At 70.5% G+C, this 111,785-nt stretch carries 111 protein-coding genes and 2 tRNA genes (1 of these 113 cut by a window edge); 80 read left to right on the forward strand and 33 right to left on the reverse strand.

What is annotated here, in order from left to right; all coding sequences use genetic code 11:
- The 4 genes from ACWEOE_RS02340 to ACWEOE_RS02355 all read right to left on the reverse strand — a co-directional run.
- Positions 1 to 207 carry the 5' portion of an FtsW/RodA/SpoVE family cell cycle protein gene (locus tag ACWEOE_RS02340; RefSeq protein WP_452002730.1) on the reverse strand. Its footprint begins 1,359 nt before the window's first position, so 207 of the gene's 1,566 nt are visible here — the first part of the coding sequence; it begins with the start codon at positions 205 to 207; its stop codon lies off the left edge, out of view.
- Positions 207 to 1,610, reverse strand: a complete 1,404-nt coding sequence (locus ACWEOE_RS02345; RefSeq protein WP_452002733.1) for a PP2C family protein-serine/threonine phosphatase — start codon at positions 1,608 to 1,610, stop codon at positions 207 to 209. Before ACWEOE_RS02345 ends, ACWEOE_RS02340 begins: the two co-directional genes overlap by 1 nt.
- Entirely contained in the window at positions 1,607 to 2,068 is a 462-nt protein-coding gene (locus ACWEOE_RS02350) for an FHA domain-containing protein FhaB/FipA (RefSeq protein ID WP_452002736.1), read from the reverse strand. The genes ACWEOE_RS02345 and ACWEOE_RS02350 overlap by 4 nt, the downstream gene beginning before the upstream one ends.
- A gap of 101 nt (positions 2,069 to 2,169) precedes the next feature.
- Entirely contained in the window at positions 2,170 to 3,432 is a 1,263-nt protein-coding gene (locus ACWEOE_RS02355) for a DUF3662 and FHA domain-containing protein (protein WP_452002738.1), read from the reverse strand.
- Between the two features lie 132 nt (positions 3,433 to 3,564).
- Here ACWEOE_RS02355 and ACWEOE_RS02360 point away from each other — a divergent pair.
- The 20 genes from ACWEOE_RS02360 (at position 3,565) to ACWEOE_RS02455 (ending at position 22,755) form a co-directional block, all read left to right on the forward strand.
- Positions 3,565 to 3,647, forward strand: a tRNA-Leu gene (locus tag ACWEOE_RS02360).
- A gap of 516 nt (positions 3,648 to 4,163) precedes the next feature.
- Positions 4,164 to 5,081, forward strand: coding sequence for an ABC transporter ATP-binding protein (locus tag ACWEOE_RS02365; protein ID WP_452002741.1), 918 nt, complete (start codon positions 4,164 to 4,166; stop codon positions 5,079 to 5,081).
- Positions 5,081 to 5,935 (forward strand): ABC transporter permease, encoded by an 855-nt coding sequence (locus ACWEOE_RS02370; RefSeq protein WP_452002743.1) that lies wholly within the window; start codon positions 5,081 to 5,083, stop codon positions 5,933 to 5,935. The genes ACWEOE_RS02365 and ACWEOE_RS02370 overlap by 1 nt, the downstream gene beginning before the upstream one ends.
- A 13-nt stretch (positions 5,936 to 5,948) precedes the next feature.
- Positions 5,949 to 7,070 (forward strand): sensor histidine kinase, encoded by a 1,122-nt coding sequence (locus ACWEOE_RS02375; protein ID WP_452002746.1) that lies wholly within the window; start codon positions 5,949 to 5,951, stop codon positions 7,068 to 7,070.
- Positions 7,067 to 7,675, forward strand: coding sequence for a response regulator (locus ACWEOE_RS02380; RefSeq protein ID WP_452002749.1), 609 nt, complete (start codon positions 7,067 to 7,069; stop codon positions 7,673 to 7,675). The genes ACWEOE_RS02375 and ACWEOE_RS02380 overlap by 4 nt, the downstream gene beginning before the upstream one ends.
- Positions 7,666 to 8,817 carry an amidohydrolase gene (locus ACWEOE_RS02385; RefSeq protein WP_452002752.1) on the forward strand — a complete coding sequence of 384 codons (1,152 nt, stop codon included), beginning with the start codon at positions 7,666 to 7,668 and terminating at the stop codon, positions 8,815 to 8,817. The genes ACWEOE_RS02380 and ACWEOE_RS02385 overlap by 10 nt, the downstream gene beginning before the upstream one ends.
- 411 nt (positions 8,818 to 9,228) lie before the next feature.
- Entirely contained in the window at positions 9,229 to 9,369 is a 141-nt protein-coding gene (locus tag ACWEOE_RS02390; RefSeq protein ID WP_452002755.1) for a hypothetical protein, read from the forward strand.
- Between the two features lie 39 nt (positions 9,370 to 9,408).
- Positions 9,409 to 9,546 (forward strand): thiocillin family RiPP, encoded by a 138-nt coding sequence (locus ACWEOE_RS02395; protein ID WP_452002757.1) that lies wholly within the window; start codon positions 9,409 to 9,411, stop codon positions 9,544 to 9,546.
- 44 nt (positions 9,547 to 9,590) lie between these two features.
- On the forward strand, positions 9,591 to 9,749 hold the full coding sequence (locus ACWEOE_RS02400) for a RiPP peptide (protein WP_452002760.1): 159 nt from the start codon (positions 9,591 to 9,593) through the stop codon (positions 9,747 to 9,749).
- 13 nt (positions 9,750 to 9,762) lie between these two features.
- Positions 9,763 to 9,912: a thiocillin family RiPP gene (locus ACWEOE_RS02405; protein WP_452002762.1), complete on the forward strand. Its 150-nt coding sequence runs from the start codon at positions 9,763 to 9,765 to the stop codon at positions 9,910 to 9,912.
- A 52-nt stretch (positions 9,913 to 9,964) separates the two neighbouring features.
- Positions 9,965 to 10,114: a thiocillin family RiPP gene (locus ACWEOE_RS02410; RefSeq protein ID WP_452002765.1), complete on the forward strand. Its 150-nt coding sequence runs from the start codon at positions 9,965 to 9,967 to the stop codon at positions 10,112 to 10,114.
- Between the two features lie 50 nt (positions 10,115 to 10,164).
- On the forward strand, positions 10,165 to 10,308 hold the full coding sequence (locus ACWEOE_RS02415; protein ID WP_158688140.1) for a hypothetical protein: 144 nt from the start codon (positions 10,165 to 10,167) through the stop codon (positions 10,306 to 10,308).
- Positions 10,309 to 10,434: 126 nt separating this feature from the next.
- Positions 10,435 to 11,676, forward strand: coding sequence for a cytochrome P450 (locus tag ACWEOE_RS02420; protein ID WP_452002768.1), 1,242 nt, complete (start codon positions 10,435 to 10,437; stop codon positions 11,674 to 11,676).
- The gene (locus ACWEOE_RS02425; RefSeq protein WP_452002770.1) at positions 11,673 to 13,796 is read left to right on the forward strand and encodes an ATP-binding cassette domain-containing protein; all 2,124 of its coding nucleotides are present in this window, start codon (positions 11,673 to 11,675) and stop codon (positions 13,794 to 13,796) included. The genes ACWEOE_RS02420 and ACWEOE_RS02425 overlap by 4 nt, the downstream gene beginning before the upstream one ends.
- On the forward strand, positions 13,793 to 15,673 hold the full coding sequence (locus ACWEOE_RS02430) for an ATP-binding cassette domain-containing protein (RefSeq protein WP_452002773.1): 1,881 nt from the start codon (positions 13,793 to 13,795) through the stop codon (positions 15,671 to 15,673). The genes ACWEOE_RS02425 and ACWEOE_RS02430 overlap by 4 nt, the downstream gene beginning before the upstream one ends.
- Positions 15,674 to 15,683: 10 nt before the next feature.
- Positions 15,684 to 18,017, forward strand: a complete 2,334-nt coding sequence (locus ACWEOE_RS02435) for a TOMM precursor leader peptide-binding protein (RefSeq protein ID WP_452002775.1) — start codon at positions 15,684 to 15,686, stop codon at positions 18,015 to 18,017.
- Positions 18,014 to 19,498 carry a SagB family peptide dehydrogenase gene (locus ACWEOE_RS02440; RefSeq protein ID WP_452002777.1) on the forward strand — a complete coding sequence of 495 codons (1,485 nt, stop codon included), beginning with the start codon at positions 18,014 to 18,016 and terminating at the stop codon, positions 19,496 to 19,498. The genes ACWEOE_RS02435 and ACWEOE_RS02440 overlap by 4 nt, the downstream gene beginning before the upstream one ends.
- A gap of 4 nt (positions 19,499 to 19,502) precedes the next feature.
- Complete coding sequence (locus ACWEOE_RS02445; protein WP_452002779.1) at positions 19,503 to 21,752, forward strand: hypothetical protein; 2,250 nt, start codon at positions 19,503 to 19,505, stop codon at positions 21,750 to 21,752.
- Positions 21,745 to 22,548, forward strand: coding sequence for a thiopeptide-type bacteriocin biosynthesis protein (locus tag ACWEOE_RS02450; RefSeq protein WP_452002781.1), 804 nt, complete (start codon positions 21,745 to 21,747; stop codon positions 22,546 to 22,548). Before ACWEOE_RS02445 ends, ACWEOE_RS02450 begins: the two co-directional genes overlap by 8 nt.
- 39 nt (positions 22,549 to 22,587) lie before the next feature.
- Positions 22,588 to 22,755, forward strand: coding sequence for a hypothetical protein (locus ACWEOE_RS02455; RefSeq protein WP_395889165.1), 168 nt, complete (start codon positions 22,588 to 22,590; stop codon positions 22,753 to 22,755).
- Positions 22,756 to 23,267: 512 nt separating this feature from the next.
- On the opposite strand, the gene ACWEOE_RS02460 is transcribed toward ACWEOE_RS02455, so the two are convergent.
- From ACWEOE_RS02460 to ACWEOE_RS02470, 3 genes are all read right to left on the reverse strand, one after another.
- Positions 23,268 to 24,014 carry a S1 family peptidase gene (locus tag ACWEOE_RS02460; protein ID WP_452002785.1) on the reverse strand — a complete coding sequence of 249 codons (747 nt, stop codon included), beginning with the start codon at positions 24,012 to 24,014 and terminating at the stop codon, positions 23,268 to 23,270.
- A gap of 147 nt (positions 24,015 to 24,161) precedes the next feature.
- Positions 24,162 to 24,917: a S1 family peptidase gene (locus tag ACWEOE_RS02465; protein ID WP_452002788.1), complete on the reverse strand. Its 756-nt coding sequence runs from the start codon at positions 24,915 to 24,917 to the stop codon at positions 24,162 to 24,164.
- Between the two features lie 130 nt (positions 24,918 to 25,047).
- Positions 25,048 to 25,422 (reverse strand): FKBP-type peptidyl-prolyl cis-trans isomerase, encoded by a 375-nt coding sequence (locus tag ACWEOE_RS02470; protein WP_452002790.1) that lies wholly within the window; start codon positions 25,420 to 25,422, stop codon positions 25,048 to 25,050.
- A gap of 149 nt (positions 25,423 to 25,571) precedes the next feature.
- On the opposite strand from ACWEOE_RS02470, the gene ACWEOE_RS02475 reads away from it, so the two are divergent.
- The 4 genes from ACWEOE_RS02475 (at position 25,572) to ACWEOE_RS02490 (ending at position 31,574) form a co-directional block, all read left to right on the forward strand.
- Positions 25,572 to 28,787 carry a penicillin acylase family protein gene (locus tag ACWEOE_RS02475; RefSeq protein ID WP_452002793.1) on the forward strand — a complete coding sequence of 1,072 codons (3,216 nt, stop codon included), beginning with the start codon at positions 25,572 to 25,574 and terminating at the stop codon, positions 28,785 to 28,787.
- Positions 28,788 to 28,872: 85 nt separating this feature from the next.
- Positions 28,873 to 29,904 (forward strand): trans-sulfuration enzyme family protein, encoded by a 1,032-nt coding sequence (locus ACWEOE_RS02480; protein WP_452002796.1) that lies wholly within the window; start codon positions 28,873 to 28,875, stop codon positions 29,902 to 29,904.
- Between the two features lie 246 nt (positions 29,905 to 30,150).
- Positions 30,151 to 30,876, forward strand: a complete 726-nt coding sequence (locus ACWEOE_RS02485; protein ID WP_452002799.1) for a hypothetical protein — start codon at positions 30,151 to 30,153, stop codon at positions 30,874 to 30,876.
- Positions 30,876 to 31,574, forward strand: coding sequence for a class F sortase (locus tag ACWEOE_RS02490; protein ID WP_452002801.1), 699 nt, complete (start codon positions 30,876 to 30,878; stop codon positions 31,572 to 31,574). The genes ACWEOE_RS02485 and ACWEOE_RS02490 overlap by 1 nt, the downstream gene beginning before the upstream one ends.
- Positions 31,575 to 31,576: 2 nt before the next feature.
- Here ACWEOE_RS02490 and ACWEOE_RS02495 read toward each other — a convergent pair whose 3' ends face one another.
- The 3 genes from ACWEOE_RS02495 to ACWEOE_RS02505 all read right to left on the reverse strand — a co-directional run bounded on the left by ACWEOE_RS02495 (position 31,577) and on the right by ACWEOE_RS02505 (position 33,132).
- Positions 31,577 to 31,765, reverse strand: coding sequence for a hypothetical protein (locus ACWEOE_RS02495; protein ID WP_452002804.1), 189 nt, complete (start codon positions 31,763 to 31,765; stop codon positions 31,577 to 31,579).
- Positions 31,766 to 31,775: 10 nt separating this feature from the next.
- Positions 31,776 to 32,000 (reverse strand): hypothetical protein, encoded by a 225-nt coding sequence (locus ACWEOE_RS02500; protein ID WP_452002806.1) that lies wholly within the window; start codon positions 31,998 to 32,000, stop codon positions 31,776 to 31,778.
- Between the two features lie 391 nt (positions 32,001 to 32,391).
- On the reverse strand, positions 32,392 to 33,132 hold the full coding sequence (locus tag ACWEOE_RS02505; protein ID WP_452002809.1) for a FadR/GntR family transcriptional regulator: 741 nt from the start codon (positions 33,130 to 33,132) through the stop codon (positions 32,392 to 32,394).
- A gap of 102 nt (positions 33,133 to 33,234) precedes the next feature.
- Here ACWEOE_RS02505 and ACWEOE_RS02510 point away from each other — a divergent pair, with 102 nt between their 5' ends.
- From ACWEOE_RS02510 to ACWEOE_RS02545, 8 genes are read left to right on the forward strand one after another with little or no spacing between them, the layout of a single operon-like run.
- Positions 33,235 to 34,725, forward strand: a complete 1,491-nt coding sequence (locus ACWEOE_RS02510; RefSeq protein WP_452002812.1) for an ABC transporter substrate-binding protein — start codon at positions 33,235 to 33,237, stop codon at positions 34,723 to 34,725.
- Positions 34,722 to 35,666, forward strand: coding sequence for an ABC transporter permease (locus tag ACWEOE_RS02515; RefSeq protein ID WP_452002814.1), 945 nt, complete (start codon positions 34,722 to 34,724; stop codon positions 35,664 to 35,666). Before ACWEOE_RS02510 ends, ACWEOE_RS02515 begins: the two co-directional genes overlap by 4 nt.
- Positions 35,666 to 36,499 (forward strand): ABC transporter permease, encoded by an 834-nt coding sequence (locus tag ACWEOE_RS02520; RefSeq protein ID WP_452002817.1) that lies wholly within the window; start codon positions 35,666 to 35,668, stop codon positions 36,497 to 36,499. The genes ACWEOE_RS02515 and ACWEOE_RS02520 overlap by 1 nt, the downstream gene beginning before the upstream one ends.
- Complete coding sequence (locus ACWEOE_RS02525; protein WP_452002819.1) at positions 36,496 to 37,230, forward strand: ABC transporter ATP-binding protein; 735 nt, start codon at positions 36,496 to 36,498, stop codon at positions 37,228 to 37,230. Before ACWEOE_RS02520 ends, ACWEOE_RS02525 begins: the two co-directional genes overlap by 4 nt.
- Positions 37,227 to 38,000 (forward strand): ABC transporter ATP-binding protein, encoded by a 774-nt coding sequence (locus tag ACWEOE_RS02530; protein WP_452002822.1) that lies wholly within the window; start codon positions 37,227 to 37,229, stop codon positions 37,998 to 38,000. Before ACWEOE_RS02525 ends, ACWEOE_RS02530 begins: the two co-directional genes overlap by 4 nt.
- A complete protein-coding gene (locus ACWEOE_RS02535) occupies positions 37,993 to 39,417 on the forward strand; it encodes an aldehyde dehydrogenase family protein (RefSeq protein ID WP_452002825.1) in 1,425 nt (474 codons plus the stop codon). The genes ACWEOE_RS02530 and ACWEOE_RS02535 overlap by 8 nt, the downstream gene beginning before the upstream one ends.
- Positions 39,414 to 40,172 carry an SDR family NAD(P)-dependent oxidoreductase gene (locus tag ACWEOE_RS02540; RefSeq protein WP_452002828.1) on the forward strand — a complete coding sequence of 253 codons (759 nt, stop codon included), beginning with the start codon at positions 39,414 to 39,416 and terminating at the stop codon, positions 40,170 to 40,172. The genes ACWEOE_RS02535 and ACWEOE_RS02540 overlap by 4 nt, the downstream gene beginning before the upstream one ends.
- A 27-nt stretch (positions 40,173 to 40,199) precedes the next feature.
- Positions 40,200 to 41,582, forward strand: a complete 1,383-nt coding sequence (locus ACWEOE_RS02545; RefSeq protein WP_452002830.1) for an amidase — start codon at positions 40,200 to 40,202, stop codon at positions 41,580 to 41,582.
- Here the strand turns inward: ACWEOE_RS02545 and ACWEOE_RS02550 are convergent.
- Positions 41,575 to 42,429 (reverse strand): HpcH/HpaI aldolase/citrate lyase family protein, encoded by an 855-nt coding sequence (locus tag ACWEOE_RS02550; protein WP_452002833.1) that lies wholly within the window; start codon positions 42,427 to 42,429, stop codon positions 41,575 to 41,577. The genes ACWEOE_RS02545 and ACWEOE_RS02550 overlap by 8 nt on opposite strands.
- Before the next feature lie 415 nt (positions 42,430 to 42,844).
- On the opposite strand from ACWEOE_RS02550, the gene ACWEOE_RS02555 reads away from it, so the two are divergent.
- Genes ACWEOE_RS02555 through ACWEOE_RS02565 form a run of 3 tightly spaced genes read left to right on the forward strand, consistent with a single transcriptional unit; the run spans position 42,845 to position 45,193 of the window.
- A complete protein-coding gene (locus ACWEOE_RS02555; RefSeq protein WP_452002836.1) occupies positions 42,845 to 43,498 on the forward strand; it encodes a hypothetical protein in 654 nt (217 codons plus the stop codon).
- A 41-nt stretch (positions 43,499 to 43,539) separates the two neighbouring features.
- The gene (locus ACWEOE_RS02560; protein ID WP_452002838.1) at positions 43,540 to 44,190 is read left to right on the forward strand and encodes an NAD(P)H-binding protein; all 651 of its coding nucleotides are present in this window, start codon (positions 43,540 to 43,542) and stop codon (positions 44,188 to 44,190) included.
- A 58-nt stretch (positions 44,191 to 44,248) separates the two neighbouring features.
- Positions 44,249 to 45,193 carry a ribose-phosphate diphosphokinase gene (locus ACWEOE_RS02565; protein WP_452002841.1) on the forward strand — a complete coding sequence of 315 codons (945 nt, stop codon included), beginning with the start codon at positions 44,249 to 44,251 and terminating at the stop codon, positions 45,191 to 45,193.
- Here ACWEOE_RS02565 and ACWEOE_RS02570 read toward each other — a convergent pair.
- The gene (locus ACWEOE_RS02570; protein ID WP_452002844.1) at positions 45,190 to 46,494 is read right to left on the reverse strand and encodes a D-arabinono-1,4-lactone oxidase; all 1,305 of its coding nucleotides are present in this window, start codon (positions 46,492 to 46,494) and stop codon (positions 45,190 to 45,192) included. The two genes, ACWEOE_RS02565 and ACWEOE_RS02570, sit on opposite strands and share 4 nt — an antisense overlap.
- 61 nt (positions 46,495 to 46,555) lie before the next feature.
- Here ACWEOE_RS02570 and ACWEOE_RS02575 point away from each other — a divergent pair, with 61 nt between their 5' ends.
- From ACWEOE_RS02575 to ACWEOE_RS02585, 3 genes are all read left to right on the forward strand, one after another.
- The gene (locus tag ACWEOE_RS02575; RefSeq protein WP_452002847.1) at positions 46,556 to 47,785 is read left to right on the forward strand and encodes an amino acid deaminase/aldolase; all 1,230 of its coding nucleotides are present in this window, start codon (positions 46,556 to 46,558) and stop codon (positions 47,783 to 47,785) included.
- 63 nt (positions 47,786 to 47,848) lie between these two features.
- On the forward strand, positions 47,849 to 48,910 hold the full coding sequence (locus ACWEOE_RS02580) for a S1C family serine protease (protein ID WP_452002849.1): 1,062 nt from the start codon (positions 47,849 to 47,851) through the stop codon (positions 48,908 to 48,910).
- 369 nt (positions 48,911 to 49,279) lie between these two features.
- Entirely contained in the window at positions 49,280 to 50,119 is an 840-nt protein-coding gene (locus tag ACWEOE_RS02585) for a MerR family transcriptional regulator (RefSeq protein ID WP_452002851.1), read from the forward strand.
- Here the strand turns inward: ACWEOE_RS02585 and ACWEOE_RS02590 are convergent.
- Positions 50,092 to 50,718 carry a TetR family transcriptional regulator gene (locus ACWEOE_RS02590; RefSeq protein ID WP_452002853.1) on the reverse strand — a complete coding sequence of 209 codons (627 nt, stop codon included), beginning with the start codon at positions 50,716 to 50,718 and terminating at the stop codon, positions 50,092 to 50,094. The two genes, ACWEOE_RS02585 and ACWEOE_RS02590, sit on opposite strands and share 28 nt — an antisense overlap.
- A gap of 174 nt (positions 50,719 to 50,892) precedes the next feature.
- Between ACWEOE_RS02590 and ACWEOE_RS02595 the strand changes: the two genes are divergently transcribed.
- Both ACWEOE_RS02595 and ACWEOE_RS02600 read left to right on the forward strand, forming a co-directional pair.
- Positions 50,893 to 52,224, forward strand: a complete 1,332-nt coding sequence (locus ACWEOE_RS02595) for a GH1 family beta-glucosidase (protein WP_452002855.1) — start codon at positions 50,893 to 50,895, stop codon at positions 52,222 to 52,224.
- On the forward strand, positions 52,217 to 53,482 hold the full coding sequence (locus ACWEOE_RS02600; RefSeq protein ID WP_452002858.1) for an MFS transporter: 1,266 nt from the start codon (positions 52,217 to 52,219) through the stop codon (positions 53,480 to 53,482). The genes ACWEOE_RS02595 and ACWEOE_RS02600 overlap by 8 nt, the downstream gene beginning before the upstream one ends.
- A gap of 462 nt (positions 53,483 to 53,944) precedes the next feature.
- Here ACWEOE_RS02600 and ACWEOE_RS02605 read toward each other — a convergent pair whose 3' ends face one another.
- Both ACWEOE_RS02605 and ACWEOE_RS02610 read right to left on the reverse strand, forming a co-directional pair.
- Positions 53,945 to 54,349: a hypothetical protein gene (locus ACWEOE_RS02605; RefSeq protein ID WP_452002860.1), complete on the reverse strand. Its 405-nt coding sequence runs from the start codon at positions 54,347 to 54,349 to the stop codon at positions 53,945 to 53,947.
- A gap of 13 nt (positions 54,350 to 54,362) precedes the next feature.
- Positions 54,363 to 54,707 carry a hypothetical protein gene (locus ACWEOE_RS02610; protein ID WP_285971254.1) on the reverse strand — a complete coding sequence of 115 codons (345 nt, stop codon included), beginning with the start codon at positions 54,705 to 54,707 and terminating at the stop codon, positions 54,363 to 54,365.
- 383 nt (positions 54,708 to 55,090) lie between these two features.
- Between ACWEOE_RS02610 and ACWEOE_RS02615 the strand changes: the two genes are divergently transcribed.
- Both ACWEOE_RS02615 and ACWEOE_RS02620 read left to right on the forward strand, forming a co-directional pair.
- Positions 55,091 to 56,479, forward strand: a complete 1,389-nt coding sequence (locus ACWEOE_RS02615) for a helix-turn-helix domain-containing protein (RefSeq protein WP_452002863.1) — start codon at positions 55,091 to 55,093, stop codon at positions 56,477 to 56,479.
- Positions 56,439 to 57,368 carry a phosphotransferase family protein gene (locus tag ACWEOE_RS02620; protein ID WP_452002867.1) on the forward strand — a complete coding sequence of 310 codons (930 nt, stop codon included), beginning with the start codon at positions 56,439 to 56,441 and terminating at the stop codon, positions 57,366 to 57,368. Before ACWEOE_RS02615 ends, ACWEOE_RS02620 begins: the two co-directional genes overlap by 41 nt.
- Positions 57,369 to 57,563: 195 nt before the next feature.
- Here the strand turns inward: ACWEOE_RS02620 and ACWEOE_RS02625 are convergent, their stop codons facing one another.
- From ACWEOE_RS02625 to ACWEOE_RS02640, 4 genes are all read right to left on the reverse strand, one after another.
- Positions 57,564 to 58,592, reverse strand: coding sequence for a copper resistance D family protein (locus ACWEOE_RS02625; protein WP_452002870.1), 1,029 nt, complete (start codon positions 58,590 to 58,592; stop codon positions 57,564 to 57,566).
- The gene (locus ACWEOE_RS02630; protein ID WP_452002872.1) at positions 58,589 to 59,152 is read right to left on the reverse strand and encodes a copper resistance CopC family protein; all 564 of its coding nucleotides are present in this window, start codon (positions 59,150 to 59,152) and stop codon (positions 58,589 to 58,591) included. The genes ACWEOE_RS02625 and ACWEOE_RS02630 overlap by 4 nt, the downstream gene beginning before the upstream one ends.
- Positions 59,153 to 59,896, reverse strand: coding sequence for a YcnI family copper-binding membrane protein (locus ACWEOE_RS02635; protein WP_452002874.1), 744 nt, complete (start codon positions 59,894 to 59,896; stop codon positions 59,153 to 59,155).
- A 75-nt stretch (positions 59,897 to 59,971) separates the two neighbouring features.
- Complete coding sequence (locus ACWEOE_RS02640; protein WP_452003352.1) at positions 59,972 to 60,466, reverse strand: hypothetical protein; 495 nt, start codon at positions 60,464 to 60,466, stop codon at positions 59,972 to 59,974.
- 345 nt (positions 60,467 to 60,811) lie between these two features.
- Between ACWEOE_RS02640 and ACWEOE_RS02645 the strand changes: the two genes are divergently transcribed.
- From ACWEOE_RS02645 to ACWEOE_RS02670, 6 genes are all read left to right on the forward strand, one after another.
- A complete protein-coding gene (locus ACWEOE_RS02645) occupies positions 60,812 to 61,459 on the forward strand; it encodes an ABC transporter permease (protein ID WP_452002876.1) in 648 nt (215 codons plus the stop codon).
- Complete coding sequence (locus ACWEOE_RS02650) at positions 61,452 to 62,666, forward strand: ATP-binding cassette domain-containing protein (protein WP_452002879.1); 1,215 nt, start codon at positions 61,452 to 61,454, stop codon at positions 62,664 to 62,666. The genes ACWEOE_RS02645 and ACWEOE_RS02650 overlap by 8 nt, the downstream gene beginning before the upstream one ends.
- Complete coding sequence (locus tag ACWEOE_RS02655; RefSeq protein ID WP_452002880.1) at positions 62,663 to 63,442, forward strand: ABC transporter permease; 780 nt, start codon at positions 62,663 to 62,665, stop codon at positions 63,440 to 63,442. Before ACWEOE_RS02650 ends, ACWEOE_RS02655 begins: the two co-directional genes overlap by 4 nt.
- Entirely contained in the window at positions 63,442 to 64,413 is a 972-nt protein-coding gene (locus tag ACWEOE_RS02660) for a glycine betaine ABC transporter substrate-binding protein (protein ID WP_452002882.1), read from the forward strand. Before ACWEOE_RS02655 ends, ACWEOE_RS02660 begins: the two co-directional genes overlap by 1 nt.
- 113 nt (positions 64,414 to 64,526) lie before the next feature.
- Positions 64,527 to 65,096, forward strand: coding sequence for an NADPH-dependent FMN reductase (locus tag ACWEOE_RS02665; protein WP_452002884.1), 570 nt, complete (start codon positions 64,527 to 64,529; stop codon positions 65,094 to 65,096).
- 10 nt (positions 65,097 to 65,106) lie between these two features.
- Positions 65,107 to 65,469 carry a winged helix-turn-helix transcriptional regulator gene (locus ACWEOE_RS02670; RefSeq protein WP_452002886.1) on the forward strand — a complete coding sequence of 121 codons (363 nt, stop codon included), beginning with the start codon at positions 65,107 to 65,109 and terminating at the stop codon, positions 65,467 to 65,469.
- 66 nt (positions 65,470 to 65,535) lie between these two features.
- Here the strand turns inward: ACWEOE_RS02670 and ACWEOE_RS02675 are convergent, their stop codons facing one another.
- Positions 65,536 to 66,000, reverse strand: a complete 465-nt coding sequence (locus tag ACWEOE_RS02675) for a DUF6474 family protein (RefSeq protein WP_452002888.1) — start codon at positions 65,998 to 66,000, stop codon at positions 65,536 to 65,538.
- A gap of 115 nt (positions 66,001 to 66,115) precedes the next feature.
- Here ACWEOE_RS02675 and ACWEOE_RS02680 point away from each other — a divergent pair, with 115 nt between their 5' ends.
- The 4 genes from ACWEOE_RS02680 to ACWEOE_RS02695 all read left to right on the forward strand — a co-directional run bounded on the left by ACWEOE_RS02680 (position 66,116) and on the right by ACWEOE_RS02695 (position 70,247).
- The gene (locus ACWEOE_RS02680) at positions 66,116 to 67,768 is read left to right on the forward strand and encodes a TM0106 family RecB-like putative nuclease (RefSeq protein WP_452002891.1); all 1,653 of its coding nucleotides are present in this window, start codon (positions 66,116 to 66,118) and stop codon (positions 67,766 to 67,768) included.
- Positions 67,769 to 67,788: 20 nt separating this feature from the next.
- Complete coding sequence (locus ACWEOE_RS02685; RefSeq protein WP_452002893.1) at positions 67,789 to 68,634, forward strand: GNAT family N-acetyltransferase; 846 nt, start codon at positions 67,789 to 67,791, stop codon at positions 68,632 to 68,634.
- A 144-nt stretch (positions 68,635 to 68,778) separates the two neighbouring features.
- Positions 68,779 to 69,411, forward strand: coding sequence for a helix-turn-helix transcriptional regulator (locus tag ACWEOE_RS02690; RefSeq protein ID WP_452002895.1), 633 nt, complete (start codon positions 68,779 to 68,781; stop codon positions 69,409 to 69,411).
- Positions 69,412 to 69,572: 161 nt separating this feature from the next.
- Positions 69,573 to 70,247 carry a class I SAM-dependent methyltransferase gene (locus tag ACWEOE_RS02695; protein ID WP_452002897.1) on the forward strand — a complete coding sequence of 225 codons (675 nt, stop codon included), beginning with the start codon at positions 69,573 to 69,575 and terminating at the stop codon, positions 70,245 to 70,247.
- Positions 70,248 to 70,293: 46 nt separating this feature from the next.
- On the opposite strand, the gene ACWEOE_RS02700 is transcribed toward ACWEOE_RS02695, so the two are convergent.
- Entirely contained in the window at positions 70,294 to 71,052 is a 759-nt protein-coding gene (locus ACWEOE_RS02700; RefSeq protein ID WP_452002900.1) for an SDR family NAD(P)-dependent oxidoreductase, read from the reverse strand.
- Between the two features lie 181 nt (positions 71,053 to 71,233).
- Here ACWEOE_RS02700 and ACWEOE_RS02705 point away from each other — a divergent pair, with 181 nt between their 5' ends.
- The 5 genes from ACWEOE_RS02705 to ACWEOE_RS02725 all read left to right on the forward strand — a co-directional run bounded on the left by ACWEOE_RS02705 (position 71,234) and on the right by ACWEOE_RS02725 (position 75,289).
- Positions 71,234 to 72,544: a UDP-glucose dehydrogenase family protein gene (locus tag ACWEOE_RS02705; RefSeq protein WP_452002903.1), complete on the forward strand. Its 1,311-nt coding sequence runs from the start codon at positions 71,234 to 71,236 to the stop codon at positions 72,542 to 72,544.
- A 121-nt stretch (positions 72,545 to 72,665) separates the two neighbouring features.
- A complete protein-coding gene (locus tag ACWEOE_RS02710) occupies positions 72,666 to 73,049 on the forward strand; it encodes a VOC family protein (protein WP_452002904.1) in 384 nt (127 codons plus the stop codon).
- Between the two features lie 384 nt (positions 73,050 to 73,433).
- On the forward strand, positions 73,434 to 73,952 hold the full coding sequence (locus ACWEOE_RS02715) for an RNA polymerase sigma factor (protein ID WP_452002907.1): 519 nt from the start codon (positions 73,434 to 73,436) through the stop codon (positions 73,950 to 73,952).
- Positions 73,945 to 74,841, forward strand: coding sequence for a VOC family protein (locus ACWEOE_RS02720; RefSeq protein ID WP_452002910.1), 897 nt, complete (start codon positions 73,945 to 73,947; stop codon positions 74,839 to 74,841). The genes ACWEOE_RS02715 and ACWEOE_RS02720 overlap by 8 nt, the downstream gene beginning before the upstream one ends.
- Before the next feature lie 52 nt (positions 74,842 to 74,893).
- A complete protein-coding gene (locus tag ACWEOE_RS02725; protein WP_452002912.1) occupies positions 74,894 to 75,289 on the forward strand; it encodes a hypothetical protein in 396 nt (131 codons plus the stop codon).
- 6 nt (positions 75,290 to 75,295) lie between these two features.
- Here ACWEOE_RS02725 and ACWEOE_RS02730 read toward each other — a convergent pair whose 3' ends face one another.
- Entirely contained in the window at positions 75,296 to 76,726 is a 1,431-nt protein-coding gene (locus ACWEOE_RS02730; protein WP_452002914.1) for an MFS transporter, read from the reverse strand.
- A 102-nt stretch (positions 76,727 to 76,828) separates the two neighbouring features.
- Between ACWEOE_RS02730 and ACWEOE_RS02735 the strand changes: the two genes are divergently transcribed.
- Positions 76,829 to 77,662: a helix-turn-helix transcriptional regulator gene (locus tag ACWEOE_RS02735; RefSeq protein ID WP_452002916.1), complete on the forward strand. Its 834-nt coding sequence runs from the start codon at positions 76,829 to 76,831 to the stop codon at positions 77,660 to 77,662.
- On the opposite strand, the gene ACWEOE_RS02740 is transcribed toward ACWEOE_RS02735, so the two are convergent.
- Entirely contained in the window at positions 77,659 to 77,910 is a 252-nt protein-coding gene (locus ACWEOE_RS02740; RefSeq protein ID WP_452002919.1) for a Smr/MutS family protein, read from the reverse strand. The two genes, ACWEOE_RS02735 and ACWEOE_RS02740, sit on opposite strands and share 4 nt — an antisense overlap.
- Before the next feature lie 122 nt (positions 77,911 to 78,032).
- Here ACWEOE_RS02740 and ACWEOE_RS02745 point away from each other — a divergent pair, with 122 nt between their 5' ends.
- Positions 78,033 to 79,163, forward strand: coding sequence for a sensor histidine kinase (locus tag ACWEOE_RS02745; RefSeq protein WP_452002921.1), 1,131 nt, complete (start codon positions 78,033 to 78,035; stop codon positions 79,161 to 79,163).
- A complete protein-coding gene (locus ACWEOE_RS02750) occupies positions 79,160 to 79,828 on the forward strand; it encodes a response regulator (protein ID WP_452002923.1) in 669 nt (222 codons plus the stop codon). The genes ACWEOE_RS02745 and ACWEOE_RS02750 overlap by 4 nt, the downstream gene beginning before the upstream one ends.
- Before the next feature lie 91 nt (positions 79,829 to 79,919).
- Here the strand turns inward: ACWEOE_RS02750 and ACWEOE_RS02755 are convergent, their stop codons facing one another.
- The 4 genes from ACWEOE_RS02755 to ACWEOE_RS02770 form a co-directional block, all read right to left on the reverse strand.
- Positions 79,920 to 81,455, reverse strand: coding sequence for an acyltransferase family protein (locus tag ACWEOE_RS02755; RefSeq protein WP_452002924.1), 1,536 nt, complete (start codon positions 81,453 to 81,455; stop codon positions 79,920 to 79,922).
- Between the two features lie 82 nt (positions 81,456 to 81,537).
- A complete protein-coding gene (locus tag ACWEOE_RS02760) occupies positions 81,538 to 85,251 on the reverse strand; it encodes an FkbM family methyltransferase (RefSeq protein ID WP_452002926.1) in 3,714 nt (1,237 codons plus the stop codon).
- Positions 85,244 to 86,422, reverse strand: a complete 1,179-nt coding sequence (locus ACWEOE_RS02765) for a hypothetical protein (RefSeq protein ID WP_452002929.1) — start codon at positions 86,420 to 86,422, stop codon at positions 85,244 to 85,246. The genes ACWEOE_RS02760 and ACWEOE_RS02765 overlap by 8 nt, the downstream gene beginning before the upstream one ends.
- Positions 86,423 to 86,557: 135 nt before the next feature.
- A complete protein-coding gene (locus ACWEOE_RS02770; protein WP_452002932.1) occupies positions 86,558 to 87,820 on the reverse strand; it encodes a hypothetical protein in 1,263 nt (420 codons plus the stop codon).
- 154 nt (positions 87,821 to 87,974) lie between these two features.
- Here ACWEOE_RS02770 and ACWEOE_RS02775 point away from each other — a divergent pair, with 154 nt between their 5' ends.
- From ACWEOE_RS02775 to ACWEOE_RS02790, 4 genes are all read left to right on the forward strand, one after another.
- Positions 87,975 to 88,274 (forward strand): hypothetical protein, encoded by a 300-nt coding sequence (locus tag ACWEOE_RS02775; RefSeq protein ID WP_452002934.1) that lies wholly within the window; start codon positions 87,975 to 87,977, stop codon positions 88,272 to 88,274.
- A 109-nt stretch (positions 88,275 to 88,383) separates the two neighbouring features.
- Entirely contained in the window at positions 88,384 to 88,989 is a 606-nt protein-coding gene (locus ACWEOE_RS02780; protein ID WP_452002937.1) for a hypothetical protein, read from the forward strand.
- 181 nt (positions 88,990 to 89,170) lie between these two features.
- Positions 89,171 to 89,713 (forward strand): DUF2716 domain-containing protein, encoded by a 543-nt coding sequence (locus ACWEOE_RS02785; RefSeq protein ID WP_452002939.1) that lies wholly within the window; start codon positions 89,171 to 89,173, stop codon positions 89,711 to 89,713.
- 85 nt (positions 89,714 to 89,798) lie between these two features.
- On the forward strand, positions 89,799 to 90,200 hold the full coding sequence (locus ACWEOE_RS02790; RefSeq protein ID WP_452002942.1) for an immunity 7 family protein: 402 nt from the start codon (positions 89,799 to 89,801) through the stop codon (positions 90,198 to 90,200).
- Positions 90,201 to 90,355: 155 nt separating this feature from the next.
- Here ACWEOE_RS02790 and ACWEOE_RS02795 read toward each other — a convergent pair whose 3' ends face one another.
- Complete coding sequence (locus tag ACWEOE_RS02795; protein WP_452002944.1) at positions 90,356 to 91,834, reverse strand: phosphocholine-specific phospholipase C; 1,479 nt, start codon at positions 91,832 to 91,834, stop codon at positions 90,356 to 90,358.
- Positions 91,835 to 92,312: 478 nt separating this feature from the next.
- Positions 92,313 to 92,385, reverse strand: a tRNA-Gly gene (locus ACWEOE_RS02800).
- A gap of 220 nt (positions 92,386 to 92,605) precedes the next feature.
- On the opposite strand from ACWEOE_RS02800, the gene ACWEOE_RS02805 reads away from it, so the two are divergent.
- The 11 genes from ACWEOE_RS02805 (at position 92,606) to ACWEOE_RS02855 (ending at position 103,773) form a co-directional block, all read left to right on the forward strand.
- Complete coding sequence (locus ACWEOE_RS02805; RefSeq protein WP_452002946.1) at positions 92,606 to 94,183, forward strand: sigma-70 family RNA polymerase sigma factor; 1,578 nt, start codon at positions 92,606 to 92,608, stop codon at positions 94,181 to 94,183.
- A 108-nt stretch (positions 94,184 to 94,291) separates the two neighbouring features.
- On the forward strand, positions 94,292 to 94,720 hold the full coding sequence (locus ACWEOE_RS02810) for a DUF983 domain-containing protein (protein ID WP_452002948.1): 429 nt from the start codon (positions 94,292 to 94,294) through the stop codon (positions 94,718 to 94,720).
- Between the two features lie 38 nt (positions 94,721 to 94,758).
- Positions 94,759 to 95,619, forward strand: a complete 861-nt coding sequence (locus ACWEOE_RS02815; RefSeq protein ID WP_452002951.1) for an Fpg/Nei family DNA glycosylase — start codon at positions 94,759 to 94,761, stop codon at positions 95,617 to 95,619.
- A 131-nt stretch (positions 95,620 to 95,750) separates the two neighbouring features.
- A complete protein-coding gene (locus ACWEOE_RS02820) occupies positions 95,751 to 97,052 on the forward strand; it encodes a sensor histidine kinase (protein WP_452002953.1) in 1,302 nt (433 codons plus the stop codon).
- A gap of 18 nt (positions 97,053 to 97,070) precedes the next feature.
- Entirely contained in the window at positions 97,071 to 97,916 is an 846-nt protein-coding gene (locus ACWEOE_RS02825; protein ID WP_452002956.1) for a S49 family peptidase, read from the forward strand.
- Positions 97,917 to 98,079: 163 nt separating this feature from the next.
- Positions 98,080 to 98,916 carry a LytR/AlgR family response regulator transcription factor gene (locus ACWEOE_RS02830; RefSeq protein WP_452002958.1) on the forward strand — a complete coding sequence of 279 codons (837 nt, stop codon included), beginning with the start codon at positions 98,080 to 98,082 and terminating at the stop codon, positions 98,914 to 98,916.
- 4 nt (positions 98,917 to 98,920) lie between these two features.
- Positions 98,921 to 99,427: a hypothetical protein gene (locus ACWEOE_RS02835; protein WP_452002961.1), complete on the forward strand. Its 507-nt coding sequence runs from the start codon at positions 98,921 to 98,923 to the stop codon at positions 99,425 to 99,427.
- A gap of 69 nt (positions 99,428 to 99,496) precedes the next feature.
- The gene (locus ACWEOE_RS02840) at positions 99,497 to 101,284 is read left to right on the forward strand and encodes a sodium/solute symporter (protein WP_452002964.1); all 1,788 of its coding nucleotides are present in this window, start codon (positions 99,497 to 99,499) and stop codon (positions 101,282 to 101,284) included.
- A gap of 87 nt (positions 101,285 to 101,371) precedes the next feature.
- On the forward strand, positions 101,372 to 101,689 hold the full coding sequence (locus ACWEOE_RS02845; protein WP_452002966.1) for a DUF485 domain-containing protein: 318 nt from the start codon (positions 101,372 to 101,374) through the stop codon (positions 101,687 to 101,689).
- Positions 101,690 to 101,739: 50 nt separating this feature from the next.
- Positions 101,740 to 102,090: a rhodanese-like domain-containing protein gene (locus tag ACWEOE_RS02850; RefSeq protein ID WP_452002968.1), complete on the forward strand. Its 351-nt coding sequence runs from the start codon at positions 101,740 to 101,742 to the stop codon at positions 102,088 to 102,090.
- A gap of 801 nt (positions 102,091 to 102,891) precedes the next feature.
- A complete protein-coding gene (locus ACWEOE_RS02855) occupies positions 102,892 to 103,773 on the forward strand; it encodes a DUF4328 domain-containing protein (RefSeq protein ID WP_452002970.1) in 882 nt (293 codons plus the stop codon).
- Positions 103,774 to 104,087: 314 nt separating this feature from the next.
- Here the strand turns inward: ACWEOE_RS02855 and ACWEOE_RS02860 are convergent, their stop codons facing one another.
- A complete protein-coding gene (locus ACWEOE_RS02860; RefSeq protein WP_452002972.1) occupies positions 104,088 to 104,678 on the reverse strand; it encodes a TetR/AcrR family transcriptional regulator in 591 nt (196 codons plus the stop codon).
- A gap of 96 nt (positions 104,679 to 104,774) precedes the next feature.
- Between ACWEOE_RS02860 and mca the strand changes: the two genes are divergently transcribed.
- Positions 104,775 to 105,572, forward strand: coding sequence for a mycothiol conjugate amidase Mca (mca, locus tag ACWEOE_RS02865; protein ID WP_452002974.1), 798 nt, complete (start codon positions 104,775 to 104,777; stop codon positions 105,570 to 105,572).
- A gap of 31 nt (positions 105,573 to 105,603) precedes the next feature.
- Here the strand turns inward: mca and ACWEOE_RS02870 are convergent, their stop codons facing one another.
- A complete protein-coding gene (locus tag ACWEOE_RS02870; protein WP_452002977.1) occupies positions 105,604 to 106,758 on the reverse strand; it encodes a cytochrome P450 in 1,155 nt (384 codons plus the stop codon).
- A gap of 65 nt (positions 106,759 to 106,823) precedes the next feature.
- Here ACWEOE_RS02870 and ACWEOE_RS02875 point away from each other — a divergent pair, with 65 nt between their 5' ends.
- The 4 genes from ACWEOE_RS02875 (at position 106,824) to ACWEOE_RS02890 (ending at position 109,678) form a co-directional block, all read left to right on the forward strand.
- Positions 106,824 to 107,699 (forward strand): DUF5926 family protein, encoded by an 876-nt coding sequence (locus ACWEOE_RS02875; RefSeq protein ID WP_452002980.1) that lies wholly within the window; start codon positions 106,824 to 106,826, stop codon positions 107,697 to 107,699.
- A gap of 113 nt (positions 107,700 to 107,812) precedes the next feature.
- Positions 107,813 to 108,166, forward strand: a complete 354-nt coding sequence (locus ACWEOE_RS02880; protein WP_452002983.1) for a DUF952 domain-containing protein — start codon at positions 107,813 to 107,815, stop codon at positions 108,164 to 108,166.
- A gap of 121 nt (positions 108,167 to 108,287) precedes the next feature.
- Positions 108,288 to 108,854 (forward strand): SigE family RNA polymerase sigma factor, encoded by a 567-nt coding sequence (locus tag ACWEOE_RS02885; protein WP_452002985.1) that lies wholly within the window; start codon positions 108,288 to 108,290, stop codon positions 108,852 to 108,854.
- Positions 108,851 to 109,678, forward strand: coding sequence for a hypothetical protein (locus tag ACWEOE_RS02890; protein ID WP_452002987.1), 828 nt, complete (start codon positions 108,851 to 108,853; stop codon positions 109,676 to 109,678). Before ACWEOE_RS02885 ends, ACWEOE_RS02890 begins: the two co-directional genes overlap by 4 nt.
- A gap of 203 nt (positions 109,679 to 109,881) precedes the next feature.
- On the opposite strand, the gene ACWEOE_RS02895 is transcribed toward ACWEOE_RS02890, so the two are convergent.
- Together ACWEOE_RS02895 and ACWEOE_RS02900 are read right to left on the reverse strand one after the other, a co-directional pair.
- On the reverse strand, positions 109,882 to 110,433 hold the full coding sequence (locus ACWEOE_RS02895; protein ID WP_452002989.1) for a ferritin: 552 nt from the start codon (positions 110,431 to 110,433) through the stop codon (positions 109,882 to 109,884).
- A gap of 151 nt (positions 110,434 to 110,584) precedes the next feature.
- Positions 110,585 to 111,769: an arginine deiminase gene (locus ACWEOE_RS02900; protein ID WP_452003354.1), complete on the reverse strand. Its 1,185-nt coding sequence runs from the start codon at positions 111,767 to 111,769 to the stop codon at positions 110,585 to 110,587.
- Positions 111,770 to 111,785 lie beyond the last annotated feature (16 nt).

The following is a 111,785-nucleotide window of genomic DNA, read 5'->3' on the forward strand; positions in this document are numbered from 1 at the left end:
GAGCACACCGAGGTAGGCCAGACCCAGCCACAGGATCGAGAGCGTGAGCTCCTGCTCCTGGTTGGCCTCGACGAGCACGAGCGCGAGGGTGACGATGAACGCGGCGAACGCCAGCAGCAACAGCTCGGTGCCCCGGCGCTTGGGCAGCTCCCGGGGCGGATTGGTCGCGAACTGGGCCGACAACGGGTCGGCCAGGGGCTGACCCATCAGTTACCGCCTCCTGTCGGCGCCGTACTCGACGCCGAGCAGTCCCTCCCCGCAGGCTGGTTCGCCGACGAAGACGCGCCACCCGAAGGCGGCGGGGCGACGCTGCTGGACGACGCCGGCGGGCCGCCGGGGGCCGTCGGAACGCCGGAAGTGGTGCCGGGGGTGACCGGCGGGCAGTCGGTCAGCTGCTTGCGCAGCCGAAGGAAGTCGTCGATGTAGGTGCGGGCGTCGTCGAGGCTCTCGCGCTTCACGCCGTTCTGCACGGCGATGCGCGCGTCCTCCTGCAGGGCCGGCACCCGCAGCTTGTCGGTGCACAGCGTGCCCGGCGGGCACGAGCCTTGCTCGAACGAGTGCAGTTGGATGCCGAGGATGCTGCCCGGCACCCCGCGGTAGATCACGACCTCCTGGTCGGGACCCTCACCCACGTAGTACTGGCTCAGCACGAAGTAGCGCGTGGCGATCGCGGCCGCGGCCAGCACGATCAGCACCACGACGGCGCCGACCAGCCACCGGAACCGCTTGCGGCGCTTCGCTTTCGGGTCCTCCTCGAACGCCTGCGGCTCGGGCCGCGGCGGAGGGGGCGGCTGCGTGAGCGCCCGGGCCCGCGCGGCGGGGGAGTCGCCCTGGTGCTGCTCGTCGCTGCCGTCACCGGCGGCACCGCCCACGATCGGGGCGTCGTCACCGAAGTCGACGTCGACCACGTCGGCGATGATCACGGTGACGTTGTCCGTACCACCGCCCTTGAGGGCCAGCTCGATCATCCGGTCCGCGCAGTCCTGTGGGTCCGCGATGCGGATGGCCTCCGACATCGTCTCGTCGGAGACCATGCCGGACAGGCCGTCGGAACAAATCAGGTACCGGTCACCGGGACGCGCCTCGCGCACGGTGAGGCTCGGCTCGACCTCGTGCCCGGTGAGCGCCTTGAGCAGCAGCGACCGCTGCGGGTGCACCGCGGCCTCCTCGGCCGTGATCCGGCCCTGCTCCAGCAGCTCGTTGACGAAGCTGTCGTCGCGGGTGATCTGGGCGAACTGGCCACCGCGCAGCAAGTACGCGCGCGAGTCGCCGACGTGCACCAGCCCCAGGCGGTTGCCCGCGAAGAGCACGGCCGTGAGCGTGGTGCCCATGCCGTCGAGATCGGGATCCTGCGAAACGAGCTCGGCGATCGCCGCGTTGCCGTTGGTCACGGCCTCGCGGAGCTGACCGAGCAGGTCGTCGCCCGGTTCGTCGTCGTCGAGCGGGGCGAGTGAGGCGATGACGACCTTGCTGGCCACCTCACCGGCCGCGTGACCGCCCATGCCGTCGGCGAGCGCGAGGAGGCGAGGGCCGGCGTACACGGAGTCCTGGTTGTTCGAACGAACCAGGCCCCGGTCGCTGCGGGCCGCGTAGCGGAGGACGAGAGTCATGGGCGAAGCTCGATCACCGTCTTGCCGATCCGGATGGGGACTCCGAGCGGGACCCGGAGGGGTGCAGTGACCTTAGCCCGGTCGAGGTAGGTCCCGTTCGTCGAGCCCAGATCTTCCACGTACCAATCCTCCCCGCGCAGGGCGATGCGGGCGTGGCGGGTCGACGCGTAGTCGTCGTCGAGCACCAGCGTCGAGTCGTCGGCGCGGCCGATCAGGATCGGCCGGCCGTCGAGCGCGATCCGGGTACCCGCCAGCGCACCGTGGGTCACCAGAAGCTGCTGCGGGGCCTTGCTGCCCCGCGGCTTCTTCTCCTTGTTCCTGCGAAACGTCGGCACCTGCACCCGCAGGCCGGACGCGGCGTAGAGATCCGAACGGACGACCCGCAGGGCGGCGAACACGAAGAGCCAGAGCAGCACGAGAAAGCCCACTCTGGTGAGTTGAACGACCAGCTCTGGCACTTGTTGTGTCCGCTCCCGACTCTGCCTGCAAGCCGCGGCGCGCGCGCACCGCGGATCCCCCCGCACGACAATTCTGCGGGAACCCCGTCACCGGCCTCTGGTCAGCCCTGGGTTCGGAACACCAACGAAGAGTGCCCCACCCGGATGACGTCCCCGTCGGCCAGCTGCCACGTCTGCACCGGAGTCCCGTTCACGGTCGTGCCGTTCGTGGACCCGATGTCGGCGAGCGTGGCGCTCTGACCGTCCCAGGTGATCTCCAGGTGCCGGCGCGAAACCCCCGTGTCCGGCAGGCGGAAGTCGGCGTCCTGGCCGCGGCCCACCACGTTCCCGCCCTGCTTCAGCGAGTAAGTGCGGTTCGAGCCGTCGTCCAGCTGCAGGCTCGCCGCGAGCTGACGACCGGCCGCGGGCGCGCCGGGCTGACCGTAACCACCCTGCTGGCCGTACGGGTCGGCCTGGCCCTGGCCGTAACCGCCCTGCTGGCCGTACGGGTCCGCCGCGGGCTGCTGGCCGTAGCCACCCTGCTGCTGGCCGCCGTACTGGTCATAGCCGCCCTGCTGGGGCTGGCCGTAGCCCTGGTCGTAGCCACCCTGCTGGTAGCCGCCGCCCTGCTGGCCGCCGTACTGGTCGTAACCGCCCTGCTGGGGCTGGCCGTAGCCCTGGTCGTAGCCACCCTGCTGGTAGCCCTGGTCATAGCCGGGCTGCTGGCCACCCTGGTCGTAACCGGGCTGAGCACCGCCCTGCTGGCCGCCGTACTGGTCGTAGCCGGGCTGCTGGCCGTAACCACCCTGCTGCTCGTAACCACCCTGCTGGCCATAGCCCTGGTCGTACCCGGGCTGCTGGCCACCCTGCTGTCCGTAGCCGTACTGGCCCTGCTGGCCGTACGGGTCACCCTGGTCGTATTGGCCGTATCCGGGGGGCTGGCTCATTGCTGGGTCTCCTGCGTTGCTGGGTCGTGCCGACCGTGACGAGCCACCGGGTCCACTCGCGTGGGCGTCGGGATCGACGGACGAACGGGTCTTGAACTGTCCAGTATGCAGCGCCTCGTTGCGCTCGAGTGATACGACGACGTCACCATAGGTCTCCCAGCCGTGCTCGGCGAGGTGTTCCGCCACGGCTCGTGTGAGAACCGAAGTGACCCGCTGCTCGTCACCGGCCATCCGATCGTGGTCAGCCTGCCCCAAGGACACGATGTAGTGATTCGGGGCGAGCTGCCGACCGCCTGCCAGCTCACGAACGTTCTCCTCGCCTTCCCGCTCGAGCGCCACCGCCACTTCCTGCGTGACGACGTTGCCACCGAACATGCGCGCGAAGGTGTTCCCCACGAGGTTCTCGAGACGCCTGTCGAAGCGCTCTACCCGACCCACCTGGGGTGACCTCCTCGCACGTGTGCTTCCGCACCGATCCTATCCGGGAGAGGAAGCCTCGACACGGCCCCCGGTGAAACCCGCGAAAACCGCCTGCTACGCTTTGCTGGCTGTCAGAGAGTGAAGCAACTCGGGCGAGTGGCGGAATGGCAGACGCGCACGGTTCAGGTCCGTGTGTCCGAAAGGACGTGAGGGTTCAACTCCCTCCTCGCCCACTGGTGTTCAGAGGCCCCATCGCTAGCGCGATGGGGCCTCTTCCCGTTTGGTGGAGGTCGTCGTTTTTTCTGGGGGGCGACCCCCCCAGACCCCCACGGTGCGGTCGAGGCCCGGGTGGTGGGGTCGCGTTTCGGGGTGGGCCCGGTGGTGCGGTGGAGATCCGGGTGGTGGGGTCGCGTTTCGGGGTGGGCCCGGTGGTGCGGTCGAGGCCCGGGTGGTGGGGTCGCGTTTCGGGGTGGGTCCGGTGGTGCGGTGGAGATCCGGGTGGTGGGGTCGCGTTTCGGGGTGGGCCTGGCGGTGTTGTGGAGATCCGGGTGGTGGGGTCGCGTTTCGGGTGTGGGGCCCGGGTGCGGTCTGGACTGTCGTTGTCCGGGTGCGGTGGGAGTCTGGTGGTCCAGACCCGGCGGTGAGCTGGGGGTTATGAGGTTTGTCATGCGGTCGGGGTGGGGGACGCATGGTGCGTTGGTGAGGTGTGCGTCTACAGGCTGGCGGGTGGGGGCGCCAGGGTGGATCGCATGGGTAGGGAAAAGGTTGTCGAGGTGGAGGGGCTGAGGGTCGAGTACGGGTCCTTTGTCGCGGTCCACGAGTTGAGCTTTGCGGTGCGGGCCGGTGAGGTCTTCGGGTTGCTGGGGACGAACGGTGCGGGCAAGACGTCGACGATGGATGTGCTGGAGGGGTACCGGAGGCCGTCGGCCGGGAGCGTGCGGGTGTTCGGGGTGGATCCCGCGGCGGAGCGGGAGGAGGTTGCTCCGCGAGTCGGGATCATGTTGCAGGAGGCCGGGTTTTTCGATGATCTGACGGTGGTCGAGTCCATTCGGGCGTGGCGGAGGTTCACGGCCGATCCCCTGTCGTTGGACGAGGCTGTCGAGTTGGTTGACCTCGGCAAGGTGCGGGACACGCGGGTCGGGAAGCTGTCCGGGGGTGAGCGGCGGCGGCTGGATCTGGCGCTGGCCGTGTTGGGGCGGCCGGAGCTGCTGTTCCTGGACGAGCCGACCACCGGGTTGGATCCGCAGGCGCGGCGGCGCACGTGGCACGTGCTGGAGAACATGGTCGCCGGGGGCATGGCGATTCTGTTGACCACGCACTACATGGAGGAGGCGCAGTACCTCGCCAACCGCGTGGCGATCATGGATCGTGGGCGGATCGTGCGGCACGGGTCGGTCGACGAGGTGATCGGGGCGGATCACGGGTCGACGGTCACGTTCGTCAGTGAGGTGGCGGTGCCGGCCGAGCTGGCCGGGGTGTCCGAGGACGGGCGGCACTACGAGTTGAGCAGTACGGACCCGCAGGCGGATCTGCACCGGCTGCTCGACTGGGCCGCTCGCGCCGGCGTGCGGATCTCGGACCTCGAGGTCCGGCACAACTCGCTCGAAGACGTTTTCCTCAGGGTGGCCGACGAAGCCGCCCTCGCCACCACCGCGAAGGAGCGCTGATGACTGCCCTCGCCCCCGCGCCGCGGGTCCGTCGTTCGCTCGGTTTCTGGCGCTACACCTGGTCGCAGTTCCTGTTGTCGCAGAAGGTGCACTGGCGCGATCTCGGATTCGCGCTCACCGGTGTGCTGATTCCGCTCGGGCTCGGCATCGGATTGCCGGCCAGCCAGCACGGCAAGGGGGAGATCGCCGGCGTCGACGGCGGTGTGTACCTGCTGCCCGGGATGATGGGGTTCGTCCTCGTCTGGATCGTCTACAACGTGGTGAACTCCGCGACCAGCCGGCGCGGGAAACTGATTTACAAACGCCTTCGCGGCACACCTTTGCCGGACACGGCCATCATGACCGGCGAAGCGATGAGCGGGTCGGTCACGAGCATCGCGCAGGTCGTCGTCCTGCTCGTTTTCGGCCTTTCGTACCTGGGTGCGCCGGCGCCGGCGAATCCGCTGTTGCTGCTGGTCGGCGTGGTGCTGGGGGCGTTCACGTTCGCGCTGCTGGCCATCGGGGTGTCCGGGCTGCTGCCCACCAGCGAGGTGTCCACGTGGATCGTGACGCCATTCCTGTTCCTCATGATGTTCGCGTCCGGAATCGTTTTCCCGCTGTCGGAAATGCCGCACTTCCTGCAGATGCCGGTGCAGTACCTGCCGTCGAGCTCGGTCGTGGAAATCCTGCGCACCGCTTATCTCGGCCGCGACTTCGCGACGAATCCGGCGACGGCCCAGCTGCCGTACCAGGTCGGATTCCTGGAGTCGTTCAGGGCGTGCGTCATGCCGCTGGGGCTACTGTGTGCCTGGATCGGCGTTTCCCTCGGCCTGGGCAAGCGCTTCTTCAAATGGGACCCGAAGCGGTCGAGCTAGCGCAGGAGGAGACGTGGACCGGTGGAACCCCGGGACACTCGGCCGCGTCGTCGCGCTGCTGATCCTCGGGACCACCGTCGCGTTCACCGCCGAGGCGTTTTTCCTCTGGCTCAGCACCCACCCGCAGGCGCTCGACGTGCTCTTCGCGGTGCTGGCCGTCGCGGGAGTGCTGGCCGGGCTCGGGCGGATCGTGTGGGCGGTCGTGCGGCGCGCGGCCGCCTGCGGTGAGCACCTGGTCGACGTGGCGATCGCCACCAGCCTCGCGTTCGCGCTGCTGCTGGCCTTCGGGCCGGCGTGGCTGGCGTTGCCGTCGCTGGTGGCCGGTGTTTCCGCGATCAGCCTCACCGGGCGCAAGCGGTGGATCTTCCCGCTGGTCGTGCTCGTGGTCACGGCGGGGCTGGCGTTCCTGATGCAGGTGCCGGCGTACGCGGTGGCCGAGGTGCTGCTGCGCTCGCTGGTCACGATCGTGGTGCTGGCGGGGATGGGACTGCTGGTCACGTATGCGGCGGAAGTCCACGCCAACCGCGACGAGCTGGCCCGCATGGCGGTGGTCGAGGAGCGGCTGCGCTTCGCCCGCGACCTGCACGACGTGCTCGGCCGCGGCCTGTCCGTGGTGCGGCTCAAGGCCGAGCTGGGGGTGCGGTTCATGGACACCGACCCCGAAGCCGCCCGCACGCAGCTGACGCAGATCGCGGAGCTGGCCGGTGGGTCCGTGACGGAGCTGCGCAAGGTGATCGCCGGCTACCGGCAGCCGAGCCTCGCCGAGGAGCTGCGCGGCACGTCGTCGATCCTGTCGCTGGCCGGCGTCCGTGTGGTCGCCGACCCGGTGCCCGAGGGGCTGCCCGGGCCCGTCGCCGAGGCGATCGGCTCGGCCATCCGCGAAGGCGGCACCAACATCCTGCGCCACAGCGCCGCCGAGAACTGCCGCGTCGAGTTCGTGCGGGACCCCTCGTGCGTGCTCTTGCGCATCCGCAACGACCGTCCGCACGCCGGCGGCACGCGCGCCGGACACGGCCTCACCGGGCTGGCCGAGCGCCTCGCCGCCGTGGGCGGCACGCTGGAGCACGGCGAGGTCGAAGGCGATTTCGTGCTCACCGCCCGCGTGCCCCTTGACCAGCCGAGGAAGAGCTCATGACCCTGCGGATCGTGCTCGCCGAGGACCACGCCCTGCTGCGCGAGTCCCTGCGCACGGTGTTCAGCCTCGCCGAAGACATCGACGTGATCGCGGCCGTGGACAACGGCGCCGACGCACTGGAGACCATCCGCCGCGAGCGCCCCGACGGCGCCATGGTGGACATCGACATGCCGCGGATGTCCGGGCTCGAGGTGGCCGAGGCCGTGCGCGCCGAAGGCCTCGACTGCGGGCTGCTCGTGGTCACCAGCTACGGCAAACCCGGCTACCTGCACCGCGCGATGCGGGCCGGGGTGCGCGGGTTCGTCACCAAGAACATCTCGCCCGACGACCTGATCACCGCCGTGCGCAAGGTCTGCACCGGCGGCCGGCACGTGGACCCGGAGATCGCCGCCGACGCGCTGGCCGTGGGTGAGACACCGCTGACCGAGCGGGAGCTGGACGTGCTCCGGCTCTCGGGTGCGGGGCTGCGGCCCGCCGAAATCGGCGCGCGGCTCTCGCTCGCGGAGGGCACGGTGCGCAACTACCTGTCGAGCGCGCTGACAAAGCTGCAAGTCGACAACCGCGTGGCCGCGTACCGCGTTGCCGAGGAGTCGGGATGGCTGTGACGGAGCTGCTGGAGCTGTACCAGGATCTGCATCGGCACCCGGAGCTGGCGGGCATGGAAGAGCGGACGGCCGGGGTGCTGGCGCGCGAGCTGGCCGCCTTGGGTTTCACCGTGCGTAGCGGAATCGGTGGCCACGGCGTGGTCGCCGCGTTCGAAAACGGCGCCGGGCCCACGGTCGCGGTGCGGGCCGAGCTGGACGCGTTGCCGCTGGCCGAACGCACCGGTCTGCCCTACGCCGCCGAGGGCGCGGTGATGCACGCGTGCGGCCACGACCTCCACGTGGCCGCTGTGGTCGGGGCGGCTCGGGAGCTCGTGGCGACGCGTGCCGAGTGGAGTGGCCGGCTCTTGGTGCTGGGGCAGCCGGCCGAGGAGACGCTCGAAGGCGCGCTGGCCATGGTGGCCGACGGCCTGCACGACGTGTTCGGTGTACCCGACGCGCTCCTGGCCCAGCACGCCGTGCCCGGACCGGTCGGGCGCGTGGGCCATTCGCCGGGGCAGATCACCGCGCCGTGTGCCGAGCTGGCGATCTCCGTGCACGGCCGGGGCGGGCACGCCGCGGTGCCGCACCTCGCCGTGGACCCGGTCGTGCTGGCCGCGCACCTCGTGGTGCGCCTGCAGTCGGTGGTGGCGCGCGAGACGAATCCGGCCGAGCCGGTGGTGGTCACCGTCGGCTCGGTGCACGCGGGCGACGCGGCGAACGTGATCCCGGACCGGGTCGAGCTCGGCGTGAGCGTGCGGGCGGCGTCCGACGGCGCGCTGGCCCGGGCGCTGGCGGCGATCGAGCGCGTGTGCCGGGCCGAGGCCGCGGCGTCCGGTGCGCCGGTGGAGCCCGGCGTCGTGACGGTGCGCTCGGCACCCGCGACGACGAACGACCGGCAGCTCACGCTCGCCGTGCGGGCCGCGCACCTGGGCGCGCTGGGCCCGAACCTCGTCTCGTGGACGCCGCCCGTGGCCGCGGCCGAGGACTTCGGCCACCTGGCCGCGCGCGAGGGCGGCCGCGTGCCGCTCTGCTACTGGACGCTCGGCGTCGGCGACCGCGGGACCAACCACGCCCCCGACTTCGCGCCGGCGCCGGAGGCTCTCGGCGCGGGTGTGCGCACGTTGGTGCTCGCGGCCCAGGCCGTCTTCTCGGCCGCTCGCTGAAGCCCCCGCCCGCCTCGCCGGGCCCGGTCTCTCTGAGTTCCCAGCGGAGCCGCAGCTGGTTCACGTCCGAGTGGTTGCCCTTCGCGGTCGGTACGCACCGTCACCCCTGGGTAGTCGCGCAGGCACCCTTCGTGCACTGACCTTAAGGGAACCCTAGGAGAAGCCTAAGATAGCTGCCAGCTAACTACTCCAGTCGGGTGACATCGGTGATTTACCCTCCTCTTGCATGGGGGGTTGGGTTTAGCGTTCCCCCTGTGCGAATCGCTCAGCGCGAATAGCACAAAACTGGGGAATCAAAAGCCTGGGGGGGCTTGCGTGATGAGAACTGTTACGGTTGCCGCTTTAGTTGTCGTGTCCGTTTTGACCGGTATTTCTGCTGCTGAGGCCAGTGTCCCGGCACCCCCGAGATGCGTGCCGAGCTCGCAGTCCAAGTTCGTCGGCTTCGAGCTGGCGAAATGGGACTACGTCGGTGCTCAGGGCGAGGAATACCTGTACCGGTACAGCTTCAACGGTCGCAGCCTGGGCATTGTCACCTGCAAACCCGAGGCGTGAATTCCATCCGCCTTTGACCTCGGAAAGGAGGTGAAAGGAATGCAGGAAAACATCGTCGACGCGGTGGAGGAGCTGCAGGTCGAGGAGCTGGTGGAGACCACCGCTGCCGGCACCGCTTTCTCCATCGGCAGCGCCGGTTGCCCGTCGAGCATCGGCACCGCCTCCAGCTTCGGCTGAGCAGTCCCGCACCACTGATCCGTCAACTTGTGAGGAGAACCGAGATGAACGAGTTCGACATCCAGGTCGAGCAGGCGTTCGCCGAGGACATCACGGTGGAGGAGCTCGGCGAGGTCGCCGGCGCCGGTACCACCAACACCGGCGGCACCATCAGCTCCACCACCTGCCCGGCGTGCATCGGCACCGCCTTCAGCTGGTCCTGAGAGGAAAACTGTCATGGAGATGCAGGAGTCGCAGGACTTCACCGAGGAACTGACCGTCGAAGAGCTGTCCGACGCCACCGGCGCCGGCTGGTGCGTGGGTTCGGCCGGCACGTTCGGCTGCCCCTCGAGCGCCGGCAGCTACGGCACCGTCAGCTCGTCCTGACGCACTGACGATCCCGCTCGAACCACTGCGCATTCAGTAGGGAGGAAAAGCAATGAACGAGGAAATCTTCGAGCCGGCCACGTCCGAACTCACGATCGAGCAGCTTTCCGACGCACAGGCCGGCAGCTTCTGCCTCGGCACGGTGGGCACCGCGGGGTGCCCGAGCTCGGCGGGCACGGTCGGTACCGCGAGCTCGAGCTGACAATCCCCATGGACATCCGCGGCGAAACGAACCTCTGAAGGGAGGTTGTCATGGAGAACGTTACCACGCAGGCCCCGCAGGTCGAGGAGCTCGTCATCGAGGAGCTGACCGAAGCCGGTGCCAGCAACTGCTTCGGAACGGCGGGCAGCATCGGCTGCCCGGTGTGCTTCGGCACGTACGGCTGCGCCACCTGAGTCTTCTGATTTCAGGTGTGAGGTCGGCTATTCCACCCACATCGCGTGGTCGCCGTCGAAGAGTATTTCATGAATGGCGGCGGCCACGCGGTGCGGGAAAACGCGTGCTCGTGAAAGGACTGGGGGATGTCGGAAATCGTCCAGCGGTTGTGGCGGCACTTCGCCCGTCAGGAGCCGTTCGGGATGCACGCTCCGGATTTCTTCGCGGAGCTGGTGGAACAGGCGCCGGTGGTGCGCTTCGACGGAATGTGGGTCATTTCCGGTTATGAGCTGGTGACCCGCCTGTGCACCCACCCCGGCTTCCCCATGGCGGCCCCGGTCTTCACCGCGGAAGCCCACCGGGATAACCCACAGTTTGTTCGCTTCTTCGGCAGCACCATGTCGGTGCGCGCCGCCGAGGAGCACACCCGGCTACGCAGTGTGCTGACCGGGGCGTTTTCCGGCCGTCGCCTGGGCCTCCTGCGCGACCGGATCGACGACGTCGTGGCCGAGCTGCTGGCCGAACCCCTGCGTCGCGGCGAAGCCGAGTTCGTCTCCGAGCTGGCCACGCCGCTGCCCGCCGCGGTCACCGCCGTGCTGCTGGGCGTGCCGGCCGCCGACCGCGACCTGGTCACGAAGCGGGCCACCGGGATGATGAACCAGCTCGCCGCCGGTTTCCTCACCGAGGAGCACCCCGAGGCCGGCACCCCGATCACCGCCGCCGAGTTCGCCGAGCTGCGCGGCTACGTCGACGAGCAGCTGGCGCGGCGCCGCGTCGAGCCGGCCGAGGACCTGATCGGGCACCTGGCGCAGGCTCAGGAAGAAGGCAAGCTCACCGCGGAAGAAGCCGTGGACATGGTGCTGCTGCTCTTCATGACCGGGCTCGACACCGTGACGGCCGCGCTGGCCAACACCCTCGTGGTGCTGTCCGAGCGCCCGGACGTCGCCGCCGCGCTCGCCGCCGACCCGGCGTGCGCGGACCGCGTGTTCGCCGAGGCCATCCGCCTGCGCACCCCGGTCGCGTTCGGCTCGCGCCAGGTCGCCCACGACCTGTCCGTCGGCAAGCTGCACTTCAAGGCGGGCGACACCGTGATCCTCGCCTTCGCCGCCGCCAACCTCGACCCGCGCAAGTTCGACGCGCCGCGCGAGTTCCGCTGGGACCGGCCGATGACCGGCAACGTCGCGTTCGGCCACGGCAGTTACTACTGCCTCGGCAGCGCGCTCGCCGCGATGACCGCGCAATCGCTGCTCAGCGCGGTGCACGACCGGCTGCCGGCCCCGAGCCGCCCGCTGGCCGAGCTGCCCTGGCGCGCTTCGCTCGCGTTCCCGACGCCGCGCGTGCTGCCGGTGAACTTCGCGCCCGCGCTGGCGGAAAGCGGTGCCCGGTGAGCACGCGCTACCGGTCTCGCGCCGGAGCCGAGTTCCGCCAGGTCGAGGAATCCGACTGCGGTGCCGCCTGCCTGGGCATCCTGCTCGCCGGGTTCGGCAAGCACCTGTCGTGGCCGATCCTTTCGCAGGCCTGCGGCGGTGGCCGCGACGGCATCAGCGCCGCGACGCTCGCCCGCCGCGGCCAGCAGTTCGGGCTCACGGTGAGTGCCAAGCGCGTGCGCCTTTCCGGCGCCGACACCGATGTCGCGACCCTGCGAGGGCTGGCCGCGCCCGGTGTGGTGTTCGTGGACAACCGGCACTTCGCGGTGCTGGAACAGGTCGGCCGCGGCGGCAAGGTGCGGCTGCACGACCCCGCCACCGGCCGGCACACGCTTTCGCTCGACGAGTTCCGCGAGCGGTTTTCCGGGCTGTACCTGGGTTTCCGGCCCGCGGCCGGGTTCGAGCCGAGCGGCGCGCCGCAGCGGGTGCTGCCGCGGGCGTTGCGCTGGCTCGGCGCCGGGCTGCCGGTGGTCCTCGGCGCGGTGGTGGCCGGGATCGTCACCGCCGGGCTGACCGTGGTTGCCGCGTTGCTGGCGCGCTCATTGGTCACGGCGACCGCCGGGCCCGGCGCGACGTGGTGGCTGGCCGCGGTGGCCGTGGGTGTGGCGCTCGCGGGATGGGCGCAGCAGCGGCTGGTTTCGGCCGCGTTGCTGCGGACCTCGCTCACGCGCTCGACCGAGCTGGTCGCGCACCTGTTGCGCTTGCCCGGCAGCTACTTCCACCGCCGGTTCACGGGCGGGGTCGCGGCGCGCGTGCAGATCGCCGACACGATCGCGCAGCAGCTGACCACGGTCGTGCTGCCCGTCGCGGTGAGCCTGGCCGCGGTTCTGGGGTTGCTCGCGGTGCTGGCCGTGCTCGCTCCGGCGGCCGCCGCGGTGCTGGTCGGGAGCACGGCGCTCACCGCGCTGGTCGTGCGGTTCGGCCGCCGGTCGGGCACCGAGCGGCAGTCGGCGTTGCTGGTCGAGCAGTCGGCGCGCGACGGGCTTTCGCTCAACGTGCTCTCCGCGATCGACACGGTGAAGGCCGAGGGCAGCGGACGCCAGGCGTTCGGGCGCTGGTCTTCGGCGCAGCGCAAGGTCCTGGCCGCGCAACGCCGGGCGGCGCTGGGCGAGCACGGGATCGGGCTGGTCGTCACGGCGCTGCACGCGCTGGGATACGCCGCCTGCCTCGCGCTGACCGCCGTGGTCGCGCCCGGCGAGGTGATCACCGTGGCCGTGCTGGCCGGTGTGTGGCAGCTGCACGCGGGTGGGCTCGTCACGGGCCTGCACCGGATCGGCGGTCTGCGCAGCAGCTTCGCCGCGTACGACGACGTGGCCGGCGCCGAGACCGATCCGTCCGATGTGGACGAACCCGTGGCCGTCGGCCCGGGGCGGGTCACCGTGCGCGGGCTGCGCTACGGCTACGACACCAACACCGAGCCGCTGCTGGCCTCGCTCGACCTCGACGTGCCGCCCGGCGGCCGCATGACGCTCGTCGGCGCGAGCGGCTGCGGCAAGTCGACACTCGCGAAGGTGCTGGCCGGGCTCGTGCGGCCGTGGTCGGGCGTGGCGCTGATCGACGGCCGCCGCAGCGCCGACCTGCCGCCGTCGGTGCGGCCGTTCCTGGTGGGGTACGTGCCGCAGCGGCCGGCGTTTTTCGAGGGCACCGTGCGTGAGAACCTCGAGCTGGGCACGTCGCTGCCGGACGACGCGATCGCCGCGGCGCTGGACGACGCGCAGCTCACCGAGACGATCTCCCTGCGTGGCGGCATCGACTCCGCGCAGGTCAGCCAGCAGGCCCGCAACTTCTCCGGCGGCGAACGGCAGCGCCTCGCCCTGGCCCGGGCGCTGGCTCGCAACCCGCGCGTGCTCGTGCTCGACGAAGCGACCAGCGCCGTCGAGACCGCGCTGGCCGCCCGCATCGACGCTGCCCTGCGTGCTCGCGGGACGACCACGGTCGTGGTGGCGCACCGGCTTTCGGAAGTCCGCGGCGACGACACGGTCGTGCTGCTCGACCGCGGCCAGATCCGGGTGTACGGCACGCACGACGACCTGCTCGCCCACACCCGCGGCTACCGCGACATCGCGGAGGTGGCCGGATGACCACCACCTTGCCCGCCGGCGAAACCCGTTCGTGGTTCGAGGAAACCGGCGCGACGGCCGCGTCCTTGAAGCAGGCCACGGCCGGCCGGACCAAGCCCGAAGCCGAGCAGGCCGAGAGCGCGCCGGTCGCGGCGCAGCCGGTTCTCCCCGCCACGCCGAAGGCCGCGATCCTGCCGCACGAAGGCAGCACCGGCCGGCGTCTGCTGTCGTTCGCGGTGCGCGGCCAGCGGGCCCGGCTCGTGGTGAGTGCCGTGATCGGGTTGCTGGCGACGGTGTTCGGCTTCGTGGTGCCGCTGGCCGGGATGGTGCTCGCCATCGCGATCGCCGCCGGCAACCGGGACGCGGTGCCGTACCTGGCCGGCGCGCTGGTGGGGCTGCTCGCGTTGCAGCTGCTGACCACCGCGCTGGTCGAGCGCGGCCTGCTGACCTTGACCGACGGCGCACAGGACCGGCTCGAGTCGGCCATCTGGCAGCGCCTGCTGAGCCTGCCCGCGACGTTCTTCCGCGACTACCCGCTGCGTCGGCTGATGGGCTTCTCCGGTGGGGTCGGCCAGCTGCGCGGCCTGCTCGGCAGCGGCGGCCTCACGGCGGCGCTGCACGCGGTGTTCGCGCTGGTGGCGATCGCGTTGCTGGCCCTGCTGGACCCGTGGCTGGCCGTGGCGGCGGTCGGGGTGTTCGGGGTCGTGCTCGCCGCGATGCTGTGGCTTTCCGTGCGCCAGCAACGCCACGACACCGACGTGCTGTCCGCGGTGGACGACGTGCAGGCCGCCGTGTACCCGGCGATGCTCGGCATCGACGACGTGCGGGCGTTCGGTGCCCAGTCCCATGTGGTCGGTCGCTGGCGCGAGGCTTTCCGGGCGCAGAAGCGCTCCGACGACGCGGGCCTGCGGTACGCGGAAATCGCCAGTGCGCTCGCCGTCGCCTGCTACCCGGCGCTGCTCGCGGTGCTGCTGCCGATGGCGTCGGGTCTCGGGTTCACCGGGCAGTGGACGGTGGTGATGGTGGCGATGACGCTGAACCTCACCGCTTCCCGGCTGCAGGGTGCGCTCGTGGGCCTGTTCGCCATCGGCCCGGTGCACGCCCGCCTCGCGCCGGTGCTGACCACGCGGCCCGAGACGCCGGCGCGCCCGACCCCGTTGCCCGCCGCACGCGGCGCGATCGAACTGTGCGATGTCAGCTTCCGCTACCCCGGCCAGACCCGTGACCTGCTCACGGACATCTCGCTGCGCATCGAGCCGGGGGAGTTCGTGGCGCTGATCGGTGCTTCGGGCGCGGGGAAGTCGACGCTGCTGCGCCTGATGCTCGGCCTCGACCGGACCGAGCGCGGTGTGGTGCTGGTCGACGGCGTGGACGTGAACACCTGCGACGTCGACGACCTGCGCACGCGCATCGGTTACGTCGCCCAGGACGCCACGCTCATGCGCGGCACGCTCGCCGAGGTCATCTGCGGCGCGGCGGCCGAGGTCGACCTCGACCTCGCCCAGCACGCAGCTGAGCAGGCGCAGCTCGGCGACGTGGTCAAAGCCTTGCCGATGGGCCTGCACACGCAGGTCACCGACGGCGAGAGCGGGCTGTCGGGCGGCCAGGTGCAACGGCTGCTGCTCGCCCGCGCCCTGGCCAAACACCCCGCCGTGCTGCTGCTCGACGAGGCCACCAGCGCACTCGACGCCGCCGCGCAGGAACTCGTGCGCCGCGCCGTCGACGACCTGCGGCTGACCCGGGTGGTGGTGGCCCACCGGCTCTCCACCATCCGCTCGGCCGACCGGATCGCCGTGCTGGAGCACGGCCGCATCGCCGACATCGGCACCTTCGCCGAGCTGTCCGGCCAATCGAAGGCTTTCGCCCGGCTGGTGGGCTCCGCCCGCCGGCTCGACTGAGGGGACAACCATGACGAAGAGCATCAATCGGATCACGAGGTTCAACCGGTCGCTGCGCGTGCTGACCGTGCCCGGCGACGCGGTGTACCTCACGAGCGAGCGCACCACGCAGACCCGGCTCGCCGGTGCGCTGGTCGAGCAGCTGGCCCCGCTGCTGGTCGAGGGGCAGCACAGCCGCGAGGACATCAAGCAGGCACTGGCCGAGGCCGACCCCGCCCGCATCGACGTGGCGCTGGACCGCCTGCGCCGCAGCGGTTACGTGGTGGAGGTCGACCCCGAGGTCGACCCGCGCGTGGGCGGCTACTGGGAAGCGTCCGGTGTGGACGGTGACGACGCCGTGCGGCGCCTGGCCGGCGCGGACGTGCGGGTGCTCACCGCCGGCGACGTCGACCCGGCCGGGTTCACCGCGGCCCTCACGGCGCTCGGCACCGGCGTCACCACGGATCCCGACGCGCCCGCCGAGTTCACCGTGGTGCTCACCGACGACTACCTGCGGCCCGAGCTCGCCGAGTGGGGCGCGAAGTTCCACGCGGCCGGCACGCCGTGGCTGCCGGTGAAGCCGGTCGGCAGCATGATCTGGGTCGGTCCGGTCTTCGAGCCCGGCGTGACGGGTTGCTACGAGTGCCTGCGCGTGCGGCTGTCCAACAAGAACGTGCTGGCCAGCTACCTGCGCCAGCGCGGGGTGCTCGACAGCCCGGCGCTCGTCAACTCCGTGACCGGCACCGGTGTCACGCAGGACCTGGCGCACCGCCTCGCCGCGCTGCACGTGGGCAAGTGGCTCACCGGCGCGTTCGCCGCGGGCCGGGCCGCGATGCCGCAGCCGCCGGGTGGGGTGGCCGCGCAGTACGGCACGCCGTGGCAGTCGGAGGTCGTCACCCTCGACACGGTCAGCCTCACGCAGGAGCACCACCCGTTCCAGCGCCGCCCGCAGTGCCCGCTGTGCGGTGAGCCCGACGTGCAGGCCAACCGCATGGCCGAGCCGGTGCGGCTGCAGGCGCGCCCGCGCCTGGCCGGCAGCGACGGTGGTTACCGCACGAGCCCACCGGAGCAGTTCGTGGCGCGCTTCGAGCACCTGATCAGCCCGGTCACGGGCCCGATCAGCAACCTGGTGAAGGTGCCGCTGGAGGTCGAGGGCCTGCACACCTACACCGCCGGCCAGAACTTCGCGATCCCGATGGCCAACGCCAACGACCTGCGCGCCGGGCTGCGCAGCTGCAGCGCGGGCAAAGGCATGAGCGACGCGCAGGCCAAGGCGTCGGCCGTGGGCGAGGCGATCGAGCGCTACTCGGGGCTGTTCCACGGCGACGAGGCCCGTCGCACCGCGCGGCTCGTGGACCTGGACCCGAACGAGGTGATCCACCCCAACGACCTGCACCTCTACAGCGACGCGCAGTTCCGCGACCGGCGGGAGTGGAACTCGCGGCCGTCGCACTTCCACTGGGTCGCCGACGAGCTCGACCCGGAGGCCGAGATCGAGTGGTCGCCGGTGTGGTCGCTGACCGAGCAGCGCACCAAGCTGTTCCCGACCTCGGGTCTGTACTTCGCTTACCACAACCCGAAAACCCCGTTCCAGGCCGGCGCGAACTCCAACGGCTGCGCGGCGGGCACGAGCCTCGAGGACGCGATCCTGCAGGGCTTCATGGAGCTGGTGGAGCGCGACACGGTCGCGATGTGGTGGTACCACCGCCTGCGCCGGCCCGCGATCGACCTGTCGACCTTCGACGTGCCGTACTTCGCGCAGTGGCGGCAGCGCTACGACGAGCTCGAGCGCGACACCTGGGTGCTGGACCTGACCAACGACCTGGGCATTCCCTCCGTCGCCGCGGTTTCGGTGCGCCGCGACAAGCCCGCGCAGGACATCCTGTTCGCCCTCGGCGCGCACTTCGACGTCGAGGTGGCGATCGGGCGGGCGCTGTCGGAGATGAACCAGTTCCTGCCCGCCGTGATCGGCATGAAGGCCGACGGCTCGGGCACCTACGCCTACAACGACCCGGACCAGCTGCACTGGTGGCGCAACGCGACGCTGGAGAACCAGCCGTACGTGTTCCCGGCCGAGGTCCCGCTGCGCACCCGCGCGGACTTCGAGCGCTACCAGAGCACCGACGTGCGCGAGGACGTGCTGCGCGCCGAACGAGTCGTGGCCGCGCGCGGGATGGAAATGCTGGTGCTGGACCAGACGCGGGTCGACATCGGCCTGCCCGTGGTGCGCGTGATGGTGCCGGGGATGCGGCACTTCTGGCCCCGCTTCGCGCCCGGCCGGCTCTTCGACGTGCCGCGCGAGCTGGGCTGGATCGAAAAGACGCCGTCCGAAGCCGACCTCAACCCGATTGCGATGTTCCTATGACCACGCTCGAACGCACTGCCGAGTACACCGTCACCTTCCGCCGCGACGTCTCCGTGCTGAGCAAGGACGACCAGGTCCTGCTCGGCCTCGCCGACCGCGCCGGCTACCGGCTGCGGGGCGTCGGGGCGCCGATGCTGGCGGCCCTGGAGCAGGTCCGCGCCGGATTGCACACCGAGGACGAGCTGGCCGCCGAGCACCCGAAATCGCCGGTCGCGACCGTGCTGGCGAAGGTGGAACCCTTCCTGGCGACCGGTTTCCGGCTGCGCGGCGAGCGCGTGGCCGTGCTGGAGCGCACCGGTGTGACCGGGCTGCGGCCCGAGCTGCCCGACCTGACCGGCGCCTGGCTGCGGCTCGGGAAGTTCAGCCTGCTGCGCCGGCGCGCCGACGAGCTGGTGATCGAGTCGCCACTGAGCAAGTACCGCGCGGTGCTGCTCGACGCGGGCCTGGGCGGCGCCGTGGCCGCGCTCGCCGTCGCGCGGCCGACGTCCGAAGTGGACTCCGAGTGGTGGCCGGTGCTGGCCGCGCTGGCGGGTGCGGGCTTCCTCGACGTCGGTGCCGAGGGCGAGTTCCCCGTGGACTCCGACGACGTGCTGCGCCAGTGGGACGTGCACGACCTGTACTTCCACAGCCGCAGCCGGATCGGGCGCACCGACGAGGCGTTCGGCGGCCGGTTCCCGTACGTCGGTGAGATCGAGCCGCTGCCCGCGGTGGCGCCGGCGCCCGAAGGTCCGCGCACGGAACTGTTCCGGCCGGCCTTCGACAGCGTGCGGTCGGCCGACCCGGGGCTGCAGGAGACGATCGAGGCCCGCCAGTCGATCCGTGCTTACGGCGAAGAGCCGATCACCGCCGAGCAGCTGGGCGAGTTCCTCTACCGCACGGCTCGCGTGCGCGGCACGTACGGCCCGCGGCCCGAGGCGCGCATGCCGTACGAGGGTTCGAGCCGGCCGTATCCCTGCGGTGGCGCGGGTTACGAGCTCGAGCTCTACATCACCGTCCGCCGGTGTGCCGGGCTGCAGCCGGGCATCTACCACTACGACGCCGGCGAGCACGTGCTGCGGCTGATCAACACCGAGTCGCAAGCGCGCGACGAGCTGCTGCGCGTGGCGACGCTTTCGACCGGTGGCCAGGCCGTACCCGACGTGCTGGTGACCATGACCTCGCGGTTCCAGCGCCTGTCGTGGAAGTACCAGTCGATCGCCTATGCCGTCACGCTCAAGCACGCCGGCGCGCTGTACCAGACGATGTACCTGGTGGCGACCGCGATGGGCCTGGCCGGCTGCGGTCTGGGCAGCGGTGACGCCGACGCGGCGGCGAGCGCGTTCGGGCTGGACTACCTGAAGGAGTCGTCGGTCGGCGAGTTCATCCTGGGCAGTGCCCCGGCCGAGCTGCCCGCCCCGGTGAGCGGCGACGGCGCGCAGGACTGGCGGGCCGGCAACGACCCGGGTTGGCAGGCCGAAGCACTCGCCGCACGGAGGCGGTGAGGTCGTGTCCCCGCTGTTTGTGCCACAGCTGCTGGTGTCCCGGATCTGCGGGCTGCCCGCCGGTGTGCTCGACGGTCTGCGTGCCCCGGAGACCGTCGCCCTGCTGGCCGAGGCCGAGTCCGCGGCCGCGCGGAAAACCGCGCTGCGCGAACCGGTCTGCGACGCGCTGCACGCGGTGATCGGCCGCGACGAGCTGACGCGCGAGCAGCGGCGCGGGCTGATCCGGCTTCGTCGCAGCGTGTTCAACGACCGCGGCGACGAAGCCGGGCTCAGGCTCGCGCGGGAAGTGCTGGCCACCGCCGAAGCCGACCGGCTCGACGAGTGGCACCAGCTGCTGGTGCGCGAGCGAGAGCTGCTGGAGAAGGCCACGCGGGCGCTCGCCGCGGAGCTGGCTTCGGCGCAGCACGCCGTGGCGTCGGCGCTGCGCAGCTCCCCAGTGCTGGCCGGGCTGGCGCTGGCGAGCCCAGAGTTCGTCACGGCGTTCACCGACCGCGCAGACCTCGGCAAACCCGGTGGACGGCTGTCCCGCAGCGCGGTGTCGTACCTGGTGCGGACCACGCTGAAGCCGAGCCCGTTCGGCGCGTTGACCACGGTGGGCGTCGGGGATTTCACCGGCGCTGCCGATCCGGGCGCGCGCTGCCGGCTGGTGAGCTCCTCGCGCGTGGCGGCTCGGCTCGCGTATACGGCACTGGAAGACGACCCGGTGGTGGTGCCCAATGTGGACACTCGCCTCGTCGGCGCGGAGTGGCTGGCCGCGTTGCCGGTGCACCTCATGCGCCACGGTGTGTACTTCCGCGAGGACGAGGTCACGGCGCTGACCGGCCCGGTCCCGCTCGATCCGCGGCCGCGGCGGCTGCGGGAGCTGGCGGCCGAGCTGGGCTGCGCCCTTGACGACGTGCGCCGGCTCGTGGACCAGGGACTGCTGCTGGTGAGCCCGCCGTGGCGGCTCGACGAGCCCCGGCACTTCACGGCGTGGGGCCGGCCCTCGCTGGCTGAAGCCGAGAAGGTCGTGGCCGGGACCGCCGACGGACGGCGCCGGGCCGAGGTGGTGCTGGCGTTGCGCGGGCGGCTGCGGACTGTGCTGACCGAGCGCGATCCCGCGCGGGCCGACTGGCTCGACGGGCTGGGGCTGGTGCACGAAACCGTCGCGCACGGCCCGGAACCCGAGACCGCGCCGCCCGCGTGGGTGGCGGGTGAGCTCGCCCGGCTCGACGGCTTGCTGCGCGCGACCGCCCGGCCGCGGGCCGGGTACTACGACCTGGTGCGGTTCTTCCTGCACCACTACGACATCGGCGGCGTCGCCGACCTGGCCGAGTTCGCGTTCCGCGCGGCCCGTGACCTCGACCCGATGGTGTGGCTTTCGCGTTGCGCGGTGCCCGAGCCCGATGTCGCCGACGTCGCGGGCCCGAGCATCGGCCGTCCCGCGCACTCGGTGTTCTGGCAGCTCGCGGGCGACGCACTCGTGGTCAACCAGGTGCACCCGGGCTACCTCGGCGCCGTCTCGCGCTGGGCCGGGGTGCCGGGGCTGGCTTCGCGCGTCGAGGCGGAAGTGACTGCGTTGCACGAAAAGCGGTTCCCCGGAGCCACGGTGTACCAGGTGACCGCTCATGCCGACTGGACCGACACCCAGCGACCGGCGGTGCGTTCGGCGCCGTGGCTGGCGTGGGGTGCCGAACGGCCGTCGGTCGGGCCGGGTGGCGTGCCGATCGACGGCTTCCGCGTGCGTCACGACCTGGCCACGGGCACGTTGGAGGTGCTCGACCCCGCGGGGCGGCCCGCCGCGTTGAGCTACCTCGGCGCCGTGCCCGGGCACCTGCTGCGCGGGGTGCCACGGGTGCTTCAGCTGCTGTCGGATCCGTGGCTGTCGCTGGGTCCGTGGGCGCCGGTGCCCGGCGCGGGGTTCCGCGAGCGCGTGACCGACGGGCGGCTGGTGCTGCGCCGCGCCCGGTGGACGCTGCCGGCTTCGGCGCTGCCCGAACTTGGCGGCGGACCCGATGTGGACTTCCTCCGCGCCGGCCGGATGTTCCTGGCCGAGCACGGTTTGCCCGAGCAGGTGTTCGTGCGCGGCCTCGCCGCGGGCGGGGTGCCGCAGGGGAAACCGCAGTGGCTCAGCTTCGCCCACCCGCTCGCGGCGTGGACGGCGCTGAAAGGCCTGGCCGGCGCGGAGGAGCTCGAACTCACCGAAGCCCTGCCGGCGGCCGGTCTCGACAACCGGCGCGTGACCGAGTTCCTTTCGGTGGTGACCCATGCTTGACACCCTGCTACGGCCGGACTGGCGCTACTGGCGCGTGTACGTGCCGGACCTGCCGTCCGTGACGAGACTGCTCGACGACGTGGTGCGGCCGGTCGTCGCCGGCCACGCGTTGCGGCGCTGGTTCTTCCTGCAGTACATGGACATGTCCGGCCTGCAGCTGCGGGTGCGGCTCAGTGCGTTCCCGGAGTCGGCCGAGGTTGTCGAAGCCGAGCTGGACCGGCGCTTCGCCGAACGCGGTACCGAGGTCGTGAAACGCTGGTACGAGCCCGAACTGGCGAAGTTCCGCGGCCCCGACGGCGTGGAGTTCGCCGAACGCGTCGCCCACCTCGGCAGCGAAACCGCGCTGCAGCTGCTGCCCGGCCGCGCGTCGGCCCACCGCATCACGCAGGCCGCGGCCCACACCGCCGCGATCGTCGAGGGCCTGCCCGCCGACCAGCGCGTGAGCTTCCTGCACCAGTACGCCTGGTACTGGTCGGGCCGCGGCGCCCGCACCGTCGCCTGGCGCCCTGCGGCGGCCACGGCCCACCCGGACGACCCGGCCGCCGTGCGCCAGGCGGGCCGCCTCGCCGACAGTGTCGCCGGCGCGCTGGCCACCGACCACGTCGGCAAGCCGCTGCGGCGCTACGCCGAACAGTTCTGGGCCGAGTACCGCCTCTCGGCCCGCCGCGTTTCGCCTTACCGCGCGGCCTTCCAGCACGTCCACCTGATGAACAACCGCCTCGGCGCAGTTCCCGGAGAGGAGGCTCAAATCGCGCGGTTGTTGTGGCTGGGACGATTGCGTAGCATCGGTAATTGATCGGGTAATCCGATAAAACAACAGTTGGGGAGAAATACCATGGACTCAGGCTCCAGCGGCGCCGCCTCCGGCATCGGCGACCCGGACGACGACCACCCGAACCCCGTCGGCGACGCCGTGGTCAGCGGCGTGCGCTCCGTCCTGAACAAACTCGGCCCGGCGGGTAAAAAAGCCGCGGACCAGCTGCCGAAGAAAAAGGACAAGTAAAATCGCGACTATTTTGGTTTCGTGATTGTGCTGGTGCCTGTGCGGTAGCCTGCGTTCCCCCCGAGAGCCCAACCCGGCCGTCGTGGTCCTCCGCGGCGCGCAGCCGGTCGAATTGCTCGTGATGGGAAAGCACGATGTGGTCGGGAACGACCGTGTCTTCGTGCATAAGCAATTCACGCAGGCCACCACCGTAGCTCGCGGCCACGGCCCAATCGAACTCGGCCTGACGCGTCGCCCACGGTAGCAGTGGTATTCCGCGAGCGGCCAGGAATTCCTCGATGCCGAGACACCACATCCAGCGCAGTGCGTTCGACCGGCACCGTGCGCCATCGCGGGGCGCGGGAATCGACGGATGGGGCACGGAGAGCGATCCTGGCCACCGCTCTCCGTGCCAGCCGGAACTGCGTCACAAATTGATGTTGCCGTGCACATCCCGCAGCTGCACGACCTTCGCGCCCTCCGCCATCGTGCCCACGTGGTTGGTCACGCCGCCGCGGGCGTCCTGGTGGACTTCACTTCGTGCGCGCCGCGATCCAATCCGCGATCACGTCCACCCGGGAGGTCGTCTCCGCGCTCGTGTGCGGGCAGTCCGGACCGGTCGTCTCCACGGAGATGAGCTGGCCGCCGCTGCCCGACGGCACGAAGTACGGCGCGCCCGAGTCGTACACGCAGGCGCTGGTCGTCGGTGAAGGCGCGACGCCGTGGACGGCGACGGTGGTGCTGCCGACCGACGAGATCTGCACGGTTCCCTGCTGCAACTTCGCCGACGGCACCGGGTTTTTCGCCGTGTGGCTGCCCCAGCCCGCGAGGGTGAGGCGCTGGCCGGCGGCCGGGACCACGCGGTTGACGGTGAGCGGTGTGATGCCGGAGACGGCGCTGTCGAGCTGCACGAGCGCGACGTCGTTCTCCGCGGACTGCAGCACCTGCGTGGCCTTGCGGGTGACGCCCGCTTCCTTCGCTTCGTCGACCAGCCCGAGCGTGACGGTGGTCGGGTAGGGGACCGGGCCGGAGACGCGGTTGCGCTGGGCGTCGTGGAAGCAGTGGCCGGTCGTGATGAGCCAGGTCGGCGAAACCAGGGCACCCGAGCAGAAGCTCGTGTACGTGCTCCCGTCCGGGCGCGGGATGCTCGCCATGGTCAGCTTGGCCGTGAAGCCGAACTGGCCGGCCGGCACGTCGGACCCGTCGGCGACGGCCAGTGCGGGGCCGGCGGTGAGCAGGGGCAGCAGAACAGCAGCGGTGAGTGCGGCGCGGACGCGCATTCTTTCCCTTCGTCGGGCCACCGGCGGAGCGCCGATGATCGACCCTCAACGCTAACCAGCTACTTCCGCGTCAGGAATTCCCTTGTCGGGCGAAAGAAAACAGGCCCCGCGGCCTGTGCGCGGAGCCCGTCTTCTGGTATTTGAGCGTCAGTGGATCTGCGACAGCACCCACTCGGCGATCACATCGACGCGCGAGGTCGTCTCGGCGTCGGCGTGGGGGCAGTCGGGGCCTTCCGACTCCACGGCTACGATCCGGCCGCCGCGACCCGAAGCCACGAAGTACGGCGCGCCCGAGTCGTACAGGCAGGCGCTGGTGTCGGCCTCGGGCGCGACGCCGTGCACGCCGAGCGTGGTGGCGGCGACCTCGCCGATCGCGACGGTGCCCTGCTGCAGCTTCATCGACGGCGCCGGGTCCACGGAGCTCAGCGCGCCCCAGCCGGCCAGCGTCAGCTTCTGCCCGACCGTCGGCTCGCCGCGGCCCACCTTCAGCGGCGTGATCCCGCGGACCGGCCGGTCGAGCTTCGCCAGCGCGATGTCGTTGGTGCCGGCCTGGACGACGTCGGTCACCTGGCGCGTGACGCCGAGGTTGCCGCGCTGCACGGTGGTGCCCAGCAGCACCGAGGTCGAGTACGGCACCGGGCCGGAGATCGGGTTGCGGTCCACGTCGTGGAAGCAGTGCCCGGCGGTGATGATCCACTGCGGCGCGACGAGTGCACCCGAGCAGCCGCTGTCGTAGTGCGTGCCGTCGGGCCGCGGGATGTTCGTCATCGTGAGCTTGGCGGCGAACTCGAACCGGCCCTGCGGCACGTCGGATCCGTTGGCGACGGCCGAAGCGGGCACGGCGGTGGCCAGCGCGGCCCCGAGCGTGAGCAGAGCCGCGGAAAGAATGGCGCGAACGCGCATGTCACTCAACCCCCTGGTCAATGGCGCCGGCTCCCGCAGGCGACCGGCGAAGCTTAACCAGGAAGCGGGTTCACCCGAAAGTGAATGGCAACCGGGCTGCCCGCGGGGCCGGCCCGGTTGCCCTCGAAACTCAATTCACGCCGACGAGATCGACCACGAAGATCAGCGTCTCGTTGGGCTTGATCACGCCGCCCGCGCCGCGTTCGCCGTACGCGAGGTGCGGCGGGATCACCAGCTTGCGGCGGCCGCCGATCTTCATGCCGGCGACACCCTGGTCCCAGCCGGGGATGACCTGGCCGGCGCCGAGCGCGAAGCGCAGCGGTTCGCCGCGGTCCCAGGAGGCGTCGAACTGCGCGCCGGTGGAGTGGGAGACGCCGACGTAGTGCACGGTCACGGCGGTGCCGGGCTGGGCCTCCGTGCCGTCACCCACGGTGAGGTCGGTGATCTCCAGTTCGGCCGGCGGTGGGCCGTCCGGGCGGTCGATTTCGGGCTTTTCCAAGGTCATGGCGCTCACCGTACCTATCGCCCGTGAACTGCGCCGATCGGACTAGGCCCAAAGAGGGGTTAAACGCGAAAAGTCTTCACACTTGTTTTACCCGTGGGTAGCGTGCGCGGAGTCACCCCTGGGGGAACCTCGTGGACGGGAGCTCCGGCATGCGACGACGCATCCGCACCCTGACCGTTTCGGCGATCGCCTTCACCGTGGCGGGCCTGCTGTCGGCGGTCGGTGGTCCACCAGCGTCGGCGCTACCGGGCAACGATTACTGCGCCGGCCAGTGCAACGACATCCTCCCGCCCGGCGAGAACGGCAGCGCGACGCTGGCCGAGATCCTGGGCAACAAGGCGTTCGGCACGCAGCCCGCGCACGCCGACGACCAGCTCGGCAAGTACGCCGACCTCGCCGGTGGCTACAAAGCGCTGACCACCGACACCATCGGCAAGTTCTTCAACGACTCCTCGTTCGGCGTCCCCGCCGATCAGGTCGCCAGCACTCTGCAGCCGCGCTCCGACGTGACGATCACCCGCGACAAGGCCACCGGTGTGCCCCACATCCAGGGCACCACGCGCTCGGGCACGGAGTTCGGCGCCGGCTACGCCGCCGCGCAGGATCGCTTGTGGCTCATGGAAATCATGCGCCGCGTCGGCCGCGGCCAGCTCACCTCGTACGCCGGTGGCGCGCCCGCCAACCGCGAGCTGGAGCAGTCGTTCTTCGCCGCCGCGCCCTACACCGAGGACGAGCTGCAGCAGCAGATCGAGGCGACCGCCGCGAGCGGGCCGCGTGGCCGGCAGGGTCTGGCCGACGCGCAGTCGTACGTCGACGGCATCAACTCCTACATCACCGACTCCCACAACGGCCGCTACTTCCCGGGCGAGTACGTGCTCACCGGTCACGTCGACGCGATCACCAACGCCGGCACCATCGAACCGTTCAAGCTCACCGACCTAGTGGTGCTCGCGTCCGTGGTCGGCGCGCAGTTCGGCGCCGGCGGCGGCGGGGAGGTGCAGAACGCGATCGCGAAGCTCGCGCTGCAGGAGAAGTACGGCGTGGTCAAGGGTGAGCAGGTGTGGCAGAGCCTGCGCTCGGCCGACGACCCCGAAGCCGTGAAGACGCTGCACGACGGCCAGACCTTCGACTACGGCATGACCCCGGCGAACCCGCAGGGATCGGCGTTGCCGGACAAGGGTTCCGTCACGCCGCAGCAGCTCGTGTACGACCAGACCGGCTCCGCCGCCACGAACACGCCGGCGAAGGTCGACGTCAAGGCGCCCGCGGACCAGCAGGCCGCGAAGGGCATGTTCGACAACGGCGTGCTGCCCGGCGACCTGTTGAGCGACAAGCACGGCATGTCCAATGCGCTCGTCGTCTCGGGTTCGAAGACCGCCAGCGGCCACCCGGTCGCCGTGTTCGGCCCCCAGACCGGCTACTTCGCGCCGCAGCTGTTGCTCCTGCAGGAACTTCAGGGCCCGGGCATCAGCGCACGCGGTGCGTCGTTCGCCGGGATCTCGATGTACGTGCTGCTCGGCCGTGGCCAGGACTACTCGTGGAGCGCCACGACGTCGGCGCAGGACATCATCGACACGTTCGCCTTGCCGTTGTGCGACCCGAGTGGGAAACCAGCCACGAAGGACTCGGACCACTACCTCTACCAGGGCCAGTGCCTGCCGATGGACACCGTGGAGCGCAAGGACTCCTGGTCGCCGACGGTGGCCGACGGCACCGCCGCCGGTTCGTACACGCTGCGCAGCTACCGCACGAAATACGGCCCGGTCACCAGCCGCGCGACGATCGGCGGCAAGCCGGTGGCGTACGCGTCGCTGCGGTCCTCGTACTTCCACGAGGTGGATTCGCTCATCGGGTTCCAGGAGTTCAACGACCCCGGTTTCGTCCACTCGGCAGCCGACTTCCAGCGCGCGGCCAACGACGTCAACTTCACCTTCAACTGGTTCTACGCCGACTCCAAGGACGTCGCCTACTTCAACTCCGGCGCCAACCCCGTCCGCAATTCCACTGTGGACCCGATGATGCCGGTGTGGGGCGACAAGGGTTACGACTGGCAGGGCTGGGACCCGAACGGCGACAAGGCGAACTACACGCCGATGGCCCAGCACCCGCAGTCGGTCAACCAGGACTACTACGTGAGCTGGAACAACGCGCAGGCCAAGGGCTACGCCTCGGGCGGCGCCGACAAGTCGGCCGTGCACCGCGCCGACCTGCTCGACACGCGCGTGAGGGCGCTGATCAGCAGCGGCACGAAGGTGACGCGCGTGAACCTCACGCAGGCCATGGAGGACGCGGCGCTCGCCGACCTGCGGGCCGAGGAGGTGCTGCCGTTGCTGCTGCAGGTGCTCGACAAGACCCCGCTCACCGGCGCGGCGGCCGAGGCCGAGAACAAGCTGAAGACCTGGCTCGCCCACGGCCACCAGCGCGTGGAGTCGGCGCCGGGCAGCAAGACCTACAACGACGCCGACGCGATTCGGATCATGGACGCGTGGTGGCCGCTGCTCGTCACCGCGGAGTTCAAGCCCGCCATGGGCGAGGACGCGTTCACCGCGATGACGAACGTGCTGCAGATCAACGAAAGCCCGTCCGGGTTCCAGAACGAAGTGCCGAGCAAGCACGTCGGGCAGCCGCACCAGGGTTCGTCGTACCAGCACGGCTGGTGGGGCTACGTCAGCAAGGACATCCGCACGGTGCTGGGGCAGCCCGTCGCCGGCCCGCTGGGCAGCACGTTCTGCGGCGGCGGCGACCTCACCGCCTGCCGCACCGCGCTGGTCGACTCGCTCACCGCGGCCGCGGCGCAGCCCGCGAACACCGTCTACCCGGGTGACGCCGACTGCTCGGCCGGTGACCAGTGGTGCGCCGACACCGTGATCCAGCGTCCGCTGGGGGGCATCACGCACGGCAAGATCAGCACGCAGAACCGGCCGACGTTCCAGCAGGTCGTGGAATACCCGGCGCACCGTGGCGACAACGTCAGCAACCTCGCGGCGGGCAAGCCGGTGAGCGCCACGAGCGCCGAGACGGGCCTGTTCACCTCGCCCGCGTCGAACGCCGTGGACTCGAACGCGAAGACGCGGTGGGCCAGCGACTGGAGTGACAACCAGTCGATCACCGTCGATCTCGGTTCGGTGCAGCAGGTGGCGCGGGTGGTGCTGTCGTGGGAGACCGCGTACGCGAAGGGTTACAAGATCCAGCTCTCGACCGACGGCGAGAGCTGGCGTGACGCCGCGGTGGTGACCGACGGCAACGGCGGTGCGGACAATGTGTCGTTCACGCCCTCGGACGCCCGGTTCGTCCGGATGCAGGGAGTGCAGCGGGGGACCGGTTACGGCTACTCGCTGTACGAGTTCGAGGTGTACGCGCACTGACGAGCGTGGTCGGCTCGCCGGCGCGGGTGAGCCGACCGCCACATCACGGCTGCCCGGTGGCGACCCCGAGGTTACGGTGTCCGTCATGGACGATTGGACACCGCGCACGCTCGCGATCGCCGCCGGGCGGCCGCACGGCCCCGGCGAGCCCCTGAACACGCCGATCGTGGCCACGAGCACCTTCGAGGCCGGCGGCGACTTCGTCTACGCGCGCTCCGACGGCACGGACACCTGGCTCGCGCTGGAAGAAGCCGTCGGTGCGCTGGAAGGTGGTCACGCGACCAGCTTCGGCTCCGGCGTCGCGACACTCTCGGCCGTGCTCGACACGCTGCCGGTCGGCTCGACGGTCGCGGTGCCCACGTTCAGCTACGCCGTGACGCGCGGCGCGATGCACCACGCGGAGAAGATGGGGCGGCTCAGCGTGATCGAGCTCGAACCCACCGACACCCAGGCGTGGCTCGACTGCGACGCCGATCTGCTGTGGCTGGAGTCCCCCACGAACCCGACGCTCGACGTGATGGACCTCGAGACCATCGCGCGCGAGACCCGCGGCCGGGTCGTCGTGGACAACACGTTCGCGACACCGTTGCACCAACAGCCGTTGAAGCTGGGCGCGGACATCGTGGTGCACAGCGCGACCAAGCTCATCGGTGGCCACAGCGACCTGTTGCTGGGCATCACCGTGGCGGCCGACGAGGCCATCGCGGCGGAGCTGCGCGGTGCGCGCACGCGCATCGGCTCGACGCCGGGCGCGCTCGAAGCGTGGCTCGCGTTGCGTGGCCTGCGCACCATGCCGGTGCGGCTCGCGGAGCAGACGAAAACGGCGGCGCTGCTGGCTTCCCGGCTGGCGGAACACCCGGCCGTGACGAAGGTGCGCTACCCCGGTTTCGGGATGATGGTGTCGTTCGAGCTGCCCACGGCCGAGGCTGCCGACAAGGTGTGCGGCGGCGTCCGGTTGATCCGCTCGGCGACGAGCCTCGGTGGCGTGGAAAGCCTGGTGGAGCGCCGGGCTTGGCTGCCGGGTGAGGAGCGCGTGCCGGCTGGGTTGGTGCGCTTTTCCGTCGGGCTGGAGGACCCGGAGGACCTCTGGCGCGATCTGGTTACCGCGCTGGCGTAGATTCCGCCAACAATTCACGAGGGTCCAGCGGCGCGACCGAAACTGTTACAGTAAAGGTGCGGTCGCGCCGGTTTCCCTGGCTGCTCTGGGGTATTGACCCCATTCATCGCCCCAGCTGGTGGGTTCGTTACCAACGTTTGCGGTGCTTTTAATCACCGGGAAAACGTTTCTTGTTCAGCCCGTTCCTCCGGCAGGATCAGCGAACGCGGTGGGGGTCACCGCGCTTTCTTCCAGGGAGAACAACACGTGAAGAAGACCCTGGGCAGACTCGCGGGCGCCGTGCTCGCGGGCGCCCTGATCAGCCTCGCCGTCACGCCGACCGCCTTCGCTGACGAGGACAACGGCAGTGTCACGACCACCACCGAGGTCTCGGCTCCGCCCTCTTCGGAAACTCCGGCGGACAACGCGCCCACCACGAGCTCGACGTCCTCGGACGCTCCCTCGTCGTCTTCGCAGGCACCGTCCTCTTCGGACACGCCGACGTCGACCACCGGCAAGCCGACCGAAACGAGCCAGCCGGGCAACACCGGTGAGCCGAGCGACTCGTCGACCCCGACCACGTCGGGTTCGGAAGAGACCACCACGCCGGAAGAGCCGCCGTACGAGGACGACACCGCCTACGGCGTCGACTTCGACGGTGGCCAGGGCCTGTTCGTGATCGCCTGCGCCGCGGGCGAGCCGACCAACGTGTCCTCGAGCGACTTCGACCTGATCGATGGCCCGCACCAGGACGAGACCGACGGCCGGTACTGGGGCTGGATCGTGCAGCGCCACGACGGCGTGTCTTTCGACGCCGGCAACGTGACCGCGACCTGGACCTGCGGTGGCGACAAGACCGGCGACCAGCCGGTGCCGCCGGCGGGTGGCGCGGCCGCCGGCTCGGCGGGCACCACCGACGGTGACGGCACCTCGCAGGTCAAGTACGCGCCCAAGGGCGGCGTCGAGACCGGCTTCGGCGGCATGGCCGCTTGATGGCGAAAACTGCGCCGAACATTGCCCATCCGGCCACAGTCACGGCCGAATGGCTTCGCAGTGACGGTTACGTGCCGCGCGGGGGTCGGCCTGCTTTTGGCCGGATTGGCAAGTACGGGCAGGGCGTCGCCATCGCGGGCGCCCTGCTCCTTTCCCTCACGCTGAGCGGCTGCGGCTCGGACGCGGCCCCGGCCGCGTCGAAGCCCGCCCCGGCGTCGACCTCGGTCCCGGTGACCAAGCCGTTCACCGGCCTGCGGCCGACGTCGGTGGAGATCCCGAAGATCGGCGCGAAGTCGTCGCTGATCACCGTGCTGCCAAACAAGGACGGGCAGATCTCGGTGCCGTCGGTGAAGACGCCGATGCAGGCAGCGTGGTACCGCCTCTCGCCCGTGCCGGGTGACGTCGGCCCGGCGATCGTGCTGGGGCACGTCGACGGCAACCACCAGCCGGGCATCTTCTACAAGCTCAAGGACGTGAACCCCGGCGACGAGGTCGACATCGAACGCAGCGACGGCAAGAAGCTGAAGTTCGTGGTGGACCACAAGGACGAGGTCCCGAAGGACACGTTCCCGACGCAGGCGGTCTTCGGCAACACCGACAAGCCGCAGCTGCGGCTGATCACGTGCGGTGGCGTGTTCGACCACGCCGAGCACAGCTACAAGGACAACATCGTCGTGTACGCGAACCTCGTCTCCTGAGGTTACGAGCGCGACCCCGCAGCCCGGTGCCACCAGCGGCCGGGCTGCGGTCGTTTTCCGGCGGTGTTCGTGAATGACGTGTTGACCAGCGCCGGCTCGACCCGGAACCACCCGATCCGTCCGGAGACGTCGGCCATCCCCGTGGAGATCAGCACGGAATGACCGAGCCGCGTCGCCAGCCACCGCCCCATCCTCTGCACCTCATCCGGCCCGACGTGCGCCGCGATCACCCGCACCGGCTTGCGCGGGAAGAACTTTGAGGACGCCGTTCCACACATCGGCCGGCAGGTGCGGCGGCACGTCGAGCACCAACGTCCGCTCCACCTCAGCAGCGACGTTGCGGCTGAGCAGCCACGCCCGGTCGCTGATGTGCTCGCCGAAGTACATGATCGTGGCGCTGCCGACCGAGAAACTCGCGGGTTCCATCACCCACCTCCTCTTCTTTGACACGGGCGAGGCGGGCCTCGCGGTTCACCGCCGGGTTTCGCCGGCCTTGCCACACATGCTCGCCGCCAGTCGCCGCCCAGTCGTCGCGGTCGCCGCCAGTCGCCGCCAGTCGCCGCAGTCGCAGTGGCGGCTCGCGCCGCACCGCCGCCACTGCGAACTATCCACAGCCGGCACTTTCCCGCCGGAGTTGTCCACAGATTCGCCGGACACCGATTTTTGCCCCCTCACCTTGATAAAATGGAACGGGGACGCCCCCCTAGAGGAGGGCGGGGGCTGTGCTGTCGGCGGGGGCTGTGCTGTCGGCGGGGGCTGTGCTGTCGGCGGGGGCTGTGCTGTCGGCGGGGGCTGTGCTGTCGGCGGGGGCTGTGGTTCAAAGCAAAGGCTTGAGCAAAGCGCGCTGCTCTTCCGGCACATACTCCGCGTAGTTCTCCCACAACGCCCGCCGCGCCAGGCGGGCCGCCAGGTCGCCGTCGGAGGCGCGCACGGCGTCCAGCACCGAGGCGTGGTGCGCGAGCCAGGACTGCATCAACGCGGTCCGGTCCCGCGCGTGCGAGAGTTTGTCCTCGATCAGCTCCAGCACCACGCCGCGCACCACCTCCGCGCTCACCACCAGCAGCGGGTTGCGCGACGCGCGGGCGATCGTCTCGTGGAAAGCCACGTCGGCGTGGCTGAACTGCTCGAAGCCTTCCTCGGCGCCGGCGCGCATCGAAGTGAGTGCAGCGTCCAAAGCGGACAGATCGTCGTCGGTGCGGAGCTGGGCGGCCAGCAGGTGCGCGGAGCCGTCGAGGACCATGCGGAACTGCAGCAGCTCCGCCAGCCCCACGTGCTCGGCTCGCGCGAGCCGGTGCATGGAGCGGTGCAGAGCCGCCGGAGAAGCGGCCAAAACCTCGGGACCCCGTGGGTCGCCCGGACGCGAGCGGATCAACTCGGCGGCCTGCAGCACGCGCAACGCTTCGCGCACCGTCGAGCGGCCGACGCCGAACTGCGTCATGAGCTCTCGTTCGCCGGGCAGGCGCTCGCCGGGTTTGAGGCGGCCACTGACCACGGCCTCCTCGATCTGCTCCACGATCCGCTCGTAGGCGCGGACCGGGGCCACCGGCTCGAACTTCATCCCTTGACCTCGGCGTCTTGTGGTGCCAACCTGACTCAGGCTACTGGTCTGACCAGTGTACTGGCTTAGTGTAACGGCCGAAGGTCCGTCACAGGAGGCTGAATGAGAGCCCGGCTCCACCTCGCGGCGCTCGCGGTGCTGCTCACGGCGTCCGCCTGCTCGGCCGGGTCCAGCGCGAGCGTGTCGAGCGGTCCCGACACGCTGTCGGTGGGGTTCACGGCCGAGCCGGCGAACTTCGACTTCACGCACGCCGATGGCGCCGCCATCCCGCAGGCCTTGCTCTACAACGTCTACGAGGGCCTGGTGAAGCTCGACGCGCAGGGCCGGATCGTGCCGCTGCTCGCCAAGTCGTGGACCGTGAGCCCCGATCGCAAGACGTACGACTTCCAGCTGCAACCCGGCGTGAAGTTCAGCAACGGCGCACCGTTCACCGCCGCCGACGTGAAGTTCTCGCTGCTGCGCGTGAAAACCGACTGGACGATCTCGATCAAGTCGGCGATGGACGTGGTGGACCACGTGGACGTCGTCTCGCCTGATCACGCGCGCGTGGTGCTCTCGAAACCCAGCAACGGCTGGCTCTTCAGCCTCACCAGCCGGCTCGGCGCCATGTTCAGCCCGACCGGCGTGGCCGACCTGGCGAACAAACCGGTCGGCACCGGCCCGTACGAAGTCGCTTCGCGCCGGCGCGGGGATTCCATCGTGCTCAAGGCGAACCCGGCGTACTGGGGCCGCAAACCCGCGTACTCCACGGTGGTGCTCAAGTACGTCGCCGACCCCACCGCACTCAACAACGCCCTGCTCAGCAACGGCATCGACGTGATCTCCTCGCTCACCTCGGCCGACTCGATCCCGCAGTTCCAGGGCGACGACCGGTTCACCGTCCTGCAGGGCACCACCAACAGCGAGGTCACGCTCGCGTTCAACAACCGGAAAGCGCCGCTGAACGACCCGCGCGTGCGCCAGGCCCTCACCTACGCGATCGACCGCAAAGCCGTGCTGGACCTCGTGTTCAACGGCCGCGGCACGTTGATCGGCAGCATGGTCCCGCCCACGGACCCGTGGTACGAAGACCTGTCGAAGACGTACCCGTACGACCCGGCGAAGGCCAAGCAGCTGCTCGCGCAGGCCGGCGTGCAGAACCTCAACCTGCGGCTGCGGATCCCGAACCTGCCCTACGCCGTGTCGGCCGCGCAGGTGGTGCAGTCGGAGCTGGCCGACGTGGGCGTGTGGACCACGATCGAACCGCTCGACTTCCCCGCCGTGTGGCTCAAGCAGGTGTTCACCGACCACGACTACGACCTGTCGATCATCCAGCACGTGGAAGCTCGCGACATCACGACGTTCGGGAAACCCACGTACTACTGGGGCTACGACGACAAGCGCGTGCAACAGCTGCTGGCCGAGGCCGACAGCGGCACGACGCAGCAGCAGGTCACCGACATGAAGCAGGTCGCGCGCCGGCTCAACACCGACGCGGCCGCCGACTGGTTGTTCTTGTACCCCAACGTGATCGTGGCGAAGAAGAAGGTCACCGGGTTCGCGAAGAACCAGGTCAGCGAGTCGTTCGACCTCACCGGATTGAGGCCCGCATGACGGTGAAGGTGCTCCGGCGCGTGGCGATCCTCGTGGTCAGCCTGTTCGTCGCGTCGATCGTGGTGTTCCTGTTCATGGCCGTGCTCCCGGGCGATCCGGCGCAGGTCGCGCTCGGCGTCAACGCGACGCCCGAGCTGCTGGCCAAGACGCGTGCGGAGTTCGGCATCGACCAGCCGCTGGTCACGCAGTACCTCAACTGGATCGGCGGCGTGCTGCACGGCGACTTCGGCCGCTCGTACGTCACGCGCGAGGCGATCGGCCCCCAGCTGCTCGACCGGCTCGGCGTCACGTTGTGGCTGGTCGGCGCCGGGATGGTGGTGGCGCTGGTGATCGCGGTCCCGGTGGGCGTGTTCGCTGCTGTCCGACACCGCAAACCCAGTGGCGCCACGGTTTCCGGGCTGTCGCAGATCGGCGTGGCGATCCCCGCGTTCCTCGCCGGGATCATCCTCGTGCAGATCTTCGCGGTGCAGCTGCGGTGGCTGCCGAGCGGCGGGTGGACGCCGCCGGACCAGGACGCCGGGCAGTTCGTGCGCGGGCTGATCCTGCCGGCGCTTTCGCTCGGCTTGGTGCAGGGCGCGGTGCTCACGCGCTACGTCCGCTCGGCGGTGCTCGACACACTTGGCCAGGACTACCTGCGCACGGCGCGGTCGAAGGGCCTGCTGCCGGCGCAGGCGTTGCGGCGCCACGGGTTGCGCAACGCGTCGGTGCCCGTGGTCACGGTGCTCGGCCTGCAGCTCGCGACGCTGCTGATCGGCGCGGTCGTGGTGGAGCGCGTGTTCGTGCTGCCGGGGCTGGGCAGCATGCTGCTCGACGCCGTGTCATCGCGGGATCTGTTGACCGTGCAGGGAATCGTGCTGGTGCTGGTGGCGGGGGTGCTGCTGGTGAACTTCGTCGTCGACGTGCTCTACACGGTGCTCGACCCGAGATTGCGGGGTTCGTGATGACCACGCTCGGAGTGCGCACCCGCAGTGGCAACCTGCTCGTCGGCTCGGTGCTGGTCGGGCTCGTGGTGCTGGCCGCGCTCGTGTCGTTCGTCTGGACGCCGTACGACCCGGTGCAGGTCAACGCCCCCGACAAGCTGCTGGGGTTCTCGGCCGAGCACCTCTTCGGCACCGACAAGTTCGGCCGCGACGTGTTCAGCCAGATCATGGTCGGCGCGCGCACCACGCTGTACGTGGGTGTCGTGGCCGTCGGCATCGCCGCGGTGATCGGCACGCCGTTCGGTGTGCTGGCGGGCCTGGCGCCGCGGTGGCTGGGCGAGTTCGTGATGCGCGTGAACGACCTGGTGCTCGCCTTCCCCGCGCTGCTGCTGGCGATCATGTTCGGCGCGGTGTTCGGTGCCGACACGCTCACGGCGATGGTGGCCATCGGCATCGCGACCATCCCGTCGTTCGCGCGGATCGCGCGGTCGGGCACGTTGCAGGTGGGCAGCACCGAGTTCGTGCTCGCGGCGCGCGCGGCCGGGCGCTCGCGCACGAACATCGCGGTGCGGCACGTGCTGCCGAACATCTCGGGCCTGCTGATCGTGCAGTCTTCGGTGTCGTTCGCGATCGCCGTGCTGGCCGAGGCCGCGCTGTCGTTCCTGGGCTTCGGCACGCGCCCACCGACGCCGTCGTGGGGGCGGATGCTGCAGGAGTCGCAGGAGCTGCTGACGATCCACCCGCGGCTCGCGTTGGTGCCCGGCGTCGCGATCGCCGTGGCGGTGCTCGGGTTCAACCTGCTCGGCGACGGCCTGCGAGACCGGCTCGACCCGCGATTGGCGGCGCGCTCATGACTCTCACCGTGGAAGGTCTGCGCGTCGGTGAGCTGGTGCGGGACGTGTCGTTCGAGATCGGCGCGGGCGAACGCGTCGGGCTGATCGGCGAATCGGGATCCGGGAAGTCGCTCACGGCGTTGTCGATCATGGGCCTGCTGCCCGACGAACTACGGGCGACGGGCTCGGTGCGGCTCGACGGCCGGGAGCTGGTGGGCGCGCCGGAACGCGAGCTGTCGCGGCTGCGGGGCAACGGGTTGTCCATGGTGTTCCAGGAGCCGATGACCGCGCTGAACCCGGCGATGCGGGTCGGCCGGCAGGTGACGGAGCCGTTCCGCGCGCACGGTCGGCGCGGGCGTTCGGCCGAGGAGCTGCTGGCGGCCGTCGGGTTGCCGGGCACCGTGCGGGCGTACCCGCACCAGCTCTCCGGCGGGCAGCGGCAGCGCGTGGTGCTCGCGATGGCGCTGGCCAACGAGCCGTCGCTGCTGATCTGCGACGAGCCGACCACGGCGCTCGACGTCACGGTGCAGGCGCAGATCTTGGCGCTGATCAAGGAATCGTTGTCGCCCGAGGCGGCGCTGCTGTTCATCACACACGACCTGGCGGTGGTGGCGTCGGTGTGCGAGCGGGTGCTGGTGATGCTCGACGGCGAGATCGTGGAGCGCGGCTCGACTCGAGACGTGTTGACGGCGCCGAAACACGACTACACAAAAGCGCTGTTGGCTGCGTCAGATCTGGAGGCAGCGCGATGATCGAGGTCCGTGACCTGGTGCGCAGGTATCCACGCCGGAACGTCGACGCGCTGCGGGGCGTGAGCTTCGACGTCGAGGCGGGCCAGCGGTTCGGGATCGTCGGCGAGTCCGGCTCGGGCAAGTCCACACTGGTGCGCTTGCTCGCGGGGCTGGACCGGCCGACGTCGGGCACCGTTTCCTTCGACGGCCGCCGGATCGACAACCTGCCCGAGCGCAAGCTGGGGTTCCTGCGGTCGTCGATGCAGATCGTGTTCCAGGACCCGATGGGTTCGCTCGACCCGCGGATGCGCGTGCGGGACATCATTTCCGAGCCGCTCGGCCGGCGTTCGCCGTTGCGGGTGGCGGAGCTGCTGGAGGCCGTCGGTCTGCCCGCCGACGCCGCTCTGCGTTACCCGCACCAGTTCTCCGGCGGCCAGCGGCAGCGGATCTCGATCGCGCGGGCGCTGGCGCCGAACCCGAAGGTGCTGCTGGCCGACGAGCCGGTGAGCGCGCTGGACGTGTCGGTGCGCAAGCAGATCCTCGATCTGCTGGCCCGGTTGGTCGACGAGTTTTCGCTCACGTTGGTGTTCGTCTCGCACGACCTCGGCGTGGTGCGGCACGTGTGCGACCGCGTCGCCGTGATGCGGCGCGGGGAGGTGGTGGAGCTCGGCGCGGTCGAGGAGGTCTACGGGACGCCGAAGCACGAATACACCCGGGAACTGCTGGCGGCCGCGCCCAACCTGCGTGCCGAGCTGGCCCGGCTGAGCGGAGGGAGTGCGGACGATGCCTGACTACCCGCAGGGGCTGCCGATCGGCGCCGGCTGGGTGTCTACAGAGGACACCACGGAGATCGTTTTCCCGTACGACGGCAGTGTGGTCGGGGTGGCGCCCGTCGGCACCGCGGCGCTGGCGAAGCGGGCGATCGACGAGGCGGTGGCGGTCGCGCGTGAGGTGGCGGCGCTGCCTTCGCGGACGCGGCGGACCTTGCTGAACGACGTGGCCGGCGCGTTGCGCTCGCGGCGCGAGGAGTTCGAACAGCTGCTGGTGCTGGAGACCGGCAAGCCGCTGGTCGACTGCCGGGTGGAGGTCGCGCGCTCGATCGTCACGTGGGAAGCCGCGGCCGAAGAGGTGTCGCGCCTGCACGGCGAGACGGTGCCGCTGGACCTGCTCCCTTCCGGCGACGGCCTCGTCGGCTTCTGGAAGCGCAAGCCGATCGGCGTGGTGGTCGGGATCGCCGGGTTCAACTACCCGGTGCTGCTGGCGTCGCACAAGATCGCGCCGGCTATCGCGGCCGGCTGCCCGGTGGTGGTGAAGCCGGCGCCGCAGACGCCGCTCGCGACGCTGTGGCTGGTGCACCTCGTGCGTTCGGCCGCGCCCCTGCCGGCGATGGTGCAGCTGGTGACGGGTGACGCTTCAGTCGGCTCGGCGCTGGTCACCGACCGCCGCGTCGGCGCGGTCTCCTTCACCGGCTCGGCCGCCGTCGGCCACCGCATCGCCCGCGACGCAGCCCCGACGAAAACGCTGCTCGAGCTCGGTTCCAACGCCGCACTGGTCGTTGCGGAAGACGCCGACCTCGACGCGGCCGCCGACGCCGTGCTGCGCGGCGGGTTCTACGCGTCGGGCCAGGCGTGCATCTCGGTGCAACGGGTGCTCGTCGTTGCTTCGGCAGCGGAGGAGTTCACCGCGAAAGTGGTGGCGCGCCTCGGTGAAGTGACCGTCGGCGACCCGCGGCTCGACACCACGCGCGTGTCGAAGCTGATCGACCGGCGCTCCACCGAGCGCGTCCACGACTGGGTCGGCAAAGCGATCGCCGCGGGCGCACGTCTGCTGGTCGGCGGTTCGCTGCGCGACGGTGTCCTGGAGCCCACCGTGCTCGCCGACGTCCCCGATGGCACCCAGTGCTGGGACGAGGAGATCTTCGGCCCCGTCGTCTGCCTGCGCACGGTGTCCGATGTGGACGCCGCGTTCGAGGCGGTCAACGCGTCGCGCTACGGCCTGCACGCCAGCGTCTACAGCCGGTCTTTGAACACCGCGTTCCGCGCGCTCGACGAGCTCGACGTCGGTGGTGTCGTCGTGAACGAGGTCCCCGGCTTCCGATCCGACACCATGCCCTACGGCGGCGTGAAGGACTCAGGCATCGGCCGCGAGGGGCCGCGCTTCGCCGTGGAAGAACTGACCGTGACGAGGATGGCGGTGCTGCGCCCGTGACGTACGAAAACCTGTTCCGCCTCGACGGCCGCCGCGCCGTGGTGCTCGGTGGTGGCTCCGGCATCGGCCGGGAAGCCGCGCGCGCGTTGGCCGCGCACGGCGCGCACGTGATCTGCGCCGACCGTGACGTGGCCGCCGCGCGCGAGACCGGTGTGGCCGAGGCGTACGAGATCGACCTGCTGGAACCGGGCGCCGTCGAGCAGGCGGCTTCGGAGCTCGGTGAGCTCGACGCCGTGGTCCTCACCGCCGGCGTCAACGTGCGCAAGCGCTTGCTCGACTACACCCGCGAGGAGTTCGACCGCGTCGTCGCGCTGAACCTCGGCGTCGCGTTCGAGGTGGTGCGCGCGTTCGGCCGGCCGATGGTCGAGCGCGGCCGCGGCAGCATCATCGGCTTTTCGTCGATCCGCGGCACCACCGTCGAGCCGGGCCAGGGCCCGTATGCGGCGACAAAAGCCGGGTTGGTGCAGCTGTTGCGCACGGCCGCCGCGGAGTTCGGGCCGGCGGGCGTGCGCGTGAACGCCATCGCGCCGGGTGTCGTCGAGACGCCGCTGACCGCGCAGATCAAGGCGCGCCCGGACTGGTACGACGCCTACGCCACCAAGGGCGCCCTCGGCCGCTGGGCGCGCGCCGACGAGCTGGCCGGCGCCGTGGTGTACCTCGCGTCCGACGCTTCGACGTTCGTGACCGGGTCCGTGCTGGCCGTCGACGGGGGCTGGACCGCCGTCGACGGGCGGTTCGAACCACCCGCTTCGTGACCGAGCTTCGTGAGCAAGGAGGCAACGATGGAGCTGGCCGATCTGACCGCGATGGACCTCGTCGCGGGTTACCGCGCAGGCACCGTGTCGCCCGTCGAGGCGACCGAGGCCGTCCTCGCCCGCATCGACGAGCGCGAGCCGCAGCTACACGCTCTGTATGCGTACGACGCCGCTTCGGCCCGCGCCGCCGCGAAGGAGTCCGAAGCCCGCTGGCACGCTGGTGACCCCCTGGGTCCGATCGACGGCGTTCCCTTGACGCTGAAGGAAAACATCGCCACCCGCGGCACGCCCGTCCCGCTCGGCACCGCCGCGACGGCGCTCACCCCGGCCACCACCGACGCCCCCGCCGCCGCACGCGTGCGTGAGTCCGGCGCCGTGCTGCTGGCCAAAACGACCATGCCCGACTACGGCATGCTCACCTCGGGCCTGTCCAGTTTCCACGACTCGGCGCGCAACCCCTGGGACCTCACCCGCACCCCAGGCGGCTCGAGCGCCGGCGCCGCCGCGGCCGCCGCCGCGGGCTACGGCCCCCTCCACGTCGGCACCGACATCGGCGGCTCCATCCGCCTGCCCGCGGGCTGGTGCGGCCTCGTCGGCCTGAAGCCGAGCTTCGGCCGCGTGCCGGTGGACCCGCCGTTTCTCGGCCGCGTCGCGGGCCCGCTGACCCGGACCGTCGCCGACACGGCGCTGCTGATGAGTGTGCTGTCGGCGCCGGATCGCCGCGACCACCTCAGCCTCCCGCCGTCGTCGCTCGACTGGGACGCGCTCGACTCGTCCTTGCGCGGCCTGCGCGTCGGCCTCCACCTCGACCCGGGCGCCGGGCTTCCCGTCGATCCGGAGATCCTCGCGGCCGCCACCGCCGCGGCCCAGGTCTTCGAGGCCGCGGGCGCCGTCGTCACGCCCGTCGCCCCGTTCCTCACGCGCGAACTGCTCGACGGCTTGGATGTGTTCTGGCGCGTCCGCGCGTGGTCCGACCTGGAAGCACTGCCCGAAGACCGCCGCGCCCAGGTGCTCCCGTACATCGCCACCTGGGCGTCGGGCGGTGCCCAGGTGTCCGGATTGGACACCTACCGCGGCTTCGCCTGCATCGACCGCATGAGCGTCGCCGCCCTGACCGCCACGGCCCCGTACGACCTCGTGCTCTCCCCGACCTGCCCCGTCGCGGCCCCGCCCTTCGACCACGCCTCCCCGACGAACGACCCGCAGCGCCCCTTCGAGCACATCGCCTTCACGGTGCCGTACAACATGTCGGGCCAGCCCGCGGTGTCCCTGAACTGCGGCTACACGAGCGCCGGCGTCCCGATCGGCCTGCAGCTCGCCGGCCCGCGCTTCGCCGACGTCGAGGTCCTTCGCGCGGCTGCGGCGTACGAACGGTTGCGTCCGGAGCAACGCCCCTGGCCGGTCAGCTGACGGCGTCGGCCATCGCCAGCACGCGCTGTGCCTGCTCCACGTGCAGGTTCTCCACCATCCGCCCATCCACCGTCACCACACCGCGGCCGGCGGCGCGCGCCTCGTCGAACGCCGTGATCACGCGGCGCGCGTGGTCGATCTCCTCGGCGGACGGGGCGAAGATCCGGTTGCACGGTTCGAGCTGCGCCGGGTGGATCAGCGTCTTGCCGTCGAAGCCGAAGTCGCGGGCCTGGCGGCATTCCGCCTCGAAACCGGCGGTGTCCTTCACGTCGTTGTAGACGCCGTCGAGGACAGCCTTGCCCGTCGCGCGGGCGGCGAGGACGGCGGTGGACAGCGAGGCCAGCAGGGGAGCGCGCCCCGGGACGAAGGCGGCGTGCAGTTCCTTCGCCAGGTCGTTCGTACCCAGCACGAGCACCGTGAGCCGCTCGGACGCGGCCGCGATCTCCGCCGCGTGCAGGATCGCGACGGGTGTCTCCAGCATCGCCCAGATCTTCGTCGACGCAGGCGCGCCGCCGAGCTCCAGGGCGCGCTCGATGGCGTGCACCTCGCTCGCGGAGTTCACCTTCGGCACCACGACGGCGGCAGGGCCGGCGGCCGCGGCGGCGCGCAGGTCGGCGTCGTGCCATTCGGTGTCCAGGCCGTTTACGCGGATGGCCACCTCGCGGGAGCCGTAGTCGCCGAGCGCGGCGCACACGCGGTCGCGCGCGGCTTCCTTCGCGTCCGGGGCCACGGCGTCCTCGAGGTCCAGGACGAGAGCGTCGGCCGGCAGCGTCCGGGCCTTCTCGAGCGCGCGCTCGTTGGCGCCGGGCATGTAGAGCACCGAACGGCGGGGGCGGACCTGCGTCATGCTCGCTCCTCTCCTCGACAGTCGCGTAACCCTATTCCGGCCCCCCGCGGCCTCGCTGCGGCGAAGGTCACCGCCAACCGGGTGACGCCTCCGACCTGCGACGTCCACAGTGGAACCCCAGCTCGGTTGCGCCGAACGGCGTAACGAGCTGGACCCTTTGCCACGTGGGCGTTCCGGGCTGCGGGTAGTCGTTCGTAGGCGGTGCGTTACGCCACTCACCTCCGGCTCACTCGGTTGGCCGCACCGTCGGGCCGAAGTCCGCCGACCGCCCACCGACCGGTCACCGACCGCTGAGCGCCGCCGATCGCAGCCACTCGCGTTACGTGAAGACCCCGTGCCGCCGCACTGGTACTCAAGTCATGTGCCGGTTTTACGAGGCACGCAGGGGTACAGGTTGTTGAAGGAGGCGGAACTCGTGGCGGCTACACCTCAGAACACCGAGCGCTCGACGGTCGCCGGTGGCGCGAAGCGCAGCCGGTCGATGCCGAGCCGGGTGGTGCCGCCGATCGAGCTCCCCGCGAGCGTTGACGAGCTGGCGCGCAAGGCCGCGGCCCTGCTGGGCTGGAACGGCGTTGTGCTGCCCGAGGCGACCCTGCTCGGCCGCAAGGTCAGCATCGTCGCCCGGCTTCGCACCGACGTGCACGCGGAGCGGATCGCGATGGGTGTCGGTCCCGTCGCCGATCGCGCCACCGTCGACACCTGGACCTGGCCAGAGCTGGCCGCGACCGCACCCGCGCCGGCCGCCGAGATCATCGGCGTCCTCGCGGTCGCACGGCACTGGCGGACCGCGATGGCCTCCGCGGTTCCGTTCGCACGTTACGGCGAGGCCGCGATGGTGCTCCCATCGCCTGCCGTACTGACGGAAGACTACGTGGCGAATTGCCTGCCGCGCGCCCGCGCGTACGGGCTCGCCATCGCCACCGCCGACCCCCACGCCCAGGTCGACCTCGACCTCGAGGGCCGCAGCGAGCGCATCCTCCTCGCCGAGGACCCGGTGTCGCGCTGGGTCAACGAGATGGCGTACGGCCAGCTGCTGCGCACCGCCGAGGTCCCCGCCGACGTCGACTGACCGACCTGCGCGGGCCGCCCGACCGGACTACCGTCGGGACCATGCGAGTCGTCATTGCCGGTGGACACGGTCAGATCGCCCTTCGTCTCGAGAAACTGCTGGCCGAGCGGGGTGATCAGCCCGTCGGGATCGTGCGCAACCCCGACCACGAAGGCGACCTGCTGGCCGCCGGAGCGGTGACCGTGGTGCTCGATCTGGAGCAGTCCGATGTGGACGCGGTCGCCGACGTGCTCCGCGGAGCCGACGCCGCGGTGTTCGCCGCGGGGGCCGGCCCGGGCAGCGGCGAGGCTCGCAAGGACACCGTCGACCGCGCCGCCGCCGCGTTGTTCGCCGACGCTGCCGAGCGCGCGGGCGTCCGCCGGTTCGTCCAGATCGGGTCGATGGGCGCCGACAATCCCGACGCACCGGGTCTCGACCCCGTTTTCCGCGCCTACCTGCAGGCGAAGGCCGCGGCCGAGGAAGACCTGAAGGCCCGTGACCTCGACTGGACGATCCTGCGGCCCGGCCAGCTGACCAACGATTCCGGCACCGGCAACGTCAAGCTCGCCCCCAAGACCGGCCGCGCCAAGGTGCCACGCGAAGACGTCGCCGCCGTGGTCGTCGCCCTGCTCGACGCACCGGCCACCGCGCGGCGCACGCTTGAGCTCATCTCGGGCGGGGACACGATCGAAGACGCGATCTCGGCGCTCTGACCTGCACGTCTAGGATCGGGTCCGTACCCACCGGACCACAGAGACGGGGATTGTTTCCTTGCGGGACATCGCGGTTTTCAGCGGCAGTGCTCATCCCGAACTGGCAGCGGAGATCTGCACCCACCTCGGCGTGCCGCTGCTGCCGACGCAGGTCGACCGCTTCGCCAACGACTGCCTCCAGGTGCAGCTGCAGGCCAACTGCCGCGAGCGCGACGTCTTCATCATCCAGCCACTGGTGAAGCCGGTGCAGGAACACCTCGTCGAGCTGCTGCTGATGCTCGACGCCGCACGTGGCGCGTCGGCCGCGCGCATCACCGCGGTGATGCCGCACTACGCGTACGCGCGCTCGGACAAGAAGGACGCGCCGCGCATCTCCATCGGCGGCCGGCTCGTGGCCGACCTCATGGTCACGGCCGGGGCCGACCGCGTGCTCGCGATGACGCTGCACTCGCCGCAGGTCCACGGCTTCTTCTCGGTGCCCGTCGACCACCTGCACGCGCTGCACGAGCTGGCCCGCCACTTCCGCCAGTACGACCTGTCCAACGCCACCGTCGTATCGCCCGACCTGGGCAACGCGAAGGAAGCGGCGCACTTCGCGCGACTTCTCGGCGCGCGCGTCGCTTCGGGCACGAAGCAGCGCTACGCCGACGACCGCGTGGAGATCACGTCGGTGATCGGTGACATCACCGGCCGCGACGTGATCGTGCTCGACGACGAAATCGCGCGCGGCAGCACCGTGCTGGAGCTGCTCGACCGGCTGCGTGAGCTGAAGCCGCGCACGATCCGCGTCGCCTGTACCCACGGGTTGTTCGCGGACAAGGCGATCAACCGCATCGGCAGCCAGGAAGACGTGCTGGAGATCGTCTGCACCAACACCGTGCCGGTCGCGGTCGAGGAACGCAGCGACAAGCTGAAGATCCTGTCGATCGCGCCGGCGATGGCCGAAGCGATGCGCCGCATCCACAACGGTGAATCGGTCAGCTCGCTGTTCGAACCGGCCTAAACGGTGCCGAGGACCCGGTCGAGGTACGTGTTCGTGAACGTCCCGGCCGGGTCGCACGCCTTGCGCACGCGCAGGAAATCGTCGAAGTGCGGGTAGCGCGTGCGCAGGGTGTGGGAGTCGAGGTCGTGCATCTTGCCCCAGTGCGGGCGGCCGCCGACCTGGGCGCAGATCGCCTCGAAGCCCGCGAAGTACTCGCGGTAGGGCATGCCGACGTACTGGTGGATCGCGATGTAGGCCGAGTCTCGGCCGTTCGCGGTGGAGAGCCAGACGTCGTCGGCCGCGGCCACGCGCACCTCGACCGGGAACATCACCGGGTTCTCGAGGCGCGGCACGAGCGCCCGCAGCTCGGCGAGCACGTCGAGCAGTGATTCACGTGGAACCGCGTATTCTGTCTCGACGAACCGCACGCCGCGGTGCGTTACGAACACGCGGTGCGAGAGGTCGCTGTAGTCGCGCGCGGAGAGCACCTGCGCCGCGAACCCGCCGAGCGGCTGCACGAGCTTCGGCACAGCGCGGCCGAGCCGGCAGATGCCGCCGAACGCGACGTTCTCCGTGAGCTCGTAGTCCACGAACTGGCGCAGCTTCGAAAGCGGCTTGCGTTCGGTGCCGAGGGGCTGGCGGTTGTTGCGCTTGACCAGGGCGTTCTTGCCGTAGGGGAACCAGTAGAACTCGAAGTGGTCACACGCGGCGGCGAACTCGTCGAAACCTTCGAGCACCTGCTCCAGCGGCTCGGGGCGTTCCTGCGCGGCCAACACGAACGAAGGTTCACACTGCAGGGTGACGGTGGTGATCACGCCGAGGGCCCCGAGGCCGACGCGGGCAGCGTTGAACAGGTCCGGGCGTTCGTCGGCGGAGCAGGTGACCACGGAGCCGTCGGCGAGCACGAGCTGCAGGCCGGCGATCTGCGTGGCGATGCCGCCGAAGCGTGCGCCCGTGCCGTGGGTGCCGGTGGAAATCGCGCCGGCGATGGTCTGTGCGTCGATGTCGCCGAGATTCGTCATGGCGAGACCGAGGGCGTCGAGCTCGGCGTTGAGCTGCTTGATCGTGGTGCCGGCGCGCACGGTCACCTGGTGGGTTTCGAGGTCGGCGCTCTCGATCCCGGTCCAGCGGGTGAGGTCGAGTGCGTCGCTCTCCGCGACGGCGATGGCGGTGAACGAGTGTCCGCTGCCCCAGGGCCGCACCTGGCGGCCGGCTTCGGAGATGGTGCTGACGACTTCGGCGATCTCGGTCGTGGTCCTGGGCCGGTGCACCCGCTGCGGGGAGGCCTTCGCGGTGCCGGCCCAGTTGCTCCACGGAGTCATGCGTGCACCTTGTCGTCGCTGAACAGAGTGTCCTTACGTTAGATGGTGGAACAGTAAGTGAATGAGATTCGCGTTTCAAGCGTTGTTGTCGTACCGTAAGTCCGTGACCACCTCTCCGAACGGCTACGACCTCGCGACGAAGGACCTCGATCCGCCCTTCGCGATCGTCGACCTGGACGCGTTCGACGCGAACGCCGACGACCTCCTGCGTCGTGCCGGCGGAAAGCCGATCCGGGTGGTCAGCAAGTCGGTGCGGTGCCGCTACCTGCTGGAGCGCGTGCTTTCCCGCGACGGCTTCGAGGGCTTGATGTGCTACTCGCTCGCCGAGGCCGTGTGGCACGTCGAACAGGGGACCACGCGCGACATCGTCGTGGCCTACCCGACGGCCGACCACGAGGCACTGCGCCGCCTCGCCGCGTCGGCGGAAGCTCGTGCGGCCATCACGATCATGGTCGACTCGCCCGAGCACCTGGACCTCGTCGACGCCGCGCTCGGCCATGGCCACCCGGACATCCGCGTGTGCCTGGAGCTCGACGCGTCGTGGCGACCGCTGCCCGGCGTCCACGTCGGCACGCGGCGTTCGCCGTTGTTCACCGTGAAACAAGCGGTGTCGTTCGCCCGCGTGATCGCGGACCGCCCCGGCTTCGTCCTGAAAGGACTGATGGCCTACGAAGGCCAGATCGCGGGCCTCGGCGACGCGGCCGGCGGCGGCGTCTCGAACTCCGTGATCGGCTGGATGCAGCGCCGCTCGGCCGCCGAGATCTCGCGCCGCCGCGGTGCGGTGGTCCGCGCCGTCCGTGACCTCGCCGACCTGGAGTTCGTGAACGGCGGCGGCACCGGCAGCATCGAAACGACCGGCGCGGAACCCGCCGTCACCGAAATCGCCGCCGGCTCGGGCCTGGTCGCGCCGACGTTGTTCGACGGCTACTCCCGCTTCCACCCGCGCCCGGCCGCGCTGTTCGCCCTGCCGGTGGTCCGCCGCCCGGCCCGCGACGTCGCCACGCTGTTCGCCGGCGGCTACATCGCCTCCGGACCGGCGGGCGCCTCCCGCGTCCCTTCGCCCTACCTTCCGGCGGGCCTCAAGCTCCTCGGTTTCGAAGGTGCCGGGGAGGTCCAAACCCCCGTGACCGGCGCCGCCGCGCGCGACCTTCGGCTGGGCGACCGCGTCTGGCTCCGCCACGCCAAGGCCGGCGAGCTCGCCGAACGCTTCGACGCCTACCACCTCCTGCGCGGCGACCAGCTCGACCGCACCGTGCCGACGTACCGCGGTGAACACAAGAACTTCGGCTGACATACCTCACCCGGCGCGGATGAAGACCGCCGCGGCGAACCCGGCCGACAATCCGATCTGCTCATGTCACCGCACATCGACGGATCGGGGAAGCGCGCCGTGCACTTCAAGCACGCCACGATGCGATCGCGGCGGGCAGGCGTACTGGTGGCGCTGCTCGCGGCCACCGCCTGCACCGCCGGTCCGGCGCCGCCCGCCGCGCAGATCGGCACCGGCAACCTCGCGGACGTACCGGCCGTCTCGGCCCGGGTGCTCCCCAGCGTCGTCAAGGTCCTCACCCCCGGCGGCAACGGCAGCGGCGTCGTCTACTCCGCCGACGGCCTGATCCTCACCAACGAACACGTCGTCCGCGGCGCCCCGTCGGTCCAGCTCGCCTTCGCCGACGGGCGGCGCTACCCCGCCACGATCAGAGCCGTCGACGCCGTGACCGACCTCGCGCTGCTGCAGACCGACCGCCGCGACCTGCCCGCCGTGCGGTTCCAGCCCAAGCTGCCCGAGATCGGCTCGCTCGCGATTGTGATCGGCAGTCCGCTGGGCTTCGAGAACAGCGTCACCGCGGGGGTGGTCTCCGGGCTGCACCGCGAGATCCCCGGCAGCGCCTCCGAGACCCAGGCCCTGGTCGACCTGCTCCAGACCGACGCCGCCATCAGCCCGGGCAACAGCGGCGGCGCCGTCGTCGACTCCCGGGGCGACGTGATCGGCATCAGCGAGGCCTACATCCCACCCCAGGCCGGCGCCGTCTCCCTCGGCTTCGCGATCCCCGCCGCCACCGCCTCCGACGTCGCCGAACAGCTGCGCACCACCGGCCGCGCCCAACACGCCTACGCCGGCCTCGAACCGTCCGCGATCACCCCCCAGGTCGCCGCCCAGCTCCACCTCCCGACCACCGACGGCGTCATCATCACCGCCACCGCCCCCTCCGGCCCCGCCGCCACGGCCGGCCTCCGCCCCGGCGACCTCATCCTCACCGCCGACGGCCGCCCCACCCGCAGCCCGGAGGACTTCCTGAGCACCCTGCGCCGCCACAACCCCGGCGACACGATCACCCTGACCACCCGCACCACCGACGGCCGGGAATCTCCGACCCGCCTGACTCTGACTGACCGGCCCGCCTTCAGCCGCTGATCCCAGCGGAGACGGGTTCGGCTTCAGGAATCGGCTCATTCGTCGAGACCACACTGCACTGCCCCGCCCAGCGACGATCGCCTGCAACAGCACTTACCCCTCGCCAACGCGCGCGAGACCTTCTCCCGCCACCGCGTACGAGACCTCAACCAAGCCTCAGCAACCGATCAACGCTGCCCCTGGGCCAACCCCGACGGAGACAAACCCCCGCCCACCACGGGGGGACGCCCCGACCCCATTCTACCGGCTCAAGATCGAGCGGAAGCCAAATCGCCCGAGTTGTCCACAGCGGACCCGAGTTGTGGACAACTCCTGTGGACAACCCCTGAGACTTGCGGCTCCCACAGGGGGAGCAGGCATGCTCGCCCCATGGAAAACGACCCAGCCCTGCCGATCGGCGATCTCGCCCGCCAAGCCGGGCTGAGTGTCAAGGCCGTCCGGTACTACTCCGACATCGGCCTCGTCCCCACGGCCGGGCGGGATGCCGCGGGCAGGCGGCAGTACGGCGCGGCCGCAGCGGCCAGGCTCAGCCTGATCAAGATCCTCCGCGAGCTCGGCCTCGGTATCCGGACGATCCGCGCCGTCCTCGAGCGGGAGGCCGAGCTGGCCGAGGTGGCGGGGCGGGAGGTGGAGCGGATCGAGAGCCAGATCAAGGAACTCAGGATGCGCCAGGAAATCTTGCGCGCGATCGCGCGGCGAGGTCTGGAACCGAAGGAGCTGAAGAGCTTGTCCACAAAAGAGCGGCGCAACCTGATCCGTGAATTCCTCGACGCCGTCTTCAGCGAGCTGAGGCCGCGAACGAACGGCCTCGAACGCACTCTCACCCCCGAGCTCCCCGACGACCCCACGCCCGACCAGGTCGGCGCCTGGGCCGAGCTCACCCGGCTCACGAGCGATCCCGAGTTCCGCACCCGCCTGCGCCGGCTTGCCGAGAGACACACCGCAACCAAGGACGTCACGGCCAGGGTCGCCGAGCTCGACCACGAAGGCGACCCCCGCGGCCCCGCAGGCGCGAAAGCCGTCGAAAAGATCAACCCCACGAAAGCAGACCTCACGCGCCTCCAAGAAGCCGACGACCCGAGCCGCGACCGCTACCTGGAGCTACTCGCCACCGTCAACGGCTGGGCCGCCCCCACCCCGCTCGCGCCGAAACTGAAGTGGTTCAGGCAAGCGGCAAGCCATCACTCGCCGAACTTGCTCGCCAGGTAGCCCTTCACCACGTGCTTGGCCTCCGCCACGATGCGCTCGTCGCCCTGGGGGTCGCGGCGGAAGGCGAGCTTGAGCAGGGCGTCGGCGGTTTCGTTGGCGATCGCGATGGCGAAGCGCAGCTCGTCGGCCGGGCGGTCGACCTGCACGCGCAGGATGTCGACCAGCGAGTCGACGATGACGGAGTTGTTGTCGCGCTCCTCGTCGAGCAGCTGGACGTCGATGACGTCACCGAAGTGGACCTTCGAGAAGCCCGGCACTTCACGGTGCATCTGCAGGTAGATGTCGAGCACGGAGTCGACGATGTTCCACCAGTGCTCGGGGTTGAGCTCCTTCAGCCCCTCGTTCACGGCGGCCACGAAGCGCTCCAGGTTGCGCTGCGTCAGCGCTTGCACCACGGCCCGCTTGTCGGGGAAGAACTGGTACAGCGAGCCCACCGCGACGTTCGCGCGTTTGGCGATCAGCGTGGTCGTCAGGGCGTCGTAGCCGAGCTCGTCGATGAGCTGCGCGCTGGCGTCGAGCATCTGCTCCACCCGCTTGGCGCTGCGCTGCTGCACGGGCTTGCGCCTCAGCGGAGTGGTCTCCGCCTGGGTCTCCGGCACTGTCGTTCCTCGGTCCTTCTCGCTGTTCTCCCGCCGGCAGCGGCGGAACCACTCGTCTGATCTGGGACTTTAGCGCCCTTGCGGGCTTCCCCCTGGACGAGTGACGACCTAGCATATGAGAACTTTTCATGTTCACCCGACCGGGTGGCCGGATGAGAAAGGTGCGTTCCGCCGGTGGACTACCCGACCTTCCCGCCCGAATTCCTGTGGGGTGTCTCGACCTCGGCGTTCCAGATCGAAGGCGCCACGACCGAAGCCGGCCGCGGACCGTCCATCTGGGACACCTTCACCGCGACCGACGGCAAGATCGCGCGCGGTGAGGACGCCAAGGTAGCGGCGGACCACTACCACCGCTACTCCGAAGACATCGCCCTGATGGCGGAACTCGGCGTGGGCGCCTACCGGATGTCCATCGCCTGGCCGCGCATCCAGCCCACCGGCACCGGCAAACCCCACGCCGAGGGTCTCGCCTTCTACGACAAGCTCCTCGACGAAGTCTGCGCCGCCGGTATCGCGCCCGCCGTCACGCTCTACCACTGGGACACACCCCAGGCGCTGGAAGACGCGGGCGGCTGGCTCAACCGCGACACCGCGCACCACTTCGCCGAGTACGCGGCCATCCTCGGCGAGCGCTTCGCCGACCGGGTGAAGCTGTGGATCCCGCTCAACGAGCCCATGGTCATGTCGATCTACGGCTACGGCATCGGCGAGTACGCCCCCGGCCGGTTCCTCCTGCTCGACGCCCTCCCGACCGCCCACCACCAGAACCTCGCCCACGGCCTCGCCACCCAGGCGCTGCGGGCCGCGGGCGCCGAGAGCGTCGGCACGGCGAACAACCACTCGCCCGTCTGGGCCGCGGACAACAACGCCACCAACGACAAGGCCGAAGCCGCCAAGACCTGGCTCGACGCCCTGCTCAACCGCACGTTCGCCGACCCGGTTCTGCTCGGCAGCTACCCCGAACAGATCCACCCCCACCTGCCCGAAGGTTTCGAAAACGACCTGCCCACGGTCCACCAGCCGCTCGACTTCTACGGCGTCAACTACTACGAGCCCCAGGGCGTCGCGGCACCCGGCGAGGGGAATCCCCTTCCGTTCGAGCTGCGGCCGGTCGAGGGTTATCCGATGACGACCAACGGCTCGCCGATCGTGCCCCAAGGCCTGCGCGAGCTGCTGCTGTCCTTCCAGGACCGCTATCGGGGGCACTTGCCGCCCGTGTACATCACGGAAAACGGCTGCAGCTTCGCCGACGAACCCGCCGCAGACGGCCAGGTCCACGACCCCGAACGCATCGACTTCCTCCGCGGCCACCTCCAGGCCCTGCGCGAAGCGATGAACGCCGGTGTCGACGTGCGCGGCTACTTCGTCTGGTCGCTGCTAGACAACTTCGAGTGGTCCAAGGGCTACGCATCCCGCTTCGGCCTCGTGCACGTGGACTACGAGACTCAGCGCCGCACGCCCAAGGATTCCTTCTCCTGGTACCGAGAGCTGGTCCGCCATGAGTGACACGACCACCAACCGGCTTCCGGAAGCGCTCGCCGAACCGCTCACCCGAGTGCGGCGGGGCTGGATGAGCCTGCTGTTCTTCGCGAACATTGCCATGTGGCTCGGCATTTACGCCCCGATCCAGGTCCTCCTGCCGCAGCAGGCCGAACTGCTCGACAACGCCAACAAGGAGACGGTTTTCGGCGTGGTCACAGGTGTCGGCGCGGCGGTGGCGCTGGTCGCGAACCCGCTCGTCGGCCTGCTTTCCGACCGCACGATCTCGCGCTTCGGCCGCCGCCACCCGTGGACGGTCCTCGGCGCGGTGCTCGGCGCGGCCGGGCTGCTGGTGCTGGCCGAAGCACCCAACGTCGTCGTGATGACCATCGGTTGGTGCCTGGTCCAAGCCGGCCTCAACGGCATGCTCGGCGCCACGCTCATCTGCGGCGTCGCCGACCGCGTGCCCGTCGGCCAGCGGGCGCAGGTCGGAGGGCTGATCGGCATCGCGCAGATGCTCGGCACGGTGCTCGGTGCCGTGGTGGTCGTGGTGATGCTCGACCTGGCGGGTCTGCCGCTGGGGTACGCGGTGTGCGCGGTGATCGTGCTCGCCGGCGCCGGCGCGTTCGTGCTGCGGACCCCCGACGCCCGCTTGCCGCTGGAGTTCCGGCCCAGCACGAGGCTCAAGCGGTTCGTCGAGGACCTGTGGGTGTCTCCGCGCAAGCACCCGGACTTCGCGTGGGCCTGGGGCTGCCACTTCATGATCAACCTCGGCAACGCGTTCGGCACGCTTTTCCTGCTGTTCTTCCTCAAGGACTCCGTACACTACGCCGACCCGGAAGACGGCCTGCTGATCATGATGGGCCTCTACGGCGTGGCGCTCGTGGTCGGCGCCGTGCTCGCCGGGCACTTCTCCGACAAGTCGGGCCGGCGCAAGCCGTACGTGCTCGCGTCCTCGGCCGTGATGGCGATCGCCGCGCTGCTGCTGGTGGTGTGGCAGACCTGGCCGGCCGCGCTGATCGCGTCGCCGCTGCTGGGCATCGGGTTCGGCGTGTACATGGCCGTCGCGCTCGCGATGCTCACGCAGGTGCTGCCGGTCGCCCAGAACCGGGCGAAGGACCTCGGCGTGGTGAACATCGCCGGTTCGCTGCCGCAGGTCGTGGCGCCACTGCTGACGACGCTGATCCTCAGGTTCCTCGGCGGCTACCCGGCGCTGTTCGGTGCGGCGGCCCTGGCGACCGTGATCGCTGGCCTGCTCGTCACGCGAGTCAAAGCCGTCCGCTGACAAGTCGGCGAAGAATCACGAAGTCCGTGTCGATTATTACCAAACCGACCACAGTCACGGTGGGAAGGGTCGCGTGCCGCGGGGACCGTGCGGTTGAGTGCCCGCCTTCTTTTGGTCCGATTGGTAATCGCGTGTGGTAATCCGACAAACCGCGAACTACGAGAAGTGGAACCGCGGGCCGGTGCCGGTCGGGGGAGGGGAGTGCAACGGCACCGGCCCGCGGAGTTTGTGGTCGTAGCCTGGGCGTTGGCCCGGCTGCGATGATCTTCAACCTAGCGGCGGATTTCGCCGTCCGCTAGATCCTGCGGTGATAATTTTCGATTAATCGCGGTGGGGAGCGGGGTAACCGGGGCTGGTTCGTCTCGCTCGGGGGGACGGACGAACCAGCCCGCGGCTGGGCGAGGGTGCCGGTGCCGGGCCGACCGGGGCAGTCGGGCCCGGCGCTCGCTCGCCTGCTCGGGGTCAGGCCGTGACGGCCCGGGGGTTCACCAGCGCGTGGCGGCCGGTGGTTTCGGCGGGCGTCGCGCGCCGCGCCTGGTTCGGCACGCGGCGACGGCTCGGGTGGCTCTCGTCGTGCGCACGGGCCTGCGGTGCGAGGCCGCCGGCGACGAGGTGCTCGTGGGCCACCTGCCACACCGAGCACGGCGCCTTGCAGCGGTGCCACCGGGTGGAGCAAGTGGGGCAGTCGCCGCGCTCGTCGGGCTCGTGGGCCTGCAGCATCGCCCGCCAGCCTTCGGTCAGGCGCGGCAGTTCGGAGCGGGCCACCGAGACGAGCGACTGGGCGTCGGCGCGGGTCGCCAGGTCGGACAGCATGTCGAGGCGTTCCCAGACCGCGTTGCGGAGGACCTGCCCGAGTACCTGATCCATGATCAGCTCACCGTTACCTTTCCGCCATTTTGGCGGCCTCGTTAAGCGCGGCCCTGAGCTGGCCGAGCTGACCGGACGTCAGGCGAGCGGTCTCGCCGGGGGGCGAGACGACCACGACCTGGTCGTTCTCCACGAACACCGTGACCGCGCGCTCCCGGCTGATGAGGTCGCCGCACTGCACGCGCCACACCAGCTGGCCGCCTTCGTAGTGACGCACACCCGCGGTGCGGGGGTCGGCCGCGGCGGAGGGGGTGACCGGCCGGGTCGCGGTCGCGACTCCCGGCACGCCCGGGGCGGGCCGCAGAGGCCGCATCGCGGTCCCGGCATGTCCTCCTGCGAGCGAGTCAACGAACTCCACTGGCCCTCCACCGCTCTCTCGTCCCGTGTGCACCTTGCGAGATGCACATCCGCGTCGTCGCCTTGCTGCTCCGGTCGGCCGGCGAATCCCCGGCCGGCGGAAGTACTTCCCCCCAGCGGGACCGACGAGCTTCCCGGTCTTCGTAGCTCTCCGTGATCGCTACCGGTGTCCGGGCGGTGACGGAGATCTGACAACTACAGTGAAGTGAAACCGAGTGCGATAGAAGGTCGAAACCGCGTCATAGCGGTGACCGGGCGGGGTTCCACGGTAAGCGGTCAGTGGAGTTCAGCCGGGCCGATCAGACACACTGTCTGCTCGTTTCACACGCTTCTCCAGGTGTGCTTAGTCTGCTTCCGACGCCCAACGGACGGTGAGGGGTCGTTATGGACGCCAGTGCTGGCGACAAGGTTTCCGGTGGTTCCGGCGGCAGCCCGGTCCCGCCCGATGCCTGGGAACAGCAGGAAATGCGCGCTGCGCTGGCGGCCCGGGAGATCAGCGCGGTGTACCGCCTGTTGCGCAAGCACGGTGTCTCGCAGCGCCAGATCGCCGCGATGACCGGCCAGTCGCAGTCCGAGGTGTCGGAGATCCTCAAGGGTCGCCAGGTCATGGCCTACGACGTCCTCACGAGAATCGCCGATGGCCTGGGTGTCCCCCGTGGATACATGGGTCTCGCGTACGACGAGACCACGGCGATACGGGTCGTCGGTTCGTCCGACGGCCGGCAGGCTGAGGAGGACGAGTCCGTGAAGCGACGGAGGTTCCTCGCGCACGCCGCCCAGGTCACGATGGGTGCGGCGGTGTTCGGTCAGGAATCCGGGACGTGGTCGGCGGCGCCGGCCCGGACCCCCGCGCCCGGGCGCATCGGCACGACCGACGTCCGCCAGGTGGAGGCGGCGACGCGAGCGCTGCGTGCGCTCGACTACCAGTACGGCGGCGGTTTCTGCCGCGACGCCGTGGTGGCCCAGCTGTCCTGGGGCCAGCAGATGCTCGAGAGCAGCGCGACGGAAGCGGTGAAGCAGCGCCTGTTCGTGGCGCTCGCCGACCTGCACAGCCTCGCCGGCTGGACGTCGTTCGACACCGGCCTGATGGACTCGGCCCGCGGGCACTTCGCCAACGCGCTGGACCTGGCCAAACAGGGTGACAGCCACCCGCTCGTGGCCAACGTGCTCTACCGCATGGGCCGCGTCTACCTGCACAACGACGCCCCCAACGACGCGCTGAAGCTCTTCCAGCTCGGCCAGATCGCCGCGCAGGAATCGGGTTCGGAGCTCGCCGTCGCGGTGCTGTGCGCCAACGAGGCCTGGGCTTACGCGATGATGGGCAACGAGGACCAGGCCACGAAGCTGCTGGGCCGCAGCAAGGACGAGTTCGCGCGTGCCGACATCGTCAACGCCGAGTCGTGGGTGAAGTTCTTCAACGAGACCGACGTCTACGCGATGACGGGCACCGTGCACACCGTGCTGGCGCAGAAGAACCCCGAGCACACCAAGTACGCGATTCCCGCCCTGACCAGGGCCGTCGACTCCTACACCGAGGACATGGCGCGCAGCAAGACGTTCATGCTCAGCGCGCTGGCCACCAACCACCTGCTCGACGGCGACCTCGACCACGGCGCCAAGGTGGGCGGCAAGGCCATCGACTACGCCGAGAGCATCAAGTCGGAGCGCATCAAGGACCGCCTGCGTCCGCTGCAGGTGGAGGCAGAGCGTCGGCGCAACAACGGTGACGCCCGTGACCTCGCCGACCGGCTCAAGATCTTCTACGCCGCCTGAGGCTGCCGGCCGGTTCACACCCGAGAAGCTGCGGGGCGCGCTGGCCGACGCCTGCGCGCAGCTGGGCCTGAACCCGGCCGGCGCGCGGTTGCTGCGCTTCACCAACAACGCCGTGTACGCGCTGGCCACGGCCCCGATCGTGGTGCGGATCGTCGGTTCCACGCGGCTGCGCCACCGGGTCGGCACGGTCGTGCGCGTCGCAGAGCACTTCGCGCGCCACGGCATCCCCGCGATCCGCCTGCTGGAAGGCGTGGACCAGCCGCTTTCCGCCGGGTCGCACCTGGTCACGGCGTGGCACGAGGTGCCGGCCGTCGGGCCCGCGCCGACCCCCGCCGACCTGGCCGGGCTGCTGCGCCGCGTCCACGCGCTGCCGCCGCCCGAGGGGCTGGCCGAGTGGGCGCCGTTCGCCGCGGTGCGCGCCCGGGTGTCCGATGCGGAGGAGCTGTCCGACGGCGACCGCGCGTTCCTGCTGGAGCGCTGCGCGGCCGTCGAGGCCCAGCTGGCGGAGCTGGAGTTCCCGCTGGCCAGGGGCTTCGTCCACGGCGACGCGTACCCCGGCAACATGATCCCCGGCCCCGACGGTCCGGTGCTGTGCGACTTCGACTCCTCGTGCGTCGGGCCGCCCGAGTGGGACCTCACGCCGCTGGCCGTCGGCCGTGAGCGGTTCGGGGACGCACCGGGCGCATACCAGGAGTTCTGCCGGGCCTACGGCTTCGACGTGACCGCTTGGCCGGGGTTCTCCGTGCTGCGAGCCGTGCGGGAGCTCAAGCTCACCACCAGCGTGTTGCCGATCCTGCGCAGCAACCCGCAGGTCAGAGCCGAGCTGCACCAGCGCCTCGACGATCTGCGCCACGGGCGCACCGACGCCCGCTGGACCCGCTACCGGTGAGCGGAGGTGAGTGCGCTGAGTCACAAGAGTGAGCCGATGCACGTGCATTCGACGACTGCGAATGACCGCTCGTCGCTTGCCCGTCGGGGGCTGACCAGGTGCTCGTCCGAGTAGAGAATTCGGCCCGGCAGGTCGCCTCGGACGGAGGACTGCTAGTCCCGCAGTGCAACTTGCAGCTACCCGGCGTGAAAACGGTCAGGAGACCGCGACCGGCGCCCGCGTCAGGACCACCGCGAACCCGAACGCCAGCCCCATGACCGTGAGCTCGATCGTCGCCCAGGACACCAGCGCCGTGCGGTGGTGGCGCATGATCTGCGGCATCAACCGCCAGCGCAGGTTGGCCGCGAGCAGCGCGATCGCCCCGGTGCACGCGATCTTCAGCAGCACCAGCTGCCCGTACGGCGTGGTGAACACCCCGGCCCAGAAGCTGATCGTGGGGTTGGCCAGGATCTCGACGGTGCCGTTGAACACGCCGGTCACCGCGGAGATGACCAGGCACAGCGTTGCCAGCTTCGAAAACCGCGGCAGCGCGTGGGCCAGCAGCGTGCGGTTGGTGGCGAGCAGCACGATCATCGCGCCGAGACCACCGCACCACGCGACGGCGCTCATCACATGCAGCTCCATCGAGATCATCGTGTAGTCGTGCCACGACGAGTTCGACGCGTGGCCGGTCACCGGCAGCGGGAGCAGCGCGAACATGCCCACGCCCACGCGCACCTCGGCGGGCACCTTCTCGCCCTGGCGCAGCGCGAGGAAGCCGAGGCCGGCGTGCAGCAGTGCCAGCACCGCGACGATCACGAGCGCCTTGCCCGCGCCGACCTCCGCGATGTACGCGCCGATGTCGCTCGCGGTCAGCGTCGACTTGCCCGGCTTGTACTCCGCCGTCTGCAGGATCAGCGCGACCACGGACGTGGCCGACCAGATCAGCGCGGCCGCGACCGCGGCCGGGCGCGCCCGCTGCATGATCGGCTCGGTGAGCTTCGGCCGGTCGTAGCCGACCATCACCGAAAGCAGCCCCAGCCCGATCGTGGCGACCGCGGCCAGGTCCATCAGCACGCGCACGATCGGGATGGCGGCCGAGACCACCTCGCTGGGCTCGACGACCCCCGGCACGGGGGCGATCGTCGTCAGGGCGACGCCGATCAGCGCGCCCAGCAGGCCCGCCGTGACCACGCACAGCAGCGTGGACCAGCGGACGCCTCTGGTGGTCTCGGCTCGTGTCACTGCTTCGTCTTCTCCTGGCTCGGCTCCCGTCCGGTGCGCAGCGCGACGGTGAGCCCGATCGCGAGCAGCACCACCGCACCGGCGATCCAGACCCAGATCGGGATGCCCGTCGAGCTCGACGTCGAGCTCGTGGCCGCCGAGGCGGGTGCCCCGGCGGCCTTGGCCGCGTCGACCTTCGCCGGGGTGCCGGTGCCCGCCGTGGTGAGCGTGAACGGGATCTCGCCCGACACCGGGTGCCCGTCGGCCGACAGGATCCGGTAGCCGACCGTGTACTTGCCCGCCGGGCCGAGCGGCCGCAGCGGTGCGCTGATCACGTTGTTCTCCACGGTCACCGGGCCCTCGGCCCACTGGTTCCCGTCGGGGCCGGTCACCGCGATCTGGTTGACGTCACCGTCCTGCACGTACTGGTCGAACGTCAGCGTGACCTTCGCCGGACCGGCGGCGAGTGAGGCGCCGTCCGTCGGGTCGGAGCCGATCAGCACGTTGTGCGCCAGCGCCGGGGTGGCCGTGCCCAGCAGGGCCACCCCGGTGATCGCCAGCGCGAGAAGCGCTTTCCGCATTTACTTCGTTCCTCCGGTGTTTCCGGTGCGACGGGAGCGCAGGATCGCGCCGCCGCCGATGCCGAGCCCGAGCGCGCCCACGATCAGCCCGGCGCCGCCGAGCCAGCGGGCCGTGGTGTCCTCCGATGCGGGGGCCGCGGCTTCGGGGTTGCTGGTGCTGGCCGTCATGCTGGCGTGGTCGCCGCCTTCGGTCTTGGCGGCGAGCTTGACGACGGGCGCCGGGTGCTCCGGCTCCTCACCGCCGGGCGTCGCCGACTCGTTCCACGACACCACTTTGCCCGCCTCGTAGGTCTGGATGGCGGGGAACTCGAGCTGGTCCACGTTCGCCGGCAGCGGGCCGGCGCTGACCTCGAACTCCTGGAACTGGTTCTGCCCGATCTTGGTGCCGGAGTCGGCGGTCCAGACGACCTTGGTGACCGCCTGGGTGATCTTCGTGCCCGACGCGGTGGTCACCGGGTGGGGCAGCGCCGACTTGGTGACCTCCGCGGTCCAGCCGGGGATGGGCTTGGTGCTCACGCTGCCGATGCCGTACTCCGGCTTGATGTCCACCTCGAGCTTGATGGTGCCGAGCTTCGCGTCCTCGTTGGGAACGCGGAAGAAGATCGCGCCGTAGCCGCCCTTGGTCGCGGGAGCGCCGTAGACGTTGGCGGTGACGTGGGCCGACGCGATGCCGGCGCCGAGCACGCCGGTGATGCCGACGGTGGCGGCGAGCACACCGGCGCGCTTGAAGACGTGATGGGACACAACTGCTCCTGAACAGGGGTGATCCGGTGGAGCGCTTTGGCGGTCTCCACCGGTGCGGGAAAAGGGAAATCTGGTTCAGGAGGCAGCGGGTGGCCCGCGCCGGCCGCGGACGCGCCGCAGCTCGACGTCGAGGATCGCCACCGACCGCGCGGGTCGAGGCGGGAGCGCCACCGCCGCGCCGGCGGGCACGGGCAGTGGTGGCGTGAGGAGCGGCAGGACCGCTCGCAGCGCGTGCAGCACGGCCAGCAGCAACGCATCGGCACGGGCCAGCAGCAGCGCGGTGATCAGGGTGGCCACGGCGTGCGCGGCGGTCATCGTCCAACCGCTCGCCCACGCGGTGGCCGGGTGGCCGTCGTGGTCGGCGAGCGTGGTGAGCACGAGGTGCATGACCAGCTGGCCGGCGCCGAGCACGGCGATCGTCGCGAGCCGGCCGCGGGCCTTGTCCGCGAGCGCGGTGGCCGTCCAGCCGAGCAGGCCGGTGAGCAGCACCGTGAGCGCCGGGTCGGGCAGCCCGCCGTCGGCGACGCCGTGCGCGGTCACCGCGAGTGACGCGGAACTGATCGCGAGCAGCCCGCCGCGGGCAGCGGCGAGTGCGCTGCGGTGCCGGGGCCGGGTGCTCACCGAGGCAGCTTATCGGGATTCCGGCGGGTGACCGAAGGGGTTCGGTGTGTGAACACTTTCTCAATGAACGTTCAAGTAGATGCTGGCAGGAGCGTTGCGATCGGGTGACGACCGCCCGGCGAGGCCACTTGCTTCGGTTGCCGATCGTCTCAGGATGCGAAACGGTGGCCTGACCAACGGTGAAACAGGAGGTTTGATCCGCGTCCGATTCGGGTAGTCACGCTTCCGGTTGATGAGCTACTCCGAACGGGTGACGTCTGGGGCTCCTCACAAGCGGCAGGAGAACGAATACGCATGAACCTCTTCGAGTACATCTCGGACCGGTGGGACCGGTTGTGGCTGCAGGCGTACCTGCACACGAGCATGGTCGTGCAATGCACGATCCTCGCCGCCGTGCTGGGGGTGGCGATCGGCATCGCCGTGTACCGCAGTCCCATCGGCTCGGCCGTCGCCACGGCGCTGGCCAGCACGATCCTGACCGTTCCCTCGTTCGCCCTCCTCGGGTTGCTGATCCCGCTGTCCGGCCTCGGTTCCACCACCTCGGTGATCGTGCTGGTGCTCTACGGCCTGCTGCCGATCGTGCGCAACACGATCGTCGGCCTCGCGGGCGTCGACCCGGCCGTGACCGACGCGGCGCGGGGTATCGGCATGAGCCGGTTCTCCGTGCTCACGCGCGTGGAGCTGCGGCTGGCCTGGCCCGCGATCCTCACCGGCATGCGGGTCGCGACGCAGATGCTGATGGGCATCGCGGTGATCGCGGCCTACGCGAAGGGCCCCGGCCTGGGGTCGGAGGTCTTCTCGGGCCTCACCAACGCGGGCAGCGCCAACTCCCTCAACCAGGCCCTCACGGGCACCGTCGGCGTCGTGATCCTCGCGCTCGTGCTCGACGCCATCTACGTCCTGATCAAGCGATTGACCGTAACGAGGGGGCTCCGTGGCTGAGCACGCTGCTGAAGACCGCGCCGTCGAAGACCAGGTTTCCGGTGTCGAGATCGAGCTGGACCACGTCACCAAGCGCTATTCGGGCACGCGCGATCCCGCCGTGGACGACTTCTCCATGGTCGTGCCCGCCGGCAAGATCGTGGTGTTCGTGGGCCCGTCGGGCTGCGGCAAGACCACCACGATGCGGATGATCAACCGCTTGATCGAACCGACGTCGGGGCGCATCACCATCGGCGGCGACGACGCGCTGAAGCTCGACGTCGACACGCTGCGCCGCCGCATCGGCTACGCGATCCAGCAGGCCGGGCTGTTCCCGCACTTCACCGTGGCGCAGAACATCGGCGTGGTGCCGGGCCTGCTCGGCTGGGACAAGAAGAAGGTCGCCTCGCGCGTCGAGGAGATGATGGACCTGGTCGGCCTCGACCCGGCCGACTTCCGCGACCGCTTCCCGCGCCAGCTCTCCGGTGGCCAGCAGCAGCGCGTCGGCGTGGCCCGCGCGCTCGCGGCCGACCCGCCGGTGCTGCTGATGGACGAGCCGTTCGGCGCCGTCGACCCCATCACGCGCGGCAACCTGCAGGACGAGCTCCTGCGGCTGCAGACCGACCTCAAGAAGACGATCGTGTTCGTCACGCACGACTTCGACGAGGCCGTGAAGCTCGGCGACAAGATCGCCGTGCTCGGCAACCAGTCGAAGATCCTGCAGTACGACACCCCGGACGCGATCCTCGCCAACCCGGCCGACGACACCGTCGCGGGCTTCGTCGGTGCCGGTGCTTCGCTCAAGCAGCTCACGCTCATGCGCGTGCGCGACGTCGAGCTGAAGCAGGACGCGATCACCGCGGGCCTCGACGAGGCGCCGTCGGAGATCGCCGGCAAGCTCGACCGGCAGCGCAAGCACTTCGTGCTCGTGCTCGACCGCCGCCGGCGTCCGCTGCGGTGGGTGCACCGGCGCGAGCTCACCGCGGCGAGCTCGCTGGCCACGGCGGGAAAGCCGCTGCGCGACATCGTGAGCCTGCAGTCGACGCTGCAGGACGCGCTCGAGGCGATGCTCGCCGAGGGCGGTTCGGTGCCGGTCACCGGCCCGCGGGGCGAGTTCGCCGGGACGATCGAGCTGGACACCGTGATCAACACGATCCAGCAGCTGCGTGACGAGCACGCCGACGACCACACCGACGATCACCAGGCGGTCGGGGGTGTGTCGCAGTGACAGCCGTCGTCGAATCGGGCTTTTCCACCGAATCCGGCTCTCGCGGCGCGGAGCGGTTCCGGCTGTTCGCCCAGCCCATCGCCGTGGTCCTGCTGGTCGCGATCACGCTCGGCATCGTGTTCGGCACCGGCCTCACCGCCACCGAGGCGACCACGCTGAACGCCACTTCGCTGCTCACCGCCCTGCGTGACCACGTGGCGATGACGCTGGTCGTCGTGGTGCTCGTGGTGCTCGTGGCCGTGCCGCTCGGCGTCATGGTCACGCGGCCGTGGGCGAAGTTCCTCGCGCCCGTGTTCCTCGCGATCGCCAACGTCGGGCAAGCCGCGCCCGCGCTGGGTGTGCTGGTGCTGTGGTTCATCGTCACCGGCGCGGCCGGCGGGCTGTGGGTCGCGGCGCTGCCGCTGGCGTTCTACTCGCTGCTGCCCGTGCTGCGGAACACGATGGTGGGCCTGCAGCAGGTGGATCCGGCGCTGATCGACGCCGGGCGCGGCATCGGGATGTCGTCGTCGGCCGTGCTGTGGCGGGTGGAGTTCCCGCTGGCGATCCCGCTGATCCTGGCCGGTCTGCGCACGTCGCTCGTGCTCGCGGTGGGCACGGCGACGTTCGGGATGTTCGTCAACGCCGGCGGTTTCGGCCTGCTGATCGACACCGGCTACAAGCTCAACCTCACGAAGGTGCTGATCACCGGTTCGGTGCTGGCCGTCGCGCTCGCGCTGCTGGTCGACTGGCTGGGCGCGGTGGCGGAACAGTACTTCGGACCGAAGGGGCTGCGCTGATGAACGTCCTGAAGAAAGCGGGTGTCCTCGCCGGTGCCGCGCTGCTCGCCGGGACGCTCTCGGCGTGCGGGCTCGACCTGAACACCTCCGTGCCGTACTCGATCCAACCCGGTTCCATCCAGCCGACGCCCGGCGTACAGGGCGTGCGGGTGGTGGTGGGATCGAAGGACTTCACCGAGAACATCATCCTGGGCTACATGGCGGAGATGGCGCTGAGCGCCGCCGGCGCCGACGTCGTGGACCTGACCGACATCAAGGGGTCGAACTCGTCGCGCCAGGCGCTGCTCAACGGGCAGACCGACGTCACGTGGGAGTACACCGGCACCGGCTGGATCAACTACCAGGGCAACGAGCTGCCGGTGCCCGGCGGCGAGCAGGCGCAGTACGACGCCACGGCGAAGGCCGACGCCGAGAAGAACGGCGTCACGTGGCTGAAGTACTCGCCGCTCAACGACCAGTACGCGTTCGCCACCACCGAGGCGTATGCGCAGAAGAACAACCTGAAGTCCACGACCGACCTGGCGAACTTCCTCAAGACGCATCCCGACCAGGCGCGCTTCTGCCTGGAGACGGAGTTCACCAGCCGCCAGGACGGTTTCCCGGCCGCGGTCAAGGCGTACGGCTTCCAGAACCCGAAGATCGAGAACTTCGGCATCGGCACGATCTACTCGGCCGTGGCCAACGGGACGTGCCCGATCGGCGAGGTGTTCACCACCGACGGGCGCATCTCCGGGCTCAACCTGCGGGTGCTGGAGGACGACAAGAAGGCGTTCCCGCAGTACAACGCCGCCGTGACCATGCGCACGGACTTCCTCGACCAGCACCCCGCGCTGCGCGGGCCCCTGGAGAAGGTGACCGCGGCGATCGACAACGAGCAGATGGTGCAGCTGTGCAAGCAGGTGGACGTCGACGGCAAGGACGCCGGCGTGGTGGCGCACCAGTGGATGCTGGACAAGGGGTTCATCAAGTAGTAACCGGGCCCACACTCGCGGCGACCGCGGAATAGTCACTCACTAAGGAATGCTAAGTTACTCAGGATTCCTTAGTCGAGTGGCCCGCTTCGGGTCGGAAGGAGGCGGAGGCGTTGCCGAAGCTTGAGATCATCATCGCGAGCACCCGACCCGGCCGCGTGGGCCCGTCGATCGCGAAGTGGATGGAAGCCGCCGCCGTCGAGCACGGCGGGTTCGACGTCGAGGTCGTGGACCTCGCCGAGGTGAACCTGCCGTTCTTCAACGAGCCGAAGCACCCGCGCCTCGGCCAGTACGAGCACCAGCACACCAAGGACTGGAGCGCGAAGGTGTCCGAAGCGGACGCGTTCGTCTTCGTGATGCCCGAGTACAACTACGGCTACAACGCCGAGCTGAAGAACGCGCTGGACTACCTTCACACCGAGTGGAAGTACAAGGCCGTCGGCCTGGTCAGCTACGGCGGCGTCGCGGCGGGCACCCGAGCCGCGCAGATGATCAAGCAGGTCGTGACGACGCTGCGCATGACCCCGGTGTTCGACGCCGTGTCCGTGCCGTTCGTCAACCAGTTCATCAACGAGTCCGGCGAGTTCGTGCCCAACGAGATCGTCGAGAACGCCGCGAAGGTCATGCTCGACGAGCTGGTGCGGGTCACCGGCTCGCTGGCACCGCTGCGGGCGGGCAACTGAGGGAGGGGCCGTGGACCGGCACGAGGAGGAAGTCCACCGCGTGTGCACGCGTTTCCACACGGCGATGGAGCTGATCGGCACGCGCTGGACGGGTGCGATCGTGCGTGCGGTCTTCACCGGCCACCACCGGTACGCGCTGATCAGGGCCGCGGTGCCCGGCGTCAGCGACACCATGCTGGCGCAGCGGTTGCGGCAGCTCGAAGCGGAGGGCCTCCTGGAGAAGCGGGTCCTCACCACCACACCGCTTCAGGTGGAGTACCACCTCACGGAGAAGAGCCGGGACCTCGAACCGGTGCTCGACGCCGTGATCACCTGGTCGCACAAGTGGATCCCGCTGCCGGACTCGGGCAGCACCGGGCGGCAGGCTTCCTGACCTGCTTCGGACCGACCGGGCCGTTCACCACTTCGGGTGAGCGGCCCGGTTCGCGTTCGGTTGTTTTCAGACGCCGAGCCGGTGCAGCAGCTGCTCCTCCAGCGCGTCGAGCTCGCTCGCGACCGCCCGGTGCGCGGCCTTGCGCCGGGCGGCGGGCATGCGCTCGGCCGCGCGGACGGTGGCCGAGAGCTGTTCGAGAGTGCCCTGGGCGTCGGTCGCGAACTTCGCGTCGGCCTCGGTGGCCTTGCTCGACTTCCGCAGCTCGGTCAGGCCCTGCACGAGCCCGGCGATCCGCGCGTGCAGCGCGGCGCCGCGGCCGGAGAACTCGCCGAGCTGGTCCACGGCGACACCGAGCTTGCGTGCCTGGTAGCGGTCGTACATCTCACGGGCGGCGCCCGCCGCGCGCACCGCGTACGGCGCGACCACCGGGATCACGGCCGGGCCGAGGACCTTGGCCACCGCGATCGCGTTCTTCGCCTTCTTCGGGGTGATCCGAGCTTCACCCGCGTCTTCTTTGGCCTTGCGCGCCATGGCCCACCTCCTGCTACTCGTCGGGGTCGAACTTACTGGTCCTCCTGGGGCCGGGCATGTCGGCTCGCGCCGCGGCGGGGCGGTTCTGTCGGGGTGGGCGGATAAGGTGATCGTCATGGGTAACGAGGTGCTGCTCGACGCCGGAGCGGTCAGTCGCTGCCGTCGCCGGGTGCATCTGGAACACGACCCGGCGATGCGCGAGGTTCCGCTGCCGCCGCCGGATCCCACGGCGCAGCAGCGGATCGCCGACGCGACGGCGCACCGCGAGGCGATCCTGCAGCGGCTGATGGCTGCTTCCGGCGGTTCCGTTTCGTCGGAGTGGGTGCGTGTGCCGCGTGACCTGCCCGCCGCCGACCGCGTGCGGCTCACGGAGGAGGCGTTCGCGGCGGGCGCGCGGTTCATCTGGGGCCCGCTGCTGAAGGCCGATCCGATCAGCCACCGGCGCGGCGGCGTCGACCTGCTGGTGCGCACGGCGACCGGGTACGTGCCGGTGCTCGTCGCGCGCCACCGCATCACCGACCGCGGCCAGGGCGCGTCGACGACCGAGCTCACCGACCTCGACCCCGCGCACCGCTCGCCGGACGAGACGCGAAAGGTCCGCTCGCAGCCGCGCGACCAGCTGCGGCTCGCGCACCTGCGACGGATGCTGCAGACGTACGGGCTGGCCGAGACCGGCCGGGCCGTCGGCGGGGTCATCGGGCTCGACGCCGATGTCGTGGTGTGGCACGACCTCACGGCCGGCACCTGGCCGGGCGGGCGCAGCGCGCTGGCGGAGTACGACGTGCGCTTCGCCGACCGCCTCGCCGTGGCCACCGCGGCCGCCACGGGCGGGGAGCCGCTGGCCATGCCGTCGCGGGTGCTGGAGTGCCGGCGGTGCCCGTTCTGGCCCACCTGCGAGGTGCTGCTCACCCAGACGCGCGATGTGAGCCTCGTGGTGCGCGGTGAGGACGCGGGCGAGCTGCGCAAGGCGGGCGTGTCCACTGTGGACAGGCTGGCCGCGCTCGACCCGGCTGCCGAGGCACCGCCGATGAACTGGACGGGCGGCACGTTCGCCGACGCGATCATGCTCGCGCGCGCGTGGCTGGCCGACCTCACCGTGGTGCGCCGCACGCCGCTGGTCGAGGTGCCGCGCGGCGACGTCGAGGTCGACGTCGACATGGAGAGCTTCGGCGATTCGGGCGCGTACCTGTGGGGCACGCTCCTGTCGGGCGCCGACATCGGCGTGGCGCAGGGGTACCGCGCGTTCGCCACGTGGGAGCCGCTGCCGACGACCGACGAGGCGCGCTCGTTCGCGGAGTTCTGGGCGTGGTTCACCGACGTGCGTGCGCGGACGCTGGCGGCAGGGCTCACGTTCCGGGCTTACTGCTACAACGCGCTGGCTGAGAACCGCTGGCTGTTCGGCTCGGTCGAGCGCTTCGGCGACCACCCGGGAATCCCGTCGAGGAAAGAAGTCCAGTCCTTTGTGGACTCGGACGAGTGGGTGGACCTGTTCCGCAGCGTCACCGACCAGTTCCTGTGCTCACGCGGCAAGGGCCTCAAGGTGATCGCACCCGTCGCGGGCTTCCGCTGGCGCGACGCCGAGGCCGGCGGGGAAGCGTCGATGCGCTGGTACCGCGACGCCGTGGGCATGGACGGCGAAACCCCCGACGACACCCAGCGCGAGCGGCTCCTGCAGTACAACGAGGACGACGTGCTGGCTACCCAGGCGTTGCGCGAATGGATGTCCGATCGGGCACAGGTCGAGGTTCCCTACGTGCTCGACCTCTGATCGCCGGTTACGTTGCCTTCGTGATCGACATCTTGCCGCAGCCGGCGTTCGAGACGTCCGAAGCGGAGGCGCTGTTCCACCTTGTGGGCGGTGCCCCTGCCGGCGTGCGCGAGTTGCTCGGCATCACGTCAACCCGCCTCGGCGGCGCGGTCGTGCTGGGTATGCGTCACGACCCGACCGACTACTGGAGCAGGGCTGTCGGGTTCGGTCGCACCGAGCCGGTCACTGCCGGCCTGATCACCGAGATCTGCACCTTCTTCCGTGCGGCGGGCGTTCGCCAGGCCAGCTTCCAGCTCGCACCCTCGGTGCTGCCGGCCGACTGGGCCGACATCTGCGCGCGCGAAGGTCTCAAGACCTCGTCGGCGATCGCCAAGCACGTGGCGCCGGTGGCCGACGTCGTGGCCAGAGCCGACGATCCCGCGCGCGAACAACCGGACGGCATCCGCGTGGCCCCGCTCGAACCCGGCGACACGCAGCGGTGGGCGGCGCTGATGATGGACATCTTCGGCATGCCCCGAGAGGGCTTCGGGGAGATGTTCGAGGCCTCGGCCGCCGATCCGAACTGCCACCCGTACGCCGCCTGGCTCGGCGACGAGCTGGTGGGCACCGCGTTGCTCTACCGGCAAGGCGAGATCGCCCAGCTGTTCAGCGGAGCCGTCGCCGAACACGCCCGCAGCCGCGGCGGCCAATCGGAACTCATCGCCGCCCGCGCCCGTCTCGCCGCCCAGCTGGGCTGCCGCTGGGTCGTCTCCGAAACCGACGCCCCGGGCGAGGGTGAACACAACACCTCGCAGCACAACTTGCTCGACCTGGGCTTCCAGCTGGCTTACGAGCGGCCGAACTGGACGTGGCGGTCCGCCGGCTGACCTCGTCCACCCTTCGACGCAAAGGCCCGAGTGGCTGCGGCAGCTGTGGCTGCCCAGCCATCCCGATCCACCACTGACCTCTGGCGATCACCCGTTCAACCCTGCCTATACTCGTAGACGAATACTCGTGAACGAGGAGGCAGCATGAAGCGGCGCAAAGTCGGCAACATGCTGGGACTTGCGGTGCTCTCAGCGCTGCTCGAGCGGCCGATGCACCCTTACGAAATGGCCACCGTGCTGCGCGAACGCGGCAAGGACGCCGACATGAAGATCAAGTGGGGCTCGCTCTACACCGTCGTCGGGAACCTCGAGAAGCACGGCTTCGTCGCGACCGTCGAGAGCGTGCGTGACGGCGGGCGGCCCGAGCGCACGATCTACCGCCTCACCGACGCCGGCCGCGCGGAGCTGGAGGACTGGGTGGGCGAACTGCTCGGCGAGCCGGACCTCGAGCCGACGAAGTTCCAGGCCGGGTTGTCGATCATGGCGTCACTCGGGCCGGACGAGGTGGCCGAGCTGCTGACGAAACGGCTCGCCGCGCTGGAGAAGCGCGTCGGCGAGCGGACGGCGGCGCTGGCCGATGCCGGCGTGCCGCGGATGTTCCTCGTCGAGGGCGAGTACGAGGTGGTGCTCATGCGTGCCGAAGCCGAGTGGGTGCGCGGCCTGCGCGACGACCTGACGACCGGCGCGCTGCCGGGTGTCACCGAGTGGCGGCACTACCGCGAAACCGGCGAGCTGCCGGCAGACTTGACCGCTTTCACCGAAGGCGGGCAGGAGTGAACAAACAGTCCCGGCGGCAGTGCTGGCACACCGCCACCGGGACCGGGAAACCCTCGAACCGACTCCGCGAGCAGCGGGCCCGATCCTCAGGCAGCGATCACAGGATACGGCCCCCGTTCGCCGGAGGCCGGTTCGGCCAACCACCGAACAGGAGCGTCACCATGGCGAACACCCAGGTCAAACGGCACCGCACCAAGCTCGTGCCGGAAATGGAAGGCCCCGTCGCGCGGGCGTACGCGCGGGGCCGCGGCACGGCGCCGCAGCTGGCGGTGTGCCGGACGTCGGCCGCCGCGCTCGCCGAGCAGCTGCTCGAGGGCGCCGATGTGCTGGAAGTGGCGCCCGGGCCGGGCTTCCACGCGGTCGAGCTCGCGCGGCTCGGCCTCAACGTCACCGGGCTCGACGTGAGCCGCACGTTCGTGCAGCTGGCGACCGACTACGCGCGGGAGCAGGGCGTCGAGGCGGAGTTCGTGCACGGTGACGTCGCGAAGATGCCGTTCGCGGACGGGTCGTTCGATTTCCTGATCACGCAGGCGGCGTTCAAGAACTTCGCCGACCCGGTCGACGCGCTCGACGAGATGTGGCGCGTGCTGCGCCCGGGCGGGGTGGCGCTGGTGCAGGACCTGCGCAAGACGGCCACGGCCGAGGACATCGCGGCCGAGGTGCGCGGCATGGACCTCGGGCCGGTGGGGGCGTTCACCACGAAGTGGACGCTCGGGCAGCTGCGCAAGCGCGCGTACACGCCCGAGCAGTTCGAGGTGCTGGCGCGGGAAAGCTGCTTCGGGTCGTGCCGTCTCACCACCGACGGGATCGGGCTGGAAGCGCGCTTGACGAAGTGACGCCATGCGGTCTGGACCACCCGGAATGGTCCAGACCGCGGCAGCGTCAGCGCGGGGCCATGCGCAGCGCGCCGTCCATGCGGACGACCTCGCCGTTGAGGTAGTCGTGGTCGATGAGCGAGAGGGCGAGCTGGGCGTACTCGTCCGGGCGCGCGAGGCGCTTCGGGAACGGCACGCCGGCGGCGAGGCCCGCGCGGAACTCGTCGCTCACGGTGGCGAGCATCGGGGTGTCGACGATGCCGGGCGCGATCGTCAGCACGCGGATGCCCTGCGACGCCAGGTCGCGCGCGGCCGGCAGCGTGAGGCCGACGACGCCACCCTTCGACGACGAGTAGGCCACCTGCCCGATCTGGCCGTCGTAGGCGGCGACCGACGCGGTGTTGATGATGACGCCGCGCGCGTCGTCGGCCAGCGGCTCCGTCTTGGCGATCGCCTCGGCCGCGATGGTGAGCACGTTGAAGGTGCCGATGAGGTTGATCTGGATGACCTTGGCGTAGAGCGCGAGGTCGTGGCGGCCCTTCTTCGACAGGATGCGGGCCGACGGGCCGATGCCGGCGCAGTTCACCACCGTGCGCAGCGGCACCCCGGAGCCGGCCGCGGTGTCCACGGCGGTCTGGACCTGGTCGGGGTCGGTCACGTCGGCCTCGACGTAGGTGACGCCGTCGACCTGCTCCGCCTTCTCGATCGACGCGGCGAGGTCGAGCGCGAAGACGCGCGCGCCTCCGGCGGCCAGCGCCTTGGCGGTGGCGCCGCCGAGGCCGGAAGCACCACCCGTGACGAGCGCTGCGGTGTCGGTGATCTGCATCTTCAGCCTTTCTGCTGCTCGTGGTGCGGCCCTGCACCTTCCCGACAGGTTAACGTTCGTTCGCTTGGCCGCCGGGTGTGCTGGCTCACGCGGGGCGTGTTCTTCACTTCTCGCGTGGAGTATTCGGCCCCGCCGTTTTCCGTTAGCGCCCGCTTCAACTCCGAATGTCACCTTCGGCATCATGAGCGCAGCTCGGATCGTGGTGGTGGGGACGGGGTACGTCGGATTGACCACGGGGGCATGTCTCGCGAGCCTGGGGCATCGCGTCACCTGCGTGGACGTGGACGAGGCGAAGGTCTCTCGCCTCACCGCCGGCAGAGTGGACATTCTCGAACCGGGGCTGGCCGAACTGGTCACCGGTGGCATCGCGAGCGGGCGCCTGTCGTTCGTCGTCGGCGCGCGCGAAGCCGTGCGTCACGCGGACGGGGTGTTCCTGTGCGTGCCGACGCCGATGGGCGCGGGTGGGTCCGCGGACCTGCGCGCGGTGGAGGCGGTGACCGCCGAGATCGGCGACGTGCTGCCCGCCGGCTGCGCGTTGATCACGAAGTCGACCGTGCCCGTGGGCACGTCCAAGCGCATCCGCGCGATGCTCGGCCGTGAAGACGTGCCGATCGTGTCCAATCCGGAATTCCTGCGTGAAGGCACGGCGGTTTCCGATTTCCTGAACCCCGACCGCATCGTCGTCGGTTCCGACACCCCCGGCGCGGCGAACTGGGTCGGCGACCTCTACGCAGACCTCGGCGCCCCGGTCGTGGTGGCCGATGCGGCGAGCGCGGAGCTCGTGAAGTACGCGGCCAACTGCTTCCTCGCGCTCAAACTGTCCTATGTGAACTCGATCGCCGAGCTGTGCGAGCGCCTCGGCGCCGACATCGACCTGGTGACCGAAGGAATGGGCTACGACCGCCGCATCGGCCGCACGTTCCTCAAGCCCGGCCCGGGCTGGGGCGGCTCGTGCCTGCCCAAGGACACCTCCGCGCTGGTCAAGGTCGCCGAGTCGGTGAACTACGACTTCCGCATGCTCACCTCGGCGATCGACGAGAACATCGCCCAGCGCGACCGCATCGTCGCCAAGATCGCCGGCGCCTGCGGCGGCACCCTGGCCGGCGCGCGGATCGGCGTGCTGGGCCTGGCGTTCAAGGCCGGCACGAACGACCTGCGCGACTCACCCGCGCTCGCCGTGTCGTCGGTGCTCGGCGCCCTGGGCGCGGAAATCACCGCGTACGACCCGGCCGTCGACGGCGTCATCGACGGCATGACCGTCGTCGACGACCCGTACCAGGTCGCGAAGGACGCCGACGTCATCGTCGTCCTCACGGAATGGGCCGAGTTCAAACACCTCGACTGGACCATCATGGCCGACGCCATGGAAGGCGACGACGTCGTCGACACCCGCAACCTCCTCGACCCCCGCACGGTCATCGACGCGGGCCTGTCGTGGCAGGGCGTGGGCCGCCCGCGCGCGGCCGGCCGAAAGCGCGTGACGGTTTCCTAGTTCGTCGTTTAGGATCACGGGCGCGGCATCGCGTGTCGGTCACCGGCTGGATGAGGCATGGAGGTGCCGGGATGCCTTGTTGGAGGCATTGTCCGTGTCTGTTTCCCTTGAACTGAACCACTTGATCGTCCCGTCCCGGAACAACCGGGAGTCCGCCGAATTCCTCGCCCACCTGCTGGACGTACCGGTGGGCGAGGAATGGGGCCCCTTCATCCCGGTCGAAACCGGCAACGGCGTCCGGCTCGACTTCGCCACCGTGCCGGCCGAGGATCTCCGGTTGCAGCACTATTGTTTTCTGATTCCGGAGTCTTCGTTCGACGCCTTTTTCTCGCGGCTGCAGGAATCCGGCGTGCCGTACTTCGCCGACCCGGCTTGCCGGGAAGCCGGCGCCGTCAACCACAACCACGGTGGGCGCGGCGTGTACTTCCTCGACCCGGGTGGCAACGGGCTCGAAGTGATCACGCAGCCTTACGAACCGGACCGCCGACGTCCGGTGAGCTGGTAGACCGTCGCCGGGTCCCGCACTCCCGCCGTGCGGGATCCGGCCACCTGCACCAAAACCGCCCCATCGAGCACCACTGTCGCACCCACCAACAGCACCGCCCCGAGCGTCTCGCCGAGCCACACCCACGCCGGCCCCGGCGGCGACCAGCGGTTCCACCAACGCCAGCGCACTCGCCGCCGCGACGGGCCGCCCGCGCAGCGCGCGCAGGCCTGCCAGGCCCGGAGCCCGCGAACAGCGCCCGCGACGTCAGGCTCAACCCCGTCGCCCGAATCCGCCCGGTCATGGGCCGCAGTCTCACGGTCCGACACCTGCCCGGACCAGCGAAATTCCGATCCACCGAAATTCACCCGACGGAAAACGCGCCCGCCGGACGACGATGTGGGTGTGACGGAACCGCGGGTGAGACCGGACCCGGCTTTCGCGCTGCTCGGGCTGTACGAGTCCGCGCTGCCGGAGGTCTACGGGTACCTGCTCGCGCGCTGCGGCGACCGGGTGCTGGCCGAGGAGCTGACGTCCGAGACGTTCCTGGGCGCCGTGGCCGCGTGCCGCAACCCGGGGGCGCCGCCGGTGAGCACGGCGTGGCTGATCGGGGTGGCGCGGCACAAGCTGGCCGACCACTGGCGCCGCAAGGCCCGGGAGGAGCGCGGGCTGCGGCTGGTGCACGAGCCCGAGACCCACGATCCCTGGGACACCGAGCTCGACGCCCTGCGCGCCCGCCAGGTGCTCGCGTCGCTCGGCGCGCACCACCAGGCCGTGCTCACGCTGCGGTACGTCGACGGCCTGCCGGTCGCCGACGTCGCCGCTTGCCTGGGCCGCACGGTCAACGCGACGGAGGCTTTGCTGACCCGCGCCAAGGCCGCGTTCCGCCACCGCTACGAGGAGAAAGGGGGCTGCGATGACTGAGCCGTTCGACGCGCTCGCACTGCCCCCGACGCCGGTCGACCCGGATCCGGCGTTCGCCGACGAGCTGCGGGACAACCTGCGGCGCCTCATCCTGAACGGAGCCGAGATGACCACCACCGAACCGACCACCGAACCGGCCGTGCGCGCCCTCGCGCCCTACCTCGTCGTCACCGACGCGCGGGCCGCGCTGGACTTCTACGTCGAGGTCTTCGGCGCGCGCCGCCGGTCCGACCCGATCCTCATGGACGACGGCCGCGTCGGGCACGCCGAGCTGGCCATCGGCGACAGCGTGCTGATGCTCGCGGAGGAGTTCCCCGAGCTGGGCAACGTCGTCGCGCCGGAGGGCGGGGCGTTGATCCGCGTGGAGGTGGCCGACGCCCGCGAGTCGGCTCGCCGCGCCGTGGAGCTGGGTGCGGAGCTGCTGCGCCCGGTCGAGGACCGCGGCTACGGGCTCAGCGGCACGATCAAGGACCCGTACGGCCAGCGCTGGCTCATCGCGCAGGCCGGGCACCCCGGGCGGAGCGGGAAGTACGCCACGAACCCCACCCGCCACGGCGAAGCCATGTACTTCACCTTCCAGGTTCCCGACGGCGAAGCGGCGAAGGCCTTCTACGGCGGCGTCCTCGGTTGGCAGTTCTCGCCGGGTTCGGTTCCGGACGCCTGGGGCTTCGAAGGCCCCGGCCTGCAGGGCGGCCTGTGGGGCGGCCCGGGCCGGCAGGTCGGCTGGAAGCTGATGTACGCGGTCGACGACATCGAGGCGGCCCGCACCCGCGTCGGCGAACGCGGCGGCACGGCGGGCGAGGTCGAGCACCACCCGTACGGCATCACCGCCGACTGCGTCGACGACCAGGGCATCGAGTTCTGGCTCTGGGAACAACCACACGAGTGAGAAACCCCATGACCCCGGCGGTTCCCACGCCGCCGGGGCGCACACTCGAACCATGTCCGGGCACTGGACTCCGTGCAACGAAGCCGAACTGACCGCCGGCTGGCGGCTGTGGCTCGAGCTCGGCTCGTGCACCTGGCCGGGCCCCGACTGGGACGGCACCCCCGCCGAGGCCGTCGCCGGCCTCACCCACCTCTTCGGGACCTGCAACGACATCCTGGAGTCCTACCGCCGCAGCGGCGGCCCCGACTCCGCCGGCATCATCGGCCTGGTCCGCTCCATGTTCCTCGCGGCCAACTGGACCCTCGACCTCTGGCGCGACGACACCGCCCCCTTGGATGCCGAGCGTGCCGCTTTGCTGCACGGGGACCTGGCGGGCTTCGCGGAGCACGCGGAGGCGGTTCGGACGCTGCTCGCTCGCGGTGGAGGGTGGTCGTCGCTGTCGAGCTGAGCAGCTCTACCGAGGATCAGGCAGCTTCCGGGACAACCCGACCACCACCAGAGCCACCACCGCCAGCAACCCCATGACCACCACAAAGGCCCCCTCGTACCCCACCGAACCCGTGCTCAACCCGGCGAACAGACTCCCGAACACGGCCACGCCCAGCGCCAACGACGTCTGCTGCGTAGTGGTCATCACCCCGCCACCGATACCGGCCAGGTCATGGGGCACCCGCGACAACACGACCCGGAACAGGGTCGTCATCGCCATGCCGTTGCCCACGCCGATGAGCACCATTGCGGGCGCCAGTTGCCACAGCGACAGCGACGGCCAAGCCAGCCACGCCGATACCGCAAGCACCACCAGGCCCAGCGCCAGGATCACCCCGCCCAGCGGCACCACCTGCCGGCCCAAGCGGGTCACGAGCCGGCTGCTCACGAGCGACGTCAGGAAGTACGCCACGGCCATCGGCGTGAGCACCAGCCCCGACGCGAGCGGGCCGAGGTGCAGGCCCTCCTGCAGCGTCACGGCGTAGACGAACATGAAGGACCCGAAGCCGCAGAAGAAGGGCACGGCGACGACGAGGCCGTGGCGCACGTTGGCCGTCCGGACCAGCGCCGGGGGGAGCAGGGGCATGCCGCCGCGGGATTCCAGGCGGGACTCGACGCGGGCGAAAGCGAACACCGCGAAGGGGAAGAGCACCAGCAGCACGATCGTCCACCACGGCCAGCCCAGCGCGGAGCCCTCCATGAGCGGCACGAGCAGCGTCAGCAGCGAAGCGGCCAGCAGCACCGTGCCCCAGCGGTCGACGCCGAGGGGGTTGGTGGCGCGGCTGTCGGGTACCGTGCGGCGGGCGATGAGGAGGCCGACCAGCCCGATCGGCACGTTGACGAGGAAGATCGGCCGCCAGGTCGTGCCCCAGAGGTCCGCGGCGACGAGCGCGCCGCCGAGGAGCTGGCCGACGACGGTGGCGATGCCGCCCGTCGCGCCGTAGTAGCCGAGGGCGCGGGAGCGGTGGGCGCCCTCCGTACCTGCCTGGATGATCGACAAGACCTGGGGAAGCAGCATCGCCGACGCGGCGCCCTGGGCGGCGCGGGCGAGCACGAGCGTCAACGCGTCGGGGGCGAGGCCGCAGATCAGGGACGTCGACGTGAACAGCGCGAGCCCCACCAGGAACAGCCGGCGGCGGCCGAACGCGTCGCCGAGCCGGCCGCCGAGGACCAGCAGCACGGCGTACGCGATGCCGTACGCGGCCACCACCAGCTCCAGCGTCGCGGTGGACGCGTGGAGGTCGGCGTTGATCGTGGGGAGGGCGACGTTGACGATGAAGAAGTCGATGATCGGCAGCGCCGCCCCCAGCAGCACGGTGACCAGGCCGGCGGAGGTGAGTGCCGGTCTGGTCGGCACGCCGGTGGTGTGCACCGGCGTGGAAGTTGTCGTCGTCATGAGTACCAGGTTCCGACGCCTCCCAACCTGGTACCAGGTGCGCTCTTATCCTGGTAGTCGGACTACCTGGTACCCGGTTCGAGCTTGTGCTCCACTGGAACCATGACCACCGCTGTCGAAGAACGCCTGCGCCGCGGCGAGCTCGGCGCGTTCCTGCGCAGCCGCCGTGCGCGCATCACGCCCGAGCAGGTCGGCCTGCCCCTCGGCGGCCGCCGGCGCACGCCCGGGCTGCGCCGCGAAGAGGTCGCACAGCTCGCCGGCGTCGGGGTCACCTGGTACACGTGGCTGGAGCAGGGCCGCGACATCAACGCGTCAGAGCAGGTTCTCGGCGCGATTTCCCGCACGCTGCGGCTCGACCCCCACGAGCACTCCCACCTGTTCACCCTCGCCGGCGCGCCGGAGCCGCCGGCGGCGAACGAGTGCAACGCCATCACGCCCTCGATGCGCATGATGATGACCCGGCTCGAACCCTTCCCCGTCGCCATCCGCAACGCGCGCCGGGACCTGCTCGGCTACAACCGCGCGTACCAGTGGCTGATGGGCGACGTCGACGCGATCCCCTTCGAAGACCGCAACACCCTGGTCCAGTGCCTGCTCAACCCGGCCTGGCGCGCCCGCATGCTCGACTGGGACGAGAACGTGGGGCGCACCATCGCCGCCTTCCGCGCCGCGATGGCCGAGCACGTGGCCGAACCGTCGTGGAAAGCGCTGGTCAAGCGACTGCGGGCCGAGTCGCCGCTGTTCGAGCAGCTGTGGACCCGCCACGACGTGAACCCCGAGCCGATCCGCACCAAGCGCTACGAACACCCCGAGGTCGGGCTGCTGAAGTTCAACTTCACCTACCTCTACTCGGGCCGGCGCTCCGAGATCGTGGTGTCCACCTACACCCCGGCCGACGAGCGGACCGCCGAGAAGCTGCCGCTGCTGTTCGACTAAAACCGCACCAGCACTCGTCCGTCGTTGTCCGGGTCGGTCTCCACGCGGCGGTAGAGCTTCTTGAGGTGCGGCTGGTTGAGCGTGGCCAGCACGCGCTTCCTGAGCTTGCCCGAGCCCTTGCCGGAAATGATCTCGACGAGCTTGATCTTTTCCCGGGCCGCCCGGAAAATCGCGGTTCGCACGGCCGCGTCGATGTCCCGGTCGCTGCGGAAGACGGGGTGCAGGTCCACGGTCAGCATTTCCGGCATGGCAGCTCCTCGGTAGCGCGTCAGGCGAACTTACCCGCGCGAACCTGCCGCGCCGGACGTACCGCGAGATGCCGCTTCCGGACGGACGCGCGAGCGCCCCGCGAGCGGTAGTTTTCTGCACCATGCAGGACTGGTGGCGGGCGCGGAACCCGTGGTTCGGACGGGTGTTCCGGACCCTCGTGGTGCTCGCGTTCACGCTCGGCGCCACGAGCGCGGCGGGCCGCTGGCAGCCGGGCGCCCACCCGCTGAGCCCCGGTGGCGCCGCGTGGCTCGTCGCGACCGTGCTGACGCTGCTGGTCGTGCACCGCTACCCGCTGCCGGTGTTCGTGGTCACGGCGGCGTCGGCGTACGAGTTCTACGCCTCCAGCGAGCCCGGCGGGCCGCTGATCCTGGTGCCGACCATCGCGCTGTTCATGCTCACCCGCCGCCACGGCCCGGTGCTCGCGGGCTGGACCGGCGCGGGGGTGCTGGTCGCGGGGTACGCGGCCCACGTGATCACCACGCGCTCGTTCGCCATCGCGCCGACGGCCGGGGTGTTCGTGGTGTGGCTGGCGGCGGTGATCGGTATCGGCACAGCCGTGCGCTACCAGTTCGCGGCCCTGGCGGCGCGGCGCGAGCAGGCGGCGGAGCACCGCCACCGCCTGGCCGAGCAGGAACGGCTGCAGATCGCCCGCGAGGTGCACGACGTCGTGGCCCACAGCCTCGCGATGATCAACGTGCAGGCCGGCGTCGCCGCCCACGTCGCTGATCGGCGCCCCGAACAGGCGAAAGAGGCGCTGCTCAACATCAAGGCCGCCAGCGCTTCGGCGCTCAACGACCTGCGCGCGACGCTCGCCGTCCTGCGTTCGGGGGAGGACAAGGCCCCCGCGCCCAGCCTGGCGCAGCTCGGTGAGCTGCTCGACCACGCCCGCGCCGCGGGGCTCGAGGTGCGGCTGCGCGGCGAGGCCGGCGACGTGCCCGCCCCCGTGGCCGGCGCAACCTACCGGATCCTGCAGGAGTCACTCACCAACGTCGTCCGCCACGCCGACGGCGCTCGGCACGTCGACGTCCACCTCGAACGGCGACCCGGCGCCCTCACGCTCACCGTCCGTGACGACGGCCGCGGCACCACCGCGCCCACACCCGGCCACGGGCTGCGCGGCATGAACGAGCGCGCGGCCGCCCTCGGTGGCACGGTGCGGGCCGGCCGCGTCAGTGCCCCGGCCGGCGGTTTCGAAGTGCGGGCCGAGCTGCCCGTGGAGGGGGAGTCATGACGATCACCGTGGTCCTGGCCGACGACCAGGCGCTGGTCCGCGCGGGGTTCCGCGTGCTGCTGGAGACGGAAGACGGGTTCGCCGTGGTCGGCGAGGCCGGCGACGGCGCGCAGGCTGTGGCCCTCGCGCGGGAGCACCGGCCGGACATCGTCGTGATGGACGTGCGCATGCCCGGCACCGACGGCCTCGAAGCCACCCGCCGCATCACCGCCGACCCGGGGCTCGCCGACGTGAAGGTGCTTGTCCTGACCACGTTCGACGTCGACGAGTACGTCTACGAAGCCCTTCGCGCCGGCGCCAGCGGCTTCCTGCTCAAGGACACCGAGCCGGTCGAGCTGCTGCGTGCGCTGCGCGTGGTCGCCGCCGGCGAGGCGCTGCTGGCGCCGACCGTCACGCGCCGGCTGATCTCCGAGTTCGTCGGCCGCCCTGAGCACCGGCGCATCGACACCGCCGCGGTCAAGGAGATCACCGATCGCGAACGCGAGGTCCTCGGTCTCGTCGCCGGCGGGCTGTCCAACGACGAAATCGCCGCCCACCTGGTGATCTCCACCGCCACGGCCCGCACGCACGTGAGCCGCATCATGACGAAGATCGGTGCTCGCGACCGGGCCCAGCTCGTGGTTCTGGCCTACGAATCGGGCCTTGTGACACCAAGGCGACAGTGAGCTGACAAAACTAGCCCGAAGGTGTGAGTTACGCCGTGTCGGTGAACGTCGTCCCACTCTCGGACGCCTTACCGGCAGAGCATCGCTTCACTCAGCGATGTGTTCGGCGGAAGGAGCTCCCATGGCGTGGGAGATCGTCGTGGTCGCCGCGCTGGCCGTGGTTTTCCTGGTCAGGCTGGTGCTGCAGCTCAAGCGGGGGTGACGGGCGCCGCCGCGGCGTGCTGTGACGGGCACGTGGCTCGGCCGCGCGGTCGGATCCCGCTTCCTGCGACAGCGCCGGCCTCGGCTGCGGCCGGCGCGGCGGCGCGGCGCGGTGCGTGATCACCGTCTGCTCCGCGTCGGTCGGCGGCGGGGGCTTCGGCGCGCTCCTCGGCGGAGGCGGCGGCTTGGGCACACCCCTGGTCGGAGCCGGCGGCAAGCTGCCGTTCAGCGACCCGGACACCGCGCCCACCGTGGCCCCGCCCGCCAGGTGCCGCGGCCCGTCGACCTTGGGGATCTCGATCGTGATCTCGCTGGTCACCTTGATCGGCGTGGGCTTCTCGCGCCGGTAGGAGAGCTTGCGCGCCAGCGCGTGGCTCGGCCGCTCCACCCACCGGTAGCTCACCTCGACCACGCCGAACACCGCCGGGATCACGATCAGCAGCGCGATCGGCAGCGGCACCGCCGGACGCAGCAGCTGCAGGAGCACGAACGACACCAGCATGTGCAGCAGGTAGATCGAATAACTGCGCTCGGACACGACGGTCCAGAACTTCCGCTGCTTGAGCTTCGGTTCCGCCATCATGCCCAGCAGGAACAGCACCACGGCGAACGCCATCGACAGGTTGTAGGCGGTGTCCACGCGGCCGACGTTGATGATGTCGCCGAGCACGTACAGACCCCACGCCAGACCACCGAAAACGCCACCGGCCCACAGCGGGATCTTCTTCGACGTGGTGGCCCAGATGACCTGGCCGATGATCATGATCGGCAGGTAGGACACGTTCACCGCGAACAGGAAGTACGCGGCGCCGAGCTGCCGGCCGCTCAGCATCACCACGAAGATGAACGTGACCTCGACCGCGATGGCCAGCCACACCCACCGGCGCAGCACCGGGAGCAACAGCAGCAGGATGACGTAGAACAGGACCTCGACGATCATCGTCCAGGCCACCGGCACCAGCACGACCTGCGGGTTGATCAGGTAGTTGACCAGCAGGGAGTTGGTGAGCACGGTCAGCGGCGTGAGCTCCTGCGACTGTCCCGGCGTCGCGGGCGGGTGCAGGTTCACCAGGATCAGCAGCGCGGTCAGCAGCACCACGAACACCATCGGCGCGTACACCCGGATCAGCCGGTTCACGGCGAACCGCCTGCTGCCCTGCCGCATCGCGATCGGGGTGACCACGAAACCGCTGACCAGGAAGAAGAACGGCACCGCGATCTCCCCGATGCCCTGTGTCGACATGTGCATCGGGTCGCTGGTGAGCGCCTCGATGAAGTCGATGTAGGGCGCGTGCTCGCCCTTGGCCTTCACCCAGGGATGTGCGATGTGGCTGTAGAAGACCAGCAGCGCACCGAGCCCGCGGCCGATGTCGATGAAGACGATCCGGGTCTTCTTCGCCGGTTCGGAGGGCGCGACCTCAGCCAACGCCCACCCCCACTTGGTCGAACCGACTTAGTCCGTAAGGAGTGTAACCAAGAAACACCGAGTGGTTTCCACGGATGGAAATTCACCCAACCAAAGCGGGTCCGGGTCGAAGCCACAGCGTCACGAAGTCCTTTTCGTTGCGCCGCGCGTTGCGAATCAGCTCCCGGTCACCCTGTGGGTAGGTGACCGGCCCTTCGTCGCCGACCTCGGTCGGCTGGTAGCCCAGCTCGCGGTAGCGGGCGAGCACCGCGTGCGGATCGTCCCCGAGCTCCTCGATGGCGCCCGGGCAGAACTCGCACACGATGTGCGGGCGGTCGCGGCGCAGCACCTCGTCCAGCCCGGCCAGCGCCCGGTGATCGCGGCCCTGCAGGTCGACCTTGATCAGGGTGATCTGCTGCTCGCGCACCTCGGGCACCTCGCCGAGCCGGACCGCGGGCACCTCGATACCCGGCCCGTCCTCGTTGACCCGGTTGTCGCCGCTGTTGTCGGCTTCCGGATGGGTCAGGCGCACGGTGCCGGCGTGGTCCCAGGCGGCCACCGGCAGCACCGTGGTCAGCTCCACCGCGGCGGCGGGCAGGTTCACCTCGAGGTTGCGGCGCAGGTACTGGGCGTTGAGGGGGTCCGCCTCGACGGCGATCACGCGGCTGATGTCCGGACAGGACCGCATGAGCCGCAGCGTGTGGTAGCCGACGTGCGCACCGATGTCGAGAATGGCGCCGGGATGCCGGGTCACGAGCTCGCACATGAGCTCGGCCTCGCTGTTCTCCCAGGACCGGTGGAACTGGATCCACGGGAGCATGACCTCGTCGACCGGCATCAGCAGCGCACCCACGTCGCTGACCACGACCTCGGCGTCGCGCGGGATCGGAACGTGCGAGAGCCGGGCGGCGTCGCGCAGTGCACCCAGGTCGACGGATACGCGCTGGATCGCCTCTTCGTCCTGGTCGAGCCGTTGATCGCGGGCCGAGAAGTCGGCGTGCACGCTCGCCGTGACCGACTCCAGCTCGCCGGTGAAGCTCTCCGACATCTTGCTGACGTCGGCCTCGACGTTGCGCACCGCCAGATCGAGGCCGGGCGTCTGTTCGCGCAGCTCCTCCACCGAAGTCTCCAGCGCCCGCAGCCGGCCCTCGATCGAGGTCTTGAGGGTGTGCAGCTTGTCGTCGAAGCGACGGCTCAGCTCCGCGGCACGCTGCGCGTCGTCGAGGCGCGCCTCCACGGACTCAAGACGGGCCAGCAACCTGCTGGTGGTCTCCTCCGTGGCGTCGCGCAGCTCACCCATCACCCGGCGTTGGTGCACGTCGTAGTGGTCGATGGCCCGCATCACGGCCTTGCGCATCGCGGGGGCCAGCGGCGTCCGCGAGGGCGCGCCCGGCTCCGGCCGCCAGTGCAGCGCCTCCGCCGCCTTGCGCACCGGGGTCAGCGGGTGCTCGGGTTCCTGCGGCCGGTACGCCTGGCGCGACCGCCAGGTTTCGTAGGCGCCGCGCAGCTCGCCGCGCATCCACTCGGCGGCGGCCGCCACGGACCGCGTGCGCAGCACGTGCCGGCGCGCCTTCCGGCCGCGCCGCTCGGCCTCGTCCGGATCGTCGGCCACCTCGCGCATGGCGGCCGCGGCCGCCTCGACGTCCGGGTCCGCCCACAGGGTGTCCGGCTCGTACGGGTCGTTGCCCTTGCCCACCGGGACCAACCGGTAGGGCACCGGCCAGCCGGTGGTCGAGTCGAGGAACTCGGTGGTGCTGGAGTAGTCCGTCGAGATCACCGGCATGGCGCGCGCCATCGCCTCGGCCACGGTCAGCCCGAAGCCCTCGCCCCGGTGCAGCGACACGTAGCACGTGCTGCGGTCGTAGAGGTCGTTCAGTTCCTCCACCGACAGGTACCGCTCGATCAGATCGATGCGCGGATCGGTCGCTGCCGCGGCGCGCAACCGCTCCGCCTCGAACGGGCGCTGCTTGGCGTTGATGGTCTTGATCGTCAGCCGCACGTCGTCGCGGCCGGGGAAGGCCTGCTGGAACGCCTTGATGGTGCCCCACGGGTTCTTGCGCTGCGCGATGCTGTTGAAGTCGAACGCGAACAGGAACCGGACCGGCTCACCGGCCTCGCGGGCGGGTCGGGAGGGTTCACCGGGATCGCGCACCGGAACCGGCACGGTCTTGACCGGGATCGGTGAGTGCTTGGCGATCGCGGTGCGGCAGAAGTCGCTGACCGTCCACACCTCGTCGACCAGACCGAACGCCTCGTGCATCGAGGCGGGGAAATCCTCGGTCTCCCACGCCCACAGGCCGATCCGGTAGCGGTCGTGCCCGACCTCGGGATGCGTGCCGAGCAGCACCTTCGTCTGGTCGGCGTTGACGGCGAGCACGCTGACCGGGAACCGCGGGTCACCGAGGCTCTCCGGTTGATCGAGACCGGTGCGGTTCAGGATGCGTTCCTCGACGACCGACGCGATCGGCACCCCGGCGGTCTCGATCACCTCGTGCACGATCCGGCCCATCTCGCCGACGCCCAGCTCGGCGGTCAGGTAGCCGAGCAGGTTGACGCCGAACTCGTCCTCCGGCGCGCGGGCGGTCATCGGATGACCGGGCAGCGCCCACTCGGCGAGTTCGCCCTCGTTGATCCCGGAGGTCATGCACCACGCGCGGAACTTCTCGGCGTCCTCACCAGTGGGGTGCGGAAAGGCGGTTCGAAGGTCGACCCGGGAATCCCAGACGGCGAGCGCCGCCCGGTTCAGCCCGGACGCCGCTTGCGCCGAGTCCTCCGCGCCGGCCAGCCACTCGCGCAGGGCGAGGCCGCCGTCTTCGCCGTAGGCGTGCGGCGGGAGTCGCTTGTTCTTGCGCTCGGCCTTGATCCAGGCCGCGCGGAACACGCGCCGGGCGAGCTTGGGCAGCGGCGTGCCGTCACCGAAACCGGCGAAACCGTAGGGCACCGCTTCCAGCGTCTCGGCGTAACCCGCCTCGCGCAGCGCCGCACCGTAGGCGTCGCACAGCTCGCGCAGTTCGGGGTTGGCCGAGAGCAGCACGCGCGGTTCGCGTGCGCAGTAGTAAGTCAGCAGCCACGGCGTCTCCGGCCGGTAACCGCTGAAGTGGAAGAACCGCAGCTTCGCCCCGCCCGCGGTCAGCTCGCCGTTGTCCCCGCGTTCGACCGGGCGGTCGTGCAAGTTCCAGTACGCGACGTTGAAACCCGGGTCGGTGAGCACGTGGTGGTCGAAGAGCGCGGGCACGTTGTCCACCCAGCGCTGGTCGGTGAACAGCTGCTTGTCCGGCGCCACGATCGCGTCGTGCCGCAGCCGTTCGGCCCAGAAATCGAGGAAGTCGCCGGAGCCGGGACCGACCCCGATGAAGCCGAGGTTGAAGATCCCCGCGCCCATGATGACGGCCTCGTCGGGCTCCATCCCGTCGCGCGGCAGCGGGGACAGCACGTGCGGGGTGAGCACGATGCCGTGCGCGAGGGCGAGCTCCGCGATCTCCGGCATCGGCGCGAAGACCCTGATGTCCGGATCGAGGTAGATCGCCACGTCGTACTCCCGGCGCAGCTCGCGCAGGAGGTAGGGCTTGACCGAGGTGGCCATCTCGGTGACCGAGTACGCCGTGGCCATGCGCAGGTAGTCGTCCTCGTCGATGCCGAACGCGTCGCGCCCGACGACCCGGTACCCGTCGCGCTCGTCCTCGTGGCCGTCGATGACCGCGATGACGAAGTCGTTTTCGGGGTGCTGCGCCAGGTAGGACCTGGCCAGCACCCGGGCCGCGGGCAGGTAGTTGCGCGCGACGATCGTGCACGCGGTGACGGTGCGCGCGTCACCCATTGGCCGGCAGCACCTTCAGCTGAGCAGCGAGGATGGTGTCGAAGCTCGTCTTCGCGGTCTCCAGGCTCCCCGGAGCGGTCACCTCGAGCCGGATCACCACGTTGCCGTGCGAGTAGTGACCACGGATCTGTGCGGGAGAGCTGTCCTTCGCGTCGACCGAGGTGACGGACACGCCGTCCGGGGCGTCGGTGACGCGGGTGGCGTCGTTGCGGATCTGCGTGGCCAGCAGCTTGCTCACCGCGTTCTGCGCCGCGGCCGGGCTGCCGACCTTGGTCAGCATGATGATCGCCCGGGACCCGCCGCCGAGGTCGTGCACCACGAACTTCACGTCGCCGGCCTTCGCGGCCTCGTACGTCGACAGCTCGTCGGAGGTGAGGTAGTTCAGCGCCGAGATCTGCGAGAAGCTCTTGATGCTGTCGTACTTCTCCGCGGAGCCCGGGATGTCGGCGACCGCCATCCCGTCCGGCGGCTTCGGCGCGCTGGACGGTGCCTGCTGCGTGGGCGGGGCGGGCGGCTGTTCGGCGGTGCTGGTGCCGCGGCCCCAGAGCCAGTAGGCGCCGAACGCGATCGCGGCCAGCACGACCACGGCGCCCACGATCGCGCCGATCTTCTTGCCGTTGCCGGACTTGGGCTTCTCGGCGAAGAACTCCGGGCCCTGGCGGAAGGAGTCGCCGCCCGTCGGGCCGAGCGGCGGCAGGTCACCACCGCCCCACGGCGGGCTCTGGTCGCCTTCGGGCGCGTTCCACGGCTGCTGCTGCGGGAAGCCGCCGGCGGGGGAGGCCGGCTGCTGGAACCCGCCGGGCGGGGAGTACTGCGCCTGCGGCGGCTGCTGCGACGGCTGCACGTACTCGGTGCGCGCGGGGTCGGCCTGCTGCATCTGCCAGGACTGCACGGCCTGGGTGCGCTCGGCGCTGGGGTCGGCGGCGGGCTGCTGCGGCTGCTGTTGCTGCGGGGCCGGCGGCTGCTGCTGCGGCATGCCCTGGGGCGGGCTCACCGGCGTGATGATCTGCGTCGAGTCCGCACTCGGGTTGGGCTGCTGCGGTGCCGGCTGCTCCTGCTGGCCGACAGCCGAGGACAGCACCTGGTCGCGCCGGATCCGGTAGTCGTCCGCGGACAGCCGCCCTGACGCGAGCTCCTCGTCCAGCCGCCGCAGCTCCTCCTGCCAGGACACCAGGCTCCCCCTTATCCGTCGGCATGGCGACGATCAGTGCGCCACCGCGACCCGATGTGTGTGACGACGTGGACATTGTGCACGGCTGTGACCCCGTGCGACCTCGCGGGTCGTCTTCCGTGGCCGGGGCTCGCGTCAGCGAGCGGGCAGGGTCGCCGCGACCTTCGCGCGGATCTGTTCGATGCGCGACCGGAGCACCACCGCGTCGTCCGTGAGCGGCTCCGACACGCCGATGCCGATCGCCACCGGGCCGGAGGTGTACCAGAACGCGAGCACCCGCCCGGCCGGGCTGCTGCCGGCGTAGAGCAGGTCCGTCGGCGCGGGCCCGAGCGGCGTGCCGGCGAAGCCGCCTGCGGTGAGGTTCTGCCTCAGCCCCTTCACGAGCTGGGCCGCCTGCGCGGGCGACGGCGTCGGCACGGCGAGCAGGATCGTGCCGTTGTCGGCGTGCGTGGTGTCGGCGTACGCGTGGTACACGAGCTCCTGCGCGGCAGCGGCCTTCATCAGGTCCGCGTCGGCCTGCGACACGACCTTCAGCTCCACGGCCTTGTCCAGCGACATCGTCGAGTTGTCGGGGTTCGGCGTGCCGGCCAGCGCCGGCAGCTTGTCCTCCAGCGACGCGTCCTGCCCGCCGGAGGCCGTGGGCACCGGCGGCGGCGAGACGGTGTCCGCGCCGTCGGTCTGGTTCGGCCGGTTGCCGATGTACCAGATACCGCCCACGACCAGCGCCAGCACGACCAGCACCCCGAGCGAGAGGAAGAGCCACGTCGGCCTCTTCTTCCGCGGCGGCGCTTCCTCCCACAGGCGGCGCAGCTCGGGCGTCGACTGCGCCGTGTCACCAGTGTCGCCCGTGACGGGCAGGTAGCCGGTCGGGTTCACGTCCGCGGGGCTCGGCGCCGTCGCGAACGACTTCTCGCCCTTCTTCGGATCCCACCGCGGCTTGCGAGTCAACGACGACCGCGGCGGCCGCTGCGGCTTCGCTTCCTCCGTGGCCCCGGGCTGGGTCACCTGCTGCTCGGCGGGGTGCCACACCGGTGGCTGCTGGGTCGCGGGGTTGGCGCCCGCCCACGTGTTCTGGCTGTTTTGCGTGTTCTGCGTGTTCTGCTGAGCGGGCTGGGTCGGCGCGGTCGGCTCGGCCGGTGCCCAGCCCGGCGCGGGCTGGTTCCACGTCACGGGCTCGGCGTGCCACGTCCCCGCCGCCGGCCCCGGCCCCGGTCCTGGCTCGGCGACCTGCGTGGCCCCTTCGACTCCCGCCCGCAACGGCGACGCCACCGGCGAGGCCGCACCGCCACCCGAGGCCTCCGCGAGCAGCTCCTCGCGCCTGTGCCGGTGCTCGGCGTGCCCGATCCGGCCCGCGGCCAGGTCGGAGTCCAGCCGCCGCAGCTCTTCCTGCCAGCTCATCGCCATCCCTCTGCCACTGGTCCGGGCCGTAGTTTTTCACGCACCAGAACCTGCGGGGGTACCGGTTTGTCGACTCGTGATCGATTCGTCGGCGAGATCATTCCGCGCCGGTCGCGTGGCGTCCAGGGTCCCGGGCCGTCCGTAGGATCGGTGTATGTCCTCCGCCCGCGGTGAAGTGCCCGCCCACTGCGCGACCGCGCAGTGGGAACGGCTCGGCGGAACCCTGGGGGCGATGGTCCGGGGAGAGACACCGGTCGGCGAGGCCGGCCGCAGCGTGCGGGAGCAGTCGGCGCGGCTCGGGTCGCCCGCGGTCCTGCACGACCTCCTGCGCTGGATCGCGATGCTCGACCAGTGGATCCCCACCGACGTCACCCCCGTCAGCTTCTGCGAGGACCAGATCCTCCAGCAGGCCCGTGAACTTCTTTCCGGAAACTGGCCACCCGTCACCCGTTGAGCGGCAAAAACTGTCGTACACCTGTTCTAAAATTGGCCGTGTCCAGGGGAGATGCTGCCTGAGCCAGGGGCGGCATCGGCGAAGTTTTCGGACCGGAAGGCGGCTGTCCATGGCCTACATCACCCTGCCCACGTTCGTCGGCTACAGCGCGAGCACGGGTCCCACGCGGTCGTCGTTCGTGCGGCGGCAGCGGCGGTTGTACGAGGACCCGTCGAGGGCCGCGTTCAACTACTACCGCCGAGCGGCCAACGCGGTGCGGGCCGGGCGAGGGGCGCGGCAGGACGAGGTGGCGATGCGGTCGCTGGTCCACCACGCCGACGACCGCACGCGCCCGCACTACTCCGCGATCGCCGAGGGCTGGCTGCGGTACCTGGGCCGTCGCGACCCGAAGCTGATCGAGGTCGGGCGGGCGCGCGTGCCGCTGGGTGACCTCGAGGTGGGGCTGAGCCCGCAGCTCGGCCTGCGCAAGAGCACCGGCGTCCGCTACGCGACCTGGCTCTACTTCAAGGAGGAACCACTGACCCGCGACGCGGCCGGGCTCGCGCTGTGGCTGCTCAGCCAGGGCATGCCCGACCTCCTGCCGGGTGGCGAGGCGCTGGTCGTCGACGTTCGGCGCGCCAAGGAGTTCACGCTCACGGCGCGCGACCGCGAGCGGCTGCGGCCGTGGGCGTTCAGCGAGGCCTCGGCGTTCATGACGTTGTGGGAGGCCGCCTGAGGTGACGCTCGGTGACCGGGCGCCCCGGCTGCGCTCGGTCACCGATGCCAGGCCACGGCCATTACACGCCCCCAGTCGGGTGATGAAGGTGGCGTTCGGCTTCAGTGGACTGGACAATCTCGCTTCCGGACACGAAGCTTTCGGCAGCTTTGAGCCCGGCCGATGACTTCGAGGTCGATAAGTGAACGCAGCAGCCTGGGAGCCGCTCTCGAGAGTGGCCGACGAGCCCGCCTGGTACTGGGTGTACGAGAAGCTCGGTTTCTGGCCGAGCACCTTCGCGCACGACTGGCCCGGTTTCCGCGAGCCCGCACCGTCGCGTACCTGGGATCTTTCGGCGGGTGACTTCGACCGTGCGTCGGCGGAGTTCCGACTGGGGCCGTACGCGGTGGAGGAGCCCGACGTCGCGCGGATCGTGCTGGCGGCGCTGAAGGAAAGCGTGCGCGAGGACGAGTGGCTGTGGGTGCTGCACTGGCAGCACCAGTCGTTCAAGTTCTGGCCGCACCGCATGGCCGAGGGCGCGGCGTGGCCCGTGCCCGTGTTCCCGCGCGGTGACTACCACCTTTTCCTGGCCGAGGACTTCAGCTTCGGCACGCTCGGGCACCCGTGGGAGCGCACGCTGTGCGCGTTCGGCGCTCGGCTGCTGCCGGCCGTCGAGAAGCACGGCCAGGGCGTGTTGACCAAGGTCCTGCGCCGCGACGGCCGCCCCAGCGCGCTGGCTCGCTGACCGCCCGTCCTGCCGGGAGAACCGCCCGTCGCGGCGGGCCGACCGGCGCATCGGCGCAGCTTGTGGCGCTGCTACGGTTCGCGACGTGTACGAATACCACGGCTGGGTGACCATCGCGGCGACCACGAGCGGCGACGATGACGCTGCTCTGCTGGAGCGCCTGGTCGATCGCGTCCACCGAGCCGTGCGCGACGCCGGCACCCTGGACCTCGTCGACCTCCGCTGGAGCGCGGGCATGCCCATGCTGCACCTCGGCGGCCTCGACAAGCACGGCGGCGCCATCGCGCCCGAGCTGCTGGAGACGTTCACGCGCGTCGGCGAGCTGGCCCCGGGGTCCTACGGCCTGCTGCACGTCTGGGACGACCAGGATCCCGAGCACGACAACGAGTTCCGCGTGTTCCGCATGGCGCGCGGGGTCGTCTGTGAGCACTCCGACGCACACCTCACGCCGGTCGCCCCGACCGTGCTGGACGTCTACGAGCTGTAGAGAACTCTGCTGTAGCCACAACAGGCACGAACGGCCCCTTCGCACTCGTGGCGCGAAGGGGCCGTTCGCTTTTTGTGCCCGCGGGAGGGCGTCAGGGGTGACGCGTCATTGCGTCAGTGGTGGTGCGTCAGTGGTGGTGCGTCAGTGGTGGTGGGTCAGTGGTGGTGCGGCGGCTGCGGGGTGGCGGGGCGGTGGCCCGGCTCCTGGCGCGGCGGCTTCTGGTCGGTGCCGGGGAAAACGGGGGCGGGGAGGTTCGCGGCCTCGTAGCGCGACAGCGTGAGCGGGCCCGAGGTGTCGGGCAGCGTCGGTGGCTGCGCCTTGTGGTCGTTGAAGCGGAACGCCGAGGTCAGGTCACCGAAGTTCTTGCGGCGCCAGTCGGAGATGTTGGTTTCCTTCACGCCGGTGACGTGCTCGAGGAACTGCAGCGTCGACGTGTGGTCGAACTGCTCGCTGCACACCCAGCCACCCGCGGTCCACGGCGAGATGATGATCGCCGGAACGCGGTAGCCCGCGCCGACCCAGAGGCCGTTGCCCTTGGTGCCGCCGTGGGAGGTGCCGGTCACGAACTCGTGTGGGGTGCCGGCCGGGGGGATCGGCGGCACGACGTGGTCGAAGAGGCCGTCGTTCTCGTCGTAGTTGAGGATGAAGGCGGTCTTGGCCCACACGTCCGGGTTGGACGCGATGGCGTCGATCTTCGAGGCGACGAACGCCGCGCCCTCGGCGGGCGTGTAGTTCGGGTGCTCCGAAGCCGTGGAGGTGCAGATGATCCACGAGACGGTGGGCAGCTTGTCGTTGCGCGCGTCGTACTCGAACTGGCCCTCGGGGCGGTGGGTCAGGCCGTTGACCGCGAGCGGCGAGTCGGCCGGCGCGTTCTTGAAGTTGGCGAAGTTCTCGAGCATGTTGCAGCCGTAGGTGTCGCTCTGCTCGTAGACCTTCCAGCTCACACCCGCGGCCTGGAGGCGCTCCGCGTACGTGGTCCAGGTGTAGCCGCCGGCGGGGGCGGTGTTGTCGAGGATGGGGCCGCCGTTCTCACCGTCGGGGTCGATGGTGCCGGTCATCCAGTACATGCGGTTCGGCCAGGTGGGGCCGAGCACCGAGCAGTGGTACGCGTCGCACACGGTGAACGCCTCGGCCAGCGCGAACTGGAACGGCAGGTCGGCGCGCGTGTGGTAACCCATCACGTACGGGCCGTTCTTGCCGTCGGCCTTGCGGTGCGCCGGCAGCCAGCTGTCCATCTTGCCGCCGTTGAGGGCGTCGTGCTGGACCTGCCAGGCGTGGGAGGTTGAGGGGATCTTCTGGGCGTTGGTGGCGTGCGTGTCGAGGTGGAAGGGCAGCGCGTAGCCGGCGGGGTTCTCGGCGTCGGGCTGGTAGAACACGGACTTGCCGTTCGGCAGCTTCTTGGCGTGCGGGTCACCGAACCCGCGAACGCCGCGCATGGTGCCGAAGTAGTGGTCGAAGGAGCGGTTCTCCTGCATCAGCAGCACGACGTGCTCGATGTCCTTGATCGAGCCGTGCTTGGGCGCCCCCTGGGCGAGCGCCTTCTGAACGCTGGGCGGGAGCAACGTGGCCGCGGCAGCGGCGGCCGCGGCCCCGGCGGTTGATCCGAGGAGACGACGACGAGTCAGTTCGGTCATGGCTCACACCCTGCTGCCACGCCGTCACTCGAAAAGGTGTTTATCTCCGAACGCGTGACTAACACATGATGAAAACAACTTCCGAAACGGGCGATGGGGGGAAGTTCGGCATTGGTGCAGGTCGGGAGGTTGGGCCTGTTGGTGGCTTGCCATGGGATTGCGTTGCGCTTGCTTTGTGCTTGCCTGGTGCGACTGGTCGGTGGGGCCTTTTGAAGGCGGCGAGCGGTGATCGGGTGGCGGTGATGGTGTGGTTTCTCGGTAGTGCTGGGTTACCCCGCTCACTGATTGTCACGACGGCGAGAGCTGAGGATCGGGCTCGCTCCGCAGTCTCTCTACTCACCCGCGCACGTCCCCAACGCCACCAAGCTGGGTCAGGCACCATCCGCACCGTGGGGGTCCGGGGGGCTCGGCCCCCCGGGGAGAAATGGCGAGGGGCCCCCGGTCTGCGCTTTCGGCAGACACGAGGGCCCCGGAACCGAGCGGATGACGGGATTCGAACCCGCGACCCTCACCTTGGCAAGGTGATGCGCTACCAGCTGCGCTACATCCGCGTTGACCGTTGGTGCTCGGTGTTGAGGGAGACTCTATACCGAGGGGTGGGCGCCACTTTCGGGGGGTGCACCTTGGGGGCTCGCAGCCCGTGACGTGCCTCGACTCGGTGCTTCGTTGTCACATCGGGCGTACAGGGGGTGACGACGGGCTTTTCGCTCCGTATGGTGTCCCCATTCGTACCGAGTGGTGAGTCCTTCGGGGGAGGAGGTGCCTTGCCGGATGACCGAGCTGGGCACGGCGCCGCCACCAGCGGCCTCGGGATCCGACGAGCAGGCACTTTTGCAGCGGCTCCGCAACGGGGAGGACGCGGCGTTCGGGGAGCTGTTCGAGCTCCACGCGGCGGCGGTGCGGAGGTTGGCGCAGAGCCTCGCGGCTGACAGTTCCGAGGCCGAGGACATCACGGCCGAGACGTTTTTCAGGGTGTTGCAGGCGTTGCGCCGGGGCGCGGGGCCGCGGGACTACATCCGCGCGTACCTCCTCACCGTTGCGCGGCGGGTGTCGTGGGAGTGGCACGGGGCGCGCCGCGACGTGCCCGTCACGGATGACGAGCTGACGTTCCGCGCGGGGGCCGGCGCCGATACCAATGCGCGCACGGCCGAGCACACCTTGATCACCACGGCGTTCACGAGCTTGCCCGAGCGGTGGCGCACGGTGTTGTGGCAGACCGAGGTGGAGGGCGAGCAGCCCGCCATGGTCGCGCCGCACTTCGGGTTGTCGGCGAACGCGACGGCGGCGCTGGCGCGCCGGGCGCGGCAAGGGTTGCGCGCCGCGTACCTGCAGGCGCACCTGTCGGTGAACCGCGGGCCCGAGACGTGCCGGTCGGTCGTCGAGAAGATGGGCGGGTTCACCGCGGGCAGCGTCACGGGCGCGGAGGCCGAGCGGATCAAGGCGCACCTGCTGGGGTGCGCCTCGTGCCGGGCGACGCAGGACGAGCTGCGGGACGTGTGTTCGTCGCTGCGGGCGCACGCCGAGGTGCTCGTGGTCGCGGTGCCCGCGCTGGCCGGCCTGGGCAAGGTGACGGGTGTGGCCGCCACCGTGAAGAGCGTGCTGTTCGGTTCGAAGGTGAAGGTGGGTCTCGCGCTGGCCTCGACGGCCGCCGCGGGCGTCGCCGGGTTCACGACCGGGCCGCTCGTGTTCGGGACGCACCCGGTGCAGGACGTCGGGCTTCAGGGTGGTGCGCCGGAGCTGGCGTTGCAGCCGCCGGCGCCGCCCGCGCACCAGCCGCCGCCGCAGGTGCAGCACGGGCCGCGGATCGCGACCGGTCGCCTGCACGGCGCGGCGCGCCCGGTGTGGACGCCCGTGCACACCGTCGGCGCGCACCTGGGCACCAATGACGTGCCGAAGCTTCCGGTCGGGCCTCCGCCCGAAAGCGGCGCCGGCCAGTCGTCCGGCGAGGCGCCGCGCGACGACCTGCCGGCCGGCGACACCACGTCGCACGCGCCGATGTCGAGCGAGAACTCCACCGACCCGCGCGTGGACACCGAGCCGGACCTCACGACGTCGTCGGACGACCCGTGCGACGACGAGCGGACAGACAGCCCGGAGAAGCGCACCTCGTCCCCGCCGTCGTTCGTGCCGCCGCCGACGTTCACGTACGTGCCGCCGGAGACGTACCTGCCGCCGACCGTCACGACCACGCCGACGCCGGGCGACAAGATCCCGGAGAAGCCGACGAAGTCCTCGGAGTCCGGGTCCTCGAAGCGGTCCGGCACCGAGATCGGTTCCCAGGACTCGGGAGCGGTGACCCCCTCGGATGTCACCGGTTCGGCCGATTCCGATTCAGCGTCGGCTCCCTGAGCAGCGGAAACCGGGCAAACCTCGCGCCACGTTCCGTGACTACCTCGCGCTGTGGGGCGTGGTCACGGTAGCGTTGACCGACTCGAGCGTCGCCCGGGAGGCAACAGGATGAACCGGCTGGTGCGCGGTGAAGACGGCCGCGACTGGGTGGTCCGAGCCCAGATGGAGTGGCGGGCACCCGCCACCGCGGACGATTTCGAACACGACGTGGCGGGCAGCTACACGCCGGGCATCGCCATGCTCCTGGTCACCGCGTTCCTCGCTGTGGTGCTCGTGATCTGGACGCCGGACCAGGTGCGCGTGCCCGCGTGGGTGTTCCTGGTGCTGCTGTTCTTCCCGCTGCGCTGGATCCTGCGCCGGCCCTGGACGGTCGTCGCCGAGACCGAGGGCGACGTGCAGGGCGACCGGCCGTCGGAGCGCTGGGTCGGCACGATCCGGGGCATGTTCACGGTGTCGGGTGAGGTCAAGCGCATCACCAAGACGATCCAGAAGCACTCGCTGCCCGATTTCGACGGGCCGCTGCACCCCGTCGAATAGACCTGGCCGATTCGGGCGCCACGAGCAAGACTGGTGTCATGCCCGAGCTGCCCGAGGTCGAAGCACTGGCCCACCACCTGCGCGAACACGCCGTGGGCTCCACCGTGTTCCGGCTCGACGTCGCTTCGCTGAGCGTGCTGAAGACGGCCGTGCCGCCCTACACCGCCCTGCACGGCCGTGAGGTCACCGGCGCCACGCGCCACGGCAAGCACCTCGACCTGGTCCTCGGCGACCTGCACCTCGTGGTGCACCTCGCGCGCGCCGGCTGGCTGCGCTGGTCGGAGCAGCTTTCGCCGACGCCGTTGAAGCCGGGCAAGGGCCCGATCTCGCTGCGCGTGCACCTCAACGCCGCGGCCGGTCCGGGCTTCGACCTCACGGAGGCGGGCACCAAGAAGGGCCTGGCCGTCTGGATCGTCCACGACCCGAACGAGATCCCCAGCGTCGCGCGCCTGGGCCCCGACGCGCTGTCGCTCGACGCGGCACAGCTGCGCGAGCTGTTCGCCGGCAAGGGCACGCGGCTGAAGTGGGCGCTCACCGACCAGTCGCTCATCGCCGGCATCGGCAACGCCTACTCCGACGAGATCATGCACAAGGCCAAGCTCTCGCCGTACGCCACCGTCGGCAAGCTCGACGAGGGCGCCCTCGAAACCCTGGCCGCCGCCATCCACGACGTGGAGTCCGACGCCGTGCAGCGCTCCGTCGGCCAGAAAGCCGCGACGCTCAAGGGCGAGAAACGCTCTGGCCTGCGCGTGCACGCCCGCACCGGCCTGCCCTGCCCGGTCTGCGGCGACACCATCCGCGAGATCTCCTTCGCCGACAAGTCCTTCCAGTACTGCCCCACCTGCCAGACGGGCGGCAAACCCCTCGCCGACCGGCGTATGTCGCGCCTGCTCAAGTAGCGGGGGCTTCGTCGCTCGGAGTGACCGTGCGGCACTGACCGGCGGCTCGGTAGGGTTCAACCACCGTGGGTCGTCACAGTTGGACGGAAAGTGGAGAGCAGACCTTGCACCCGGTCGGTCGAGCGCAGAGCATGGACGTCGTGTCCGCCTTCCCCTTCGCGCAGGTCGTGCCGTGGGTGCTCGTCGGCCTGCTGGCGATCGCGGTGCTCGTGCTGATCTTCAAGGTGCGCCGGCCCAAGGGTGTGATCCAGGACGCCGTGCTGCAGGCCGTGCACCGGATGTCGAAAGCCACGCCGAACCTGCGCGCCGGTCTCGACGAGGAGGCCGCCAACCGGATGACGGCCGAGCTGCTGGAAGTCCTCGACTGCCTGGCCGTGGGGATCACCGACAGGGAGGGCACGCTCCTGTCGTGGGCCGGCGAGGCGACCGACCACTACCTCGACCTCGTCGAGGACATCGGCACCGCGCTGCGCAAGCACCGCCGGGCCGTCGCCGACCACAACCGGCTGCCGTGCAACCACCGCGGCACCTGCAAGATGAAAACCGCCGCCATCGTGCCGATCCTGGTCGAGGGCACGGCCGAGGCCACGCTGATCGTCGTCGGGCGCACGCGCGGCAAGCTCGTGCAGATGGCCGAGGCCGTGGCGCAGTTCGTCTGCACGCAGTTCGAGCTGGCGCGTCTCGAAGAATCACGCAACCAGCTGCAGCAGGCGGAGATCAAGGCCCTGCGCGCGCAGATCTCGCCGCACTTCGTCTACAACGCGCTCAACACGATCTCCGCGCTCATCCGCACGGATCCCGAAGAGGCGCGCGAGCTGCTTCAGGACTTCGCCGACTTCACGCGTTATTCGTTCCGCACCTCCGGCATGTACACCACGCTGGCCGAGGAACTGCGCAACATCGACCGCTACCTCACGATCGAGAACGCGCGCTTCGGCGGCCGCCTCGAAGTGCGCATGAAGATCGCGCCCGAGGTGCTCAGCGTGGTCGTGCCGTTCCTGATCATCCAGCCGCTGGTGGAGAACGCGGTGAAACACGGCCTGGCCAGCAAGCCCAGCGGCGGCTGCGTCACCGTGATCGCACAGGACTACGGCACCGAGGCCCTGATCAGCGTCGAGGACGACGGCATCGGCATGGACCCGCGCGCCCTCACCGACCTGAAGAACGCCCACCGCACCGGCGCCCACGTGGGCCTCGGCAACATCAACCAGCGCATGCGCCAGGTGTTCGGCGAGGACTACGCGCTCACCGTCGACACGGCGCCCGGCGCCGGCATGAAGGTGACGCTGCGCGTGCCGAAGTTCAAGCTCGGCGTGCGCCCGAACATGCCCGACTACTCGGCCGACGTGCCGGCCCAAGGCGGGCCCGAGGACGACGACGTCGAGCACAACGGTGTGAACGGATCGCGTTCGGGCATGCTGCCCGCGGTCTGAACTGGCTAGCCTGGCGGCATGAGCGTTACCGACAAGCTGACGTCCCGACTGCCCGTGCTCGGCGATCGCGTCGAGCGCAAGGACGTGGTCGCCGTGGTGAAGCTGCACGGCGTGATCACGCCGACGCCTTCGCCGCTGGCCCGCGGCTCGATCAACCTCGCGGCCATCGAGTCGGCCCTGACCAGGGCGTTCGGTCACGATCGGCTCAAGGCGGTGGCGCTGCTGATCAACTCGCCGGGTGGCGCGCCGACGCAGTCGGGCCTCGTCGCCGAGCGCATCCGGCAGCTGGCCGACGAGAAGAACGTGCCCGTGCTGGCCTTCGCCGAGGACGTCGCGGCGTCCGGTGGCTACTGGCTCGCGTGCGCGGCCGACGAGATCTTCGCCCACCGCACGTCGATGGTCGGGTCCATCGGCGTGATCAGCGGCGGCTTCGGCTTCACGGGCCTGCTCGAGCGCTTCGGCATCGAGCGCCGGCTGCACACGGCAGGTGCGAACAAATCGCGGCTCGACCCGTTCAGCCCGGAGAAGCCCGAGGACGTCGAGTGGCTGAAGAAGATGCACGGCCAGCTCCACGAGCTGTTCGTCGACTGGGTCAAACAGCGCCGCGGCGGCCGGCTCGCGGACACCGAGGACCTGTTCACCGGCGACGTCTGGCTCGGCCAGAAGGCGCTGGACCTCGGGTTGATCGACGGCCTGGGTTCGCTGCGCCAGATCATCACCGAGCGGTACCCGGACGCCGAGATCTCCGTGGCGGAGCCGAAGAAGCCCCTGCTGGCGCGGCTCGGCATCGGCGCACCCGCGGCGGCGAGCGCGGTGCTCGACGCGGTGACCGCCAAGGCCGCGTGGGCCCGCTTCGGTTTGTGACCTCCCGCCACCCGTGCGCGTCCGGCGCTAGCCCGGTTGGCCGCAGCCGTCGGACCGCGCTGTGCCGCGCCCGTGACCAGGATTGGGACAAAGGGGGCGTCGGCTCTCCCCGACGGGCGGATGAGCGGGACGGGTCTGGACATTGCACTCGGCAATGGGCAGGATGCGACTCACTGTGAGTGCTCATGAAGACACCCGGAAGCTCATCGTCCTGGCAGTGGACGACGAGCTCAAAGGGCTCGACGAACTGACCCACGGCCTGAGCAACAACCCGTACATCCACCGCGTCTTCAAGGCCTCGGACGCCTCCGACGCGCTGCGGTTGTTCTCCCACGACGACCCCGAGCTCGTCGCCCGGCGCGCCCAGGGCCTGCCGACGGTCGACGCCGTTTTCGCCGACATCGACATGCCCGGCCTGTCCGGCATGGAGATGTCGCGCGTGATCGCGGCGATGAACCCGTCGCCGATCCTGGTGTTCGTGACGGGCCACGCCGAAGAAGCCGTGAACGCGTTCGACCTCGGTGCCGTCGACTACGTGCTCAAGCCGTTCCAGCGCGACCGGCTCGACCGGTCCGTCTCGCGCGTGCGCGAGAAGCTGGCCGCGGCGGTCGCGCCGGCGCAGGGCGGGCCGCGCGGGGGGGAGCCGGTGAAGAACGACGACGAGGTGATCCCCGTCGAGCTCGCCGGCACCACCAAGCTGATCCCGCGGTCGTCGGTGCGCTGGGTGGAGGCGCAGGGCGACTACGCGCGGCTGTTCACCACCGAGGGCAGCCACCTCGTGCGCATCCCGCTCGCGCAGCTCGAGGAGCGCTGGGAGAAGGCCGGGTTCGTGCGCATCCACCGGTCGTTCCTGGTCGCGTTGCCGCTGATCACGGAGCTGCGCATGGGTCAGGGCGGCTACCAGGTCGTGATCGGCAACGAGGAGAAGGTGCTGCCGGTCAGCCGCCGGCACACACGCGCGCTGAAGGACCGCCTCGTCGGCACCGGCCGCGGCGGCTGAACCCGTGTCCGCACCCGACGACCCGTACCACCGCCTGGCCAACGGCGTCCGCGAACCGGACCCGACGCTGGGCCGCGTGCCCGAGGACAGCGCGGTCGTGGAGCCGGTACCCCCGGCACCCGAGCCGCTGCGTCCGGCCGAGCCGGCGCACGAGAAGCCGAAGCGCCAGCGTGTGGTGCTGGCCGACCCGCGCCAGTCGGCGGGCCGGGCGCGGGCGCGGATCGAGCTGGAGGAGCAGACCAGCTGGGGAAAGCTGCTGGTCCGCGACCTGGTGAAGGTGCAGCTGCGCACGGCCGTGCTGCTGGCGTTGCTCGTGCTGCTGGTGCTCGGCGCGATGCCGGTGCTGTTCTACTTCCTGCCCGCGGTTGCGCGGTTCACCGTGATCGGCATCCCGATCCCGTGGCTGGTGCTGGGGCTGCCGCCGTTCCCGTTCCTGTTCGCCGTGGGCCTTTGGTACAACCGGCTCGCCGAACGCCACGAGCGCGACTTCGTGGACATGATCGAAAACTGACCGCGGCGGACGGAAACGCCCCGGTGGCGGGGCATCACCGGACCGCGGGCTCGTGCGAGGATTCCAGCCGTGCAGCTGAACCCGTGGGCGTTGACCGGCATCGTGCTGGTCGCCCTCGCGACGTACTACCTCGGGTACCGCTCGTCGCGTTCGGCCACCAGCACGCACGATTTCCTCGTCGCCAGGCGAACGGTCCGTTCGCGCCGCAACGCCGCGGCCATCTCGGGCGAGTACCTGTCGGCGGCGTCGTTCCTGGGTGTCGCGGGCATCGTGCTCAAGGAAGGCGCCGACGCCACCTGGTACCCGATCGGCTTCACCGCCGGTTACCTCGCGCTGATGCTGTTCGTCGCCGCGCCGCTGCGCCGCTCGGGTGCGTACACGCTGCCGGACTTCGTGGAGATGCGCCTGGGCTCGCTCGGGCTGCGCCGCTTCGCGACGGCGTTCGTGGTGTTCATCGGGATCCTCTACATGGTCCCGCAGCTGCAGGGCGCGGGGCTCACGCTCGCGTCGATCCTGCCGGTGCCCGCGTGGGTGGGCGCGGTGGTGGTCACGGTGCTGGTCGGCATCAACGTGATCGCCGGCGGCATGCGCGCGATCACGGTGGTCCAGGCCTTCCAGTACTGGCTCAAGCTGTTCGCGATCTCGGTGCCGACTTTCGTGCTGTGCATGGTGTTCTTCTCCGGCAGCGGCTCCGGCGTCACGCGCGCGCTCGGCTCGCCGGCGCCACCCGTGTTCCCGCAGGACACCACGGTGTCGGTGCAGACCGACGTGACGGTGAAGGTCACCACCGAGACCTACTTCTACGCCGACGGCCGCATTGACGACTTCCCCGCGCGGGGCGTCGCGCGCTGGTCGCCGCTGATCCCGCACACGGTCGAGAAGGGCACCACCCTCAAGTTCGCCGCGGGCACGCCGGTGCCGGTGATCAGCGACGCGCCGGCGTCGAACGACGCGTGGCTGCACCCGGCGTCCGGCAAGCTCACCGACCTGCTGCAGACGTATTCGCTGATCTTCGCGCTGTTCCTCGGCACGATGGGCCTGCCCCACGTGCTGGTGCGCTTCTACACCAACCCCGACGGCAAGGCCGCGCGCCGCACGACCGTCCACGTGCTGCTGCTGCTCGGGTTGTTCTACCTGTTCCCGACGATGCTGGGCGCGCTGTCGCGGATGTACGTGCCGCAGCTGCTCCTCACCGGCAACACCGACGCGGCCGTGCTGATGCTGCCGACGGCGATGGTGCCGGGGATCGCGGGCCAGATCCTCGCGGCCGTGGTGGCGGCGGGGGCGTTCGCGGCGTTCCTGTCGAGCTCGTCGGGGCTGCTGGTGAGCGTGGCCGGCGTGGTGTCCACCGACCTGTTGCCGGGACGGGTCAAGGACTTCAAGGTGGGCACGGCGATCGTCGCGCTGTGTCCGCTCGGCCTGGCGTTCCTGCTGCGCACGGAGGACATCTCGCTGTCGATCGGGCTGACGTTCGCGCTCGCGGCGTCGACGTTCAGCCCGCTGCTGCTGCTCGGCATCTGGTGGCGCAAGCTCAGCTGGCCCGGCGCGCTCGCGGGCATGCTCATCGGCGGGGGGCTGGTGCTGGCCGCGCTGGGCGTCGACATCGCGGCGGGCTACGCGAACTTCGACGCGCCTTGGTACACGAGCCAGCCGGGCCTGATCTCGGTGCCCGCGGCGTTCCTCACGACGTACGTGGTCAGCAGGTTGACGCGCTACGGGCGCCCTTCGCTCGTCAACGACATCATGCTGCGTCTGCACGCCCCCGACCCGCTGGGCCTGATGCGCGACCGGGCCGTCGCGCGGTTCGGCCAGGCGGAGGACAGAACGCGCGCCGCTCGGGGCCGGCACCGAAAGTAACCGGCAGATCACCTGATTCGACGAGGCCGCGTCACCCTTTTCGGGGCGGAAGATCTTCGTGACTGATTGTTTCGCGAAGGGGGCGCCGTGGACCGCACCGAAGCGGACGTCGACTGGGAGCACGTGCAGGCCACACCCGAGTTCCAGCTCCTGCGCCGCCGCCGGCGCCGGTTCGTGTTCCCGATGTCGGCGGCTTTCCTGGCCTGGTACCTGCTGTACGTGCTGCTCGCGGACTACGCGCACGCCTTCATGAGCGCGCGCCTGTGGGGCAACATCAGCGTCGGCTTGGTGCTGGGGCTGGGGCAGTTCCTCACGACGTTCGTGGTCACGGCCCTGTATGTGCGCTTCGCGAACCGCAAGCTCGATCCGCTGGCCGCGGAGCTGCGTGCCGAGTACGGGGGCTAGCGTCTGGTTCCTCACACGCGTACAACGCCTGGACATGGGAGCATGGAACTGTGGTGAGCCCCGCTGAACTGCCGACCGCCGAGGTCCGTGACCTGCCGAAGGACGGCGTCCCCCTGCTCGACGTCCGCGAAGACGACGAGTGGGTCGCCGGCCACGCGCCCGGTGCCCTGCACATCCCGCTCGGCGAGCTGCCTGCGCGCGTCGACGAACTCGCCGAACTCCCCGACGACCAGCCGGTCTACGTGATCTGCCGCAGTGGCGGCCGCTCCGCCCGCGCCACCGCCTGGCTCAACGCCAGCGGCTGGGACGCGGTCAACGTCGCCGGCGGCATGGGCGCCTGGGCCCGCGAGGGCCGGCCCATGGTGAGCGAGGACGCGGGCGCCGAGCCCGAGGTCATCTGACGGATGCATCCGGCCCAGCCCCCCGTCCCGCCCGGATCCGCGCACGCCGCGGGTCCTCAGGGTGGTGCGGGCGGGGCGGGGTCTCCGCCTCCGGAGTATCCGAGGTATCCGGAGTGGTCGGGGGAGTCTTCGCCTGACGGCTGGGTGCCGGGGTTCGGTGGTGCCGGTGATCCTGGCGAGCCTGGTGCTCTCGGTGGGCGTCACGCCGGTGCCCAGCCTGGACACCACGGTTCCGCCGGGCAGCCGCTTCACCCGGGCGCTGGTGGGCAGCCGGTTTCTCACGGTGTTGCCGGCCAACCTGGTCACCGGGGTTTCGGAGGCCAGCCGGCCTACCCCGGTGTTGCCGGGCAGCCGGCTCTCCAGGATCTGTCGGGGCAGGCTGCTGGTGGACAGCCCTATCGCGGTGGCGTTGGCGAGCAAGCTGCCTACCGTGAGTTGTCCGAGCAGCCTGGCTTTCCGGGTGTCGGTGGGCAGTCGGCGCGCAGCGACGGCACTTACTCCTCGGGACAGTCCGGTCAGCAGACTGCTGCCGGGCACCCGGTTCACAACGGTGTTGCGGGGCAGGCCGCTTATCGTGATCCGTCCGGTCAGCCTGGTCAGGACGCTGCCGGTGGCCAGCCGGCCTACACCGGTGCTGCCGGTCACCCGGTCACCGGGGGACACCCCGTTCCCACCGGCTCCGCCGCGCTGCCGCAGGGCGCCGGCCCATCGGCGGTCCACCCGTTCACCTCGGCTCCTCAAGGCCAGGTCCAGCGAACCGTCCAAGAGCACCCTTCCCACCCGGCGCGGCCGCGGCCTCGCTTGAAGTGGGTCGCCTCTCCGCCGCCGGGTTCCGTGACGCGGCGCCGCGCGGTGGCGACCACGCCGTACGCCGGCCCGCCATCCTACCCGGTCCCGCCACGCTGGGGTTTCCCGAGCCTCGTCTGGCGCCGCCCGACCGCGGTGCCCGGCACGGCGTCCGGCGCGGTGCGGCCCATCGACCGGATCCCCGTGCTGGCGCAGAGCCTGAACACGATCTTGTGGACGTTCGTCGTCCTCGCGGTCGCCGCGGCGGGTTCGGAGATCTGGCGTTACGTCCTGCTGGTGCAGAGCCGCGATTCCGCGCTGAGCACGTCGGTGGTTGGTTTCTCCGACGCGTTCGTGGTCACCGCCGGTCTGCTGACCACGATCCTGTCCCTTCTCCCGACCGGCCTCGCGGTGTGGTGGCTGCTCGTCGCTCGCCACGCCGCCGCCGACGAGGCCGGCGTCGAACCCGCGCGGCCCGTGTGGCAGGTGCTCGTGGGCGTGCTCGTGCCGATCGCCAACCTGCCGCTCGCGCTGTCCGTGGTGGGCGAACTCGAACACGCGGTGCTCCGCCGCCCGCGTGACGAGCGCCCGAAGCCCTCTCGCCTCGTCCTCGTGTGGTGGGCCGCGTGGCTGGTGAACTGGGTCCTGCTCGCGGTCACGATCGTCTGGCGCTTGCGCCCGGGCGTCCAGGCCATGGCGGACAGCGTGGTCCTCGTCGCCCTCACCGACCTGGCCGCCGCCGCCCTCGCCTTCACCACGGCGCTCGTCATCCGCCGCTTCTCGAACCTCCTGATGCCCATCGCCCCCGGCCGCCTGCGCAACCTCCGGGTCCTCAAGATCGACGGCGCCCCCGCGCCCGAACTCCACAACGCCCGCCCGGCCGGCGCCGCCCGCTGAGCCCGCTCAGCTTCTGCACCCCTACGTCGTCATCGCCCACTCGCTGCGGCTGCCCGCTCTGCCACCGGCGAGGGGCTCGACTCACTCAGGTTTCCTGCCGCGAGGTCGCTGTTCCTGCCGTGAGGTCGCTATTGGCGGCAAGATGCCGGCGCTGCCCAGCCCAGCGCGAATTCGATTCACTGAATCGCTTCCTTCGCACCTGCTGCGGCGAAGCTGCGATCGTCATTGAGCTCGTCCTTCCGGTCGGCGCGCTCGATCTGCCCGAACGCTTCCGTCGCAGTTGGCGCCCCGGGCGCTGGTCCGGCCGCCGCGGTTCACCCCAGCGCGGGCTCCAGCTGCCCGAACGCCTTCGTCGCCGCACGCCGCACCGTGCCCACCAGATCGTCGGCGCCCGAGTACGTGAGGTCCCAGACGTCGTCGAAAAGCAAGCGCAGCACCGAGGTCAGGTGGGCCGCCGTGGTTCGCGCGAGGAGGTCGTCTCGGGGGTCGCCGTGTTCGAGCAACGCGGTGGCCAGCTGCTGCTCCCGGTCGAGGTGCATCTGCGCGAGCGCGCTCATCAACGTGTCGCTGCCGCGAACCATCCCCACGAACTCGATCCCCGCGAAGCCCAGCAGTGCGCTCTGCTCGTCGAGCGCCGCGAAGTAGCCGTCGCGCACCGCGGCGAACGCCGGGCCCGGGGACTGCTTCACCAGCTTCGCGGGCCAGTCGACGAAGTCGTTGCGGATGTCGAAGACCAGGTCTTCCTTTCGGCCGAAGTGGTTGGTCACGGTCATCTTCGCGACGCGCGCCGCCTCGGCGACCTCCGCGATCGTCACGCTCTCGAACCCGCGCGCGATGAACAGCCGGGTCGCGGCGTGCGAGATGTTCTGGCGGGTCTCGAGTTTCTTCTGCTCCCTGAGGCTCACCCGGCCAGCATACCTGGGTTCGTCCTAACTTTAGGCTTGACCTAATAAATAAGTTCAACCTAATCTTAGGTTCGACCTAAACAACGAAGGACCTCGATGACCCTCCGCCTCCTGGCCGTCCACGCCCACCCCGACGACGAATCCAGCAAAGGCGCCGCCACCCTCGCCCGCTATGCCGCCGAAGGCGTCGACGTCCTCGTCGCCACCTGCACCGGCGGCGAACGCGGCGACGTCCTCAACCCGGCGGCCGACACCCCCGAAGTCCGCCGCGACCTCCCCGCCGTCCGCCGTCGGGAAATGGCCGCAGCGGCCGAAATCCTCGGCGTCCGCCAGCAGTTCCTCGGCCACCCGGACTCCGGCCTGGACCACCCACTACCCGAAGGCTGCTTCGCCCGGCTCCCGCTCGCCGACGCCGCCCAGCCCCTCATCGCCCTGATCCGCGACTTCCGCCCCCAGGTCGTGATCACCTACGACGAAACCGGCGGCTACCCCCACCCCGACCACATCCGCACCCACGAAGTCACCCGCGCCGCCCTCGAAGCCACCGTCGACGGCACCCCGCGCAAGCTCTACTACCTGGCCACCCTCAGCCGCGCCTGGTTCCAGGCCATCCACGACGCCACCCTCGCCGCCGGCCTCGACTCACCGATGGGTCCCGTCCTCGACGAGCTCCCGCCCGACCGACTCCGCCCGACGACCCACATCCGCTGCGAAGAGCACTTCGCCACCCGCGACCGCGCCCTCAGAGCCCACGCGACCCAGACCGACCCGGCCCACCCGTTTTTCCACCACTCACGCGACATCGAACGCGCCACCTGGCCGTGGGAGCAGTACCACCTCGTCGGCAGTGCCCCCGACACCCACGAAACCGACCTCTTCGCCGGCCTCCGCTGACCGAGCTGAATCCGAGCCGAATTCGAGCCGATCAGACCGTCACCGGCAACGTCCGCAACCCCCTGATCACGAACTCCGGCCGCCGCTCCGGCACCCCCGCCAGCCGCAATCCCGGCAGCCGCGTGGACAGCGCCGACAACGCCGCCGCGATCTCCACCCGGGCCAGCGGTGCCCCGACGCAGTAGTGGATTCCCATGCCGAAGCCGAGGTGCGCGTTGGGAGAGCGGCCGATGTCGAGCACATCAGGCGCGTCGAACACCCGCGGATCCCGCGCCGCCGCCCCCAGCAACGCACCGATCTTCGCGCCGCGCTCCACGCGGTAGCCCGCGATTTCCACGTCCTCCGTCGCCGTGCGTTCGAAAAGCTGAAGAGGCGCGTCGAACCGGATCAGTTCTTCCACAGCCGAGTCGAGCAAACCTGGGTCGGCCCCAAGTCGGTCCCATTCGGTGCGGTGGGTCAGGAGGGCCAGCACACCGTTGCCGATCACGTTCACCGTCGCCTCGTGGCCGGCCATCAGCAGCAGCACGGCGGTGGCCACGACCTCGTCCGGCGTCAGCTCGCTGGCCACCAGGTCGGCGACGATCCCACCGGGCTCCCCGCTCACCACCGACCGCAGGTACGCGACGAAGTCGGCCGCGGCCTGCTCGGCGGCGTCGCGCGCTTCCGAAGGGAGGCCGAACTCGTACATCTTCACGATCGCATTGCTCCACGCCACCAGCCGCGGCCCGTCCTCGACGGGGATGCCCAGCAACTCCGCGATCACGGCCACCGGCAACGGCTGTGCGAGGTGCTCCAGCAAGTCGGCGCTACCGTCGGCAGCGATCTTGTCGGCCAGGGTGTCCACCATGGCCGAAGCCAGCCGCCCGACCATCGGCCGCAGCCGCTGCACGTGGCCGCGCCCGAACTCGCCCGCGATCACGCGCCGCAGCCGGGTGTGGGCGGGCGGTTCGTTCTCCAGCAACGAGTTGCGGTGCAGCAGGTTGAACGAGGCGAACCGTTCGAGCGGCTGAGCGTCGGTCCAGATCCGGCCCAGCCCGCGGTGGCGCAGGACGGCGCCCGATGCGGCGTGCGAGACCGTGATCGCCAGGCCGAGCCCGTCGTGGTGGTGCACCTCGCCCTCGGCGCGCAGCGCGGCGAACGCGGGGTACGGGTCGGCGAGGAACGCGGTATCGGAAGCGTCGAACACGGCCCGACTCTAGCCCGCGACCTCCGCTTCGATAGCGTCTGGCGTCGAGCTTTGAGGAGGCTGAAGTGGGTAAAGGCGCGCGGAAGAAGGGGCCCAAGCCGGACCGCAAACCGAAGGTGCGCGACGTTTTCGTCGGGCAGCCCTTCGAAGGTCTGGCCGCGGAGCCGGAGCTGATCGCGTTGCGCGAGTTCGTGCCGTCGGCCACGGCGAAGCTCACGCTCGCCGACGGCGGCGACGTCACCCTCGGCACCGTGCTGCCCATGGCGGCCGCGGCGTTCGTCCGCTCCGACGGGCAGCGCTACGTCGGCCTGCAGGTGCAGACGCGGTCGTCGGACATCAGCCGCGACCTCGGCCGTTCGCTGCGCTGGGTGCTCGACGCCAAGCCGGGCGACGTCCTGTCCGTGCCGGACACCAGCACGCCCACCGACCCGGACGAGCACAACCGCCTGCAGGACCTGCTGGTGCCCGCCGCCGAGCTCGAGCTCACGCTCCACAGCGACTTCGGCTGGTGGCTGCCCGAGGACGCCGACGCCAGCGGTGACGTCGCGGTGTCCCTCGAGCGCGCGAACGCCGCCATCATGCCCACCGAACGCCTCGGTGCCGGTGCGTACTGGGTGCTCGCCGGCGAGAAGGCACACCTGCGCTGGGTCCGTCCCGAGCCGGAGAACCTGCTGCTGCAAGCGCTTGCGCGCCTGTCCGCGGCCGGCACGCTGGGCCTCGGCGAGGGCACGCGGTACGCGGGTTCGTTCCGCGCCCACGGCCTGCTCGTCCCGGTGTGGGACCTCGATCCCGAGGCTCACGCGCGGGAATGGGCCGAACCCAAGGACCAGCTCGGCGCCCGCCTCGAGGAAGCCCTGAAGTCGCTCGACACCGAGCCGCTCGACGCCACCGAGCGCCGCGCTCGCGACGGCCTCATCGGCCGCCAGCTCACCATCCGCTGACCCGGACCGGCGCTGTGGAAGTTCGACACCGAACTTCCACAGCGCCCAAGTCACACCCGCTCACCGGGTAGACCCGTACCTCGACGCACCTTCGCGGTGGCACGATCGTCGGGGTGATCCTGCACATCTGCACCCGCGACGAGTGGGCCGCCGTCTCCGAAGACACCGAGTACCGCGCGCCTTCGCTCGCCGAAATCGGGTTCATCCACTGCTCCGACCCCGGCACCGTCAGCGTGCCCGCGAACGCCGTCTACCACGGCCGCACCGACCTCGTGCTGCTCGAGATCGACCCGGCGAGGGTCGACGCGCGCGTGGTCTGGGAGGCCGGCGCGCCGCCGCACCCCGACGGGATCCTCTTCCCGCACATCTACGGGCCGATCCCGAGAAACGCTGTGGCCTCGGTACACGATTTCCCACCCGGCGCGGACGGTTCGTTGCAGCTGCCCGAGTCGCTCTCCGTGCGCTGACCGGCGTGGAAGTTCACGAAAAGTAGTCGCGAGAGCTGGACAACCTGCGGGGGCTGCCATGCGTGTGGGGGATGACGAGGACGCGGTGCGCGGCGATCTCATCCGGGGAGGGGGCGATTTGGTGACGGCAGCGGCACCTGCCATCGCGGGGGGAGAACCGACCTGGGTCGCGGACGCGCGCGTGGCGGCCGAACCCCCGGTGTTCGCCGAGTTCGGCGACTTCGTCGCGGCCAGCCTCCCCGGCTTGCTGCGCTACGGCCACGCCCTCACGGGCAACCCGCACGACGCCGCCGACCTGGTCCAGACCGTGCTCGAGAAGATCGGGTCGCGCTGGTCCTACGTGCAGCAGAAGACGGGCGACCCGCTCGCGTACGTGCGGCGTTCGATGGCCAACGCGCACGTCAGCCGGTGGAGACGCACGCGCCGGGAGAACCTCGTCGCGGACCTGCCGGACACCAGCCCGTGCGCGCCGAACGACCCGTTCGAGCACGAGCCGCTGTGGCAGGCGTTGCGAAATCTGCCGCCGAGGCAACGCGCGGTGGTGGTGCTGCGTTACTACGAAGGACTGTCCGAGGCCGAGATCGCGGAAACGCTGGGGGTCAGCCAGGGGACGGTGAAGAGCCAGGCCAGCAAGGCCATCGCTTCGTTGCGGACGAAGCTGAAGCGCGAAGGGAGCGAAGCGGGTTGAACGACTCCGAGGACGAGCTGGAGCAACGGCTGCGCGCGCTCTTTTCCGATGACCGCCTGGTCGTGCCCGCGCCGGCCGACGCCGAGCCGTCGATCCTGGCGGGCGCGCGCCGTCGCCGGCAGCGCCGGAAGGTGCTGATGTCGGCGTCCGGCGCGGTGTGCGCGCTGGCGCTGGTGTCGGGTGGGCTGGTGGTGGTCAAGGTCCAGACCACTGCGGGCACCGCCGATCTCACGGCTTCGCGGCTGACGGCGCCGAGTGTGTCCGCCACGCCACCCGTCACGTCGCCGACTTCGGCCGCGCCGCCGGTCGCTTCGGCGCCGCTGGGCGAGCCGCCGGTCAAGCAGACCCGTGCGCCGGCGCCGCCGAAGCACCACACTCCGCCGCCGTCCACGCGCGGTGACGCTCCGGCGAAGGTGACGAAGGGGTCGTTGCTGACGTCGAATGGGCTCGGGGTGCTGAAGCTGGGGATGACGGAGCAGCAGCTGACCGAGTCGGGCCTGACGTTGACGCCGGTGAAGGAATCCGCGGGCTGCACGTATTACGACGTCGCCGGCGAGGGCGTCCCCGCCGCCGCGACCGCCGTGGTGTCCCCGGACGCCGGCGTCGTCGTCGTGAAACCCGACGGCGCCGCCCACACGCCGGAGGGCGTCGGCGAGGGTTCAGCGGCCGCAGACGTCACCGCGGCGTACCCCGACGCGTCCCAGGCCTCCGACGAGCTGGTGGCCCCCACGGGCACCGAGGGCGCCTACCACTTCACCCTGGCCGACGACGGGTCCGTTTCGAGCCTGGATGTCCGCGCGGTCAACCAAACCTGCGCCGCCTGACCGGGCGGCGCTGACCGAGGACCCGGGCTGTCCACAGGGGGAGAGCCCGGGTTCCTCTTTTGGGCCTTGTGGACGGTTGGGTGGGTCGGACCCAGGGCCGCAGGACGACGAAGCCCGGGTTGTCCACAGGGGGGACAACCCGGGCTCCGCGATGGCTGGCCTGGTGACGAACCGGCCGACCGGTGACCGGTCAGCCGGGTGAACTACAGCGCGCCGCCAGCGACCGGGGGCATTCCGGCGTCCGCGGCGGCGGTGCCGACGGCCTCGCGGTGGAGGAACTTCTCGATCTCGTACACGTTGTCACCCGCGCGGCGGGCGACGGTGACGAGCGTGGACATCTGCGAGATCTCCTCGACCTGCTCCTTGAGGAACCACTGCGTGAACTGCTCGCTGATGTAGTCCTCTTCGGCGCGCGCGGCCTTCGCCAGTGCGGAGATGTCGGCGGCAACCTCCTTCTCCTGCTCCAGCGCGAGCTCGAGGAGCTCCAGCGGGGCGGAGAACTCGTTGCGGACCTGGGAGACGCCCGGCACCTCCACGTGGTGGTCGCGGTCGAGCATGTACTGCACGAGCGCCATCGCGTGGTTGCGCTCTTCCACCGACTGCTTGTAGAAGTGCTTCGCGAGCTGCGGCAGGTCCTCGTTGTCGAACCAGACCGCCAGCGCGATGTACTGCTGGGAGGCGTGGAACTCGTTGTGGATCTGCGCCTGCAGTAGTTCGTAGAACTTCGAGCGCGGTTCTTTCTTCATGAGGGCCATGCAGATGACGGTACGACAAATCGCGATTAATTTCCACTTTGAGCTGGTGATGTCCACCCTATTAGGGTTACCATTCCTAAAGAAATTCGCCCTTATTTTGGTTAGCCTTCCCTTCATTGATTTAACTCATTAAGGGAAGGCTAACTTCGCTTTATATCGTGTCCCGCAGGATCGGGCACGACATGCAGCGCGGGCCGCCGCGGCCGGAGCCCAGTTCGGAGCCGGCGATGGCGAGCACCTCGATTCCCGCGTCGGCCAGGCGTTCGTTGGTCTCGAAGTTGCGCTCATAACCCACGACGACACCGGGGGCCAGCGCGAGGGTGTTGTTGCCGTCGTCCCACTGTTCGCGTTCCGCGGTCACCGGGTCGAGCCCGGTGTCGATCACGCGCAGCCGGTCGATGCCCATCGCCTCCGCCGCGGCGCTCAGGAATGGCGCCGGGCCCGCGACCTTGACCCCGCCGTCGCCGGTGGGACGCACGGTGAACGCCGTGAGCGAATCACGGGCGAGCGGGTACATCACGACGGCGTCGGCCGCGACCATCGTGCACACCGTGTCCAGGTGCATCGTCGCGCGGGACTGCTCGATGGGCACGGCCAGCACGGTGTGCGCGAGACCGTCGGCGAACACCGAGCGCGCGAGCGACTCCGCGCCGGCCGGCGTGGTGCGCTCGCCGACGCCGACAGCCACCACGCCCGGGGCAAGCAGCATCACGTCGCCGCCCTCGATGGGCGCGGAGTGGGCGCCGTACGCGCGCGCCGCGTGGCGGAAGCGCGGGTGGTAGGCGTAGACCAGGTCGAGCACAGCCGTCTCGCGCCGCCGCGCCGGCATCGTCAGCGACGAGATGGCCACGCGATCGCCGATCCACGCCGACGAGTCGCGCGTGAACAGCAGGTTCGGCAGCGGGTCGACGGCGAAATCGTGCGGGTCGCGCATCATCCGCACCAGCGACGCGCCCTCGGACGTCGGCAGTTCCTCGAACGTCATGCCCGCCATCAGCACCTCGGCGAGCGTGCCGGCGTCGACGCCGCTCAGGTGCGAACGCAGCGAATCGGCGAGATCGGCGCCCAGGCGCAATTCATCCACAGCCGCGTGGACGCCCGCCGTGTGCGCGCGCTGGTCCTCGAGCGCCGTGCGCAGCGTGTCGGCCAGCAGCAGCACCTCGACACCGCGGCTGCGGAGCACTTCCGCGAACGCGTCGTGCTCCTGCTGGGCCCGGTCCACCCAGGGGATGGAGTCGAAGAGGAGCTGGTCGTTGTTGCGCGGGGTGAGCCTTTTGAGCTCGTTTCCCGGCCGGTGGAGGAGAACCGCTCGAAGGGGTCCGACTTCGCTGTCCACCCTGGGTGGTGCCGTC

This window comes from Amycolatopsis sp. NPDC004368 (assembly GCF_053602515.1).

Bases quoted from the DNA above. Each gene is read 5' to 3' on its own strand.
- ACWEOE_RS02345 (WP_452002733.1), bottom strand. From the start codon at position 1,610: ATGACTCTCGTCCTCCGCTACGCGGCCCGCAGCGACCGGGGCCTGGTT.
- ACWEOE_RS02365 (WP_452002741.1), top strand. From the start codon at position 4,164: ATGGGTAGGGAAAAGGTTGTCGAGGTGGAGGGGCTGAGGGTCGAGTAC.
- ACWEOE_RS02370 (WP_452002743.1), top strand. From the start codon at position 5,081: ATGACTGCCCTCGCCCCCGCGCCGCGGGTCCGTCGTTCGCTCGGTTTC.
- ACWEOE_RS02380 (WP_452002749.1), top strand. From the start codon at position 7,067: ATGACCCTGCGGATCGTGCTCGCCGAGGACCACGCCCTGCTGCGCGAG.
- ACWEOE_RS02385 (WP_452002752.1), top strand. From the start codon at position 7,666: ATGGCTGTGACGGAGCTGCTGGAGCTGTACCAGGATCTGCATCGGCAC.
- ACWEOE_RS02395 (WP_452002757.1), top strand. From the start codon at position 9,409: ATGCAGGAAAACATCGTCGACGCGGTGGAGGAGCTGCAGGTCGAGGAG.
- ACWEOE_RS02400 (WP_452002760.1), top strand. From the start codon at position 9,591: ATGAACGAGTTCGACATCCAGGTCGAGCAGGCGTTCGCCGAGGACATC.
- ACWEOE_RS02405 (WP_452002762.1), top strand. From the start codon at position 9,763: ATGGAGATGCAGGAGTCGCAGGACTTCACCGAGGAACTGACCGTCGAA.
- ACWEOE_RS02410 (WP_452002765.1), top strand. From the start codon at position 9,965: ATGAACGAGGAAATCTTCGAGCCGGCCACGTCCGAACTCACGATCGAG.
- ACWEOE_RS02415 (WP_158688140.1), top strand. From the start codon at position 10,165: ATGGAGAACGTTACCACGCAGGCCCCGCAGGTCGAGGAGCTCGTCATC.
- ACWEOE_RS02420 (WP_452002768.1), top strand. From the start codon at position 10,435: ATGTCGGAAATCGTCCAGCGGTTGTGGCGGCACTTCGCCCGTCAGGAG.
- ACWEOE_RS02430 (WP_452002773.1), top strand. From the start codon at position 13,793: ATGACCACCACCTTGCCCGCCGGCGAAACCCGTTCGTGGTTCGAGGAA.
- ACWEOE_RS02435 (WP_452002775.1), top strand. From the start codon at position 15,684: ATGACGAAGAGCATCAATCGGATCACGAGGTTCAACCGGTCGCTGCGC.
- ACWEOE_RS02440 (WP_452002777.1), top strand. From the start codon at position 18,014: ATGACCACGCTCGAACGCACTGCCGAGTACACCGTCACCTTCCGCCGC.
- ACWEOE_RS02450 (WP_452002781.1), top strand. From the start codon at position 21,745: ATGCTTGACACCCTGCTACGGCCGGACTGGCGCTACTGGCGCGTGTAC.
- ACWEOE_RS02455 (WP_395889165.1), top strand. From the start codon at position 22,588: ATGGACTCAGGCTCCAGCGGCGCCGCCTCCGGCATCGGCGACCCGGAC.
- ACWEOE_RS02460 (WP_452002785.1), bottom strand. From the start codon at position 24,014: ATGCGCGTCCGCGCCGCACTCACCGCTGCTGTTCTGCTGCCCCTGCTC.
- ACWEOE_RS02465 (WP_452002788.1), bottom strand. From the start codon at position 24,917: ATGCGCGTTCGCGCCATTCTTTCCGCGGCTCTGCTCACGCTCGGGGCC.
- ACWEOE_RS02470 (WP_452002790.1), bottom strand. From the start codon at position 25,422: ATGACCTTGGAAAAGCCCGAAATCGACCGCCCGGACGGCCCACCGCCG.
- ACWEOE_RS02475 (WP_452002793.1), top strand. From the start codon at position 25,572: ATGCGACGACGCATCCGCACCCTGACCGTTTCGGCGATCGCCTTCACC.
- ACWEOE_RS02480 (WP_452002796.1), top strand. From the start codon at position 28,873: ATGGACGATTGGACACCGCGCACGCTCGCGATCGCCGCCGGGCGGCCG.
- ACWEOE_RS02490 (WP_452002801.1), top strand. From the start codon at position 30,876: ATGGCGAAAACTGCGCCGAACATTGCCCATCCGGCCACAGTCACGGCC.
- ACWEOE_RS02495 (WP_452002804.1), bottom strand. From the start codon at position 31,765: ATGGGGCGGTGGCTGGCGACGCGGCTCGGTCATTCCGTGCTGATCTCC.
- ACWEOE_RS02500 (WP_452002806.1), bottom strand. From the start codon at position 32,000: ATGGAACCCGCGAGTTTCTCGGTCGGCAGCGCCACGATCATGTACTTC.
- ACWEOE_RS02505 (WP_452002809.1), bottom strand. From the start codon at position 33,132: ATGAAGTTCGAGCCGGTGGCCCCGGTCCGCGCCTACGAGCGGATCGTG.
- ACWEOE_RS02510 (WP_452002812.1), top strand. From the start codon at position 33,235: ATGAGAGCCCGGCTCCACCTCGCGGCGCTCGCGGTGCTGCTCACGGCG.
- ACWEOE_RS02515 (WP_452002814.1), top strand. From the start codon at position 34,722: ATGACGGTGAAGGTGCTCCGGCGCGTGGCGATCCTCGTGGTCAGCCTG.
- ACWEOE_RS02520 (WP_452002817.1), top strand. From the start codon at position 35,666: ATGACCACGCTCGGAGTGCGCACCCGCAGTGGCAACCTGCTCGTCGGC.
- ACWEOE_RS02525 (WP_452002819.1), top strand. From the start codon at position 36,496: ATGACTCTCACCGTGGAAGGTCTGCGCGTCGGTGAGCTGGTGCGGGAC.
- ACWEOE_RS02530 (WP_452002822.1), top strand. From the start codon at position 37,227: ATGATCGAGGTCCGTGACCTGGTGCGCAGGTATCCACGCCGGAACGTC.
- ACWEOE_RS02535 (WP_452002825.1), top strand. From the start codon at position 37,993: ATGCCTGACTACCCGCAGGGGCTGCCGATCGGCGCCGGCTGGGTGTCT.
- ACWEOE_RS02545 (WP_452002830.1), top strand. From the start codon at position 40,200: ATGGAGCTGGCCGATCTGACCGCGATGGACCTCGTCGCGGGTTACCGC.
- ACWEOE_RS02550 (WP_452002833.1), bottom strand. From the start codon at position 42,429: ATGACGCAGGTCCGCCCCCGCCGTTCGGTGCTCTACATGCCCGGCGCC.
- ACWEOE_RS02560 (WP_452002838.1), top strand. From the start codon at position 43,540: ATGCGAGTCGTCATTGCCGGTGGACACGGTCAGATCGCCCTTCGTCTC.
- ACWEOE_RS02570 (WP_452002844.1), bottom strand. From the start codon at position 46,494: ATGACTCCGTGGAGCAACTGGGCCGGCACCGCGAAGGCCTCCCCGCAG.
- ACWEOE_RS02575 (WP_452002847.1), top strand. From the start codon at position 46,556: ATGAGATTCGCGTTTCAAGCGTTGTTGTCGTACCGTAAGTCCGTGACC.
- ACWEOE_RS02580 (WP_452002849.1), top strand. From the start codon at position 47,849: ATGTCACCGCACATCGACGGATCGGGGAAGCGCGCCGTGCACTTCAAG.
- ACWEOE_RS02585 (WP_452002851.1), top strand. From the start codon at position 49,280: ATGGAAAACGACCCAGCCCTGCCGATCGGCGATCTCGCCCGCCAAGCC.
- ACWEOE_RS02600 (WP_452002858.1), top strand. From the start codon at position 52,217: ATGAGTGACACGACCACCAACCGGCTTCCGGAAGCGCTCGCCGAACCG.
- ACWEOE_RS02605 (WP_452002860.1), bottom strand. From the start codon at position 54,349: ATGGATCAGGTACTCGGGCAGGTCCTCCGCAACGCGGTCTGGGAACGC.
- ACWEOE_RS02615 (WP_452002863.1), top strand. From the start codon at position 55,091: ATGGACGCCAGTGCTGGCGACAAGGTTTCCGGTGGTTCCGGCGGCAGC.
- ACWEOE_RS02630 (WP_452002872.1), bottom strand. From the start codon at position 59,152: ATGCGGAAAGCGCTTCTCGCGCTGGCGATCACCGGGGTGGCCCTGCTG.
- ACWEOE_RS02645 (WP_452002876.1), top strand. From the start codon at position 60,812: ATGAACCTCTTCGAGTACATCTCGGACCGGTGGGACCGGTTGTGGCTG.
- ACWEOE_RS02660 (WP_452002882.1), top strand. From the start codon at position 63,442: ATGAACGTCCTGAAGAAAGCGGGTGTCCTCGCCGGTGCCGCGCTGCTC.
- ACWEOE_RS02675 (WP_452002888.1), bottom strand. From the start codon at position 66,000: ATGGCGCGCAAGGCCAAAGAAGACGCGGGTGAAGCTCGGATCACCCCG.
- ACWEOE_RS02680 (WP_452002891.1), top strand. From the start codon at position 66,116: ATGGGTAACGAGGTGCTGCTCGACGCCGGAGCGGTCAGTCGCTGCCGT.
- ACWEOE_RS02690 (WP_452002895.1), top strand. From the start codon at position 68,779: ATGAAGCGGCGCAAAGTCGGCAACATGCTGGGACTTGCGGTGCTCTCA.
- ACWEOE_RS02695 (WP_452002897.1), top strand. From the start codon at position 69,573: ATGGCGAACACCCAGGTCAAACGGCACCGCACCAAGCTCGTGCCGGAA.
- ACWEOE_RS02700 (WP_452002900.1), bottom strand. From the start codon at position 71,052: ATGCAGATCACCGACACCGCAGCGCTCGTCACGGGTGGTGCTTCCGGC.
- ACWEOE_RS02705 (WP_452002903.1), top strand. From the start codon at position 71,234: ATGAGCGCAGCTCGGATCGTGGTGGTGGGGACGGGGTACGTCGGATTG.
- ACWEOE_RS02720 (WP_452002910.1), top strand. From the start codon at position 73,945: ATGACTGAGCCGTTCGACGCGCTCGCACTGCCCCCGACGCCGGTCGAC.
- ACWEOE_RS02725 (WP_452002912.1), top strand. From the start codon at position 74,894: ATGTCCGGGCACTGGACTCCGTGCAACGAAGCCGAACTGACCGCCGGC.
- ACWEOE_RS02730 (WP_452002914.1), bottom strand. From the start codon at position 76,726: ATGACGACGACAACTTCCACGCCGGTGCACACCACCGGCGTGCCGACC.
- ACWEOE_RS02735 (WP_452002916.1), top strand. From the start codon at position 76,829: ATGACCACCGCTGTCGAAGAACGCCTGCGCCGCGGCGAGCTCGGCGCG.
- ACWEOE_RS02740 (WP_452002919.1), bottom strand. From the start codon at position 77,910: ATGCCGGAAATGCTGACCGTGGACCTGCACCCCGTCTTCCGCAGCGAC.
- ACWEOE_RS02745 (WP_452002921.1), top strand. From the start codon at position 78,033: ATGCAGGACTGGTGGCGGGCGCGGAACCCGTGGTTCGGACGGGTGTTC.
- ACWEOE_RS02750 (WP_452002923.1), top strand. From the start codon at position 79,160: ATGACGATCACCGTGGTCCTGGCCGACGACCAGGCGCTGGTCCGCGCG.
- ACWEOE_RS02760 (WP_452002926.1), bottom strand. From the start codon at position 85,251: ATGGGTGACGCGCGCACCGTCACCGCGTGCACGATCGTCGCGCGCAAC.
- ACWEOE_RS02770 (WP_452002932.1), bottom strand. From the start codon at position 87,820: ATGAGCTGGCAGGAAGAGCTGCGGCGGCTGGACTCCGACCTGGCCGCG.
- ACWEOE_RS02775 (WP_452002934.1), top strand. From the start codon at position 87,975: ATGTCCTCCGCCCGCGGTGAAGTGCCCGCCCACTGCGCGACCGCGCAG.
- ACWEOE_RS02780 (WP_452002937.1), top strand. From the start codon at position 88,384: ATGGCCTACATCACCCTGCCCACGTTCGTCGGCTACAGCGCGAGCACG.
- ACWEOE_RS02795 (WP_452002944.1), bottom strand. From the start codon at position 91,834: ATGACCGAACTGACTCGTCGTCGTCTCCTCGGATCAACCGCCGGGGCC.
- ACWEOE_RS02805 (WP_452002946.1), top strand. From the start codon at position 92,606: ATGACCGAGCTGGGCACGGCGCCGCCACCAGCGGCCTCGGGATCCGAC.
- ACWEOE_RS02810 (WP_452002948.1), top strand. From the start codon at position 94,292: ATGAACCGGCTGGTGCGCGGTGAAGACGGCCGCGACTGGGTGGTCCGA.
- ACWEOE_RS02815 (WP_452002951.1), top strand. From the start codon at position 94,759: ATGCCCGAGCTGCCCGAGGTCGAAGCACTGGCCCACCACCTGCGCGAA.
- ACWEOE_RS02820 (WP_452002953.1), top strand. From the start codon at position 95,751: ATGGACGTCGTGTCCGCCTTCCCCTTCGCGCAGGTCGTGCCGTGGGTG.
- ACWEOE_RS02825 (WP_452002956.1), top strand. From the start codon at position 97,071: ATGAGCGTTACCGACAAGCTGACGTCCCGACTGCCCGTGCTCGGCGAT.
- ACWEOE_RS02830 (WP_452002958.1), top strand. From the start codon at position 98,080: ATGCGACTCACTGTGAGTGCTCATGAAGACACCCGGAAGCTCATCGTC.
- mca (WP_452002974.1), top strand. From the start codon at position 104,775: ATGACCCTCCGCCTCCTGGCCGTCCACGCCCACCCCGACGACGAATCC.
- ACWEOE_RS02895 (WP_452002989.1), bottom strand. From the start codon at position 110,433: ATGGCCCTCATGAAGAAAGAACCGCGCTCGAAGTTCTACGAACTACTG.